Below are 82,396 nucleotides of genomic sequence, written 5' to 3' on the forward strand. Positions count from 1 at the left end.
GCAGAACTCAATGGCCCTTGACATGTCGCTCCCCCGGCGCCGCGAGCAGGGTGGTGTCCCAGGCGGTGGGGAGCATGTGGAAGCCGAGCTCATGACGCTGGTCGGCGCGCAGCGGCTCGCCCGGGTCAGCGGTAGAGGGTGTAGACGACGGGACCGGTCCCCGACTCGCCCAGGCTCCGCCGGGCCGCGGCGACGTCGAAGTCACCGCGCTCCAACTCGTCGTCGTACGTGAACGGGACCTCGGTCTCGGCGCCGCGGGCCTCCCCCTCCAGCACCGGAGCCACCGTCAGGCGGACGTCGGACTCGTCCACCTCGAACTCGGTGCCGAAGGAGGCACCGGTCTCACCCTCCGCGCTGGCCACGAGGAAGGATCCGCCGGGCAGGTCGTGCTCGGCGGTCCATCCAGCGGGGTGGGCGGGTGAGGCGAGGACGGGGGTCGCCCCCAGGCCGGTGAGAAGGACGCCGGCGCCCAGGGCGGCGGCAAGGCGGGTCGGTCGGGCGGTGCGCATCGTGCTCCTCCAGGGGTGCGGTGCTGCGACGGGCCGAAGGGTTCCCCGGCTCGGACGCCCGAGGTCGACCGGATGCCGCACTCGCCGCGTCGGCACGAATCTATGCCGCACAGACGTGAGGCGGGTCACTGACCGGTGACGAAGCGCTATCGACTCGGTCACGGCGTCGCCCGATGCGGATCGGGCCGTCCGGCCGATGCGGCGCGTCAGCGGGACGCGCTGGACGAGGGGCTTGCCCCGGAGGAGGGGCGCGGGGTGGCCTGCGCCGTGTCGGCCGGGCTGGGCGACGGGCTCGCCGATGCGGCGTCCCGCCCCCGCTGGTCCTCGGCGTCCCGGCCGGACGCGCTGGCGGGGCCCGACGCGCTGGAGGAACTGGGCGAGCTCGACGACGGCAGCACCGGTTTCTGGGTGGCGCGGAAGTTGCGCACCCGCTGCAGCGGCTCCGGGACGAAGTCCGAGGGGACGGAGCCGCCGTCGGCGCCGGTGCCCTCGATCTTGATGGGGCCGGTGAACCCGGACGGTTCCGCCGTGCGCGCCCCGCTCGACCCGATCACGCCCATCTCCCCGAGCGTCGCGGCCAAACTCTCCAGCTCCTTGCGATGGCCCTCGACCACGCTGGAGGCCAGCTCCTTCGCCGCGTCGTCCGAGCCGTCCTCCGCCTCCGTGGCGGAGATCGTCAGCGCGCCCTGATAGAGGCGGCGCATCTGGAGCAGGTAGATCCGTCCCGCCTCCTCCGGCTCGGCGGCGGCCAGCACGTTCTTCTCCCGGTCGGACAGGAGTCCGGCGCGCAGCTCGTCGCCCACGATCTGGGTCGGCTCCGCGTCCTCCGTGGACTCGGGCTGCGCAGACGGGGTCGACTCGGCACCCGCACCGCGCACGTCATCCGAGGGGACGCCCCAGCCCTCGAGCATCGACTCGAGCCGGCGCGCCCGCTCCTCGTGCTCGGACTTCATCCGTTCGGCGGTGGCCCGGATCTCCTGGTCCACGCCGTCCTTGCCCAGCACCTCATCGGACTGCTGGATCGCGTCGCGGTGGTTGCGCAGCAGCAGACCCGCGAACTGGATGTCCGCCGCGAGCGGGTCGGCGGACGTCTGGCTGGGGCTGGCCAGCACGCCCTCCAGGTAGGTGTTCCCCGCCTCCGTGCCACCGGTCTGTCCGGGCTCCTCGGCGACGCTGCAGCCGCCGGTGGCCAGGGTGATGCTCAGGAGCGCCCCTCCGACGGCCACGCTCCAGCGGCGGGGGCGCACGCGGGCGGGGGCGATGTCGGCTCGGCTCATGGGCGCAGGTCCTCTCGGCGGTCGTCACCCGGTCACGGGGTCAATGGCGGTCCGACGCGGTCGGCCGCCCCGGCCTCCCCAGGGTACCCCTCCGGCCTCCCTGCCCCGGGGTCGCCGCGGCCTCAGGCGACGCGGGTGGCCTGCACCACCCAGTTGTTGAAGGCGTTCCCGGCCATCCCGGTGCCCGGCACGAGGTCGCACGTGATCAGCGTGACCTTCGCGTCGTCGCCCCCGGGCTCCCAGGCCCAGCGGTGCGCCGGATCCTGGGTGAGCGCCTCCTTCTCCACCGAGACCGCGTCCGCGTCCGCCTCGAAGGCGGCCTGCGTGCCGTCGTCGTATGTCACCACGACGACGGCACCCGCGCGCACGTCGCCCAGGTTCCAGAACACGTCCCGCACGCCGTAGTAGACGACGTGCCCGGCCAGGACCCCCGCGTACCGGGAGCGCTCCCCCGGCGTGGTGCCCCACTGCGGCGGGCCGTACCAGCCGACCGTCTGTGGCTCCGGGTCCAGGTCGCCGCCCTCATCCAACTGCGTGAGGTCGATCCCCGCTCCGACGATCTGCTCGCCGTCCTGGTGGACGTCCACGTGCACGGGCGTCGCCGTGACCTCGTCCCACGGGGCGGCGGGGCCGGAGAGGTGGGCGGCCGCGGCGGGGGTCGGCTCCTCGGACGGTGCCGGCTCCTCGGACGGCGCCGGCTCCTCGGTGGGGGTCGGCTCCTCGGACGGCGTGGGTGTGCCGGCGAGCTCCTGGGTCTCGACGGGAACCGCCGCCTCCCGCGTGGGTGACGCCGAGGACGGGCTCGGCGTCGGGATCGGTGTGGCCGTCGGTGCGGGGCTGGGCGTGAAGCGTGCCGAGGACGGCGACGGCGACGGCGACGGGGTCGCGGACGCCGTGGCGCTGAGGGTGGGGGCGGCGCTGATCGGCACGGCGCCGACCGCCAGCACCCCGCGCAGCGCGAGGAACACGAGTCCCAGGCACAGCAGCACCAGGACCACCCACAGGGCGCGTCGGACGGTGGTGTTCATCCGGGTTCTCCCCTCGTGTGCATCGACGCGGCCCGCCCGGGGCCGCGTCCGACGACGGCATGGTCTCACGCGCTCCGGCCTCAGCGCGGCGCGTCATCCCCGGGCTCGGCATAGCGGTCCCGGACGAAGGCCTGCAGGCGACGGGCGAGCGCCTGCAGCGTCTCGGCGGCGAAGTGGTCCTCCCGCCACGCCGCGTGCAGTCGTACCGCGAGCGTCCGCCCCTGCGCGATGACCCGCACCGGCGTCAGCCCGAAGGCCGGGTCCTCGGTGACGACGGCGACGCCCGCCCCCGTCGCGACCAGGGCCTGGGCCACCCGCCCGGAGTTCGCCTCGACGAGGGCCGGCGGCGTGAGGCCCGCCACGGCCACGGCGCCGTCGAGGACGCGTCGCGCCATGAAGGTGCGGGCGGGCGCGACGACGGGTTGGGCCACGAGGTCGTCGAGGGACACCCGCGTCCGGCCCGCCCAGGGGTGGCCCGGGGCGACGTACGCCCAGACCGGCAGGTCCATCAGCGGCAGCGACGCGACGGAGGGGGGCGGCACCGTCGGCATCACCACGAGGTCGTGCCGCGCGACGGCGTCGAGCAGCGAGTCGTCCAGCTGGGTCTCCGCGACGCGCGGGCGCGGGTCCTCCTCGCCGAAGGTGGCCACGAACGGCAGCACGACATCGATGAGGGTGGTGCCCGGCGCGGCCACGGCCACGTCCGTGAGCCGACCGGAGGCGAGCGCGCGGGCCGCCTGCTCCGCCCGTCGATGGGCGACGAGGACCTCGCGCGCCACCGGGAGGAACGCCTCGCCGGCCGTCGTCAGCTCGAACCGGCCGGCGACCCGGGCGAACAGGGGCAGGCGCAGCTCACGCTGAAGCCGCTGCAGCTGCCGACTGAGCGCGGACTGCACGAGATCCAGGCGGATCGCGGCCCCCGAGACCGTGCCGACCTCGGCCACCGTGACGAAGGCCCTGAGCAGTTTCTCGTCCATGCCGGATGAGCATAGCCACCATGCCAGATCATCACTGGACGGCATGGACTCGACGCCCCACCATGGGAGGACGCGGCCCGACGCGTCGTCGTCGTGCCCGCCCGTCGTCCACGCTCCCCGTGAGCCGTCCCCAGGAGGCATCCCCATGACCGCCACCCCCGACCTCGAGCAGACCCGCCATCTGGCCACCGAGCTGCCCGGCCCTCGCTCCCGTGAGCTCGCCGAGCGCCAGAAGCGCGCCGTCCCGGCCGGCGTGGCCACCACCATGCCGGTGTACGCGGCCCGCGCCGCGGGCGGCATCCTCGAGGACGTGGACGGCAACCGCCTGATCGACCTGGCCTCCGGCATCGCCGTCACCTCCGTGGGCGCCTCCCACCCGCGCGTCGTGGCCGCCGTCCAGGAGCAGGTCGCGCAGTTCACCCACACCTCGTTCATGATCACGCCCTACGAGGGCTACGTGGCCGTGGCCGAGCAGCTGGACCGCACCAGCCCGATCCCCGGCGAGACCCGCACCGCCCTGTTCAATTCCGGCGCCGAGGCCGTGGAGAACGCCGTCAAGGTGGCCCGCGCCTACACCGGCAAGCAGGCTGTGGCCGCGTTCGACCACGCCTATCACGGCCGCACCACCCTGACGATGGCGCTGACCGCCAAGTCCATGCCCTACAAGCACAGCTTCGGACCGTTCGCCCCCGAGATCTACCGCGTGCCCGGCTCCTACCCGCTACGCGACGGCCTGTCCGGCGCCGAGGCCGCGCAGCGTGCCATCTCCGCGCTGGAGAAGCAGATCGGTGCCGACAACCTGGCCGCCGTGATCATGGAGCCGATCCAGGGCGAGGGCGGCTTCATCGTCCCGGCCGAGGGCTTCCTGCCGGCCGTGGTCGAGTGGTGCAAGGCCAACGACGTCCTGTTCATCGCGGACGAGGTCCAGTCCGGCATCGCCCGCACCGGCGCCTGGTTCGCCTCCGAGACCGAGGGCATCGAGCCGGACCTGATGGCGACCGCCAAGGGCATCGCCGGCGGCATGCCGCTCTCCGGCGTCACCGGCCGCGCCGAGGTGATGGACTCCGTGCACCCGGGCGGCCTCGGGGGCACCTACGGCGGCAACCCCGTCGCCACGGCGGCGGCGCTCGCCGTGTTCGAGGCCGTCGAGGAGGACGGTCTCCTGGAGAAGGCCCGCCGGATCGAGCAGGTCATCCGCGAGCACTTCGCGCAGAACGCCGACGACCGCATCGCCGAGGTCCGCGGCCGCGGCGCGATGATGGCGATCGAGTTCGTGGACCCCGCCACCGGCGAGCCGGACGCGACGCTGACCGCCACCGTGGCCGCGGCCGTGCGCGCCGCCGGCGTCATCCTGCTCACCTGCGGCACCTACGGCAACGTCGTACGCTTCCTGCCGCCGCTGACCATCGGTGAAGACCTCCTCAAGGAGGGCCTGAGCGAGGTCACGAACGCGCTGCAGTCCGCCTGAGCCCCCGCCACCGGCGGACCGACGACGACGGCCCCGCATCCCTGCCCGGGATGCGGGGCCGTCCGCCTGTCGGCGGAGGACTCAGATGTCGTCCTCGTACGCGGGGCCGCCTTCGTTCTCCATGGCCTCGATGCGCCGGGACTTCTCGGCGGTGAAGATCCGGCGGACCCCCGTGCCGCCGAACTCGTCCTCCGGGACCAGCCCGACGCCGTACTTCAGCAGGGCCTTCTCCAGACGCAGACGCTCGTCCACCCGCAGGTCGGCCAGCCCCTTCTCGAAGCGGCGCAGCTGCTCCTTCTCGAGACCGGCCGCGGTGGCCAGGGTGCGGACACTGACCTGGGCGAGAGCGCGGCCGGCGCGCGCCACGTCGAAGGTAATCGGGGTGGGGTACATCAGACATTCTCGATTCTGCAGTTCTCGACGGGGATCCGGTCCATGATGGCCGCGCCCCGGTTGAAGGGACAAGGGCGCGCCAGCCTAGAACCCGCTGTGCGACATGCGCGTCGCTGACCCATCGCTCCCGCCACGCCGGCGGGACGCGGACGGGCCCGCCTCCGGTCACCGGAGGCGGGCCCGTCGTCGTCGTGGGGTGTCAGTCCTGGACGAAGTACATCTGCTTGTTGACGAACTCGTCCATGCCGAGCGGGCCGAGCTCGCGGCCGAAGCCGGAGCGCTTGATGCCGCCGAACGGGATCTCCGCCCCTTCTCCCGCCGGCGTGTTGACGTTGGCCATGCCGACCTCGAGCTGCCGGGCGATCCGCTCGGCCTGAGCCTCGTCCTGGGAGAACACGGCGCCGCCCAGGCCGTACTGGGAGTCGTTGGCGAGAGCGAGCGCCTCGTCCGCGGACTCCACCTTGTAGACGACGGCGACGGGGCCGAAGAGCTCCTCGCGGTAGGCGTCCATCTCGGAGGTGACGCCCGTGATCACGGCCGGGGCGAAGCGGGCGCCCGCCTCGTCCGTGACGGTCCCGCCGACGTGGACGGTCGCGCCCTGCTGACGGGCCCGCTCCACCTGCTCGGCCAGGCCCTCGGCGGCACCGCGCGAGGACAGCGGGGTGAACACCGTCGGGTCCTCGTCGGCGGCCTCCCCGGGCTTCATGGCCTCGGCCAGGGACACCAGCTCGGCCACGAAGGCGTCATGGATGTCCGCCGTGACGATCATGCGCTTGTTGGAGTTGCAGGCCTGGCCCATGTTGTACATGCGGGTCGCCCACGCGGTGCGGGCGGCCTCGGCCGGGTCCTCGGCGTCGAGCACGATGTACGGGTCCGACCCGCCGAGCTCGAGGACGGCCTTCTTGAGGTGCTGGCCCGCGAGCGCGCCGATCACGGAGCCGGCCCGCTCGGAGCCGGTCAGGGACACGCCGGCCACGCGCGGGTCGGCGATGAACTCGGCGATCTGGTCGTGCGTGGCGAAGACGTTGGTGTACACGCCGGCCGGCACGCCGGCGTCGTCCATGATCTGCTGCACGGCCAGGGCCGAGCGGGGGCAGATCTCGGCGTGCTTGAGCACGATCGCGTTGCCGAGCATGAGGTTCGGCGCGGCGAAACGGGCGATCTGGTAGTACGGGAAGTTCCAGGGCATGACCCCCAGCAGCACGCCCAGGGGCAGGTGGCGGATCATGGCGCGGCCGCCCCCGTAGGTCTCGATGGGGCGGTCCGCGGCGAGGGTGGGGCCCTTGTCCGCGAAGTAGCCGAAGATGGCCGAGCTGAACTCCGCCTCCTCGACGCCCTCGGTCACGCGCTTGCCCATCTCGGTGGCGATGATCTGCGCGAGCTCGTCTTTGCGCTCCTCGAAGAGGTCCGCGACCTTCTGCACGATGGTGGCGCGTTCCTCGATGGGGCGGGCGGCCCATGCGCGCTGGGCGGTCTCGGCGGCGGCCAGCACCTGGTCGACCTCACCGTCGGCGAGGGCGGGGAAGGTCTCCACGACCTGGTCGGTGCTGGGGTCCTGCACGCGATAGCCGGTGGGGGTGCTCATGAGTGGGTCCTCTCGTTGGGGTCCCGGACCACGGCAGTGCCGTCGTCGTCCGGACGGATGATCGGGATGGGTCGGGTCGAGTCCGTCTGCGGCAGGGTCTCGCCACGGAAGTAGGCCGGGTGGCGCAGCCGCGTCCACATCATCAGTACCACGCCGATGGCCAGCACGCCCATGCCCAGGATGAACACGGTGCCGACACCGAACACGGAGGAGCCGGAGCCGTAGTCGGGGTCGGTGGAGTCCATCGCGGTCACGCAGAACATCACCAGCAGCACGAGGCCGCCGATCAGCGGGAACAGGAAGGTGGTGAGGGCGTTGCCCACCGAGGTGAACCACTCGCGGCGGAAGTACCAGACGCAGGCCAGGGCGGTGATGCCGTAGTAGAAGCAGATCATCAGGCCCAGAGCGGTGATGGTGTCCCACAGGGCGTTCTCGGAGAGCAGCCGCGTGACGACGTAGAAGAGGCCGGCGAAGCCCGCGCACACCCAGGTCGCGAAGGCCGGGCTGTTGAACCGGGGGCTCAGCTCGGCGAAGCGCGCGGGCACAGCCCGGTAGAAGCCCATCGCCAGCAGGGTGCGGGCCGGGGAGACCATGGTGGACTGCAGGGAGGCCAGGGAGCTGACGAGGATCGCGCTGGACATGATCACGGCAAAGGGGCCCAGGATCGGGCCGGCGAGGACCGCGAAGATCGACTCCTGGTTGTCCGGGTTGCCCGCGCCCAGGCCCTCGGAGCCGATGCCCGCCCAGGAGATCACGGCCAGGGCGGACAGGATGTAGACGGCGATGATGACGAACACGGTGACGGCGGCGGCCCGGCCGGGGGTGCGCTCGGGGTCCTTGGTCTCCTCGTTCATCGTGAGGGTCACGTCCCAGCCCCAGAACAGGAAGATGGACAGGGAGACGCCGGCCGCGACCACACTGAAGTCGCCCGCGGTGAACGGGTTGAACCAGTCCAGCTGCACCGGGGTGGGGTCGAAGCCCGCGCCACGGGAGGACTGCGTCAGGGCGGCGACCGCGAACGCACCGAGGGCCAGGATCTGGAAGGCCACCAGGATGTACTGCAGGTGCTTGGTGGTCTCCATGCCGCGGTGCGAGATCCATCCGGCCAGGGCCAGGTACACCAGGGTCAGGGGGATGTTGACCCACAGGTTGCCGGCCAGGTCCGCGATGGCCTGGCTCCCGGTGATCTGGGCGAGCAGCAGGAACGTGAAGTCGACGGCGACGGCCGCCAGGTTGGACAGCACGATCACGGAGGCGGCGATGAGCCCCCAGCCGCCCATCCACCCGACATACGGCCCGAAGGCGTGCGTGGCCCAGGTGAACGACGTGCCGGAGTCCGGCACCCGCGTGTTCAGCGCCCGGTAGCCGAGGGCCACCAGGAGCATCGGGATGAAGCCGAGCAGCAGGATCGCGGGCACGTGGGTGCCGACGGTGCTGATGGTCGGCCCGAGGCCCGAGGTCAACGTGTAGGCGGGGGCGACGACGGAGACGCCGATCACCACCGCCCCGAGCAGGCCGACCTTGCCGGCCTGGAGCCCCTTGTTGCTCACCCCGCCCGGGTTGAGCAGGTTGACCTGCTCGATGGCGGAGGTGGTCGGGTACACGTGCTCGTGTCCCTCATTGTCGACGACGCGGCGTCGTGGGGTGGATGCGCTCATGAGGATGTCCTTGTCCGTCGGGCCGGTCAGCCGGTGGGCTGCCCCGCGTCAGTGGCTTCCCGCTCGGCGATGGCCAGGGCGGCGGCCTCGCCCATGCGGATCGCGCCGTCCACGTGCTGGTAGCCCTCGGCTGCGATGTCCGAGCACGCGTAGTGGATGGGACCGGTCGGGCGGTTCTGGAGGTGGCCCCAGCGGGAGAGCCCGCCGAGGTCGTAGCTGGTGGCGTAGGCGCCTCGGGTCCACTCCTCGGCGGCCATGTCCGAGAGGAAGAACGCGATCGGCTCGAGGGTCCGGGGGCCGAGGTACTCGGCCATGGCGCCGAGGATCGCGGCCTTGCGCTCCTCCTCCGGCAGGGCCCACATCTGCTCCGCGTACACGTCGGACACGAAGCCGACGAGGGTGCCGTGCGGGTCCTCCTTGCCCGGGGCGCCACCGGCCAGGTTCTCGCCGCGGTTGGTGTTGTCATAGATCTCCTGGACGAGACGGCCCCCACCGAAGCACGTGCCGGACAGGCCCTCCTCGCGCCAGAACGGGGTCTCGTACACGGCGTGCACCTTGATGACCAGGCCCATGGAGATGTGCTGGTGCGCGATCTGCTGCTCGCGCGGCATCGGCGGCTCGAAGGAGATGCGGCTGTAGAGGTTCGGCGGGACGGCCAGGACCGCGTAGCGGGCGTGCACCTCGTAGTCGTCAGTGAGCGCCACGACGTCGCCGGCGGCGCCGTCGTGCGCCACGCCGTTGCGCACGTCTGCGGCCACACCGTTCTTCTCGTCCGCGGTGGACGGGTCCGGCTCGGCCCAGCGCAGGGTGCGCACCGGCTGGCCGAGGACGACGTCGTCGCCCAGCTCGGCGGCCATGGCCAGGGACACGGACTGCATGCCGCCCTCGACGCGCTTGTCCAGGATGAAGTCCTCGTCCACCAGGTTGCGGAACGACCCCGCCGAGGCGGACATGAGCAGCGCCTGGAGCAGGGAGAAGGTGTGGGAGGGCTTGGTCAGCATGCCGGAGGCGATGTAGATGGAGACGTTGTCGATGGCCTCCGGGTCGTCGGACTGCTGCTCCAGCCAGTGCCGGAAGGAGATCTTGTCCAGCTCGGCGGCCCGCGGGTGCTCCCACGGGGCGGCGGCGTCGATCTCGGCGGTCAGTTCGTCGATCTTGGCGATCAGGCGATCCATCTCCCGGTCCGTCTTCTCGGCCACCGGGAAGTCGAGGCCGTCGTAGACGTGGCGTTCTCCGCGCGGGTCCACGTAGACGTTGCGACCGTCGCGGAAGCGGGAGAACGTCGGCAGGCCGAGCTCCTCCACCAGGGAGATGAGGCGGGTCTGGTCCGGGGAGATCCACTGGCCGCCGATCTCGATGAAGTGGTCCTTGCCGTCGGCGCCCTCGACCAGGCCGTTCCAGGTGCGGCCGCCGACGCGCCGGCGAGCCTCCAGGACGGTGACGGACAGGCCCTGGGCCTTCGCGGTGCGGGCGGCCATGAGGCCGGCCGGGCCGGCGCCGATCACGACGACGTCGCTCGTCCGGCGCTCGCGGCCGGCGGTGGCGGGGGCGGTGGTCATGGGGTGCTCCTCTGGCGGGGACGGGGCATCGGGCGGGGCCCGGGTGAATGCCGTTCATTTAGAGTGTCGGCGCTCACTGTACGGGCCGCGCGCCGGGAAGGGAAGGCTGGTCCGTAGCCGGCCTGACACCTCCTGCCCGTCCGACGGGTCAGAATGGCCGGATGGACGAGACCACTGAACCGCCCCGGGCGCGCCGCCACCGCGGACGACCTCTCTCCCCCGCTCTGAGCCGCGAAGCGATCGCGGACGCGGCGCTCGCGGTCGCCCGCACCGAGGGATACGAAGGGCTCACCATGGCGGCGGTCGGCCGTCGCCTGGGCGTGGCGCCGAGCGCGCTCTACAACCACATCAGCGGCAAGCATGAGCTGCTCGTCCTGCTGCAGGACGCCGTGATGGGCGAGGTCTCGCTCGTCGAGCTGGAGGCCGCGATCCGGGGCGAGGTGCCCGTCGTCGCCGCCCTGCGGGCGTGGGCGCGCTCCTACCGCGACGTCTTCGCGGCCCATCCGCCGCTGATCCCGCTCATCGCGACCCTGCCGATCGAGGGAGCCCCGTCGACGCAGCGGGTCTACGAGACGGTGTGCGCGGTGCTGGCCCGGACCGGTCTGGCGCCGGAGCAGGTGCTGGCCCGGGTGATCGCGCTCGAGTCGTTCATCTACGGGTCTGCGTACGACGTCGACGCTCCGGCCGACATCTTCGAGGTGGCGGGGGCGCAGGAGCGCCTGCCCGCGCTTGGCGCGGCCGCCGAGGCCTTCCGGGCGGGCGGGGGCACGCGCGCGACGGGGGCGCGGAACCCCTATGCGGACGCACCCTTCGAGGAGGGACTGGACCTGCTGCTGGCGGGCCTCGGCGACTGACGCGCGGGCTGCCGGCCGCGTGTCATGCCGGCACGGACGCGCCGCCCCTGAGCGTAAGAGGGGCGGCGCGTCGAAGGATCTGTGCGCGGCGGGCTGTCAGTCGGTCAGGCCCAGACGACGGCGGGCCGCGACCTGCACTCCCGCGGCGGCGGCGCCGAGGCCGGCCAGCCACCAGCCGGTGGACTGCCCCGTCTCGACGGTGTCCGGGGTCGTGTGCTGCTCGTCGGCGTCGTCCTCGACCGGAGCGGGCTGTTCCTCCTCGTCCCCCGGAGCCGGGGCGGCCTCGTCGCCCCGGAACGCGGCGAGCGCCGCGGCGGTGTCCGGGTCGGTCAGGTCGAGCGGCTTCCCGTTGAGGACGCCGTCCTCGGCTTCGACGAAGCCGTCGTACGCGGCGGGGATCTCCTCGCCGACATGCACCGTGACGGTCTGGACGTGGGCGACGTGCTCGCTGTAGAAGTCGACGGTGAAGGTGTCCGTGCCGACGAAGCCCTCCTCGGGGATGTACCAGGCACGGAGCTCGGAGTGCTCCGAGTCACGGAACGCGAAGACCTCACCGTGGGCCGGCTCGGTCACCACCTCCGCGTAGGTGTTCTCCATCGTCGGCGCGGCGACCATGTGGAGGATCTCGGCGCCCTCCACCCCGGGTGCCAGCTGCATGGCCGAGTCCCAGACCAGGGGCCGGTCCCCGAGGTGGCCCGTCTGCGGGCCGTCGACGGAGTGCACGGCCGCCCCCTGATCGTCGGCGAGGTCGGCGTCCGCCTGGAGCGTGATGCCCATGTTCAACATCTGCCCGTCGGCCACGACGTCGTACCGCACGAGGCCTTCACCGGCCGCGCCGAGCGCGCGGCGGGTCTCCAGGACGTCCACCGCACCGCCGTCGATGACGTCCAGGGCGGTGAACTCGACCTCCTGGCCGCCCTCCAGGCGGGTGCCGTCCTCGGCCACCGGGGTGAGCGTGAGCGTGAGGTCCTCCGGGTCGTAGCCGTCGTAGGTCTGGAAGAGGGCGGTGGTGACGTTCTCGTGGTCGACGGCCTGGAAGTAGCCGGCCTGGGGGCCGTGGGCGTCGTCCCAGGCGGCGGCGGGGCCGGCGAGGGCGACGGTGGTGACGAGGCCGGCGGCGGCGACGGCGACGGGCAGGTGACGGAGGGAGGGACGACGGGTACGGATGACGGACATGGCAGCTCCTCACTGAGTCGGCCGGACAGGGCCGGCGGCCCCCGCCTCTGCAGCACCGGTGTTCCGGGCTCCACGGGTGGGGACGCCTCGAGTCTGTCCGCCGAGAGCCTGCCATGAAAGAGCTATGCGACGTCGATGCGTGATCGACACTGGACCGCAACCCGGCCGTGACCGGTGGTTCTCGACGGCGAGCTGGCCGTCACGACGACGAAGGCCCGGTCCGCACGGACCGGGCCTTCTGACTGGTGGAGGTAAGGGGATTCGAACCCCTGACCTTCTGCATGCCATGCAGACGCGCTACCAACTGCGCCATACCCCCAGGTGGGTGGTGACTCCGTTCCCGGCGGGCCGGCCGGAGCACCTGGATAGGATACCCAGCCTGCGGCGGCCGTGCAAACCGGCCCGGCGGCGTCGATGGACCGCCGCGGCCCCACGGCCTAGCGTGCAGGGGACGCCCCCATGCCCGCCGCCAGACCAGGAGGTCCTGCATGTCCCGCACTGACGCACCGATCCGCACCGCCCTGATCGGCTATGGGTTCGCCGGGAAGACGTTCCACGTCCCCCTGCTCCACGCCACGGAGGGACTCGCTCTCACCCATGTCGTCTCGAGCCGCCCGGACGCGGTGCACGCGGATCTGCCGGACGTCGTCGTGGTGCCCGACGTGGACGCGCTCCTGGCGTGGCACGACGTGGACCTCGTGGTGATCGCCGCCCCGAACGACCAGCACACGCCGCTCGCGCGCGCCGCCCTCAGGGCGGGCAGGCACGTGGTGGTGGACAAGCCGTTCACGCTGAGTCTCGCCGAGGCGCGGGAGCTGCGCGACCTCGCGGCCGAGACGGGGCGGGTGCTGCGGGTGTTCCAGAACCGCCGCTTCGACAGCGACTTCCTGGGCATCGCCGAGCTCGTCCGCTCCGGCCGGCTCGGAGACGTCGTCCACCTCGAGTCCCGGATCGACCGCTTCCGCCCGACCGTCCGGAGCCGCTGGCGGGAAGCCTCGGTGCCCGGGGGCGGCATCTGGTTCGACCTCGGACCGCACCTGGTCGACCAGGCGCTCCTGCTCTTCGGCGTCCCCGAACGCGTGGACGCCGACCTCGCGGCCCTGCGTCCGGGTGCCCCGGTCGAGGACTGGGCGCACTGCGTGCTGCAGTATCCGGGCCGGCGCGTGGTCCTGCAGGCGTCGATGCTCGTGGCCGGCGGCAGCCCGCGCTTCGCGGTCCACGGCACGCGTGGCACCGCGGTGAAGGAACTGCCGGATCAGCAGGAGGCGCAGCTGCGCGCGGGTCTGCTCCCCGGCGCCGAGGGCTGGGGCGTCGACCCGGACCCGATCCTCCTGCACGACGGGGAGGGGAACACCGAGCGCGTCCCCGCGCCCACCGGAGCCCAGCAGCGGTCCTACACGGGTGTGCGCGACGCGATCCTGGGCCGCCCGAACGGTGACGCCGCCACCCCCGACCAGGCCGTCGCCGTGATGGCGGTGCTCGAGGCCGCCGTCGCCTCGGCGCGGGAGGGCCGTGCGGTGGAACCCGCACTCACGGCGGTCGAGCGCGCCGCGTACCCCGGCGTGTCCCCCGCACCGACCGCGGCGGAGCGACATCACCGCAGTGCCGCAGCGCGGTGATGTCGCAGGGCGGCGGTCGCCGCCCGGGCCCGCACGGGAGCCCGACGACGACGAAGGCCCGGTCCGTACGGACCGGGCCTCCTGACTGGTGGAGGTAAGGGGATTCGAACCCCTGACCTTCTGCATGCCATGCAGACGCGCTACCAACTGCGCCATACCCCCAGATGTGTGCGTCACCCGCGATGTTCACGCTCCGTTTCCGGGCCGTTCGCCTCGCTGGCAACTCGACCAGCGTACACGGTCCCCGCGCGGGCGCCAAATCGGCGTCCGGGCCGAGGCGCGCTCAGATGCCGTAGCCCTCGAGGGTCCAGTCGCCCCAGCCCTCGGCCCCGGTGTCGGCAGTGAACGCGCCCTGCAACACGGCGGCGCGGGCGTTGCCGATCCGCGCCATCGCCGCGAAGGCCTCGCCCTCGTGACGCAGGAGCAACCCCGTGGCCGCGCGGATCAGCGCACCGTGGGCCACGGCGAGCAGGGTGTGGGCGCCACCGTCGCGGGGGGTGTCCGCCCAGTGCGGGGGCACGTGTCCGCGCAGCGCACGCAGGGCCCGCTCGCCGCCCCCGCGCAGGGTCTCCCCGCCGACGGGACCGGCGTCGAGCGCCGGCTCGGCCCGCCAAAGGCGGTGCTCGTCCGGCCAGCGTTCCGCGATGGCACTGAGCTCCAGGCCCTCCCACTCTCCCCCGGCCAGCTCCATCAGCTCCGGGTCGACGGCCACGGACGCCGCGCCCACCCGGGCCTCGAGGACGATCTCGGCCGTGCGGCGCGCCCGGGCCAGCGGGGAGCACACGGCCACGAGCTCCTCCGCGTCCTCGACCAGGTCACCCACGGGCCCGCCGGCGGCGCGGCGGGCCTGGCGCTCCCCCTCGGCGTTCAGCTCGATGTCCGTGTGCCCCTGGTAGCGGTCCAGGACGTTCCAGTCGGTCTCGCCGTGACGCAGCAGGATCAGGCGCATCTCCCGGCCCGCTCAGGAGGCGTGCGAGGCGGAGGCGCCGTCGTCCTGGGTGGCCGCGTCCGGTCGGGTGCTCTCCTCCGGCAGGCCGAGGTCGATCGCCGGGGTGTCCTTCCACAGGCGGTCCAGCGCGTAGAACTCGCGGTCCTCGCGATGCTGGACGTGCACCACGAAGTGTCCGTAGTCGAGCAGCACCCAGTGGCCGTCGGACCGGCCCTCGCGACGCAACGGCTTGAGCTGCTCGTCCTTCAACAGCGCCTCCTCGACGCCGTCGACGATCGCGTTGACCTGACGCTCCGAGGCGCCGGAGGCGATCAGGAAGGCGTCGGTCAGGCCGAGCCGCTCGGCGACGTCGAACGCGACGATGTGCGTGCCGAGCTTGTCCGCGGCGGCGGCCGCGGCGGTGGTGAGGGCGTCCAGGGTGGTCTGGGGAACGGTCACGAGGTCTCCTCTTCCGAGACGTAGAGGTGGTGCTTGGCGATGTATTGGACGACGCCGTCCGGGACGAGATACCAGACGGGCCGGCCCCGGCGGACGCGCTCCCGGCAGTCCGTGGAGGAGATCGCCATGGCGGGGATCTCCATCAGGGAGACGTCGGCGCCCAGGCCCATGTCCGAGAGGTCGTGGCCGGGACGGGTGACACCGACGAAGTGCGCCAGGTCCCAGAGTTCGTCCACGTCCTTCCACGTGAGGATCTGGCCCATGGCGTCCGCGCCGGTGATGAAGAACAGCTCGGCGTCCGGGTGCAGGCGGCGCAAGTCCCGCAGCGTGTCCACGGTGTAGGTCACGCCGGGGCGGTCGATGTCCACGCGGGAGACGGTGAACCGGGGGTTGGAGGCGGTGGCCACCACGGTCATGAGGTAGCGGTCCTCGGCCGGGGAGACCTGCCGGTCCGACTTCTGCCACGGCTGGCCCGTGGGGACGAAGACGACCTCGTCCAGCTCGAACTCGGCGGCCACCTCGGAGGCGGCCACGAGGTGCCCGTGGTGGATCGGGTCGAAGGTGCCGCCCATGATGCCGAGGCGACGACGGTGCGCGCCCCCGGCGGTGGGCGCGGGGACGGGGGTGCGGGAGGCGACGGTCATGCGCTCAGGAGACGAACGGACGGCCCGCCGCGTCGCCCCCGGCGGAGGCGGCGACGCGACGGGCCGGTGAGACGTCAGTGACCGGAGGTGTGCGAGCCGCGGCCGGTGCCGTGGTGCTGGACCGCGGTGGTGGGCTCGGGCAGGCGCAGCGCGCGGGAGCGCATGGACATGGTGGCGGCCAGGGCGGCCATCAGCAGCGCGAAGACGAGCAGGCCGTACCAGATGGGGTCCATCGGCAGCTCGTTGACGACGTGGTGGCCCTCCTCGGCGGCGGCCAGGATCAGGGAGGTGTTCAGCATGGATGCTCCTCGGTGCAGCGGGTCAGACGGCCGGGCCGGGGCCGGGCCGAAGGGGTCCTGGTGTCCATCGTAGCCCGGCTCAGCGGCGGATCTGCCCGTCGCCGCGCAGGATCCACTTGGTGGTCGTGAGCTCCTCCAGGCCCATGGGCCCGCGGGCGTGCATCTTCTGGGTGGAGATGCCCACTTCGGCGCCGAGGCCGAGCTCGCCGCCGTCGGTGAAGCGCGTGGACGCGTTCACGATGACGGCCGCGGCGTCCACCTCGGTGATGAACCGCTCGGCCGCGGCCAGGTCGTTCGTGACGATGGCCTCGGTGTGGCCCGTGGACCACCGGCCGATGTGCTCGATCGCCTGGTCGAGGGAGTCCACGACGCGCACGGCCATCTCCATGTCCAGGTACTCGGTGCCCCAGTCCTCCTCGGTGGCGTCCACGGCGTCCCGGGCGTGGTCGCCGCGGTCGGCGAGCGTGGGCAGCCAGGCCCGCGCGGCCTCGTCCACGTGCAGCAGCACGCCGGCACGGGTGAGGGCGCGCAGCACTTCTCGGCCCACCTCCTCCGCGTCCCGGTGGAGCAGCAGGGTCTCGGCCGCATTGCACACGGAGGTGCGGTGGGTCTTCGAGTTGAGCACGATGTCCACCGCCATCTGCTTGGGTGCGGAGGCGTCCACGTACAGATGCACGTTGCCCTCACCCGTCTCGATCACGGGCACCCGGGCCTCGCGGACCACGCGCTGGATCAGCTCACGGCCGCCGCGCGGGACGAGGACGTCCACCGCGCCACGGGCGGCCATCAGGGCGGCGACGCCGGGACGTCCGAGATCGTCGATGCCCTGGATGATGTTGGCGTCGAAGCCCTGGTCCACGAGCGCCTCGCGCAGCACCTGGATCAGGACCGCGTTGGTGGACTCCGCGGCCGAGCCGCCGCGCAGGATCACGCCGTTGCCCGACTTCAGGGCGATGCCGGCGATGTCCACCGTGACGTTCGGACGGGCCTCGTACACGGCGCCCACGACGCCCAGGGGCACCCGCACCTGGCTCATCCGCACGCCGTTGGGCAGCGGGCCGCCGCGGACCACGGTGCCCACGGGGTCCGGCAGGCCGGCCAGGGTCTCCAGGGCGAGGGCCAGCGCCTCGACGCGCGCCTCGTCCAGCTTGAGGCGGTCCAGCAGGGCCGCCGAGGTGCCGGTCTCGCGGCCGCGGCTGCGGTCCTCGCGGTTGGCCGTGATGATCGCGGCCGTGTTGGCGCGCAGCGCCTCGGCCATGTGGCGCAGGACGGCGTCCTTGCGGGCGCGGCCGGCGACGGCCAGCTCGGGCACGGCCTGACGCGCCCACTCGGCCCGCTGGCGGACGGCCTCCTCGACCTCGGGCGTCGGCGCCTCGGCGTCCTGGCGGCCGGACTGATCCTGGGGTGCGGTGCTCTCGGTGGTCTGCATGCCGCCAGCCTATCGAGCGCCCCGGACGAGGCACGAGGCCCGGTCCGTCGACTCGGCCGGAGCCCGTGCCGGTCAGCGCTGCGGCGGAGCCAGGCGCACCCAGTCGTCGGCGTGCACGACGACGCCGTCGTAGCCCGCGCCGAGGTCCTCGCGGAGGTCGGCGGTCGTCCGCCCGAGCATGGCGGGCAGCTGCGACGAGGAGTACTGCACGAGGCCGCGCGCCCGCACCCGGCCATGCGCATCCACGATCTCGACGACGTCGCCCGGCGTGAAGGCGCCCGTGCAGCCGGTGATGCCCGCGGCCAGCAGGGAGCGGCCGCGGTCGATCGCCCCGGCCACCGCGCCGTCGTCGATGATGAGCCGACCCCGGACCTCCGCCGTGAGGCCGAGCCACGCCGCGCGGGCGGACCGGCGGCGGCCGGTGGCGGAGAACCACGTGCCCACGTCCTCCCCCGCGAAGGCGGCGCCCGCATTGGCGGCCGAGGTCAGCAGGGTCGGGATGCCGGTGGTGGCCGCGATGCCGGCCGCGTCCACCTTGGTCACCATGCCACCCGTGCCCACACCCGCGGAACCGGGCACACGCACGTCGACGCCGGCCAGATCGTCGTCCGAGGTGACCTCCGGGATGCGCCGCGCGTCCGGGTGGGAGGGGTGGCCCGTGTAGAGGGCGTCCACGTCCGAGAGCAGGACCAGCAGGTCCGCCTTGCAGAGGTTGGCGGTGAGGGCCGCGAGGCGGTCGTTGTCGCCGAAGCGGATCTCGCGCGTGGCCACGGCGTCGTTCTCATTCACGATCGGCATCACGTCGAGCGTGAGCAGCCGCGACAGGGCGCGGTGCGCGTTCGTGTACTGGGTGCGCCGCATGAGCTCCTCGGCGGTCAGGAGCACCTGGGCCACCTCGGTGTCGTGCCGGCCGAAGCTCGTGGTGTAGTGCGCCATGAGCTTGCTCTGGCCGACCGCCGCCGAGGCCTGCTGGGTGGCGGTGTCCTTGGGGCGTCGGCCCAGCCCGAGGTGGGGGAAGCCGGCCGCGACGGCGCCGGAGGACACGAGCACCACCTGGGTGCCCTTCTGCCGCTCGGCGGCGAGGACGTCCACGAGCCGGTCGATGGCCGCCACGTCCAGGCCGTCCGGGGTGGTCAACGAGGACGAGCCGATCTTCACGACCACTCGGCGTGCGGCCTGCATCGTCTCCCGCGAGGTCACGGGGTTGGCCTGCGGGTCCTCAGAGCCGCGCGTGGCGGGGGTCGGATAGCGGGTGACGACGGTGCGCCGCACGGACATGGATCATCCCTCTCGATCGTCGGTGTCGGTCCACAGGCCGGAGCGTCGCTCGGCCTCCATCTCGGCCCGGGTCGCCGCACGGGCGGCCCGGCGGGCATCCTGCTCGGCGCGCTTCTCCGCGCGGGTCGCGCGGGTGCGCTCGTCGAGCCGCAGGTCGGTGCCCCGGGGCCCGGCGAGCAGCTCGGCTCCCGCGGACAGCGTGGGCTCCCAGTCGAAGACGACGCCCGTGACGTCGTCGCCGATCACGACGGCGTCGCCCGGCCTCGCACCGGCCTTGAACAGGCCGTCCTCGACGCCGGCCCGCTGGAGCCGGTCCGCAAGGTAGCCGATCGCCTCGTCGTTCTGGAAGTCCGTCTGGGCGACCCACCGCTCGGGCTTCTCGCCGCGCACGCGGAACAGCGGCTCGAGGTTGCGCTCCTCGCGGCGGATCGTGAATTCGGCCCGCTCGCCACGGCGGCGATGCCGGCGCGGCACCTCGACGGGCGCGGCCGGCGCGGGCTCGACCACCCGGGAACGGGCCTCCGCCACGAGCTCGGCCATGGCGTACTTGAGGGCGTCCAGGCCCTCGCGGGCCAGCGCGGAGATGTCGAAGACCCGTAGGCCACGGCCCTCGAGCTCGTCGCGGACCATGTCCGCCATCGCGGCGCCGTCGGGCAGGTCGGTCTTGTTCAGGGCGATGAGGCGGGGCCGCTCGTTCAGCGGTACGACGCCCTCCCCGCCCTGGGAGAAGACGGGCTCCACCGCGTAGGCCTCGAGCTCGGCCTCGATGGCCTCGAAGTCGGCGATCGGGTCGCGGTCGGACTCGAGGCTGCCGCAGTCGAGGACGTGCACGAGCGCGGCGCAGCGCTCGACGTGGCGCAGGAACTCCAGGCCGAGGCCGCGGCCCTCCGAGGCACCGGGGATCAGGCCCGGGACGTCGGCCACGGTGAAGCGCACGTCGCCGGCCTGCACGACCCCGAGGTTGGGCACGAGCGTGGTGAACGGGTAGTCCGCGATCTTGGGACGGGCCGCAGACAGGGCAGCGATGAGGGAGGACTTGCCGGCCGAGGGGAAGCCCACGAGCGCGACGTCCGCCACGGTCTTGATCTCGAGCGTCAGGTCCCGGCTCTCCCCCGGCAGGCCGAGCAGCGCGAAGCCGGGCGCCTTGCGCTTCACGGAGGCCAGAGCCGCGTTGCCGAGGCCGCCCTGACCGCCGGCGGCGGCGACGTAGGTCGCGCCCTCCCCCACGAGATCGGCCACGATGTTGCCCTGCTCATCCTTGACCACCGTGCCGTCCGGCACGGGCAGCACGAGCGACTGGCCGTTCTTGCCCTCGCGGTGGTCGCCCATGCCCGGCTGGCCGTTCTCAGCGGACCGGTGCGGGGCGTGGTGGTAGTCCAGCAGCGTGGTGGTCTGCGAGTCCACCACGAGGGTGATGTCGCCGCCGTCGCCCCCGTCGCCGCCGTCGGGGCCACCCAGGGGCTTGAACTTCTCGCGATGCACGGAGACGCACCCGTGCCCGCCGTTGCCGGCGGTGAGGTGGAGGACCACGCGGTCCACGAAGGCTGCCATGGGAGTGCTCCTAGGGGCTGGAGGGATCGGACTCAGACGGCCCAGGGGCCGGAGACGCCGACGGCGGGGGCGGGTCCGGTGGATGCCGGGCCCGCCCCCGCCGGGGCGTCAGGGGGTGCGGGTGTCCTCGCCGGGCGAGGGTCCGCACGCAGACCGCACGAGTGTCAGATCACTCCGCGGCGGGGACGATGTCCACGACCTTGCGGCCGCGGCGCTGGCCGAAGGCCACGGAGCCCGCGGACAGCGCGAAGAGGGTGTCGTCCTTGCCGCGGCCGACGTTGCGGCCCGGGTGGAACTTGGTGCCACGCTGGCGGACGATGATCTCGCCGGCGTTGACGTCCTCGCCGCCGTAGCGCTTGACGCCGAGGTACTGCGGGTTCGAATCGCGGCCGTTCTTCGAGGAACTGCCGGCCTTCTTATGTGCCATTGCTGTTGCCTAACCTCTCGGATGCTCGGTTTCGCCGGTGCCGGTGACGGCTCAGGCGATCCCGGTGATCTTGACCGTGGACAGCTCAGAGCGGTGGCCCTGGCGCTTCTTGTAGCCGGTCTTGTTCTTGTACTTCATGATGACGACCTTCTTGCCACGGGAGTGGGAGACGACCTCGGCGGTCACCTTCACACCGGCGGCATCGGCGCCAGCCTTGACCTCGTCCCCGTCCACCAGCATCAGAGCGGGCAGCTCGACGGAGCCACCGGTCTCAGCGGGAACGCGGTCAAGGGTAACGAGGTCTCCGACGGAAACCTTCTCCTGGCGGCCGCCAGCGCGGACAATCGCGTACACCACTTGGGACTCACTTCTCTCGACGTTTCAACGGATCAGATCGGGTTCTGCTCGCCCGCACCTCGACCGCGGCTGCGTCCGGGTCCGGCGGTCCCTCACCGGGACATGCGGGAGCGTGCGGGCGGTGAACACCGATGGTCCAGCATACTCGCTGCCGGGCATCCGGACCAAACAGAGGCGTGTCGGCGCGTCGCCGCCGCCCGGGGCAGGCCCGGGGCGGCGGCACCGACGACGGTCAGCGGCCGCGACGGGCCAGGTCGGCGGCCTTCACTCCGACGCCGAGCATCACCGGGGCGGCACCCTGCGGCTCGGCGGGGGTGGACGCCTCGGCCACGGCCGCGGTGAAGCGGCCGCCCTGGGCGCCGCCGGGCGCGGCCTGGACCTGGACGTGGACGCCGTCGGACGACACGGCGCGACGCGAGCGCCGGCGCGGCGATCCAGGCACCGGGGCGGTCGGAGCCGCCTGGGCCTCGGTCGGGGCGTCCGCGGCGGACGCCTGGTCCGCGTCCGCCGTGGGCTCCGCCGTCGGCTCGGTCGCCGCAGGCTCCACCATCACGGCCTCCTCGACGGCGGCCGGGGCGGCGGGCTGCTCGTGGACCTCGGTGGCGTCCGTGGACTCCTCGGGCGAGGGCTCGGTGGCCTCCACCGGAGCCGCGTCCGTGCGGTCGGCCGTCCGCTCGGCGGACGCGTCCGCACCGGCGGCCGGACGGACGACGCCGTCGCTCGAGGCCCGGCGGGACCGGCGGCGCCGGGGCGCCGGGGCATCCTCGGCGGGCACGGGCGCCGGGGCATCCTCGGCAGGCACAGGCTCCGATGCGACCTCGGAGGACACGGCCACCGAGGAGTCGGCGTCCGCGGCCTCGTGCCGCGACGGCGTCGCGCGCTCCGCACCGTGGTCCTCGGCGTCGGCGTCGGCCTCGGTCGAGGCCGCCTCGCCGCCTCGGCGAGACCGCCCGCGGCCACCCCGGCGACGCCGGGACCGGCGGGGACGGTCGTCCTGCTCAGCCGCGTCTTCCGGGGACTCGGCCTCGGCGTCGGCCTCCGCCTCCGCGACGGCGGCCACGGCCTCCTCGGCCTGCACGACCGGGTCCTGGTGCTCGGGGGCCGCGGCGGCGGCCGGCTCGGCCGCCTCCTCCTCGGTCTGACGGGTCTGACCGGCGGACTCGGCGGGGCCGTCGTCGTGCGACCGCGCGGCATCCTCGGAGCCGGCATCCTCGGCGCCGGTGTCCCCCGACTCCTCAGCGCGGCCCCGGCTGCGGCGGCGGCCCCGACGACGCCGGCGACGCGGCGTCTCCTCCTCGTCCGTCCCGGCCGGCTGCCCGGCCTCCGCGGGCCCGGCCGACGCGGCCTCGACGGCCTCGGCCGCGGAGTCCTCGGCGGCGTCCGCCGCCTGCTCGGCGGGGGCGGACTCCTGGGCGGGGGCCTCGTCCTCGGCCACCTTGCCGGAGGCCTTCGCGATCGAGTGCAGGGCGACCCGGGCGGCCTCGGCCCGCTCACGGCGCTGCCGCTCGTCCTCCGAGTCGGCGTGCTCGGCGCCCGTCGTCGTGGCCGCGGCGGCGTGGGCGTGCTCGCCCTCGCCGTCGCCCCGACGCCGGCGACGACGGCGGCCCTCCGCCTCGCCGCGCTGCTCACCGCCGGAGCGGCCCCGCTCGACCGGCGTGTCCTGGATGAGGATGCCGCGGCCGGCGCAGTGCTCGCAGGTCTCCGAGAACACCTCCACGAGCCCGGTGCCCATGCGCTTGCGCGTCATCTGGACCAGGCCGAGCGAGGTCACCTCGGCGACCTGGTGCTTCGTGCGGTCCCGGCCCAGGCACTCCACGAGACGGCGCAGCACGAGGTCGCGGTTGGCCTCGAGCACCATGTCGATGAAGTCGATGACGATGATGCCGCCGATGTCCCGCAGGCGCAGCTGCCGGACGATCTCCTCGGCGGCCTCGAGGTTGTTCTTGGTGACGGTCTCCTCGAGGTTGCCGCCGGAGCCCGTGAACTTGCCGGTGTTCACGTCCACCACGGTCATGGCCTCGGTGCGGTCGATCACGAGCGAGCCGCCGGAGGGCAGGTACACCTTGCGCTCGAGCGCCTTGTGGAGCTGCTCGTCCACGCGGTGGGTGGCGTACAGGTCCTCGCCGTCGTGGTCCTCCGGCACCCAGTGGTGCAACCGGTCCAGCAGGTGCGGGGCCACGTAGGTCACGTAGGCCTCGATGTTGTCCCACGTGGCCTCGCCCTGCACGAGCATGGCGGAGAAGTCCTCGTTGAAGACGTCGCGGACCGTCTTGATGGTCAGGTCCGGCTCGGCGTAGAGCAGCTCGGGGGCGAGCACCTTGGTGCCGGACGCCTTCTCCTGGATGCCCTCCCACTGGGCGCGCAGACGGTTGATGTCGTTCTGCAGCTCCTGCTCGGAGGTGCCCTCGGCCGCGGTGCGCACGATCACGCCGGCGTCCTGCGGCAGGTGGTCCTTGAGGATCTTCTTCAGACGCGAGCGCTCCACGTCCGGCAGCTTGCGGGAGATGCCGGTCATCGAGCCTCCCGGCACGTACACGAGGTAGCGGCCGGGCAGGGAGACCTGGCTGGTCAGACGGGCGCCCTTGTGGCCCACCGGGTCCTTGGTGACCTGGACGAGCACGGTGTCGCCGGACTTGAGCGCGTTCTCGATCTTCCTCGGCTTGCCGTCCAGCTGGGCGGCGTCCCAGTTGACCTCGCCCGCGTAGAGCACGGCGTTGCGTCCGCGGCCGATGTCCACGAACGCGGCCTCCATGGACGGCAGCACGTTCTGGACCTTGCCCAGGTACACGTTGCCGATCATCGAGTCCTGCGTGGTGTGCGAGACGAAGTGCTCGGCCAGCACGCCGTCCTCGAGCACGGCGATCTGGATGCGCTGGTCGCGCTGGCGCACCAGCATCTTGCGGTCCACGGCCTCGCGGCGGGCCAGGAACTCGGCCTCGGTGATCACGGTGCGGCGACGCCCGCCCGAGCGGGAGTCGCGGCGGCGCTGGCGCTTCGCCTCGAGCCGGGTGGAGCCCTTGACGCTCTGGACGGTGTCCGGGGCGGTGCCGACGGCCTGGCGCGGCGCGCGCACGCGGGTGACGGTGTGCTCGGGATCGCCGGCCTCGCCGCCGTCGAGCTCCATGTCCACCTCGCCGCGGCGGCGTCGGCGGCGCCGGCGGGAGACCACGGCGCCCTCGGCCCGGTCCTCGGACTCTCCGGCGTCCTCGTCCTCGGAGCGCTGCCGGGACGTGGTCTCGGTGCGCAGGACCTCGATCAGGTTCGCCGGCACGGCGAACGGGTCGGTCGGGTCGACCTGCAGCGTCGGCGCGCTCGGCTCCTCGGGCGCGTCCGCGGCGTCGTCGGACGCGGGGGTCCGCTCCGGCTGAACCGCCCCGGCGGCGGTGTCCGCCGCGGTCTGCGTCACGGCCTGCTCGGCCGTCTCCTCCACGCGTTCGTCTGCGCGGGTCGTGTCCTCGTTGTTGGCCGCCATGGCAGCACCTCCCGCCGACCGACGACGCCACACTCGCCGCCGCCCGGCGTGTCCGCGTCCGCCGCCGGCCGCGTTGCCCCGGGCGCCGTGCGCCACGGGTGCGCCGGGAGGCGGACTCCGAGAAGTCATCGGGTGGACCGCGTCGACCGTCAGGGCCCGGCGCGGAACCGCTGCGCCCTCGAGATCGGGGCCTGGGCGTCACGTGCCGTCCGCCGGCCGGCGCACGGACGCGCACGGGCGAAGCCCGGCGTCCACCTCCCGCACGATGCTCGACGCGGGGGCGCCTCGGCGGCGGCCCGACGTCGGGCGCGCAGCGGGCTGCCCCGCGGTGTGGCCACGGGACGGCCAGGGCCGATTCTCTCACATCCGCCCCGGGCACGCGCCTAGAATCGTGTCCATGCCTGCGACCCCGCTGACGGACGACATCCGCCTCTCCCCCGCCGACGACATCCCCGCCGAGGAGGCCCGGCTCACCTGGTACGCCCGGCCCGCGGGCACGGCGGCGCTGCTCCTGATCACCTCGCTCGTGGCGCTGACGGCCACCATCATCATCATCGTCGAGCGCGCCCTCCTCACCGCGGACCCGACGCACCGCACGTCCTGCGACCTCAACCCGTGGGTGTCCTGCGGCCAGGTGATGCAGTCGTGGCAGGCCCACACCTTCGGCTTCCCGAACACGTACATCGGCGTGGTCGCGTTCTCCGTGCTCATCACCGTGGGGATGTCCCTGCTCGCCGGCGCCCGCTTCGCCCGCTGGTACTGGCTGCTGATGAACGCGGGGATCCTGGCGGGCTTCGCGTTCTGCGTGTGGCTCTGGTACTCGGCCGTCTACAGCATCGGCACGCTCTGCCTCTACTGCATGATCGTGTGGGCCATGGTCATCGCCCAGCTCGTGCTCGTGACGTCCCGGAACCTGCAGACCGGCACGCTGCCGGCCCCGGCCGGTCTCGTCCGCCTCGCCCGGGAGCTGGCCTGGCCCGTGATCGTGCTCCTCTACGTCCTGGTGTTCGCCTCGATCCTGCTGGAACTGGGCCTCGGGGTCATCGGGATCGACTGAGCCCGCGCTCCCCCACCGGGCACGACGACGGCGGCCGGTCACCCCACCAGGGTGACCGGCCGCCGTCGTGCGGGCCCGGAACGGGCTCAGCCGAACCAGATCGCGAGCTCGCGCTCGGCCGAAAGGGTCGAGTCCGAACCGTGGACGAGGTTCTTCTGGACGGCCTCGCCCCAGTCCCGGCCCAGGTCGCCGCGGATGGTGCCCGGGGCGGCCACGGTGGGGTCGGTCTTGCCGGCCAGCGAGCGGAACCCCTCGATCACCGAATCGCCCGTGACGCGCGCGGCCACCACGGGGCCGGAGGCCATGAACGCGACCAGCGGCTCGAAGAACGGCTTGCCCTGGTGCTCCTCGTAGTGGCGCTCCAGCATGGCACGGGTGGGCGTGAGCATCTTCAGATCGGCGATCACGTAGCCCTTGCGCTCGATGCGCGCGAGGATCTCGCCGACCAGGTTGCGGGCCACCCCGTCCGGCTTGATGAGGACGAGGGTCTCTTCGGTCTGGTGCGTCATGGGGTGTGCTCCTAGCGTCGTCGGACGGCCGCGAGCGCGGTCCGGTTCCCGCCCCACCCTAGTGGGGCCCGGGTCTCAGCGTCCGTGCTCGGCCTCCCAGGCGGCCTCGAGGCGGTCGCGCTGGGCGTTCTCGACGTCCATGGCCCCGCCCTTGATCACGGCGTACGCCCACGTCAGCGCGAAGAGGGCCCCCACCACGAACATCGAGTACTCCCAGAAGCCGGAGGCCAGCAGGACGGCCTGGATCGCCCAGCCGATCGCGATGCCGACGGGCCTGCGCACCAGGGCGCAGGTCAACACCGCGACGACGGCCAGCGCGGAGTAGCCCGCCACGAACCACCAGGCGCCCGGCTCGTCCCGGTGCATGCCGAACAGCATGAGCCCGAGGAAGAAGATGAGCACCGCCTCGAGCATGAGGATCGTGGAGGTGAACAGGGCGCGCACGGAGCGGCGGCGCCGACGAGTGCCGGGGCGCCACTGCCGCTGGGCTCGCGTCTCACGCGCGGGGCGCCAGGACTCGTCGCCGAAGCGCCCCTGCTCCGTGGCGCCTCCGGTCTCCGGCTGGTCGGGGGTCATCGGTCCTCCTCCGGCCGGCGGCGGGCGCCGGCGTCGTCGCGGTCCTCGAGCAGCTCGAGGATCTCCGGATCCAGATCGTCCTCGTCGGCGTCCGCCAGCCCGACGGCGTCGAGCAGGTCGGCGGGGTCGAGGCCGCGGGCGGCCACGGTGACGGGGCCGGCGTGGCGGGGCTCGCCCACGAGGGTGCGGACCTCCGCGGCCAGGGTGATCGAGCCGAGCACGAGCACGCCGCCGCCGGTGCCAGAGGCCAGTTCATCCGCACTCGTCTCCAGGGCCTCCGCGCGGCCGACCGCCCACTCCAGGGCGTCCGGCACGGACTCGGTGGCGTACACGTCATCCTCGGGCCAGCCGGCGTCGACGGCCATGCGGGCCAGCTCCCCGGCCGGGATGGCGCGGGCCGAGGAGGACTGCGTCACCGCGAGGTCCTCCACGTCGTCGCCGAACGCCCGGTAGAGCGCCGCGAGCATGCCCGGCGCGTCCTTCTCCTGGAGGATCCCGACGACCAGCGAGAGGCGGGTGAAGCCGAACGCCTCCTGCACCGCGCGGGCCGTGGCCCGCACGCCGTCCGGGTTGTGGGCGGCGTCCACGATGAGCGTGGGGGCGGTGCGCAGCACCTCGAGCCGGCCGGGCGAGGTGACCTGGGACAGCCCCTCGCGCAGCAGCTCCTCGTCCAGCGGTCGCTCGCCGCCGCCCAGGAACATCTCCAGGGCCGCCACGGCCACCGCGAGGTTCTGCGCCTGGTGCTCCCCGAGCAGCGGCAGGAACAGGTCCCGGTACTCGGCCGCGAGGCCACGCACGGACACCTGCTGGCCGCCCACGGCCAGGGAGCGCTCGAGCACGCCGAACTCGACGCCCTCGAAGCGGAACGGCACGTCGGCCGCTCGGGCCGCCTCGAGCAGCACCTGGGCGGCGTCGCGCTCCTGGGCGGCGGAGACGAGGGCGCCGCCGGGCTTGATGATGCCGGCCTTCTCCTCGGCGATCTCGGCCTCGGTCTCCCCCAGCAGGTCCGTGTGGTCCAGGGAGATGGGGGTGACCACGGAGACGACGGCGTCCGCGACGTTGGTCGCGTCCGTCACGCCCCCGAGGCCCACCTCGAGGACGACGACCTCGACGGGTTCGTCCGCGAACACCGCGAAGCCCAGCGTGGTGACCGCCTCGAAGTACGTCAGCGGGACCTCGCCCGCGGCTTCGAGCTCCGCGTCCACGGTCTGCACGATCGGGAGGATCTCCCCCCACACGCGCACGAAGGTCTCGTCGGCCACCGGGGCGCCGTCGATGCTGATCCGCTCCGTGACGCGCTGCAGGTGCGGCGAGGTGTAGCGCCCGGTGCGCAGCCCGTACGCGCGCAGGACGGCCTCGACCATCCGCGCCGTGGACGTCTTGCCGTTGGTGCCGGTCAGGTGGATCACCGGGGCCGCGTGCTGCGGGTCGCCGAGCAGCGCGAGCACGCGCCGCATCGGCTCGAGCCGCGGCTGCATCTTGTTCTCCGGGGCGCGGGCGAGCAGGTCCCGGTAGACCTCCTCGACCGTGCCCGGGACGTCCCCGCGCATCACGCGTCTGCCTTCGCGACGGAGACGGCCACGGTCTTCATGGCGTCGTCGGCCGGGTCCTTGCGCGGGTCGGCCGCGCCGGAGTCCACGAGCTCCAGGTCCACCGTGAGGGTCTCCTCCGCGACGAGACCGCGGTGGGCCTCGAGCGCCGCCACGACGGCGGTGGGGCCTTCGATCCGCGTGCGCACGCGGTCGGAGACGTCCAGGCCGGCGTCCTTGCGGGCCGCCTGCACGGCGCGGACCACGTCCCGGGCGGTGCCCTCGGCGGCCAGCTCCGCGGAGACCTCGGTGTCCAGCACGAGGAAGCCGGCGGTGCCGGGCAGCACGCCCACCGCGGTCCCCTCGGGGGCACCGGTGGAGACGGTGCGCAGCTCGTAGAGCGCGGGGGCCAGGGTCACGGTCTCGCCGTCGGCGAGCGTGACCGCCAGGCCCTCGGCCGTCTCCTCGTACGCGCCGGCGTCGACCGCCTGCTTCACGAGCGGCACCTGCCTGCCGAACGCCTTGCCGAGCTCGCGGAAGTTCAGCTTCAGCTCCGTGCCGATGCCGTAGCGGGCGATCGCCTCCTCCGAGAGCTCGGTGAGCTCGACGTCCTTGAGGTTCAGCTCGTCCGCCACGATGCGGGCGTAGGTGCCCTCGAGGCCCGCCGCGTCCGGGACGACGACGGACAGGCGGGGCAGCGGCAGGCGCACCCGGCGCCCGGCCCCCTTGCGCAGGGCCGAGCCGGCCGAGCTGATGCGGCGCACCGCGTCCATCCGGGCCACGAGGGAGTCCGCCTCGGGCCCGTGCGGGAACAGGTCGGCGTCCGGGTAGTCGGTCAGGTGGACCGAGCGGCCGCCCGTGAGACCGCGCCAGATCTCCTCGGCGATCAGCGGCATCAGCGGTGCGGCGGCCCGGGCGAAGGCCTCCAGGACGGTGTAGAGGACGTCGAAGGCGACGGTGTCCTCGTCGAAGAACCGCTCACGGGACCGGCGGATGTACCAGTTGGTCAGGGTGTCCATGAAGCCGCGCAGCGCGTCCGTGGCGTCCGAGACCTCGTAGGCGTCCAGGCTGGTCTTGACCTCCCGCAGCATGCGGCCCGTGGCGGCCAGGATGTACTGGTCCAGGGGGTCCTCGGCGGTGTGCCGCTCCTGCGCGCGGTACCCGTCGGGGCGGGCGCCGCCGTCGTGCGCGGTGTTCGCGTACAGGGTGAAGAAGTGGTAGGCGTTCCACGCCGGCAGCAGCACCTGGCGGACGCCCTCGCGGATGCCCTCCTCCGTGACGATCAGGTTGCCGCCGCGCAGGATGGGGCTGGCCATGAGGAACCAGCGCATGGCGTCCGCGCCGTCGCGGTCCAGGACCTCCGTGACGTCTGGGTAGTTGCGCAGCGACTTGGACATCTTCTGTCCGTCCGAGCCGAGCACGATGCCGTGCGAGATCACGTGGGAGAAGGCCGGCCGGTCGAACAGGGCGGTCGCCAGGATGTGCATGGTGTAGAACCAGCCGCGCGTCTGGCCGATGTACTCCACGATGAAGTCCGCCGGGTTGTGCGTGGGGAACCAGTCCGCGCGCTCGAACGGGTAGTGCACCTGGGCGTACGGCATGGAGCCGGAGTCGAACCAGACGTCCAGCACGTCCTCGACCCGGCGCATGACCGCACCGGCCGCGGCGGCCTCGGGGTCCGGGTGGGGGCGGGTGAGGTCGTCCACCCACGGGCGGTGCAGGTCCACCTCGCCCTGGGCGTTGCGCGGCAGGCGGCCGAAGGCCTCCTCGATCTCCGCGAGCGAGCCGTAGACCTCCTGGCGGGGGAAGTCGGGGTGGTCGGACTCCCACACCGGGATGGGCGAGCCCCAGTACCGGTTGCGGGAGATGGACCAGTCGCGCGCGTTGGCGACCCACGTGCCGAACTGCCCGTGCTTCACGTTGCCGGGGATCCAGGTGATCTCCTCGTTCAGCTCGAGCATGCGCTCCTTGATCTGGGTGACCTTGACGTACCAGGACGTCACCGCGCGGTAGATCAGGGGCGTGCGGCACCGCCAGCAGTGCGGGTAGGAGTGCTCGTAGGAGGCTTCGCGGGCCACGCGGCCCAGGGCGCGCAGGGCGCGGATGATCGTGCGGTTGGCCTCGAAGACCTGCACGCCGGCGATCTCGCGCAGGTCGCCGCGCCCGACGTCCTCGCGGGCGAACAGCGGCAGGAACCGGGCACCGGAGTCCACGGAGAGCAGCACGGGGATGCCGTTGGCCTCGCACACGCGCTGATCGTCCTCACCGTAGGCCGGCGCCTGGTGGACCACGCCGGTGCCGTCCTCGGTGGAGACGTAGTCGTCCACGAGGATGCGGTGGGCGCCCTCGACGCCGAGGTCACGGCCGTTGACGGTGAAGGTCTCCCCGCGGTGGGCGTCGAACACGTCCGTGAACAGCGGCGCGTAGGCCAGGCCGCCGAGGCGGGCGCCGGGGATCGTCTCGGTGACCGCGGCGCGGGCGGCGTCGGCATCGGCGTAGCCGAGCTCCCTGGCGTGGGCGCCCACCAGGTCCACGGCCAGGAGGAAGCGGTCCCCGTCCGCGGTCGCGCCCTCGGGGCCGGCCGGCACCACGGCGTACTGGATCTGGGGGCCGACGGCGAGGGCCGCGTTGGTCGGCAGCGTCCAGGGCGTGGTGGTCCAGGCCAGGACGTGGACGCCGGCCAGGTGCGCGGCGAGCGCCGCGTCGGCGCCGCCGTCGGGCACGAGGGCGGGGTCCGCCGGGAGGCCGGTGATCGGGAACGTGACGGTGACCGAGGGGTCCTGGCGCATCTTGTAGACGTCGTCGTCCATGCGCAGCTCGTGGTTGGACAGCGGGGTCTCGTCGTTCCAGCAGTAGGGCAGGACGCGGAAGCCGCGGTAGGTCAGGCCCTTGCGGTGCAGCTCGGAGAAGGCCCAGATCACGGACTCCATGAAGTCCGGGGTGAGGGTCTTGTAGTCGTTCTCGAAGTCGACCCAGCGGGCCTGGCGGGTCACGTAGTCCTGCCACTGGTCCGTGTACTTCAGGACCGAGGAGCGGCAGGCGTCGTTGAACGTGTCGATGCCCATGGCCTCGATCTCGGACTTGTCCGTCATGCCCAGCTGCTTCATCGCCTCGAGCTCGGCGGGCAGGCCGTGGGTGTCCCAGCCGAAGCGGCGCTCCACGCGGCGGCCCTGCTGCGTCTGGTAGCGGGCCACGAGGTCCTTGACGTACCCGGTGAGCAGGTGGCCGTAGTGCGGCAGGCCGTTGGCGAAGGGCGGGCCGTCGTAGAAGACGAACTCGTTCTGCGAGCCGTCCTCGTTCCGGGTGGGACGCTGGTCGATCGAGGCCTGGAAGGTGCCGTCCTCGTCCCAGTACGCCAGGATGCGGCGCTCGATCTCCGGGAAGCGCGGGGAGGCGGGGGTGCGGCCGTCAGGGGCGGAGGAGGCGAGGGGGTACACGGGGGTCCTTTGCGTCCGGGGCGTCGGTTCCGTGCAAGGACGCCCGAGGGCCCGACCCTCCGGCCGGCCGCGGACGCGGTACCACCTTGCTTGCCGGCGTCGGGAGGTCCCCGGGGTGCCGGCCGCTTGATGACTGCTGTGACGGGCTTACCCGTCCGGTTCTACTGGGGCCGTGCGGCCCGTTCTTCCGGAGGCTCGCCGGTGATGGCCGGGTCGACGCCTATGCCCGCCAGTGTAGTGGACGCTGCGCCGGCCCGTGGCCGCGGGGCCGGAGCGCGTCAGAGGGCGGTGCGCACGGCCGCCGACGCGTCGCCGTCGATCTCCACGTGCACGGCGTCCCGGCCCGAGGCCCAGAGGAGGAGCTCCCCGACCTCGCCGGTCACCGTGACGGGCGCCCGCAGCGCCACGGCCCCACGGGTGACGGTGACCGGGGCGCGACCCGGGCCCTGGAGGACCACCGGCGCCGCGGACTTACGCAGGAACAGCGGGGCCATGCGGCGCAGCGAGCGGTAGAGGGCGTCCTCCTCGTCCGGGGAGAACGAGCGCGGGGCGGGCAGCGAGCCGCTGGCCGCGGACTCGCCGCGCCGGACGTCCTCGAGGTGGATGAAGTGCTCGGCCGCGTTCACGTGCCTATCCGCCGCCCGCATGGGGTTCAGCGCCGACGGGCCCGCGGCCCACTCCCGCACGACCTCGGCGTAGTCGCGGCGCTTGGTGTCCGCGGTCAGGCGGTCGAGGTGGCGGGACAGCGGCGGGATGAACAGGGCGGCGAAGGCGTCGGGCCGGCTCTCCCGCAGCCAGAGGTGGGCGGCGAGGTCGCGGGTGCTCCAGCCGCCGCACAGGGTGGGCGCGTCGGGGCCCTTCTCGAGCAGGAGGTCAGCGAGGCGGGCACGTTCGGCTGCGGCGAAGGTGGTCATGGGCACCACGGTAGGGAGCGGGCCGCGGCGCGGGCGAGGGGTGGCCCGCGCCCCGCCGCGGGTCCACCCGACGGGAGGACTCAGCCTTCGGCGCCGAGGAGGACACCCTCCCGGGAGATGCGGGTCATCTCCTCCCGGTCCACGACCTTCACCCGCTCCCGCGCCACCGGACCGGCCTCCGTCGCCTGCGCACCCAAGGACTTCTCGTGGTCATCCAGAGCATGCCAGCCGGCCCACGTGGTGTACGGCACCTCACGGGACTCGAGCAGCTCGATCACCGACTCCTCGGAGGGCTCCTGGGCCGTCCACAGCCCCGGCTCGTCCTCGATCAGATGCTTGATCGTCTCCAGGGAGTCACCCTTGGTGTGCCCGATCAGGCCCACCGGGCCCCGCTTGATCCACCCCGAGGCGTACAGGCCCGGCACGGGGGCACCGTCCGCGTCGAGCACCCGGCCCTGCGCGTTCGGGATCACCCCGCGCACCTCATCGAACTCCACCCCCTCCACGGGCGAACCGAAGTAGCCCACCGCCCGGTAGATCGCCTGCACCGGGTAGTCCACGGTCTCGTCCGTCGGGCGGACCCCACCGGAACCGTCCAGCTCCATTCGGCGCATCCGCAGGCCGTCCACCCGGCCGTCGCCGTCCTCGTCCAGGAACTCCTCGGGGGCCTGGAGGAAATGCAGGTGCAGCCGACGCGAGGCGCTCTGCTGACGGTCCTCCTGCTCCATGAGCCAGTTCGTCAGCGTGCCCACCATGGTGCGGACCTGGTTGTTCTCCTCGATCGCCTTCTCCGAGGCCTCATCGAAGTCGAAGTCCTCCTCGTACAACACGATGTCCACATCCCGGGAGTGCGCCAGCTCCCGCAGCTCCAGCGGGGTGAACTTCACCTGCGCCGGCCCGCGCCGACCGAACACGTGCACGTCCGTGACCGGGGAGGCGGCCAGGTCCCGGTACACGTTGTCCGGGATCTCGGTGGGCAGCAGGTCCTCGGCATGCTTGGACAGGATCCGGGCCACATCCAGGGCCACGTTCCCGTTGCCGATCACCGCCACCTGCGTGGCCTCCAACGGCCAGTGCCGCGGCACATCCGGGTGCCCGTCATACCAGGACGCGAAGTCGGCGCCACCGAACGAGCCGGCCAACTCCACCCCGGGAACGTCCAGGGCCGCGTCCCGCACGGCCCCGGTGGAGAACACGATCGCGTCGTAATGCCGACGCAGATCCGCCAGGCTCAGGTCCGTGCCGTAGTCCACGTTCCCGAGGAAACGGATGTCCCCGCGGTCCATGACCTTGTGCAGGGCGGTGACGATGCCCTTGATGCGCGGGTGGTCCGGGGCCACCCCGTAGCGGATGAGGCCGAACGGGGCCGGGTACCGGTCGAACAGGTCGATGCTGACCCGGAAGTCCCGTTCCTCCTTGGTCAGGATGTCCGCCGTGTACACCCCGGCGGGTCCGGCACCGATGATGGCGATGCGCAACGGGCGATCGGGCCTCGAGGACGAGGGGGTCGGGGTCATGCTCGTGCTCCTTCGGAGGTCGGGTTCAGGGTCAAGATCGGGGCAGGGATGCCGGCCGCAGGCGCGCCGGTGGCGTAGGGGCTCAGGCGCACGACGTCGCCCACGACGATCACGGCGGGGTTCTCCACACCGACGGCGGCCGCCTGCGCGGCGATGGTCTCCACCGTGCCCACGGTGACCCGCTGGTCCGGCATCCAGCCGCGCTCGATGATCGCCACGGGCGTCGCACCGTCGAGGCCGCGCTCCGTCAGTCGGCGCGCGGTGTCCGCGAGCCGACGCACGCCCATCAGCAGGACGAGCGTGTGGTCGGCCCGGGTGGGCACTTCGGACAGCTCTTCGTGGCCGGTCACCAGCGTGAAGCCGGTGGCGACGCCGCGATGGGTGACCGGGATCCCCGCGGCGGCGGGCACCGAGACGGCGCTCGTGACACCGGGGACCACCTCGACGTCGACGCCGTGGGCGCGGCAGTGCGCTGCCTCCTCGCCGCCGCGGCCGAGCACGTACGGGTCGCCGCCCTTGAGCCGGACGACGAGGCGGCCGGCCCGGGCCTCCCGGACCAGGACGGCGTTGATCTCGTCCTGCGTGGCCAGGTGGTTCCCGGGGGCCTTGCCGACCTCGATCACGGGCACCGCCGGGTCCAGCTCGGCCAGGAGGGCGCGCGGGCCCAGCCGGTCGGCGACCACCACGTCGGCCTCCGCGAGCAGCTGCCGGCCGCGCACGGTGATGAGCCCGGAGTCGCCGGGGCCGCCGCCGACGAGGGCCACGCGACCGGGCTCGGCGGACGCGCGCCGCCGCCGCAGCGGCAGCCGCCCCGTGGACAGGGCGAGGGTGATCGCGTCCTTCAGGGCGCGGGCACGGCGAGGGTCTCCCCCGGCGTTGACGGCCACGGTCACGTCCCCGGCCCGGACGACGGCGGGCGTCCAGGCGGCGGAGGACTCGGCGTCGGAGGCGTCGACACACCAGACGCGGCGGGCCTCGGCGTCGGAGGCCACGGCCCCGTCCACGGCCCGGTCACCGGTGGCGGTCTGGGCGAACCAGACCCCGTCGAGGTCGGACGGGCGGTAGGGGCGGCGATGCAGGGTGAGCAGACCGGCCGCCGCGAGCCGCTCCACCTCCTCCCCCGGCTTCGGGGCCACCACGGTGACGAGCGCGCCGGCGTCGAGGAGGGCACCCACGCGGCGGCCGGCCACGCGCCCGCCGCCCACGATCAGGACGGGCCGGCCGAGCAGACGCAGGGAGGTGGGGTACAGATCGGACGCGGTCATCGCGTGCTCCCTTCCAGCAGCCCGCGGCGGCGCAGCATGCGCCGCTCGACGGGGCCGAATGCGGCCAGTTCGACGAGGACGCCGACGGCCAGGATGGTCAGGACGGCGCAGAGGACGACGGCGAGGTCGGACGCGGCACGTCCCTCGTGGAGCAGGGTCCCGAGTCCCACGCCCATGGGCCCGCCGACGGCGATGATCTCGGCGGCCATGAGGCCTCGCCACGCGAAGGCCCAGCCCTGGCGCAGGCCGGAGACGAAGGCGGGCAGGGCGGCCGGGAGGACCACCAGCAGGGCGGTCTCGAGACGCGAGGCGCCCAGCACCCGGGCCGCGCGACGCAGCTGCGGCGGCACCTGGTCCGTGCCGGTGGTGAGGCCGGCGACCACGGCGGGGACGGCGCCGGTGAGCATCACGAAGTACGCGGTGGCGTCGCTGAGGCCGAACCACAGCACCGCGAGCGGCACCCAGGCCACGTTGGGCAGCACCATCAGGGCCGTGAGCAGCGGGCCGAACGCCCGCCGCAGGACGCCGACCTGTCCGAGCACGAGGCCCAGCCCGACGCCGACGACCACGGCGAGTGCGAAGCCCACGACGGCGCGGCCCACCGACGTCGCCACTGCCTGCTGGACGAGGCCCTGCGCCCACAGCGTCCCGAAGGCCCCGACGACGTCACCGGGACCGGTGATCGGCTCACCGCGCGCACCGGCCAGCCACGCGAAGGCCTGCCAGATCGCCACGAGCAGGACGACGGCGGCCACCGGGAGCAGGACCCGGCTCCAGTCCCACCCGGCCAGACCCGTCCGACGGGTCGAGTCGACGGCCTGGAGCGCGTCGAGGCCGCTGTCGAGCTCGCGCAGCTCGTCGTCGGTGGCGGCCCCCGGCGCGCGGCCGGGGGCGTCGAGGGTGGGGGTGTCAGTGCGCATGGCGACGGATCTCCTGACCGAGTCGGGCGGTGATGGCGGCCGTGAGGGCGGCCGCGGCGGGCGCGTCGTGGCGGGCGGCCGCGGGCACGTCCCATTCGGCGACGACGCGACCCGGACGTGAGGACAGCAGCAGCACCCGCTGGCCGAGGCGGACGGCCTCGGCCACGTTGTGGGTGACGAACACGACCGTCCGACCGGTCTGCCGCCACACGCGCTCGAGCTCCCCATGCAGCAGGTCGCGGGTGATCGCGTCCAAGGCCGCGAACGGCTCGTCCATGAGCAGCAGGGGGCGGTCCTGGGCGAGGGCCCGGGCCAGGGCGACGCGCTGGCGCATGCCGCCGGAGAGCTGGTGGGGTCGCAGGTCGGCGGCGTCGTCCAGGTGGACGAGGCGCAGCAGCTCCCCGGCACGCTCCCGACGCTCCCCCGCGGCCACACCGGCGAAGCGGAGGGCGAGCTCGATGTTGCCGCGGGCGGTGAGCCACGGGAAGAGGGCGGCGTCCTGGAACATGAACGCGGCCCCCTCCCGGGGGGTCTTGACGACGCCCGCGGTGGGCGCCTCTAGCCGGGCGATGATGTTCAGCAGGGTGGACTTGCCGCATCCGGACGCGCCGAGCAGGCAGACGAACTCGCCCGGCTCGATCCGCACGGAGACGTCCTCCAGCACGGGCGTGGGCCCGCCGAAGCTCTTGCCCACGTCCTCCATCACCACCGTCATGACCGCTCCCGTCGCGCCGTCGTCATCCGGATCAGGCCTCGTCGCCGCCGCGCACCATGCCGGCGGCGAGCGTGGCCCCGTCGTGGGGGTCGATCACGAGAAACGCCCCGGTGCGCCGATGCACGGCGTAGGGCTCCACGGGCAGCGGCGCGGCCAGGTGCAGGCGCACCTGTCCGATGTCGTTGAGCCCGAGGGTCTCGGCCGGGTCGAGCCGCAGGGTGTCGAGGTCGAGCCGGCCGGCCACCTCCTGGACGAGCGCCCGGACGACGGCGGTGCCGTGCTTGACGAGGACCTGCTGCCCGACGCGCAGCGGTGCGGCGGAGAGCCAGCACAGCGCGGCGGCCACCTCCGCGGTGGGGCGCGGGGCGGTGTCCGCGGCGGCGATCGTGTCCCCGCGGGCCACGTCCACCTCGTCGGCCAGGCGCAGGACCACCGACTGCGGGGAGGAGGCCTCCTCGAGGGATTCCCCGGCGGCGTCCACGCCCACCACGGTGGTGGTGCGCGCCGGCTGCCCCGGGGTGAGGACGGCGACGGCGTCCCCGGGCCGGACGGTGCCCGCCACCACCTGCCCGGCGTAGCCGCGGTAGTCGCGGAAGACCTCGGGGTCGAGGCCGGGGGCCAGGGCGCCCTGGGGGCGCACCACGAGCTGCACCGGGAAGCGGAAGGAGGCCGCGGCGTCGTCCTCGGCGTCCGCCCCGGGCAGGGACTCGAGCAGCTCCATGAGCGTGGGGCCGGTGTACCAGTCCGTCCGCTCGGAGCGGGTGACCACGTTGTCGCCCTGCAGGGCGGACACCGGGACGCTCACCGCGTCGGAGAGGCCGAGCTCCCGGGCCACGCGCCGGACGTCCTCGGCGATCGCGGTGAAGACCTCCTCGGCGTAGTCCACGAGATCGATCTTGTTGACGGCGACGATCACGTGCGGCACCCGCAGCAGGGCCACCACGCTGAGGTGGCGCCGGGTCTGCTCCACCACGCCCTTGCGGGCGTCCACGAGCAGCACGACGGCGTCGGCCGTCGAGGCGCCCGTGACGGTGTTGCGGGTGTACTGCACGTGCCCGGGGCAGTCGGCCAGCACGAAGGTGCGCCGGTCCGTGGCGAAGTACCGGTACGCGACGTCGATCGTGATCCCCTGCTCCCGCTCGGCGCGCAGGCCGTCGGTCAGCAGCGCCAGGTCCAGCCCGCCCTCGGCGCCGCCGAAGCCGCGCTCGGCGGAGGTGCGGGCCACGGCCTCGAGCTGGTCGGCCAGGACGGCCTTGGAGTCGTGCAGGAGGCGGCCCACGAGGGTGGACTTGCCGTCGTCGACCGAGCCGGCCGTGGCCAGGCGGAACAGGGTCCCGGCGGGGGCGTGCCGGTCCAGCAGTGCGGTGCTCATCAGAAGTACCCGTCCTTCTTGCGATCTTCCATGGCCGCCTCGGAGATGCGGTCGTCGGCGCGGGTGGCCCCGCGTTCGGTCAGGGTGGAGGCGGCGACCTCGAGCACGACGTCCTCGACGGTGGCGGCCTCCGAGAGGACGGCGCCGGTGCAGGACATGTCGCCCACCGTGCGGTAGCGCACCGTCCGCGTGGTGACCTCCTCGCCCTCGGCCGGGCGGGAGTGCTCCCCCACGACGCGCCACATGCCGTCGCGGCGGAAGACCTCCCGCTCGTGCGCGTAGTAGATGGAGGGCAGCTCGATGCCCTCGCGGGCGATGTACCGCCACACGTCCAGCTCGGTCCAGTTGCTGATGGGGAACGCGCGGACGTGCTGGCCGGGGGTGTGACGGCCGTTGTAGAGGTTCCACAGCTCGGGGCGCTGGTTGCGCGGGTCCCACTGGCCGAACGCGTCCCGCAGGCTGATGATCCGCTCCTTGGCCCGCGCCTTGTCCTCGTCCCGGCGGCCTCCCCCGAAGACGGCGTCGAACCGGTTGGTCCGGATCGTGTCCAGCAGGGGGGTGGTCTGCAGGGTGTTGCGGGTGCCGTCGGCGCGCTCACGCAGCTCGCCGCGGTCGATGTACTCCTGCACGGAGCCCACCACGAGCCGCAGGCCGAGCCGCTCCACCGTGCGGTCGCGGAACTCGAGGACCTCGGGGAAGTTGTGGCCGGTGTCCACGTGGACCACCGGGAAGGGGATCCTGCCCGGCCAGAAGGCCTTCGCGGCCAGGTGGAGCATCACCACCGAGTCCTTGCCGCCCGAGAAGAGCATGGCGGGGCGCTCGAACTCGGCCACCACCTCGCGGATGATGTGGATCGCCTCGGCCTCCAGGGCGTCCTGGACGTCGGGCCCGGCGGGGCTCACGGTCCCCGGGTCGGGGGCATGGGTGAGGGTCATCGTGTCTCCTTGGTCTGTCTCGGGTGCGGCGCTCAGACGTGGATGCCGCACTCGGTCTTCGCGGTCCCGGCCCACCGCCCGGCTCGGGGGTCCTCCCCGGGGGCGACGGGGCGGGTGCAGGGACGGCAGCCGATCGACGGGTAGCCGTTCTGCAGGAGCAGGTTCACGGGCACGTCGTGGTCCGTGGCGTAGCCGACCAGGTCGTCGAAGCTCCACGGGGCGACGGGGTTGACCTTGACCATGCCGTGGGCCTCGTCCCAGCCCACCAGCGGGGTGTTCGTGCGCGTCGGCGCCTCGTCCCGGCGGACTCCGGTGAACCACAGGTCGTATCCGGCCAGCGCCCGGTTGAGGGGCTCGACCTTGCGCATCGCGCAGCACAGCCCCGGGTCACGGGCGAACAGGTCCTTGCCGTGGCGCTCGTCCTGCTCGGCCACGGTCAGCTCCGGCAGCACGTCCACCACGGTGACGTCGAGGCGGCGGGCCACCTCGTCGCGCGTCGCGAGGGTCTCGGTGAAGTGATAGCCGGTCTCCAGGAAGAGGACGTCCACGCCGGGCATCCGCTGCGCCACCAGGTGCGGCAGGACGGCGTCGGCCATGGAGCAGGCGACGGCGGCCCGGCGGAGGTCCACATGGCGGGCGGCCCAGTCGACCACCGCCTCGGCGGGGGCGTCCCAGCCGAGCTCGGCGGCGCCGGACTCCGCGAGCGCCTGCAGGCGCTCGAGGTCCTCGGTCGGACGGGTGGGGGGAATGGTGCTCATCGGAGGGCCTCCTCGTCGACTCGGTGCGCCCACCGGGCGAAGGTCTCGCCCGGCTCGCGCTGCTCGTCGTACCGGCGGACGAGGCGCTCGACGTAGTCGACCAGCCCGTCCGCGCGGACCTTCAGGCCGCGGACGCTGCGTCCGAGGCCGGCCTCGGCGCGGTCCACGGAGGCCAGGCCGCCGCCCAGGTGGACCTGGAAGCCGGGCGTCTGGCCGCCGTCGTCGTCCGGGAGCAGCTGGCCCTTCAGGCCGATGTCCGCGGTCTGGATGCGGGCGCAGGAGTTGGGGCAGCCGTTCACATGCAGGCTCAGCCGCTCGGGGAGGCGGTCGGCGAGGTCGGCCAGGCGCTCCTCGAGCTGGGCGATCGCGGCGGTGGCGGTGTCCTTCGTGTCCACGATGGCGAGCTTGCAGAACTCCAGGCCCGTGCAGGCGATGGTGGAGCGGCGGAACACGGACGGCTCCGGGTCCAGTCCCAGCTCCTTCAAGCCGGCCACGACGGCGTCCACCCGGTCCCGCTCCACGTCCAGCACCACGATCTTCTGGTGCGGGGTGGTCCGCAGCCGGGTGGAACCGTGGGCCTCGAGCAGGTCCGCGAGGGCGGTGAGGGTGGTGCCGCTGGAGCGGCCGACGACGGGGGCGGCACCGATGTAGAAGCGGCCGTCCTTCTGCTCGTGGACCCCCACGTGGTCGCCGGGGCGGGTGGGCGGGGCCGGGGCGGGTCCGTCGGGCAGGGCGTAGCCGAGGTACTCCTCCTCCAGCACGGTGCGGAACCTCTCCGGCCCCCAGTCCTCGAGCAGGTACTTCATGCGGGCCTTGTTGCGCAGGCGCCGGTAGCCGTAGTCACGGAAGATGCTCACGACGGCGTGCCACACCTCGGGGGCGCGCTCGGCCGAGACGAAGGCGCCGATCCGGTCGGCCAGGCGCGCCTTCGTGGACAGGCCGCCGCCGACCCACAGGTCGTAGCCGGGGCCCAGCTCGGGGTGCACGACACCGATCAGGGAGACGTCGTTGATCTCGTGGACCACGTCCTGGGAGGGGTGCCCGGTGATGGCGGTCTTGAACTTGCGGGGCAGGTTGGAGACCTCGAGGTCGCCGATCCAGCGGTCCGCGATCTCCCGGATCACGGGCGTGGGGTCGATGATCTCGTCCGCGGCGATCCCGGCCACCGGTGAGCCGAGGATCACGCGCGGCACGTCGCCGCAGGCCTCGGTGGTGGACAGGCCCACGGACTCCAGGCGCCGCCAGATCTCGGGGACGTCCTCGACGCGGATCCAGTGCAGCTGGACGTTCTGCCGGTCCGTGATGTCCGCGGTGTCACGGCCGAAGTCGGTGGAGATCCCGCCGATCACGCGCAGCTGCTCGGTGGTGAGGTCGCCGCCGTCGATGCGCACGCGCAGCATGAAGTAGCGGTCCTCGAGTTCGTGGGGCTCCAGGGTGGCGGTCTTGCCGCCGTCGATCCCCTGCCGGCGCTGGGTGTACAGGCCCCACCAGCGGAAGCGGCCGTGCAGGTCGTCCGAGGGGATCGAGTCGAAGCCCTCCCGGGCGTAGACCTGCTCGATGCGCTCGCGGACGTTCAGGCCGTCGTCCTGCTGCTTGAACTCCTCGTTGTGGTTCAGGGGGGCGGTCCCGTCCACCTTCCACTGGCCGTGCGGCTTGGCGGAGGGACGGCGCGGAGTGCGCGCCGGCCTCGACGTCTCGTTCACCTGGGTCATGGCCGCCACGCTAGGAACCCGGCATGCCGCCCCCAAGATCGTCGACGCGGTTCGTCACGTTCCCGGGGCCGGGCCGCGGTCGGTGCCCGGCCCGGCCCCGGTCGTGTGACGAACGGCTCAGCGGCCTCCGGCGGCTCCCCTCGGGGCCTCGGCGAGGGCGGACCGCAGCCGGTCCAGGGCGATCCGCGCCACCAGCGGATGCGGCAGCAGGGGGTCGGTGACCGCGTCCGCGCCGGCCTCGCCGAGTCGGTCGTGGAAGTACCCGGGGGCCAGCAGGTGGGCGGCCACCACGGCGCGACGGCCGGCGGCGCGCACCCGGGAGACGGCGTCGGGCACACGGGGGGTGGCCGCCGCCCCGAACGCAGCGGTCACGGGCAGTCCCGTGGCCCGGGCCAGGGCCCCGGCCAGGGCGTGCACCTGGGCCTGGCCGTCCGCGGCGCGGGTGCCGGCCGCCGCCAGGATGACGTCCGATGTCGCGGCCTCACCGGCCGGCACCGCCCGGGCCACCCGCTCGGCCAGAACGGTCACCAGGCGCGGCTCGACGTCGTCCCCGGCCCCGGCCAGCGGTGCGGCGGCGATCGTGCCGGGTCGGGCGGCTGCGGCGTGGTGGATGTCGTGGTGGACGTGATGGCCCAGGGACAGCAGCAGCGGCACGATCACGGCCGGCTCCCCCGGGGGCAGGGCCGCCACGACCTCGTCGAGGGAGGGGCTCTGCACGTCCACGTAGGCCTCGTGGACCTGGGCACCCGGCCCCTCGGCGGCCAGGAGGGCCGCCAGGTCGGCACGGAGGCCGTCGATCACGTCGCGGCCGGCCGCGTCGTGCGTGCCGTGGGCGCAGGCGATCACGTGCAGCACGGGCGCGCTCATGCCGAGCCCACCGCGTCGGCCCACACGTTCTGCGGCCCGCCGCTCACCGGCGGATCACCTTGTGCTGGGCGGCCTGGGCGACCGGCCGCATCACGATCTGATCCAGGTTCACGTGGTGGGGCAGCTCGACGGCGTGGACGCACACCTCGGCGACGTCCTCGGCGGTGAGCGGCTTCTCCACGCCCGCATACACGGCGTCCGCGGCGGACTGGTCGCCGCCCAGGCGGTTGCGGGAGAACTCCTCGGTGTGGACCATGCCCGGGAGCACCTCGATCACCCGCACGTTGTGCTCGGCCTCCTCCAGGCGCAGCGCGCCGGTGAGCCCGTGCTGGCCCATCTTCGCGGCGTTGTAGCCGGCGCCGCCCTCGTAGGCGGTGACGGCGGCGGTCGAGGTCAGGTTGAGCACGGTGCCCTCGCCGTGGGCGCGGAGCATGGGCAGGAACGCCTGGCACATCGTCAGGGTGCCGAGCACGTTGACGCGGTACATCCACTCCCAGTCGGCGCGGTCGCCCACGCCCACCGCGTCCGTGCCGAGCGCTCCGCCGGCGATGTTGACGAGGGTGTCGGCGCCGCCGTCGGCCTCGACGCGCGAGGCCAGCGCGGCGACGGCGGCCTCGTCCGTGACGTCCAGGGCGGCGGGGACGACGTCGCCGCTCACGCCCTCGGCCCGGGCGTCGGCAGCGAGGGTCTCGAGGCGCTCGGCCCGGCGGCCGACGGCGTACACGCGCCAGCCGCGGCGGGCGAGCTCGAGGGCCGTGGCGCGGCCGATGCCGCTCGTGGCCCCCGTCACGACGGCGGCGCGGGCGGGGTTCTTCGCAGGTTCATGGGTGTGGCTCACGCCTCCGACCGTAGCCGAGCCGTGCCGTTCGGAGCACCGCCCCGTTCACCTCCGCCAGGTCGACCGACTGGAAGGGCGGGACGTCCCGGGCATCGTCGCAGGCCCGGCCCGCCGCCCCGGTCATGGGAGGATGGCAGGCATGGCTGAGAACACGCAGGGCACAGACACGCCCATCGACGCATCGACCCCGTCCACCCCCGCCGCCGGCGCCGTGGCCGTGCCGGACAAGCCGGCCCTCGAAGGCCTCGAGGAGAAGCTGACCGCCCGCTGGGCCGACGAGCGCACCTACGCGTTCGACACGCAGACCACCCGCGAACAGGTCTACTCGATCGACACTCCCCCGCCGACCGCCTCCGGCTCGCTGCACGTGGGCCACGTCTTCTCCTACACGCAGACCGACGTGCTCGCCCGCTACCAGCGCATGAACGGCAAGAACGTGTTCTACCCGATGGGCTGGGACGACAACGGCCTGCCCACCGAGCGCCGTGTGCAGAACTACTACGGCGTCCGCTGCGACCCCGCCAAGCCGTACGTGGAGGGCTACCGCCCGCCGGAGAAGCCGGCGAAGAACCAGCGCGACTGGGACGTGATCTCCCGCAGGAACTTCATCGAGCTCTGCGAGGAGCTCGCCGTCGAGGACGAGAAGGTCTTCGAGGACCTCTTCACCCGTCTCGGCCTGTCCGTCGACTGGGACATGACCTACCGGACCATCGACGACGTCTCCCGCGCCGTCTCCCAGCGCGCCTTCCTGGCCGGCATCGCCTCGGGCGACGCCTATCTGGCCGAGGCCCCCACCATGTGGGACGTGACCTTCCGCACCGCCGTGGCCCAGGCCGAGCTCGAGGACCGCGAGGTCCCCGGCGCCTACCACCGCTACGCCTTCACCGCTGCGGACGGCGAGCAGGTCTTCATCGAGACCACCCGCCCCGAGCTGCTGGCCTCCTGCTCCGGCCTGGTCGCCCACCCGGACGACGAGCGCTACCAGCACCTGTTCGGCACGACCGTCACCTCCCCGCTGTACGGCGTGGAGGTGGAGGTCTTCCCGCACCCGCTGGCCAAGCCGGACAAGGGCTCCGGCATCGCCATGGTCTGCACCTTCGGCGATCTCAACGACGTCACCTGGTGGCGCGAGCTGCAGCTGCCCACCCGCACCCTGATCGGCCGTGACGGCCGGTTCGCCGCCGACGCCCCCGAGTGGATCACCACGGACGCCGGCCGACAGGCCTATGCGGACACCGTGGCCGGCAAGACCGTGTTCTCCGCCAAGCAGGGTGTGGTGGACGCCCTCACCGCGGCCGGCCTGCTGGACGGAGAGCCGAAGAAGATCATGCACGCCGTGAACTTCTACGAGAAGGGCGACAAGCCGCTCGAGGTCGTCACCTCCCGCCAGTGGTACATCCGCAACGGCGGCCGCGACGCCGACCGCCGCGCGGAGCTGATCGAGCGCGGCCGCGAGCTCTCCTGGCACCCGGAGCACATGCGCCACCGCTACGAGAACTGGGTCGAGGGCCTCAACGGTGACTGGCTCGTCTCCCGCCAGCGCTTCTTCGGGGTGCCGATCCCGGTCTGGTACCCGCTGGACGCGGAGGGTGAGCCCGACTATGAGAACCCGATCCTCCCGGCCGACGAGCAGCTCCCCGTGGACCCGGCCGCCGAGGCCGCCCCGGGCTACTCCGAGGACCAGCGCGACGTCCCCGGCGGCTTCACCGGCGACCCGGACGTCCTGGACACCTGGGCCACCTCCTCGCTGACCCCGCAGATCGTGGGCCGCTGGTCCCGTGACGAGGCGTTCTTCAACAACGTCTTCCCGTTCGATCTGCGCCCGCAGGGCCACGACATCATCCGCACCTGGCTGTTCTCCACCGTGGTGCGCGCCCACGCCCTCAACGGCTCCGTGCCGTGGACGGACACCGCGCTCTCCGGCTGGATCCTCGACCCGGACCGCAAGAAGATGTCCAAGTCCAAGGGCAACGTGGTGGTCCCGACCGACATCCTGGACCAGTTCGGCTCGGACGCCGTCCGCTACTGGGCCGCCTCGGCCCGCCTCGGCGCGGACACCGCCTACGAGGTGGCGCAGATGAAGATCGGCCGCCGCCTGGCCATCAAGCTGCTCAACGCCGCCAAGTTCGTGCTGAACCTGGGCGCCACGCAGGACGCCGTCATCCGTACGGCCGACGACGCCGCGGCCGTCACCAACCCGCTGGACGCCTCCCTGCTGACGCGCCTCGCGGCCACCGTGGAGCAGGCGACCCGCGCGTTCGAGGCCTACGACTACGCGCGTGCCCTCAACGTGACCGAGCAGTTCTTCTGGGCCTTCACGGACGACTACGTGGAGCTCGTGAAGGACCGTGCCTACGGTGGCCACGGCGAGGCCGAGCAGGCCTCGGTGGTGACCACGCTGGCCACCACCCTGGACGCCCTGCTGCGTCTGCTGGCCCCGTTCCAGCCGTTCGCCACCGAGGAGGTGTGGAGCTGGTGGCGCGCCGGCTCCGTGCACACCGCCGCGTGGCCGGGCGCCGCGGACGAGGTGGCGGCCCTGTCCTTCGCCGCCTCCGCCGGCGACGCCGAGGTCCTGCCCACCGTGGCGCAGGTCCTGGGTGGCATCCGCAAGGCGAAGTCCGAGGCCAAGGTGAAGCAGCGGACCGAGGTGCGCTCCGCCGTGGTGACCGGACCGGCCGACTGGCTCGAGAAGCTGCGCGGCGGCCTGGCGGACCTCAAGGCGGCCGGCAACATCGCGGACCTGTCCCTCACGCAGGGCGAGGCCGGCGAGTCCGCGCCCCTGACCGTCTCCGACGTGCAGCTCGCACCGGTCGACGACGACTGACCCGCGCCGCGCGTTCCCGGACGGTGTCTCGGGAGCGCACGCGGCACGACGACGGCCCCGTCGCCCATCACGGGCGGCGGGGCCGTCGTCGCGCCCGTGCTGCAAACCCGAGTCTGCCGTCAGCGTGGGATGTTCGTGGCCCGGATCCGGTAGGGCACAGCACGCGTCGGACAGTCCGCCGCCGGATCGGAGTTCGTCGGGAGGCGGCCCTCCCGGGGGTGTCGTGGTGCACCTCCCGGTCGTGCTCCTGCCGCATGTCGCAGTGCGGTCACCGCGGCAGGGGTGGACACTGAGAGGATGAGACCGACACCCGATCCCGCCCCGGCCGGCCGCCGCGCCTGCGACTCCTCCGCCCGGCGGATGTCCGCCGCCCTCGCCGCCATGGGCGTGCTCCACTTCGTCCGACCCGAGCCCTTCGACGGGCTGATCCCGCCGTTCCTGCCCGGCTCGGCCCGCGCGTGGACCCACGGCTCCGGCGTGGCCGAGCTGGCCGTGGCGGGTCTGCTGGCCGTCCCGCGCACCCGGCGCGCGGGCGGACGCGCCGCGCAGGCGCTCTTCCTCGGCGTGTGGCCCGGCAATGCGTGGATGGCCTGGCAGTGGCGACGCCGGCCCTGGCCGGCGCAACTGGCCTCCCTCGGGCGGCTGCCCCTGCAGGTCCCCCTGATCCGCGCGGCCGGCCGGGTGGCGCGCAGCTGACCCCCGCCGCCCCGCGCCCCCGACGACGCCGGCCCCACACCTTCGCGCTGAAGGTGTGGGGCCGGTCTCGTGCGAGCCGGGGGCTCAGTCGAACTGCGGATCCGTGGTGCGGGCCCGCTTGATCTCGTAGAAGTACGGGAAGTCGGCCAGGGCGACGGCGCCGTCGAAGATGCGGCCCGCCTCCTCGCCGCGCGGGATGCGGGTCATCACGGGACCGAAGAAGGCCGTGCCGTTGAACGCCACGACGGGCGTGCCGACGTCGTTGCCCACGAGGTCCTCCGCCTCCTTCTGGCTGGCGCGCAGCTGCTCGTCGGCCACGTCGGTGCGGGCGGCGTCCAGGATGTCCGCGTCGTGGCCGAGCTCCTCGAGGGCCTCGGCCACCACGGCCTCGTAGTCCGTGCGGCCCTGCTCATGGATGCGGGTGCCGACCGCGGTGTACCACGGGCCGAGCGCCTCGGCACCGTGCCGCTCGCGCACCTGCACGGCGGCGCGGGCCGGCAGCCAGGCCTTCTCGAGGCGGGCCAGGTAGCCGGGGTCCAGGTCGCGGCCCTCGTTCAGGACGGCGAGCGACATGATCTTGAAGACCACCCGCACGTCGCGCACCTTCTGGACCTCCAGGATCCACCGGGAGGTGATCCAGGCGAACGGGCACGTGGCGTCGAAGTAGAAGTCGACGGTGGGCTGCTGCGTGGTGTCGGTCATGCTGTGCTCCTTGCGGTCAGGGAGCCGTCTCGGCTCCGGTCGGTCCTGCTGGGCGACGGCGGTCAGGCGCTCCGGCCGCGTCGACGTCGTTCCACCTCGGCCGGGATGAGCGTGGGCTCGGCCTCGCCGCGCACCACGTCCCCGGAGATGACGACCGTGCCCACATCCGAACGGGAGGGCAGCTCGAACATCACGGGCTTGAGGACGTTCTCCATGATGGAGCGCAGGCCGCGGGCGCCGGTGCCGCGGGCCTCGGCCTGGGCGACGACGGCGTCCAGGGCGTCCTGCTCGAACTCGAGCTCCACGCCGTCCATGAGGAACATCTTCTGGTACTGCTTGAGCAGGGCGTTCCTCGGTTCGGTCAGCACCCGCACGAGCTGTTCGTGCGTGAGGTCCTCGACAGTGGTGATCACGGGCAGGCGGCCGATGAACTCGGGGATGAGGCCGAACTTCAGCAGGTCCTCCGGCCGCACGTCCGCGTAGGTGACGTCCCCCGCGCCCAGGTGGTTCAGGGGCGCGCCGAACCCGATGCCCTTGCGTCCGGCACGGGAACCGATGATCTCGTCCAGGCCCGCGAACGCGCCCGCCACGATGAACAGCACGTTGGACGTGTCGATCTGCAGGAACTCCTGGTGGGGGTGCTTGCGCCCGCCCTGCGGCGGCACCGACGCCACCGTGCCCTCGAGGATCTTCAGCAGGGCCTGCTGCACCCCCTCGCCGGAGACGTCCCGGGTGATGGAGGGGTTCTCGGACTTCCGCGAGATCTTGTCGATCTCGTCGATGTAGATGATGCCCTGCTCGGCCTTCTTCACGTCGTAGTCCGCGGCCTGGATGAGCTTGAGGAGGATGTTCTCCACGTCCTCGCCCACATAGCCGGCCTCGGTGAGGCTGGTGGCGTCCGCGACCGCGAACGGGACGTTGAGCCGCCGGGCGAGGGTCTGCGCGAGATACGTCTTGCCGGAGCCGGTGGGGCCGACCATGAGGATGTTCGACTTGCCGACCTCGACGTCCGCGAGGTCGTCCCGCTCGGTGAGGCGGTCGGCCAGGTCACCGCCCCGCGCCTGCGGCCCACGCACGCGCTTGTAGTGGTTGTACACGGCGACGGCGAGGGAACGCTTGGCCGCCTCCTGACCGATCACGAAGCTCTCGAGGTGGTCGAAGATCTCCTGCGGGGTGGGCAGGACGGTCTCGTCCGCCTCCGCCGCCTCGCCGAGCTCCTCCTCGATGATCTCGTTGCACAGCTCGATGCACTCGTCGCAGATGTAGACACCCGGGCCGGCGATGAGCTTGCGCACCTGCTTCTGGCTCTTCCCGCAGAACGAGCATTTCAGCAGGTCAGCGCTCTCTCCGATACGCGCCATGGTGGTACTCCTCGAAGGCCGGGCGGAGACGTCCGCCCCGCGCGGGCGGCGTCGCTGTCAGATTCCGTCCAGCATACGGCCGTGGACGGACACGTTAAGGGACCGGGTCCCCGGTCGGCGCCGAGGGGCCCGGCCGCGCGGCCGGACCCCTCGGCGGGCGTCGTCGGTCAGGCGGACGGGCGGGTGATCTTGCGGGAGGCGAGGACCTCGTCCACAAGGCCGTACTCGAGGGCCTGCTCGGCCGAGAGGAACTTGTCCCGGTCGATGTCCTGCGAGACCTCCTCGGGCGTGCGGTTGGTGAGGGAGGCCAGCGTCTCCTCCATCCACACGCGCATCCGGTTGATCTCCTGGGCGTGGATCTCCAGGTCCGTGGCGGTGCCGCGGTCGCCCTGCATCGCCGGCTGGTGGATCAGCACGCGCGCGTTGGGCAGCGCCAGACGCTTGCCGGGGGCGCCCGCGGCCAGCAGCACGGCCGCGGCGGAGGCGGCCTGGCCCAGGCACACGGTCTGCACCTCGGGCCGGATGAACTGCATGGTGTCGTAGATCGCCGTCATGGCCGTGAACGAGCCGCCCGGCGAGTTGATGTACAGGGTGATGTCACGCTCGGAGTCCATCGCCTCGAGCACGAGCAGCTGGGCCATCACGTCGTCGGCCGACGCGTCGTCCACCTGCGCGCCGAGGAAGACGATGCGGTCCTCGAAGAGCTTGGCGTAGGGGTCCTGACGCTTGAAACCGTAGGGGGTGCGCTCCTCGAACTGCGGGAGGATGTAGCGCGCGTCCGGCGTGGGCAGGGAGGGCATCCCGGTGGGGAGCCCGGCGGGGAACTGGGTCATTCTTGGTCTCCTGGAGAGGGTCGGGACGGTCCGGGCCGGGCTCAGCCCCGGACGCCGCCGCCGCCGGTCACGGACGCGGCACGGTCGGCGATGTGGTCGATGAAGCCGTACTCGAGGGCCTCCTGCGCGGTGAACCACTTGTCACGCGCGTTGTCCTCGAGGATGGTCTCCACGGACTGGCCGGTCTGCTCGGCGGTCAGCTCCGCCATCACCTGCTTCATGTGCAGGATCAGCTGGGCCTGGATGCGGATGTCCGACTCGGTGCCGCCGATGCCGCCGGAGGGCTGGTGCATCAGCACGCGGGCGTGGGGGGTGGCGTAGCGCTTGCCCTTGGTGCCGGAGGCGAGCAGGAACTGGCCCATGGACGCGGCGAGGCCGGTGGCCACCGTCACGACGTCGTTGGGGATGTACTGCATCGTGTCGTAGATCGCCATGCCCGCGGTGACGGAGCCGCCCGGGGAGTTGATGTACAGGTAGATGTCCTTCTCCGTGTCCTCGGCCGAGAGCAGGAGCAGCTGGGAGCAGATCGCGTTGGCGTTGTCGTCACGGACGTCCTCGCCCAGCCAGACGATGCGCGACTTCAGCAGCTGGGTGTAGAGGAAATCCTCGCGCTGCGCCGGGTCCACCGAACGCATGCTGGGGGTGATGTCGGTCATCACTTCCGCCTTCCTGTCGAGATGTCCACGGGCCTCCCGAACGGCGGCCGCTCGCGCGGACGGACGGGTCCCTGATCGAGTCCGACACTAGCCGGGCGTCCGGGCCAGCGCGCGGGACGCCGTCGGCGTTTCGCTGTTGGCGCAGGTTGTCGCGGACCCCGCCCGGGGCCGCCCACCGGGGCCCCGGGACGACGACGGCGCCCCCACCGGCGTGGGCGGGGGCGCCGTCGTCGTGGCTCGGCGGGGGGGCGTCCCCACCGGCCGGGATCAGGCCTGCTCGGCCGCCTCGGCGTCGTCGGCCTCGGCCTCAGCGTCGAGGGCCTCCTGGCCGCCCGGGGTCACGAACGCCGTCAGGTCCACGGCCTTGCCGTCGGTGTCGGTGACCTCGGCGTACTCGAGGACCTTGGCCAGGGCCTTGCGGCGGCGGACCTCGCCCATGATCATCGGGATCTGCCCGCCCTGGTCGAGCATCATGGCGAACTGGTTCGGGTCCATGCCGTACTCGGAGGAGGTGGCGATGATGTACTCGATCAGCTCGCCCTGGTCGACCGTGACCTCCTCGGCCTCGGCGACCTCGTCCAGGATGACCTCGTTGGCGAACGCCTCGCGGGTGTTCTGCTCGAGCTCGGCACGGTGCTCGGCGGTGTCGTGGTCGTCGCCCGCGGTGTGGCCGCCGGCGGAGAAGTGCTGCTCGACCTGCTCGGCGATGACGCCGTCCGGCACCGGGACCTCGACGAGCTTGGCCAGCTCCTCGAGGACCTTGTCGCGGGCCTCGACGCCCTGGCGGTTCACGGCCTCCTCGGCGGCCTGCTTCTTCAGGTCCTCCTTGAGCTCGGCGATGGTGTCGAACTCGGAGGCCAGCTGGGCGAACTCGTCGTCGGCCTCGGGCAGCTCGCGCTCCTTGACGGCCGTCAGCTCCAGCTTGACCACGGCGGTCTCGCCGTCGTGCTCGCCGCCGTTGAGCGTGGTCTCGAAGGTGGCGTCCTCGCCGGCGGACAGGCCGTCGAGGGCCTCGTCGATGCCCTCGAGCATGGTGCCGGCGCCCACCTGGTAGGACAGGCCCTCGGCCTGGTCGACCTGCTCGCCGTCGACCGTGGCGGTCAGGTTCATCGTGACGAAGTCGTCCTGGGCGGCCGGGCGGTCCACATCCTTGAGGGAGCCGAAGCGCGAGCGCAGGGCGTCGAGGGCCTTCTGCTCGTCCTCCTCGGTGGCCTGGGCGGGCTCCACCGTCACCTTGAGGCCCTTGTAGTCGGGCAGCTCGATGGTCGGGCGCACGTCGAACTCGGCGGTGAAGGCCACCGGGCCCTCGGCGTTCTCCGCGTCCGGGGTGGCGGTCACGTCGACCTCGGGGCGGGAGATCGGCGTGACCTCGGCCTCGGCGATGGCGGCGGAGAACCAGGTGTTCAGGCCCTCGTTGACGGCCTGGTCCACGACGATCTCGCGGCCGAAGCGCTGCTCGATCAGGCGCGCCGGGATCTTGCCCTTGCGGAAGCCCGGGATCTGGACCTGGTTGGCGATGTCCTTGAACGCCTTGTCCAGGGCGGGCTTCACCTCCTCGAACGGCACCTCGACGGTCAGCTTGACGCGGGTCGGGCTGAGGTTCTCTGCGGTGGACTTGACCACGGATGACTCCTGTTGGTGGTGGTGGATGGTCTTGACGTCGAGTCGGGGTGACAGGATTTGAACCTGCGGCCTCACGCTCCCAAAGCGCGCGCTCTACCAAGCTGAGCTACACCCCGCCGTCGTCCCCGACGCCGGCGGGCTCACGCGGTGGAGGCTCGCCGGACACCCGAGGGACTGCCCGAGGGCAGACTGTGGAATCCTAGCGCGCCGTCTCGCGCCCCGCGAAAAGCCGCGACCGCCGGCCCGTGAAGCCGTCCATCGTGGCGTTGACCCCGAGGACGTCCATCGCGCGGTCGAAGACGGGCGCCGGCAGGGCGCGCAGGGGCGCGATCAGACCGACGGCGCGCGGCAGCAGCAGGCGGGTGCGGCCGGCCTCGACGGCGTCCAGCACCTCCTGCGCCACGTGGCGCGGATCCAGCACGGGCAGCAGCCAGGGCACCCGGCTGCGCACGCCCGCGAACATCCCGGTGTCGATGTAGAAGGGGCAGACGGCGAGGGAGGTGACGCGGCTGCCGTCCTTGCGCAGCTCCGCGGCGAGGGACTCGGCGAAGCCGACCGCGGCGTGCTTGGTGGCGGAATAGTCCGTCTGGCGCGCGACGCCGACCAACCCCGCGGCCGAGGCCACCGTGACCACGGCCCCGCGGTCCCGGGCCCGCATTCCGGGCAGGACCGCCCGGGTCAGCCAGTACGGCGCGAGTGCGTTCACCTCGAAGGTGCGGCGGATGCCCTCCTCCGTGGCGTCCTCGAGGCGCACGCCCGTCACGACGCCCGCGTTGTTCACGGCGACGTCCACCTCTCCGGCGCGGGCGGCGGCGGCCTCGACGGCGGCCGCGTCCGTCACGTCCACGCGCTCGGCCTGGGCGTCCGCGCCCTGAGACCGGATCTCGGCGGCGACGGCCTCAGCCCCCTGCAGGTCGAGGTCCCAGACGACGACGCGGCCCGCGCCGCGGCGGGCGGCCCCCAGGGCGATCAGTCGACCGATGCCGGACGCGCCGCCCGTCACGAGGACGGTGGCGCCGCGCAGGGACAGGGGACGACGGCCGGCGAGGGCGGACGCGGCCCTGCGGAGGGCGGGACGGGAGCCGTGCATCATGCCTCTTCCCCCACGGCCGACGCGGGCCCGCCGTGATACGGTGTCAGCCGCTGGTCCGCGCCGAGCGCGGCCCCGCGGGGATGTAGCTCAATGGTAGAGCCCCAGTCTTCCAAACTGGCTACGCGGGTTCGATTCCCGTCATCCCCTCCGGACCTCATGAGCCGGGTCATCGTGTGCACACGATGGCCCGGCTCATGGCTTTCTCGGGTGCGTCGTCGTCCGCGCCGGTGCCTTGACCGCTGTGCCCGGTCGGGCCTGCTACAGGCCCCTCAGCTCTGACAGGTGAGGCACCGGTAGAGCTTCCGGGCCGCCATCTCCTCCACCACGATCGTCTCGCGCCCGCACACGAGGCAGGCCAGGCCCTGCCGCTGGTACACGTAGTTCGCGTGCTCGGGCCAGGCCGATTCGGCAGGGATCCCCGGCCGGTGCTCGGGCCGCGTGGTGACGATCCGCCCGAGCCGCACGCCCTCCCGCATGAGCGCGGCGTTGTCCGCCCAGAGGAATGCCAGGTCCGACGCGGAGACCTCCCGGGCCGGCCGCCACGGGTCGATGCCGGCGCGGAACAGCGCCTCGGCCCGGAAGATGTTGCCGATCCCGCTGACGGCCGCCTGGTCCATCAGCACGACGCCGATCGGCCGCCGTGTCCGCCGGGCGAGGTCGTAGAACGGCGCGGGATCGTCGTCGCTCAGCGGATCCGGGCCCAGGCCGGCGACGACGTCGGCAGCCTCGGCCGGAGTGAGCGCGCGGCACCGGCTCGCGCCGATCAGGTCGGCCCAGCCGTGCTCGGCGCGCAGTCGCAGCCGGACCGTGGCGGCCGGCGGCGGGGGCTGGACCCAGCCGTCGGCGTCGCGAGCGGGCTCGGCGGCCGGGGCGCCGTCGTCGTGGACCTCCCGCTCGCCGATCCGGCGGGGTGCGCCGATCGAGGACGCGGCCGCGAAGTCCTGATCCCCGCCGAAGGTCCACGCCCCGTACATGCCCAGGTGGACGTGGAGCACGTGGCCGCCGGAGACGTCGGCGAAGAAGTGCTTGCCGTGGGCCCGGGCGCGCTTCAGGACCTGGCCGTCGAGCAGGGCGGCCCCCTCGGCGAAGCGGCCCTGCGGACTCGTGGCGCGGATCCGGCGGCCGCCGAAGACGTCGGTGAACTGGCGCGCGAGACGGTGGACGGAGTGGCCCTCAGGCACTCACATCAGCACCTCTCCGGTGGTCTCGTAGTGCGCGATCTTCCCGATGCGGCGCACGTGGCGCTCGTCCTGGGAGAACGGTTCGGCCAGGAACGCCTCGATGAGCTCGGTGGCCTCCTCGAGCGAGTGCTGTCGACCGCCGACGGCCACGACGTTCGCGTCGTTGTGCGCGCGGGCCAGCCGCGCCGTGTCCAGGTTCCAGGCCAGGGCGGCTCGGACGCCGGCCACCTTGTTGGCGGCGATCTGCTCGCCGTTGCCGGAGCCGCCCAGCACGATGCCGAGCGAGTCCAGTCCCTGCTCGCGGTCGGCGACGACGGCGCGGGCGGCGTTGATGCAGAAGCCCGGGTAGTCGTCCTGCGCGTCGTACTCGGTGGGTCCGTGGTCCACCATCTCGTAGCCAGCGGCGGTGAGGTGCTCCACCAGGTGGGCGGACAGCTCCATGCCGGCGTGGTCGGTGGCGATGTGGACGCGCATGCGCAGACTCCTTAGGGGCGGTGGCTCGGGGTCCCCGCCAGTCTAGTGAGGGGCGGGGCATCCAGAGGCCGACGACGACGTCCGGGCCAGGTGGCACACTGGGGAGCACCGTGCCGTGGCCCCCATCACAGGTCCCGGCCGTGCCGCATCCGCCCGACCCCAGGAGGAGTCCGACCGTGACCACCGCCGCCGCCATGAACATCACCCGCGAAGAGGCCGCCGCGCGCGCGGCCGCCCTCACCGTGGACGCGTACGAGGTGAGCCTGGACCTCACCCGCGGAGCGGAGCACTTCCGCACGGCCACCACCGTGACGTTCGCGGCCACGCAGGACGCGGTGGGCACCCACACGTGGATCGACTTCGTGGCGGAGCAGGCTCCCACGGTGACCCTCAACGGCGAGGCGCTGGACGTGGCGGACTTCGACGGCGCCCGACTGCGGATCGGCCCGCTGGCGGCGCAGAACACCCTCGTGGTCGACGGGCTCGGGGACTACAGCAACACCGGCGAGGGCCTGCACCGGTTCGTGGACCCCGTGGACCAGGAGGTCTACCTCTACACCCAGTTCGAGGTGCCCGATTCCCGCCGCATGTTCGCGGTGTTCGAGCAGCCCGACCTCAAGGCCGCGTTCCGCTTCACCGTGACCGCGCCGGCACACTGGGCTGTGGTGTCCAACCAGCCGGAGGACTCCCGCCGCACCCTCGGCGTCGTGGCGAACGAGGAGAACCTGCAGGGCGTGGACGCCGCGGTCTGGGAGTTCACCCCCACCCCGCGCATCTCCTCCTACATCACCGCGCTCGTCGCCGGCCCGTACGCCTCCGTGCATTCGGAGCTGACCAGCGCCGACGGCCGCACGATCCCCCTCGGCGTCTACTGCCGCGCGTCACTGGTGGAGCACCTGGACGCGGAGAACGTCTTCGAGCTCACCCGCCAGGGCTTCGAGTTCTTCGAGGCCCAGTACGGCCACGCCTACCCGTTCGAGAAGTACGACCAGCTGTTCGTGCCCGAGTTCAACGCCGGCGCCATGGAGAACGCCGGCTGTGTGACCTTCCTCGAGTCGTACGTCTTCCGCGGGACCGTGCCGGAGGCGCTGATCGAGCGCCGCGCCATCACCATCCTCCACGAGCTGGCCCACATGTGGTTCGGCGATCTCGTGACCATGCGCTGGTGGAACGACCTGTGGCTCAACGAGTCCTTCGCCGAGTTCATGTCCACGCTCGCCGCCGCCGAGAACACGCAGTACACCAGCGCCTGGACCACCTTCTCTTCCATGGAGAAGAACTGGGCCTACCGCCAGGATCAGCTCTCGTCCACGCACCCCATCAAGGCCCGGATCCGCGACCTCGACGATGTGCTCGTCAACTTCGACGGCATCACCTACGCCAAGGGCGCCTCCGTGCTGCGCCAGCTCGTGGCCTGGGTGGGCCAGGAGAACTTCATGGCCGGCGTCCGCGCGTACATCGCCCAGCACGCGTGGGGCAACACCGAGCTGCCGGACCTCATGTCCGAGCTCGAGGCGGCTTCCGGCCGCGACCTGTCCGAGTGGACCCGCGTGTGGCTCGAGACCTCGGGCGTGAACACGCTGCGCACGGAGGTGGAGACGGATGAGGCCGGCACCATCACCGCGCTGCGCCTGCGCCAGAGCGCCCCGGACGGCTCACCGTCGGCGCCTGGCGACGACGTGCTCCGCCCCCACCGCCTGGCTGTGGGCTTCTACGACGTGGACGAGGCCACCGGCCGCCTGACCCGCACCGAGCGCTTCGAACTCGACGTGGCCGGGGAGGTGACCGAGGTCGCTGAGGCCGCCGGTCGCCGTCGTCCCGCCGTGATCCTGCCCAACGACGACGACCTGGCCTACGCCAAGCTGCGCCTCGACGACGCCTCGTGGGAGGCCGCGTCCACCCGTCTGAAGGATGTGGACGGCTCGCTGGCGCGCACGCTGCTGTGGGGGGCGGCCTGGGACACCGTGCGCGACGGCGAGGCCTCCGCCGCCTGGTTCGTCGACCTCGTCCTCGCCAACGTCGGCCACGAGCGGGACTCGTCCGTGGTGCAGACGCTGCTGCGCCAGCTCGCGACGGCGATCGGCCTGTACCTGCCCGAGGACCAGGCCGAGGCCGTGCGGGTCGCGGCGGCCGACCGTCTGTGGGGCCTCGTCGCGGAGGCCGAGGACGGCTCGGACAACCAGCTGCAGTTCGTCAAGGCGTTCGCCCTGCACGCGCGCACCACGGCGCAGCTGGACCGCCTGGCGGCCCTCGTGGACGGCACCCGCACCGTGCCCGGGCTGGACCTCACCACGGACCTGCGCTGGGAGCTGCTCACTGCGCTGGTGGCGGCCGGCCGTGCCGGGGAGGCCGAGATCGCCGAGGCCGAGCGCGCCGACGCGACCGCCACGGGCGCGCTCGCCGCGATCCAGGCCCGGGCCGCCGTGCCGACGGCCGAGGCCAAGCGCGCGGCCTGGGACCGAGTGATGGCCGGCGAGCTGTCCAACACGGAGCAGCGCCAGGCCCTGATCGGGTTCGCGCGGGTCCACGACGCCGCGCTGATCGCGCCCTTCGCGGACTCCTATTTCGAAGGCGTCGAGGCGATGTGGGACTCCCGTTCTCACGAGATGGCCGAGACCGCCGCGACGCTGGGCTACCCGACCGCCCAGGTCACCCGGGAGATCGCCGACCGCGCCACCGCCCTGTCCGAGCGGCTGGCCGGCACCCGCGCGGGGCTGTCCCGCGTCCTCGCCGAGGGCCGGGACGAGACCGTCCGCGCCCTGGCCGCGCGCGAGCACGCGACGGCGCACGTGCATCAGGTCCACGCCGGGGCCTGAGCCGGACGGCGGCGGCAGCCGCGGCTGACGCCTCTGCTGGCGCCTGCGGGGCGGTGCTGGTGGGCATTCCACGGAAGATGCCCTCCAGCACCGCCCCGGCCGCCGTCGAGGCGCGGGCTGGCTAGGCTGGAACCCATGAAGCACACCTTCTCCCTGCGCACCGAGTGGACGGGCGACCGCGGCTCGGGCACCTCCGGCGTCCGCGACTACGACCGCTCCGTGGTGATCCAGGACGCCGCCGTCGGCGAGATCCAGGCCTCGGCCGCCCGCCCCTTCCGCGGCGACGACTCGAAGTGGAACCCGGAGACCCTCCTGCTCGGCGCGCTCGCCGAGTGCCACGTGCTCTCGTACCTCCATGTCGCGGCGACCTCCGGGGTCGTGGTCACGGGGATGACGTGCGGGGTCGAGGGCGAGCTCGAGGTGGACGGCGACGGCGCCGGGCGGTTCATCGCGATCACGCTGCGGCCCGAGGTCACGCTGCAGGACGAGGCCGACCGGGAGCGGGCCGAGGCCCTCCACGCCGAGGCGCACCGGCTGTGCTTCATCGCGAACTCGCTCTCGGCCCCGGTCACCGTCGAGCCGGTCCGCCCCGAGGCCCTGCCCACCGGCACGCCGACGCTGCCGGACCACTCCGCGCGCCTGGGCGCCCCCCTGGCGGTGCTGCGGCCGCGCGTCGCCAAGGGCCCGTCCCGTGTGACGGGCCTGGCGGAGCGGCCCACCGAGGTCGAGCCGGTGATGCAGGAGGGCACGCCCGCCCCGGTGGAGCAGGTGCGCGCCCGCGACGCCGCGGCGGGCCCCGCCGGTGCGACCCCGGGGACCCCGGCCGCGCCCGGTCAGGCCACCAGCTTCTACGACGCCGTCGGCGGCCGCCCGACCTTCGACCGGCTGACCGCCGAGTTCTACGCCCGCGTGCGCGAAGACGAGATCCTCGCCCCGATGTATCCGCAGGACGACTTCGAGGGCGCCCAGCGCCGGCTGCTGATGTTCCTGGAGCAGTACTGGGGCGGACCGCGGACGTACTCCGAGGAGCGCGGCCACCCCCGCCTGCGCATGCGCCACGCCTCGTATCGGATCGACCCGGCCGCGCGCGACGCGTGGCTGCGGCACATGCGCGCCGCCGTGGACACGCTGGAGCTGTCACCGCTGCACGAGGCCGAACTCTGGGACTACCTGGAGCGGGCCGCCCACTCCCTGCAGAACTCGGCCTGACCGGCCCGCGGTCCGCGCCCCGACATGGGGCGCGGGCTCACACCGCCATGGCGGGGCGGCCCAGTACGAAGCCGCCGGGGGCGTCCAGGCGCGTCCATGGCCCCGCCGTGCTGAGCCGGGCGCGGCCGCCGGGCCGCAGGAAGCCCAGCGCGTGCGCGCCGAAGGCCATGCCGGCCGGGAACTGCAGAGCGTCGCCCCCGAGCAGGGGTCCCCACATCTGCGCCCGGATCTTGCGGACCAGCGCCTCCCCCGGGTTCTCGGGCAGGGCGTCCCGCACGGCGTCGGCGCCGCGCGTGGCCACTTCGGCCAGCTCCTCGTCGGCGACCTCGGCCACGGGCGTCCAGCCGCCGCGGGGCGGGGTCAGCGCGGTCCAGGTGACGTGCTCGCGGCCCGGCGGCACGGCGAACGCCAGGTCGACGGGGTCCTGGCCGCGCATCCGGGCGGTGCGCTCGGTGACGGAGCCCAGGGCGACGACGGCGTCCAGGTCCGCCACGCCGTCGGCGGTCGCCAGGGGCACGGTGCGCAGCCCCAGGACGACGGGCACCCCGTCTCCGAGCCCGGCCGGCTGCAGCACGGAGACCCACTGGGCGAGCATCGGGGTGCGGGAGCGCCCTGCCTCAGGCACGACGTGCAGGCGCATCCCCGTGTCGGCGACGCGACGGGCGCGGGTGGCCAGCTGCTCGAGGTCCCGCACAGCGCGGTCGTCGACGAAGCGGAGGACTGGTGCGGCGGCGGAGTGCTCGGTCATGCAAGCATTGTCCCAGGTCCGTCGCGTCCCGGGCCGCCCCGCCGTCGCGGGGTCCATCCACGTCGAAGGAGCCGTTCGTGCCGCAGCGCCATCCCCGTCCCCGCCCCAGTCGCGCACCGGGCCGTCCGGCCTCGGCCCCGAAGGACCCCACCGACGTGCTGCGCGGGATCCTGGAGCTGACGCCGGCCGCGCCGGACCCGGTGACGGGTCAGGTCCGCTTCACGGGCACGACCCCCCGCCAGACGCACGGCCGGGTGTTCGGCGGCCAGGTGCTCGCCCAGGCTCTGGCGGCCGCCTCCCGCACGGTGCCGGCCGCCCGCCCCGCCCACTCGCTCCACGGCTACTTCATCCGCCCCGGGGACGCGCTGCAGCCCATCACGTTCACCGTCGAGACGCTGCGGGACGGCCGCTCCTTCTCCGTCCGCCGGGTGCTGGCCTCCCAGAACGAGAAGGCCATCCTCGCCCTGACCTGCTCCTTCCAGGAGCCCGCCGGCAGCGCGCTGGACCACCAGGTGGCCATGCCGGAGGGAGTGCCCCGGCCCGAGGACCTGCCCACGACGGCGGACGTGCTGGGCGGCATCAACCACCCCGTGGCCCAGGAGTGGGCCTGGTCCCGACCGTTCGACATCCGCCACGTCACCCCGGCCATCTATGTGGACCCGGCCGCGGAGACCGAGAACCGCAACATGGTGTGGATGAAGACCTTCACGCCCCTGGCGGACGACCCCGCGCTGCACCTGGCGGCGCTCACCTACGCCTCGGACTACACGCTCCTCGAGCCGATCCTGCGGCAGCACGGCGTGGCCTGGATCCAGCCCGGCATGTCCGCGGCCTCCCTCGACCACGCGATGTGGTTCCACCGGCCCGCCCGCGTCGACCAGTGGCTGCTCTACGTCCAAGACTCCCCCAGCGCCCAGGGCGCGCGCGGCCTCGGCACGGGCGCCGTGTTCACCGAGGACGGGACGCTCGTGGCCACGGTCGCCCAGGAGGGCATGGTCCGCCTGCCCGAGGGGGCCGCCGCCCGGCGGGCGCGGGTTCGTGGCGCGGCCCAGCGCATGGCCATGCGGACGGTGCTGCGCCGCAGCTGGCGGCGCTGACCCGGCGGTTCCACGGGGGGTGAGGCTGCCGATCGGGCCCTGCCACGGGTGAGGCGGCTCGACGTCCGCGCCGCGCTCGGACCGTTCATCGTGGTCGACGTGGACCCCGCCCCGGCACGACGACGGCCCGTCGCGATCGCGTGATCGCGGCGGGCCGTCGTCGGCGCGGCGCCCGGGGGCGCGTCGGTTCAGTCGCGCGTGAGCTTGCGATGCGTCACGCGGTGCGGGCGGGCGGCCTCGGGGCCGAGCCGATCGACCTTGTTGGCCTCGTAGGACTCGAAGTTGCCCTCGTACCAGTACCAGTTGGCCGGGTCCTCCGCGGTGCCCTCGTAGGCCAGCATGTGGGTGGCCACGCGGTCCAGGAACCAGCGGTCGTGGGAGACGACCACCGCGCAGCCCGGGAACTCGAGCAGCGCGTTCTCGAGGGAGGTCAGGGTCTCCACGTCGAGGTCGTTGGTGGGCTCGTCGAGGAGCAGCAGGTTGCCGCCCTCCTTGAGGGTCAGGGCCAGGTTCAGGCGGTTGCGCTCACCGCCGGAGAGCACGCCGGCCTTCTTCTGCTGGTCCGGGCCCTTGAATCCGAACGCGGACACGTAGGCGCGCGAGGGCATCTCGACGTTGCCGACCTTGATGTAGTCCAGGCCGTCCGAGACGACCTCCCACAGCGACTTCTCGGGGTCGATGTTGGAGCGGGACTGATCCACGTACGAGATCTTCACGGTCTCGCCGATCTTCAGCTCGCCGCCGTCCAGGGGCTCGAGGCCGACGATGGTCTTGAACAGGGTGGTCTTGCCGACGCCGTTCGGGCCGATCACGCCGACGATGCCGTTGCGGGGCAGGGAGAAGGACAGGCCGTCGATGAGGACGCGGTCCCCGAAGCCCTTCTTCAGATCCTTGGCCTCGATCACGACGGTGCCCAGGCGCGGGCCCGGCGGGATCTGGATCTCCTCGAAGTCCAGCTTGCGGGTTTTCTCGGCCTCGGCCGCCATCTCCTCGTAGCGGGCCAGGCGGGCCTTGGACTTCGCCTGACGGCCCTTCGTGTTGGAGCGGACCCAGTCGAGCTCCTCGGCCAGGCGCTTGGCGAGCTTGGCGTCCTTCTTGCCCTGCACCTCGAGGCGGGCACGCTTGGTCTCCAGGTAGGTGGAGTAGTTGCCCTCGTACGGGTAGAGGCGGCCGCGGTCGACCTCCGCGATCCACTCCGCGACGTGGTCGAGGAAGTACCGGTCGTGGGTGACGGCGATGACGGCGCCCGGGTAGGAGGCCAGGTGCTGCTCGAGCCACAGCACGGACTCGGCGTCCAGGTGGTTGGTGGGCTCGTCGAGCAGGAGCAGGTCGGGCTTCTCCAGCAGCAGCTTGCACAGTGCGACGCGCCGCTTCTCGCCGCCGGAGAGGTTCGTGACCGGCTCGTCCCCCGGGGGCGTGCGCAGGGCGTCCATCGCCTGCTCGAGCTGGGAGTCGATGTCCCACGCGTCCGCGGCGTCGATGGCGGACTGCAGCTCGCCCATCTCCTCCATGAGGGCGTCGAAGTCCGCGTCCGGGTTCGCCATCTCCTCGGAGATCTGGTTGTAGCGCTGGATCTTGCCGTAGATCTCGCCGACGCCCTCCTGGACGTTCTCGAGCACCGTCTTGGACTCGTCCAGCTTGGGCTCCTGCATCAGGATGCCCACCGAGTAGCCGGGAGAGAGCCGCGCCTCGCCGTTCGAGGGCTCGTCCAGCCCGGCCATGATCTTCAGGATCGTCGACTTGCCGGCGCCGTTGGGGCCGACCATGCCGATCTTCGCCCCGGGGTAGAACGACATGGTGACGTCGTCCAGGATCAGTTTGTCGCCCACCTTCTTGCGGGCCTTGACCATCGTGTAGATGAATTCCGCCATGCGGCCCAGGCTAGTCGGTGGCCGCGGGATTCCACTCATCGTGCCGATCCCGCGACCACCGAGCCCGCTCCCCCTCCGTGCTCCGTGCCGCCCCGTGGTCAGGCGACGCCGGCCGCCGCCGGCTCGCGCCCGGGGGCGCCCGCGTCCGACTCGTCCGGGCCGGGCGAGGCCGGGGCGTCGCCACCCTGGAACCCGTCCGGCAGGCCCGCGCTGAACCCGTCGCCGACCGCGCCGGCCCGCCCGCCCGACGCGTCGTCGTCGCGCGGGGCCGACTCGGGGCGCGGCACGGCCGCGCGCTGGCTGCGCTGGAACGCCGCCGAGCCGAAGCCCAGGTCCAGCCCGACGGCGTCCGCCACCACGTCCACGGACGTGCCGGAGCGCTCGCCCGAGGACCAGTCGCGGACCCGGAGTCGACCGGTGACGATCACGGGGTTGCCCTTCTTCACGGACTGGGCGGTGTTCGAGCCGAGCTGGCCGAACGCCGAGATGCTGTACCAGTTGGTGTGGGCGTCCACCCACTCGGCGGTCTCGCGGTCGAAGCGCCGCTCGGTGGTGGCCAGGCGGAAGCCGGTCACGGCGGCCCCCGATGCGGTGTGGCGGGTGGCGGGGTCCGTGGCCACGAAGCCGCGCACGGTGATGAGGTCCTGCATGGTGTGCCTCCTGGGCTGGGCCCCGGTGGGCGCCGGGGCGGGTCGTCGGCGCATCGGCTGATCCGCCATGGCCAGACAACCCCACCGCGGGGCACCCCGGCAGGATCGGGGCCGGTCTGGGGACGCGCGGAGGTCCCCGGGCGACTGTGCAGGAGCCGACGGCGCCGCGGCCGGCGGCCGTTAGACTGACACGGCCCAGCCCCAGTAGCTCAGCTGGACAGAGCAGCGGCCTTCTAATCCGCCGGTCGGGGGTTCGAATCCCTCCTGGGGCACCCAGACCAGGGGCGGAGCCGTCCGAGCACGCCCGACGACCGCCCGAAGGAGACCGTCCTGGACCGTCTGCGCTCCTGGCTCCGCGCCCCGCGACCCGCCGTCCCCGAGGTCCGTGTGACCCGTCGCGAGGGCGTCCAGCTGGCCGCCCTGCTCGTCGCGGCCGCGGCCCTGTACGTGACGCACTCCTTCCTGCGGTACGCCACCTACGAGGCCAAGGGCTACGACCTGGGCATCTTCGACCAGGTGGTGCGGCAGTACGCGCTGTTCAACGCCCCCCTCAGCTCCGTCAAGGGCGTGGACTTCCACATCCTCGGCGATCACTTCCACCCGATCCTCGCGCTGCTGGCCCCCTTCTACTGGGTGTGGCCGGACCCCCGCATGCTCGGCGTGGTCATGGCGCTGGCCCTCGCCGCGTCCGCCGTGCCGGTGTACCTGTTCGCCCGTCGTCGCACGGGACACGGGGTGGCCCTGGCCGCCGTCGCCGCCCTGCTGCTCTCCTGGCCCTTCCAGGCGATGGTGAACTGGGACTTCCACGAGGTCACCCTCGGCGTGCCGATCCTCGCCTGGCTCGTGTGGGCCCTGGACGGGCAGCGGGCGTGGCTCGCCACCGGCCTGGCGGCGCTGCTGCTCACGGTCCGAGAGGACATGGGCGTGACCCTGCTGGCCGTGGCCCTGGTGATGGCGATCCGGCGCTTCTGGCCGCAGGCCGCGGTCACCGCCGTGCTGGGTGTGCTCGGCTACTGGTTCGCCACGTCCGTGGTGATCCCCCACTACTCCCCCACCGGGGCGTTCGGCTACTGGCAGTTCACCGCCCTGGGCCCGGACATGCGCAGTTCGGTCCTGTTCCTGCTGACCCAACCGTGGAACGCCGTCGCGGTGCTGTTCGACCACCCGCTGAAGGTGGCCCTCTGGCTCCTGCACTTCGTCCCGCTGCTGTTCCTGCCGGTCCTGAGCCCGCTGACGCTGATGGCCCTGCCGATCCTGCTCTCGCGGCTGTTCAACGACCGGCTCAACGTGTGGGCCCCCGTCTACCAGTATGACGCGATCCTCGCCCCGCTGCTGCTCATGGCCGCGCTCGAGGCGGCCCACCGGCTGGCCGGACGCCGGGACGCGCTGCGCCGGCTGCCCGCCGTCCTCGTCTCCACGGCGCTGGCCGCCGGTCTGATCGGCACCGCGTTCTTCCCGCAGGTGTACCCGCTGCACCGCACGATCGTCGGCGACATGACGACGACGCAGCACGCCCGCGACCTCGACCACGCGGTCGCGCTGATCCCGGACGGGGTGTGCGTCGAGGCCGCCGACAACGCCGTGCCGCACCTGACGGCCCGCACCTACGTCGGGCTGCACGGGGACATCGGAGACGAACTGGCCACGTGGATGATCGTGGACACCTCGGTGCCCGAGCTCGGCGGCTGGGACCCCCTCACCCCGGAGCAGGCACTGGCCCGCGCCGAGCGGCTCGGCTTCGAGCGGGTCTGGTCCGCGGGCGACGTCGTCGTCCTGCACCACCCGGACCGCGCGGTCTCGCCCACCTGCACGACGTACCTCGAACACCGCTGAGCCGCGCCCCACGGCGTCGGCGGACCCGCCCCGCCGTCAGCGGTCCGCGGACCCGCCGAGCGGCTGCAGGCCGCGTCCGGCCGGGGGCAGGAGCAGTCGGTCAGGTGCACCGGTGAAGACGCCGGCGTGTGGGTCCTCCGCCACCCCCGGGGCGATCTCGGGGGCGCCCTGGTCGAGGGCGGTGCGGCGCACCGGGTCACGGGCGGGGTCCAGGACGTCCTTGACCACCGTGGTCATGAGCCACACGAGGGCGACGATGTGCGCCACGATCCCCGAGGCGTACCAGGCGGTGATCCACCAGGCGCCGCCGGCGAACGCCCCGTCCGAGGTGATGCGGGCCGACTCCATCCACACCCCGCCCCAGTGGTAGACCTCCACGGCCTGCCAGATCCAGAACGCGCGCCACCGCGGCGTCGCGAGGACCACGAGCGGGATCAGCCACATCACGAACTGCGGCGAGTACACCTTCCCCCACAGGATGAAGGACGCCACGATCAGGAAGCACAGCTGGGCCATGCGCGGACGGTGCCGCGCCGCGAGGGCGAGGTAGGCGATCCCCACGCAGCACACCAGGAACAGGCCGTTCTGGAGCGTCGTGAACGTCTCCCCGGACCATCCCGTCCAGGCCAGCGCCAGCCAGGTCGAGGAGAAGGAGACCGCGCGGTCCCCCGAGAACGTGTAGAAGCGGGACCACTGGTCGAACGCCGTCAGCATGAACGGGAGGTTCACGGCGAGCCAGGCCGCCGCCCCGGCCACGGCCGCCTTCACGAACCCGGCCCAGCGGCCCGTGCGCAGCGCCAGCACGAAGATCGCGCCGAAGAAGAACAGCGGGTACAGCTTCGTGGCGGTGCCGAGTCCGATGAGCATGCCGGCGAGGGTCGGACGGCCCGCCGTCCACGCCCACAGGGCCAGGGCGGCCAGCATCACGGCCCACAGGTCCCAGTTGAGCATCGAGGTGAGGATGATCCCCGGGGCCAGGGCCACGAGGAGGGCGTCCCGGGAGCGACCGCGGGCGGTGTACGCGGTCGCGACGACCAGCACGATCCAGCAGAGCACCACGCCGATCGCGTTGACGTCGAAGTAGGTCACGGTGCGCTCGTGCAGGTCGCCGGAGGCGGGCACGAACCACATGGTCACGCCCGCGACCACGGCCAGCAACGCCGGGTACTCCATCCACTGCTCGGGTGGCAGCGGCGTGTAGAAGGGGAAGTGGCCGTCGGAGAGGCCACGCGTGGGGAACAGCTGGGCGAAGTCCGAATAGCACATGTGCGCGTGCACGCCGGGGGCCGCCCAGCCGTTCACGCGGCACCACTGCTTGGTCAGCACGCCGACGGCGGCGGCCACCACGGTCAGGCCGACGAGCAGGCCGACCCAGCGGGCGCTCGGGCGGGTCGGGGCGGGACTGCGGGGGTGGGAGGTCACGGTCTCTCCTGGGGGATGCGGGTGGACGAGGAGGCGGGGTGCGCGGCGGTCGACGGCGGCCCGTCAGGCGGTGCGTCCGGCGGCACGCCCGCCTCCGGAGGCGTCGGCGACGCCGCCGTGGCCCGCGGCTCGACCACCTCCAGGGGAGGACGCCGCCGCCCGGGGAACAGGGGCGCGGTGACGGGATCGCGGTGGATGATCCATCCGATCCCCGCGAGCATCAGGACGAGGGTGAACACGCGGACGGCCAGGACGGGCAGCCACTGCGCCACGGAGAGCTGGTCCACCACGCCGACGCCGGTGAGCAGCAGCACCGCGAGCGCGGTGACCCACCCGAGCCAGCGGGGATGGTCGGCGCCCCACGGCAGCGGGCGGAGGGCGCACGCCAGCAGCGGCAGGACCCAGAGCAGGTACCACGGCTGGATGATCGGGGCGGTGGCGACGGCCACCACGAGCACGGCCGCCGCGCTGAACACCGGGTCCAGGGGCCGGCGGCGCAGGGCCAGCCACGCCGTGAAGCCGAGGGCCGCCACCGTCATCACGGTGTAGAAGGCCGCGGCCACGTCGCGCGCCCCCAGGGGCGTCACGGCTTCGACGACCGCGCCGAGCAGCAGGCCGAGCAGGCCCACGGGAGCGTACGGGAACGCCGCGTCCCCGCTCGTGAGCATGGCCGGCACCCAGCCGAACCAGAGGCCGGAGCCGGCGCCGAGGATCGTGAGGACGGCCAGGGAGATCACCGCCGTCGTGAACCACGGGCCGAGCCGGTCCCGCCGGCGCAGGCGCGGATCGGCCGCGCGGAACCGGGCCCAGCCGGTGGGCAGGAGCAGGGCCACGAAGGGCAGCACCAAAGCTGTCAGGGGCTTGATCGCGACGGACAGGGCGATCAGCACGATCCCCCACAGCGCATGCACGCGGCGGCGGGGCGGGCGGACCATGAGCAGGATGCCCGCGAGCATCAGCCCCGACATCAGCGCGTCATTGTGCGCGCCGGCGATCATGTAGAGCAGGAACAACGGGTTCGCCACGGCCACCCACGTGGCCCACGGCCCGCACCGGCCCGCGACGGCGGCCAGCCGCGGCACCGCCCACAGGCACAGTGCCAGGCCCGCCAGGGCGAGGAGGCGGAACGCCGTGACGGACAGTTCGATGCTGCCGCCCGTGGCCCGCCACGTCGTCTCGGCGAACAGCAGGAACAGCGGCCCGTAGGGGGACGGGGACTCGGCCCAGATGGAGTCCGCCCCCTGCATGAACCAGCCGGGCAGGGCGGACACGCCCTGGGAGTACGGGTCGAGACCCGACGCGAGGAGCCGGCCCTGCTGGAGGTAGGAGAACACATCGCGGGAGAAGATCGGCAGCGCGAGCATCAGCGGGGCGGACCACCACCAGGCGGCGTGGGCCACCAGCCGGCCGTGCTCCTCCCAGCGGCCCCGCAGCGCGCGGCCCAGCTCGAGCCAGGATCGGACGAGGAGCAGCGAGCCGGCGGCCAGCAGCACGGTGCTGAGCAGCACGCCGGGAAGGTAGACCCGCAGCGGGTTGAGCAGGGTGGTGCCGGAGAACACCGAGTCGGGCGTCATCGGCAGCCACCCCACGCCCCAGGAGCCCACCGTGATGAGCACGGACGCCCACGTGCCCCGGCGGACGGCCGCCTCCGGCTCGGGCTGCGCCGCCACGCGGCTCGGACGGGGCCCTCGGGCGCCGGTCGTCGCGGGGGCGGCGGGCCTCACTCCCCCGGCTCCACGGGTCGAGGGGCGCCACGGAGCCGGGCCAGGCCGGCGCGCACGGCGGGGCGCACGTGCCAGTGGTCCTTCACGAACCGGCTGGTGCGGCGGTCCACGACGAGGATCCACAGCAGACACACGGCGGAGACGATCAGGGACACGGCCTTGACCTGGTCCGCGATGTCCAGGAACTGCCAGGTGAAGAGCTGGTCCGACGCGCCGAACGCCAGGAAGTAGCCGACCGTGAACACGACCCACTTGATCTGCCAGTTGTCCCGGATGCCGATCACGGCGAAGAACGGGAGCAGCCACAACAGGTACCAGGGCTGGATGATGGGCGAGAGGATCACCAGCGCGGTGAACGCCCAGGTCATGCGCGTCATCACGCGGTCCTGGCGGCCGAGGAACATCAGGGCCAGCACGATGAGCACCGAGAGCACGCGTCCGGCGGTCTTGTACACCCCCTCGACGGCCTGCACGTCCGCCCCCTGCCCGAGGAGCTCGCTCGCCCCCACCGTGATGAGGGACAGCATGCCGATCGGCCCCCACGGCACGGTGCCCGTGCCCGTGCCGACCATCACGGCCACCCAGCCGAAGCCGAAGCCGTTGAGCACGCCCACCAGGGCCATGAGGCCGAAGGAGATCCCGGCGGTGAGGGCCCAGAAGGCGAACCGGCGCGGCCATCGGGCCGTCGGGCCGGCCCACAGCAGGCCGATGAACGGGAGCAGCACGAGGGTGATGGGCTTGATGCCCAGGGACAGGGTGACCAGCACGACGCCGGCCACCCCCCACGCGACGGACTGCCCGGGTCGCTGGGGTCGGAGCGGATGTCCGGCGCGCAGCGCGCACCACGTGCCGGCCAGGGCGAGGCCGACCATGAGGGCGTCGTTGTGCCCGGACGCGACGAAGCTGATGGTGAAGAGCGGGTTGGCGGCGCTGATCCACTGCGCCCACGCACCGTTGACGCCCAGCCGGCGGGCGAGCAGCGGCACGAAGACCATGATCAGCGCGACGCCGGCCACCGCCACCAGGCGGAACAGGAAGATCGCCAGGTCCGGGTTCATGTCCCCCGAGATCGCGACGACGGCCTGCTCGATCCACAGGAAGATCGGACCGTACGGGGTCTCGGAGTCCGCCCAGGTCGCGTCCGCTCCGAGCTGGAACCAGTTGGACAGCGAGGAGATCGTGTCCACGTAGGGGTCCTGCCCCGCCACCATGAGACGGCCCTGCCCCACGTAGGCGAAGATGTCCCGGCTGAAGATCGGCAGTGCCACGACCTGGGGCAGGCACCACAGGACGGTGGCGAGGTTGACCGTGCGCAAAGCGCCGCGGCCGAAGGGGCGGATCGTCTGGCCCAGCCGCAGCCAGGCCCAGAACATCACCCAGCAGCCGAGGGTGAGGAGCACCGTGCCGGCCAGCACGCCGGTCTCCTGGGTGCGCCACGGGATCAGCCACTGCCAGCGGTTGATCGGGGAGGCCGAGGCCAGCCAGCCGACGGAGTACGAGCCCACCACCAGGAGGAGGGAGCCGAGGGTCCCCACCAGGATGGGCCACCAGTCCGCGCCGGCGACCTGGGGGTCCGCGCGGAGGCCGCCGACGCCGACGTACTCCGGCCGGTGGGCCGTGGACCCGGACGGACGCGGGGTCGACACGCTCATGCGACGGGTCCTTCCGTGCGGTCCTGCGTGGGCGCGCGAGGGCGCGGCTCGCTCGAATCTACCATCGTGACACGCGAGTAGCCTGGGGGCATGAGCGAGACGAGCACCCCCGCGCCGGAGAGCGCCCCCCTGGTCTGGATCGACTGCGAGATGACCGGCCTGCACCCCCAGGTCGACGAGCTCGTCGAGGTGGCGGTGCTCATCACGGACGCCGAGCTGAACATCCTGGACGAGGGCATCGACCTGGTGATCCGTCCCTCCGCGGCCGCCCTCGAGCAGATGGACCCGTTCGTCCGGGACATGCACACCACCTCGGGCCTCCTGCCGGAGCTCGCGGAGGGCCTCGAGCTCGACGACGCCGCCGCGCGCGTCCTCGAGTACATCGCCGCCCGCGTGCCCGCCGGCAAGGGCCTGCTGGCCGGCAACACGGTGGGCCAGGACAAGCTGTTCCTCGCCCGCTACATGCCCGCCGTCGTCGACCACCTGCACTACCGGATCGTGGACGTGTCCACCGTGAAGGAGCTGGCCCGGCGCTGGTACCCGCGCGCCTACTACCAGGCCCCCGCCAAGACCGGCGGCCACCGCGCCCTCGGGGACATCAAGGACTCCATCACCGAGCTGCGCTACTACCGGGCCGCCGTCATGGCCCCCGCCCCCGGCCCCACCACGGAGGAGGCCCGCGCCATCGCGGAGGTGGTGTCCGGGGCGCAGGCCTGAGCAGGCACTCCCGGCCCCGCCGCCCCGATTCGGCGCTGCGCGGGATCTCGTGTACTGTGGACCCCGCTGCGCCGCGCGGATCCGTCCGTGTGAAGCAGGCATGGTGGGCGTAGCTCAGTCGGCAGAGCGTCTGGTTGTGGTCCAGAAGGTCGCGGGTTCAATCCCCGTCGCTCACCCTACTCGAAGCCCCCGGAATCATGCAGATTCCGGGGGCTTTCTCGTTCCCTAAGCGTGTCCGTGGTTGCGTCCATGGTTGTGTTCGGCACCCCGCGGGGCCGGATCGGCCTCCGCGTGAGCGACGGGATCGAGGAGAGCGAGTCATGGCAACCATCAGCACGCGCACGTCGAAGAAGGGCGTGACCACCTTCCGGGTGGGTTACTACGAGGGCGGACGCTTCCGGCAGATGCCTGCCATGCTCTCCGAGACGGGGGCGCGCCGCATCAAGGCGATCATCGAGGACCCCGCCCAGGGCCCGGACGTCGCCCGCCGCCTGCTCGAGGCCCACGCCGACGGCGCCGAGGACGTGCCCACGCTCGCGCAATGCCTGGACCGCTACGTCGAGGCCCGCGCCGTGCGCTGCAGCGAGGGCACCCTGGCCGGCTACCGCCGCGAGGCCGCCCGCACCTTCCTCCCCCGCCTCGGGCAGCTGCCCGTCACCGCGATCGACCGGCCCGCCGTCCAGGACTGGATCCGCTGGCAGATGACCCAGCCCACCGCGCGCTCGCGGGCCGCGGCCGAGCGCGCCGCGGTGGACGCGATCGGCTGGCGGCCCGCCCCCGGCGCCTCACCCCCTAGCACAGCGAGAGGCCCCGTCCAGCTGACTACTGGCCGGGGCCTCTCTTGCGCTTCCCTTCGCGAGGTCCACGCTCCCCGAGGGGGGCGGTCACGTTAAGCGGCCGTCGCGGTCACGGTCCCGTGACGACGGCGTCGCACTCCACCGAGGGCAGGTCGCCGGCCTCGCTGGTCTCTCGGTCCAGGGGTGTGCGCGCGTTCAGCACGGTCAGGCTGCAGGCCACCCGGCCCTCGCCTAGAGCATCGTCGGCATACGCCGCCACCTGCACCCGGTCTCCCAGCTTTACCTGCGGCACGTCCAGGATCAGCCACTGGCCAGGCCCGGCATGGTTGGACGGGATCCGATCATTCGGCGGCGTGGTCATGGTGGCGAGCTCGCCGTTGACTGCAATGCTCGCGCGGACCCTGATCGACCGCGTCACGCTCGGGTCGTCGGGCACCCACTGCAGGAGTGCAGAGACTGACACGGGGCCCAGCGAACGCGTGGGCTCAGCGGCTTCCGCGGCGCGCGAGGTGGATGGGGCAGGGCTGGCCGAGGTGGCCGCTGCACTGGTCGTGGGGCCGGGGGTGGTGGGAACATCAGCTCCGCATCCCGTGAGCGCGAGGCCGAGTGCGACGCACAGGGCGGCCGCGCGGCTGCGGATGGAGGACATGGACGGCCCCTTCGTTAGGTGAGAGTGCTCACAGCGTAGATCAACCTTCGGAGGCCACCGGCGCCCGCATCGCGCGCTCGCGGGTCTGCCGAGCCTCCCGGGCTCGCCGCGTGATCACCGGGTAGGTGGCGATGGCCACCGGGTCCTCGGCCAGCACCGCCACGCGCATCGTCAGCGCCGTTCCCCGCAGCCCGAGCAGATGCTCAGCTGCCCGGTCACACGCGGCCTCGTGCCGCCACCGCGGCCCCCACAGCTGCAGCACCATGTGGTCACGCACGGACAGGTGGCCCGCGCTCGCGGGCGCCTGGGTGGTGGTGGTCATGTCGGGACGGTACGTCCGGGGACGGGCAGGCTAGACGGTCTCGCGGTGCTCGGGGATCTGGGCGGCGAGGTGCTCGCGCTCGGTCCGGGTGAGTCCGGCGAGTTGGTCGGTGAGCACGAGCAGGGTCCCCCACAGTTCGTCGGCGAGCTCGTCCAGGCTCATGGACCAGGGCAGGGCGTCGGCGAGCTGCTCGAGCGTGATGAGCTGCCGGGCCGCGGCTGCGCGCACCGCTTACTCGATGGTCGGAGGCTGGCAAGCGCGGTGGCCGTGCTCGAGGCGCACGAGCGCGTGGGTGAGCGCGCACCGCCGCTCGGCCTGCCTCATGCGTGGGTCGAGCCAGATTATCGTCGCACCATCGGTCGCGGCCGGCGCCGTCGGGTGCGGGCAGGCCCAGACCATGACGACGTGCGTCAGCGCGCAGCGCCCTCCAGGGGTGGAACATGCCGACATGGTCAACGTGGCGGCGGGCACGTTAGGTCACCGCCCGACAAAGCACCCGCCTGCCGTGTGCGACTATGGCAAGCATGCGTGAACAGGTGTGGATCATGGGCCATGGCTACGAGGGGCGCACGATCGACGAGTACATCGGCGACCTGTACGCCTGGCACGCCGACGTGGTCGTTGACGTCCGCCTCAACGCCATATCCCGCAAGAAGGGCTTCTCCAAGACCGCTCTGCGCGCCGCGCTCGCGGACGCTGGGATCCGCTACGAGCACCGCCCGGAGCTCGGAAATCCCAAGGACAACCGAGGCGGCTTCTGGGAGCCAGGGACTCCCGCCCACGGCGACGCACTGGTTCGATTCGAGGAGATGTTGCACGGAGCCGCTGCTGCAGAGGCGGTGCGCGACGTAGCGGAGATGGCACGTACGGAACGCGTCGTCCTGCTGTGCTTCGAGGCGTCCGAGCGGTGCTGCCACCGTCAGGTAGTCCTAGAGCGTGTGCGAAAGCTCACAGCGCGCCAACTGGTGACGTCCGTCTAACCGAGGGACCGATAGACGCCCAGAACGGTGAATCCGCGCGGCGCCTGGTGCTGATTGCCTACGAAAAAGAGCGGCCCGCGCGCCGAGTCCGCCATCTCGTCGAAGAATCGGGTCCTCAACGCCGCGGCGGCGACCGCATCTGAGTCGTTCGCGTGCCAGCGTCGCACCAGCTCCGCGGCCTCCCAGTCGATGAGGCTCTGCTTGTGCCCGGCGCAACCCGGCTCGTCACACACGTAGTGATAGTGGGCGGTGAAGCGCGGGGCTTGGAGGGGGGTTGGCTGCCCCGCCCTATCGTCGAAAAGATCGAGTTGGTTCGCGGCTCGGTCGATCTTCCGCTGCTGGTCCGCTGTCCATCCCGGGTGGGGCGTGACAACGAGATCATCTACGCGCCGGGGACGCACCACCGCGAGACTGGGGTAAGCCTGCTTGGCGCGAGCCGTGGCGAGGATCCGGCACATGGTCCACTGGTCGGTAAGGGGGCGCACGTACTCGTGCCGCGGCTTCCACGGGGGAAGATGGTCGACGACAACCAGAGACCCACGGTCGGGCCGATAGCTCTCGGAGCGGTAATCATCCGCCGCAGGGGTAACCCGGACGTCCACGACGTCGTACTTCTTGAAGCGTTCGAGCTCTGCCATCGACCGGAAGGGGATGGGGTAGAGCCGGATCCACTCCGGTCCTGAGCCCTCGCGCATGCGGATGCCAGCGACGCAAACCGTGTCCCCGTACTTCTCGGACGGCTGCGGCGCCGCCTTTACCGTGATGAGCACACGCGCAACCTCGGGCCGATGGCCGCGTTCCTTCTCATACAGAGCCCGCCCCTCCCCGGTAAGCGGGAGCACGTCGAATCCACTCACGCGCCCTCCCCGCCCATGTCCAGGTTCTCTTCCCCGACGTCGCCCCACTCCCGGGCCTGCCGGTCGCGGGCCGGCTCGAGGTCGGCGTGTGCTGCCAGATCGAAGTCGGCCGGCGCGCCGGCCGCGGCGGTCTTCTGTTCAGCGCCAGCGTCACCGCAGCGCGCTGCCCCGCGCTCGGCCGTGCCGCGCTCGCGGTCCTGGTGCTGGTCTGCGTGGACATGCTCATCATGGTGGTACGTCCTACGTCGGTCGAGCATGACCTGGAGGACTGCGGTGAGCAGCTCCTGGTCATACGTCGATAGGTCAGGGGATTCCTGAACGTCGTCGAGGACCGACGGGTGAAGAGCCGAGTCGAGCTCCACCCCCATGGACTCCAGCGCTGCGGTGGCCACGTGGGCCACGGGAACCTTCAGCACGAGCGCGAGCATCGTGATGTTCTCGCCCTTGATCGAGGTGACCGGGGTGGACTTGAGCCGCGCGAAGCTGGTGTGGCTCATGTCGTACCCTGCGCGGTCGGCGCGGGCGGCGAGGTCGCGGAGGGACCAGCCGTTCCGCTCCTGGGCTGAGGCGATCAGTCGGCCCAGCGAGTGCATGTCGTTCATGGCGACCAATCTGCGGTGCGATGCCAAAGGGAGCAACCGACCTCGGACACCCGCTGTTGCGTGGAAGTGGACACCGAAACGGTAGCAACAAAGGGGGTGTTGTGCCGCAGGGCGGCGCGGATACGGGGCGATCAGCGCGGACCCGGTGAGGAAGAGCCGCTTGCGACCCCATCGGTCCGCGAGGTTGCCGGTGGAGAGCAACAGGGCGGCCAGCAGCACGGCATAGAGGCTGTTCACCCACTGCGCGTCAGTGAGGTCCAAGTGCAGGTCGCCGATGATGGCGAGCGGGACCGCCCGAGGTCCCACGGCGGCCGGTCCCACGGCTCCAACTTCGCAGGGACGACGCCGCCGGGCCTCAACCGATCGACGGACTCCCGGTCCGCAGCCGGGCGTAGAGTCGGCCGGTGAGGGCGTCGACCCGACGCCGCACCCCCGCCGACGAGGAGGCCTCCCCGTGTCCGTCGTGAAGATCAACGCCATCAGCGTCCCCGAGGGCGCCGGCCCGGAGCTCGAGAAGCGGTTCGCCGCCCGCAAGCACGCGGTGGACCAGGAGCCGGGATTCGAGGGCTTCCAGCTGCTCCGGCCCACCGCGGGCGAGGACCGCTACTTCGTGGTCACGACGTGGGCGTCGGAGGAGGACTTCCGGCGCTGGCGGGACGGGCGCATGCCCGCCGCTCACGCCGCCGAGCAGGGCGGCCGCCCGGCGCCGGTCGCCACGGGCGCCGACCTGCTCGAATTCGAGGTCGTGGACCTGGGCTAATCGCGGCGCCGCAGCAGGCGCATCGCGTTCACGATGACCAGCAGCACGGACGCCTCGTGCACGAGCATGCCGACGGCCATCGTGACGCCGCCGGTGAAGACGCCGGCCAGCAGGGCCGCGACGGTGACGAGGGAGATCGCGATGTTCTGCCGCATCACCCGCACCGTGCGCCGGGCCAGATCGAGCGCCTGCGGCAGCCGCTCGAGCCGGTCGCCCATCAGGGCGATGTCCGCGGTCTCGATGGCCACGCCGGAGCCGGCCGCGCCCATGGCCACGCCGATGTCCGCCGTCGCCAAGGCCGGGGCGTCGTTGACACCGTCACCGACCATCGCGACGACGCGGCCCTCGGCCTGCAGGGCCTCGATCGCCTCGAGCTTGTCCTGGGGCAGCAGGCCCGCCCGCACGTGGTCGACGCCCACCTGCCGGGCCACGGCCTGCGCGACGCCGGGCTGGTCGCCGGTCAGCATCACGACCTCGCGGACGCCGATCCCGTGCAGCGCCCGGATCATGCCCGCGGCCTCGGGCCGGAGGGTGTCTGCGATGGCGAGGACGCCGAGCGGGATGCCGTCGACGACGACCGCCGCCGGGGTCCGGCCCGCCTCCGCGAGCTCGGCCGCGACGGTCTCGACCCGGTCGGTCGCGGCCGGATCCACGCCGCGCTCGCGCAGCATCGCCACGTTGCCCACGGCGACGACGCGGCCGTCCACCTCTCCGGTGAGCCCGCGGCCGAGGACGACGTCCACATCCGTGGCCAGCGGGCCGTCCAGCAGGCCGCGGTCCCGGCCCGCCGCGACGACCGGCGCGGCCAGCGGGTGGTCCGAGGCCGCCTCGAGCCGTGCGGCCCAGCGCAGCACCTCGTCCTCGGCCCCGGGCTCGAACGCGACGACGTCTGTCAGCTCGGGGGTGCCCGACGTGAGGGTGCCGGTCTTGTCGACGGCGACGGCGTCGACCTTCGCGGAGCGCTCAAGGAACTCCCCTCCCTTGATGAGCACGCCGTCCTTGGCGCCGCGGCCGATCCCTGCCACGATCGCGACCGGGATGGAGATCACGAGGGCGCCCGGGCAGCCGATGACCAGCAGGGTCAGGGCCAGGGGGACGTCCCGCGTGATCAGGCCTGTCGCGAAGGCCAGCACCATGATCGCCGGGGTGTACCAGCGGGAGAAGCGGTCCATGAACTGCTGGGTCCGCGCACGGGCCTCCTGCGCCGCCTCGACGCGGTGGATGATGCGCGCCAGCGTGGTGTCGGCGCCGACGCCCCGGGCCTGCACCTGCAGCAGGCCGGCCGTGGCGACGGTGCCCGCGTACATGGCGTCACCGTCGGTCTTCTCCGCCGGGATGGACTCGCCCGTGATGGATGCCTCGTCCACGGCGCCGACCCCGGTGAGCACCACGCCGTCCACCGGCACCCGAGCGCCGGCCTTGACGAGGACGGTCGCGCCGGGGGCCACCTCGTGGGCAGGCACGGTGCGCTGGGTCCCGTCTGCGTCCACGACGACGGCGGTCTCGGGCGCCGTGGAGACGAGGTCCGCGAGCGCCGAGCGAGTCTGAGACAGGGTCGCGTCCTCGAGGGCGTGGCCGAGGGCGAAGAGGAAGGTCACGGCGGCGGCCTCCCAGAAATTGCCGAGCAGTGACGCGCCGATCGCGGCGGTGGCGACGAGCAGGTCGATGCCGACGGTCTTCACCCGCAGGGCGGCGATCGCGTCGCGCGCGATCGGCAGGCCGGCCACGACGGCGGCGGCGAGCATCAGGCCCGCCGCCACGAGGTGTCCGGTCCCGTGGGCCAGCTGCTCGGGCGCCAGCACGAGCGAGACGGCGATCAGCAGGCCGGCCACCACGGGGCGCCGCCAGCGGCGGGACAACGTGAACCGGGCACGAGGGCGGCCCGGACGTGTGACGGCGGGGGTGGACATGGCGGACTCCGTTCGTCGGGGGAGGGCGGGGTCAGAAGGCCGACGGCCGGGCGGTGTAGCCGACCTTGGCGACGGCCTCGACGAGGTCCTGGGCAGTGGTGGTCTGCGGGTCGTGGTCGACCTCGATGCGCTGGGTCTCGAAGTGGACCTGCGCGCCGGTCACGCCGGGCAGGGCGTCGAGGGCCTTCTCGATCTTCCGGACGCACGAGGGGCAGCTGAAGCCCTCGGCGCGGAGCAGGGTGTGCGTGGTGGGGGTCATGGTCACTCCAGTCGGTCGTCACCGGCGCGGCCGCCGGTGAGGCTGAGCAGACGGGGCGGGCGCCCGGTCCGATCCCCGTCCTCCGGGGATGTCACTGACGCTACGAAGGGGACGGCGGGTACGCCTTGACCGCGGTCAAGCCGCCGTGTGGGAGGCTGATGGCGTGCGTATCGACCTGCCCCTCATCCCCGTGGATGAACCAGAGCCGTGCGCGGCCCGGGTCCCGCTGTTCACCGGGCTGGATCTGGAGCAGCTGCGCCGGGTCTCCGCCCTGGCGCGGCCGCTCGTGCTCGAGGCCGGCGATGCCCTGCACCTGGCCGGTGACCGCACGGACCGCCTGTGCGTCGTGCACAGCGGCCGCCTGGCGCTGACGCTCGGCTCAGCGACCGGCCGGGAACGCGTGGTGCGGATGGTCGAGCCGGGGGACTCCGTGGGCGAGCACGAGTTCCTCACGGGCGAGCCGGCCCGGCATGGGGGGCGCGCCGTGGCCGCGACCCGCCTGTGCACCTTCTCCCACGCCGAGGTCGCCCGACTCCTGGCCGAGCATCCGGGCATCGGGGGACGCGTGATGCGGACGCTGGCCGTCCGCCTGGCCGAGGCGGAACAACGGCTGGCCCGGGAGCATCAGCCTGTCACCGCACGGATCGCCGGACATCTGCTCGGCCTGCCGGCCCTCCGGGACGAGGCCGACCTCGTCGTGGTGCTGGCCGCGCCGAAGAAGGACGTCGCCTCGCTGCTGGGCACCACCCCCGAGGCGTTCAGCCGCGGGCTGCGCCGCCTCGCCGACGACGGGCTGATCGCCATGGCGGGCCCGCGGGTGGCGCTGCTGGACCCGGATGCGCTGGAGGCCCTCGCCGCGGAATGACGGCCGTCGTCGTGGTGTCCCCGGCGGTAGGCTGGGGACTCCCCCGTCCCCCCACCCACGCAGGCCCGCAGCCCGGGCCGGGAAGCGCAGTGCCATGGCCTCCATCCGTCCCATCACCGTCTACGGCGAGCCCGTGCTGCACCGGCGCGCGGCCGAGGTGGAGGTGATCGACGACGAGATCCGCGAGCTGATCGAGGACATGTACGTCACGCAGGACGCCGCGCACGGCGTGGGCCTGGCCGCCCCGCAGGTCGGGGTCGGGCTGCGGATCTTCACGTGGACGTTCCCGGACTCCGGCGACGCGCCGAACGTGGGCCACGTGATCAACCCGGTGCTGACGCACCTGGACAAGGCGCCGCGGGAGGAGCCTCACCCGGACGAGCACACCGAGGGCTGCCTCTCGGTGCCCGGGCTCGGCTTCCCCCTGCAGCGCCCGACCCGCGTGCGCCTGTCCGGCCAGCGCGTGGACGGCGAGATGTTCGAGTTCGAGGCCGAGGGCTGGTTCGCGCGCATCATGCAGCACGAGTACGACCACCTCAACGGCACCCTCTACGTGAACCGGCTCGAGGGCAAATGGCAGCGGCGCTGGAAGCGCGCGCAGCGGGCCGAGCGTCTGAACGTGCCCGGTGTGACGTGGCTGCCCGGCACGGACGAGGACCCCTTCGGCCACGACGCCGACGACCACGAAGACCACGAGCACGGCCCCGACGGCGACCACGGGGACGACGAGGCCTGAGCCTCGGCTCCACGTCCGACCCGGTCGGCACACGACGACGGCCCGTCCCCTCCGCGGGGACGGGCCATCGGTCATCGGCGGGTCAGGCCTGCGGGAAGGCGGGGACCTGCTGGCCCGCCATCTTCTCCACCACGCGGATCACCTGGTGCGAGTAGCCGTACTCGTTGTCGTACCAGACGTAGAGGATCGCGTTCTTGCCGTCGTTGTTCACGAGGGTCGCCAGGCCGTCCACGACGCCGGCGCGGTCCGAGCCGACGAAGTCGGTGGACACGACCTCCGGGGAGTCCACGTAGCCGACCTGGCCGCGCAGGGGGCCGGTGAGGGACTCCTGCTTCAGGCGGGCGTTCAGCTCCTCCACCGAGGTGGGCTTGGTCAGCTCGAGATTCAGGATGGCCATGGACACGTCCGGGGTGGGGACGCGGATGGCGTTGCCGGAGAGCTTGCCCTTGAGCTCGGGCAGGGCCTTGGCCACGGCCTTGGCGGCACCGGTCTCGGTGAGCACCATGTTCATGCCGGCGGCACGGCCACGACGGGCGCCCTTGTGGAAGTTGTCCACGAGGTTCTGGTCATTGGTGTAGGCGTGCACGGTCTCCACGTGGCCGTGGTCGATGCCGTAGTCGTCCTGGATGACCTTGAGCACCGGGGTGATGCCGTTGGTGGTGCAGGAGGCCGCCGAGACGATCGTGTCCTGGGGCGTGATGTCGTCCGAGTTCACGCCGAACACGATGTTCTTCATCTCGCCCTTGCCCGGGGCGGTCAGCAGGACCTTCGCGGCGCCCTTGGCCTGCAGGTGCTGGGACAGGCCCTCGTCGTCGCGCCAGCGACCGGTGTTGTCGACGACCAGCGCGTCCTTGATGCCGTAGGAGGTGTAGTCCACCGTGGTCGGATCGTTTGAGTAGATGACCTGGATCTCGGTGCCGTTGGCGGTGATCACGTCGCGGTCCTCGTCCACCACGATCGTCCCGTCGAACGGGCCGTGGATCGAGTCGCGGCGCAGCAGGGAGGCGCGCTTGATCAGGTCGTCCTCCGAGTTCTTGCGCACGACGACGGCACGCAGGCGCAGCTTGGAGCCACCGCCGGCGTGGTCGAGGAGGATGCGGGCCAGCAGGCGGCCGATGCGACCGAAGCCGTAGAGCACGACGTCCTGGGTCTCGCCCAGGCCCTCACCGGCCTTGCCCTTGACCTCGGCGAGCTCGGCGTCCAGGAAGGCCTGGACGTCCTGCCCCGAGGCCTTCTGCTTGGCGGCCAGCTCGGCCAGGTCGATGGTGGCGGCGCCCAGGTCCATCGCAGCCATGGCCTCGACCAGGGGGTAGGTGGACTCGACGCTCAGCGGGGCCTCCTGCACGCGGCGGGCGTAGCGGTGGGCCTTGATGATGTCGATCACGCCGCGGTTCACGAGGGAGCGCCCGTAGATCGAGGTGACCACGTTGTGCTCGCGGTACAGGGTGCCCAGCAGGGGGACCATCTTCTCCGCGAGCTTCTGCTGCGTGTTCCACTCAGGGGTCTGGGTCGAGGCGGTGTCTGCCACGGGAGTCCTTCCTTGAAACCTGGCGGGGCCGTCCTGGGCAGGCCCCATCCCCCGACCTCGTTGTCGGCGGGCGCCTCCATTCTAGGTGAGGACACGTCCGGAGCGGCCCCGCGGTCTCGGCGGGGCGTAGACTGGTGGGTCGGGACGGATCGGCGGACGGCCGCGTGCCCCTGCGGGGGTGCGAGGAAAGTCCGGGCACCGCAGAGCAGGATGGTGGACAACATCCACCCGGGGCGACCCGCGGGCCAGTGCCACAGAGAGAAGACCGCCTCCGCGCCGTGTGCGCGGCGGTAAGGGTGAAAGGGTGGTGTAAGAGACCACCAGCGGCCCCGGTGACGGGGCCGGCTCGGTAAACCCCATCCGGTGCAAGGCCGAACAGGACGCGTCACGAGGGCTGCTCGCCCCAGCGTCCGGGTTGGCCGCTCGAGCCCGTCAGCGATGGCGGGCCCAGATGGATGGCCGTCACCTCGCGCGGGGCAACGCGCGCGAGGCACAGAACCCGGCTTACAGCCGGTCCGTCCCACCTCACGGCCCCCGGCTGGGGTCAGAACCCCTCGTCGTCGAGGATCCGTTCGAACTCGAGCTCCACCACGTGCTCGCGCTCCCGCTTGTCCAGCAGGCGGTACCCGTACGACTCGCCGATCGAGACGACCTTCGCCAGGCTCGGGCGTCGCCGGTCCCGCGGCCATTCCAGCGTCACGCGGTCCTGCCCCGTGAAGGTGTGCTCCCGCAGGCGCTGCTCCAGAGCGGAGGCGTGCGTGCGCTCCCGCCCGCTGGAGCGGATCCCGAGCCACACGGCGGCCGCGATCACGAGCAGGACGAACGGGTACACCACACCGAACACGTTCATGGCGGTCATCGGGCGACTCCTGGGATGCGGGGCGGCTGTGCGGACCCCACCACTGTGCCAGGTCCGGACGACGACGTCGGCCCGGCCCGTCCGCGCGTCGGTCCGGGGGCGCCTGGCTAGGTGTTGTGGGTCATGAGGTTCTTGACATGGGTACCGGGCTGAGATGAGACGAGTGGGCCCCGCCCCGCAGGATGGAAGTTCCTACACCACCCACCTGCCCGAAAAGACCCA

Annotated in this window: 73 protein-coding genes, 6 tRNA genes, 1 other RNA gene and 2 pseudogenes; 22 read left to right on the forward strand and 60 right to left on the reverse strand. The window is 72.8% G+C overall.

Annotated elements, in window-relative coordinates:
* Nucleotides 1-125: 125 nt before the first annotated feature.
* From SJ20_RS04390 to SJ20_RS04405, 4 genes are all read right to left on the reverse strand, one after another.
* Entirely contained in the window at nucleotides 126-509 is a 384-nt protein-coding gene (locus tag SJ20_RS04390; RefSeq protein WP_223247534.1) for a hypothetical protein, read from the reverse strand.
* 206 nt (nucleotides 510-715) lie between these two features.
* Nucleotides 716-1,786: a DUF305 domain-containing protein gene (locus SJ20_RS04395; RefSeq protein WP_044659072.1), complete on the reverse strand. Its 1,071-nt coding sequence runs from the start codon at nucleotides 1,784-1,786 to the stop codon at nucleotides 716-718.
* 122 nt (nucleotides 1,787-1,908) lie between these two features.
* The gene (locus tag SJ20_RS04400) at nucleotides 1,909-2,814 is read right to left on the reverse strand and encodes a class F sortase (RefSeq protein ID WP_044659073.1); all 906 of its coding nucleotides are present in this window, start codon (nucleotides 2,812-2,814) and stop codon (nucleotides 1,909-1,911) included.
* Between the two features lie 80 nt (nucleotides 2,815-2,894).
* Nucleotides 2,895-3,791, reverse strand: a complete 897-nt coding sequence (locus tag SJ20_RS04405; RefSeq protein WP_044659074.1) for a LysR family transcriptional regulator — start codon at nucleotides 3,789-3,791, stop codon at nucleotides 2,895-2,897.
* 145 nt (nucleotides 3,792-3,936) lie between these two features.
* Here SJ20_RS04405 and gabT point away from each other — a divergent pair, with 145 nt between their 5' ends.
* The gene (gene gabT / locus SJ20_RS04410) at nucleotides 3,937-5,259 is read left to right on the forward strand and encodes a 4-aminobutyrate--2-oxoglutarate transaminase (protein ID WP_041103009.1); all 1,323 of its coding nucleotides are present in this window, start codon (nucleotides 3,937-3,939) and stop codon (nucleotides 5,257-5,259) included.
* Between the two features lie 81 nt (nucleotides 5,260-5,340).
* Here the strand turns inward: gabT and SJ20_RS04415 are convergent, their stop codons facing one another.
* From SJ20_RS04415 to SJ20_RS04430, 4 genes are all read right to left on the reverse strand, one after another.
* Nucleotides 5,341-5,652 (reverse strand): hypothetical protein, encoded by a 312-nt coding sequence (locus tag SJ20_RS04415; RefSeq protein WP_036340936.1) that lies wholly within the window; start codon nucleotides 5,650-5,652, stop codon nucleotides 5,341-5,343.
* A gap of 199 nt (nucleotides 5,653-5,851) precedes the next feature.
* On the reverse strand, nucleotides 5,852-7,237 hold the full coding sequence (locus tag SJ20_RS04420; RefSeq protein WP_044659075.1) for an NAD-dependent succinate-semialdehyde dehydrogenase: 1,386 nt from the start codon (nucleotides 7,235-7,237) through the stop codon (nucleotides 5,852-5,854).
* Nucleotides 7,234-8,895, reverse strand: a complete 1,662-nt coding sequence (locus tag SJ20_RS04425) for an APC family permease (RefSeq protein WP_036316957.1) — start codon at nucleotides 8,893-8,895, stop codon at nucleotides 7,234-7,236. Before SJ20_RS04425 ends, SJ20_RS04420 begins: the two co-directional genes overlap by 4 nt.
* Before the next feature lie 26 nt (nucleotides 8,896-8,921).
* Nucleotides 8,922-10,454 (reverse strand): NAD(P)/FAD-dependent oxidoreductase, encoded by a 1,533-nt coding sequence (locus SJ20_RS04430; RefSeq protein ID WP_041103003.1) that lies wholly within the window; start codon nucleotides 10,452-10,454, stop codon nucleotides 8,922-8,924.
* A 161-nt stretch (nucleotides 10,455-10,615) separates the two neighbouring features.
* Between SJ20_RS04430 and SJ20_RS04435 the strand changes: the two genes are divergently transcribed.
* A complete protein-coding gene (locus SJ20_RS04435) occupies nucleotides 10,616-11,308 on the forward strand; it encodes a TetR/AcrR family transcriptional regulator (RefSeq protein ID WP_036316951.1) in 693 nt (230 codons plus the stop codon).
* A gap of 96 nt (nucleotides 11,309-11,404) precedes the next feature.
* Here SJ20_RS04435 and SJ20_RS04440 read toward each other — a convergent pair whose 3' ends face one another.
* Together SJ20_RS04440 and SJ20_RS04445 are read right to left on the reverse strand one after the other, a co-directional pair.
* Nucleotides 11,405-12,484, reverse strand: a complete 1,080-nt coding sequence (locus SJ20_RS04440; RefSeq protein ID WP_044659076.1) for a hypothetical protein — start codon at nucleotides 12,482-12,484, stop codon at nucleotides 11,405-11,407.
* 243 nt (nucleotides 12,485-12,727) lie between these two features.
* Nucleotides 12,728-12,803 (reverse strand) — tRNA-Ala (locus tag SJ20_RS04445).
* A gap of 169 nt (nucleotides 12,804-12,972) precedes the next feature.
* On the opposite strand from SJ20_RS04445, the gene SJ20_RS04450 reads away from it, so the two are divergent.
* Nucleotides 12,973-14,103 (forward strand): oxidoreductase, encoded by a 1,131-nt coding sequence (locus tag SJ20_RS04450; RefSeq protein ID WP_044659077.1) that lies wholly within the window; start codon nucleotides 12,973-12,975, stop codon nucleotides 14,101-14,103.
* An 86-nt stretch (nucleotides 14,104-14,189) separates the two neighbouring features.
* Here SJ20_RS04450 and SJ20_RS04455 read toward each other — a convergent pair.
* The 11 genes from SJ20_RS04455 to SJ20_RS04505 form a co-directional block, all read right to left on the reverse strand.
* Nucleotides 14,190-14,265: transfer RNA gene (locus SJ20_RS04455), tRNA-Ala, on the reverse strand.
* A 121-nt stretch (nucleotides 14,266-14,386) separates the two neighbouring features.
* Nucleotides 14,387-15,052, reverse strand: coding sequence for a histidine phosphatase family protein (locus tag SJ20_RS04460; RefSeq protein ID WP_044659078.1), 666 nt, complete (start codon nucleotides 15,050-15,052; stop codon nucleotides 14,387-14,389).
* Between the two features lie 12 nt (nucleotides 15,053-15,064).
* On the reverse strand, nucleotides 15,065-15,490 hold the full coding sequence (gene rsfS, locus SJ20_RS04465; protein ID WP_036316941.1) for a ribosome silencing factor: 426 nt from the start codon (nucleotides 15,488-15,490) through the stop codon (nucleotides 15,065-15,067).
* Entirely contained in the window at nucleotides 15,487-16,134 is a 648-nt protein-coding gene (gene nadD, locus SJ20_RS04470; RefSeq protein WP_036316939.1) for a nicotinate-nucleotide adenylyltransferase, read from the reverse strand. Before nadD ends, rsfS begins: the two co-directional genes overlap by 4 nt.
* 74 nt (nucleotides 16,135-16,208) lie before the next feature.
* Nucleotides 16,209-16,433, reverse strand: a complete 225-nt coding sequence (locus SJ20_RS04475) for a hypothetical protein (RefSeq protein ID WP_036316935.1) — start codon at nucleotides 16,431-16,433, stop codon at nucleotides 16,209-16,211.
* Between the two features lie 79 nt (nucleotides 16,434-16,512).
* Complete coding sequence (locus tag SJ20_RS04480) at nucleotides 16,513-17,862, reverse strand: glutamate-5-semialdehyde dehydrogenase (RefSeq protein WP_044659079.1); 1,350 nt, start codon at nucleotides 17,860-17,862, stop codon at nucleotides 16,513-16,515.
* Nucleotides 17,863-17,934: 72 nt separating this feature from the next.
* A complete protein-coding gene (proB, locus tag SJ20_RS04485) occupies nucleotides 17,935-19,140 on the reverse strand; it encodes a glutamate 5-kinase (RefSeq protein WP_044659080.1) in 1,206 nt (401 codons plus the stop codon).
* Between the two features lie 3 nt (nucleotides 19,141-19,143).
* Nucleotides 19,144-20,691 carry a GTPase ObgE gene (gene obgE / locus SJ20_RS04490; RefSeq protein WP_020622077.1) on the reverse strand — a complete coding sequence of 516 codons (1,548 nt, stop codon included), beginning with the start codon at nucleotides 20,689-20,691 and terminating at the stop codon, nucleotides 19,144-19,146.
* A gap of 169 nt (nucleotides 20,692-20,860) precedes the next feature.
* Nucleotides 20,861-21,118 (reverse strand): 50S ribosomal protein L27, encoded by a 258-nt coding sequence (gene rpmA / locus SJ20_RS04495; protein ID WP_002853915.1) that lies wholly within the window; start codon nucleotides 21,116-21,118, stop codon nucleotides 20,861-20,863.
* A 51-nt stretch (nucleotides 21,119-21,169) separates the two neighbouring features.
* Nucleotides 21,170-21,475 (reverse strand): 50S ribosomal protein L21, encoded by a 306-nt coding sequence (gene rplU / locus SJ20_RS04500; RefSeq protein ID WP_002853919.1) that lies wholly within the window; start codon nucleotides 21,473-21,475, stop codon nucleotides 21,170-21,172.
* 232 nt (nucleotides 21,476-21,707) lie between these two features.
* A complete protein-coding gene (locus SJ20_RS04505; protein ID WP_235281255.1) occupies nucleotides 21,708-24,947 on the reverse strand; it encodes an Rne/Rng family ribonuclease in 3,240 nt (1,079 codons plus the stop codon).
* Between the two features lie 397 nt (nucleotides 24,948-25,344).
* Here SJ20_RS04505 and SJ20_RS04510 point away from each other — a divergent pair, with 397 nt between their 5' ends.
* On the forward strand, nucleotides 25,345-26,004 hold the full coding sequence (locus SJ20_RS04510; protein WP_044659082.1) for a vitamin K epoxide reductase family protein: 660 nt from the start codon (nucleotides 25,345-25,347) through the stop codon (nucleotides 26,002-26,004).
* Nucleotides 26,005-26,090: 86 nt separating this feature from the next.
* Here the strand turns inward: SJ20_RS04510 and ndk are convergent, their stop codons facing one another.
* Nucleotides 26,091-26,513 (reverse strand): nucleoside-diphosphate kinase, encoded by a 423-nt coding sequence (ndk, locus tag SJ20_RS04515; protein ID WP_044659083.1) that lies wholly within the window; start codon nucleotides 26,511-26,513, stop codon nucleotides 26,091-26,093.
* A 75-nt stretch (nucleotides 26,514-26,588) separates the two neighbouring features.
* Nucleotides 26,589-26,933 carry a DUF4233 domain-containing protein gene (locus SJ20_RS04520; protein ID WP_354403124.1) on the reverse strand — a complete coding sequence of 115 codons (345 nt, stop codon included), beginning with the start codon at nucleotides 26,931-26,933 and terminating at the stop codon, nucleotides 26,589-26,591.
* On the opposite strand from SJ20_RS04520, the pseudogene SJ20_RS12335 reads away from it, so the two are divergent.
* Nucleotides 26,926-26,970 (forward strand): annotated as a pseudogene (locus SJ20_RS12335) (hypothetical protein); the annotation flags it as partial. The gene SJ20_RS04520 and the pseudogene SJ20_RS12335 overlap by 8 nt on opposite strands.
* Before the next feature lie 115 nt (nucleotides 26,971-27,085).
* Here SJ20_RS12335 and SJ20_RS04525 read toward each other — a convergent pair.
* The 13 genes from SJ20_RS04525 to SJ20_RS04585 form a co-directional block, all read right to left on the reverse strand.
* On the reverse strand, nucleotides 27,086-28,639 hold the full coding sequence (locus SJ20_RS04525) for a folylpolyglutamate synthase/dihydrofolate synthase family protein (protein ID WP_044659085.1): 1,554 nt from the start codon (nucleotides 28,637-28,639) through the stop codon (nucleotides 27,086-27,088).
* A complete protein-coding gene (gene ileS / locus SJ20_RS04530; protein WP_044659086.1) occupies nucleotides 28,639-32,055 on the reverse strand; it encodes an isoleucine--tRNA ligase in 3,417 nt (1,138 codons plus the stop codon). The genes SJ20_RS04525 and ileS overlap by 1 nt, the downstream gene beginning before the upstream one ends.
* A 278-nt stretch (nucleotides 32,056-32,333) precedes the next feature.
* Nucleotides 32,334-32,969, reverse strand: coding sequence for a TIGR03085 family metal-binding protein (locus SJ20_RS04535; RefSeq protein ID WP_044659087.1), 636 nt, complete (start codon nucleotides 32,967-32,969; stop codon nucleotides 32,334-32,336).
* An 80-nt stretch (nucleotides 32,970-33,049) separates the two neighbouring features.
* A complete protein-coding gene (locus tag SJ20_RS04540; RefSeq protein WP_044659088.1) occupies nucleotides 33,050-34,486 on the reverse strand; it encodes an FAD-dependent oxidoreductase in 1,437 nt (478 codons plus the stop codon).
* Nucleotides 34,483-35,751, reverse strand: a complete 1,269-nt coding sequence (gene cobA / locus SJ20_RS04545) for a uroporphyrinogen-III C-methyltransferase (RefSeq protein WP_044659089.1) — start codon at nucleotides 35,749-35,751, stop codon at nucleotides 34,483-34,485. The genes SJ20_RS04540 and cobA overlap by 4 nt, the downstream gene beginning before the upstream one ends.
* Complete coding sequence (locus SJ20_RS04550; RefSeq protein WP_044659090.1) at nucleotides 35,748-36,671, reverse strand: ABC transporter permease; 924 nt, start codon at nucleotides 36,669-36,671, stop codon at nucleotides 35,748-35,750. The genes cobA and SJ20_RS04550 overlap by 4 nt, the downstream gene beginning before the upstream one ends.
* Complete coding sequence (locus SJ20_RS04555) at nucleotides 36,661-37,386, reverse strand: ABC transporter ATP-binding protein (protein WP_010078844.1); 726 nt, start codon at nucleotides 37,384-37,386, stop codon at nucleotides 36,661-36,663. Before SJ20_RS04555 ends, SJ20_RS04550 begins: the two co-directional genes overlap by 11 nt.
* Before the next feature lie 31 nt (nucleotides 37,387-37,417).
* Nucleotides 37,418-38,758, reverse strand: coding sequence for a sulfate adenylyltransferase subunit 1 (locus SJ20_RS04560; RefSeq protein ID WP_036316896.1), 1,341 nt, complete (start codon nucleotides 38,756-38,758; stop codon nucleotides 37,418-37,420).
* Nucleotides 38,758-39,693 (reverse strand): sulfate adenylyltransferase subunit CysD, encoded by a 936-nt coding sequence (gene cysD, locus SJ20_RS04565; protein WP_044659091.1) that lies wholly within the window; start codon nucleotides 39,691-39,693, stop codon nucleotides 38,758-38,760. Before cysD ends, SJ20_RS04560 begins: the two co-directional genes overlap by 1 nt.
* A gap of 32 nt (nucleotides 39,694-39,725) precedes the next feature.
* On the reverse strand, nucleotides 39,726-40,451 hold the full coding sequence (locus SJ20_RS04570) for a phosphoadenylyl-sulfate reductase (protein ID WP_044659092.1): 726 nt from the start codon (nucleotides 40,449-40,451) through the stop codon (nucleotides 39,726-39,728).
* Nucleotides 40,448-42,163, reverse strand: coding sequence for a nitrite/sulfite reductase (locus SJ20_RS04575; protein WP_044659109.1), 1,716 nt, complete (start codon nucleotides 42,161-42,163; stop codon nucleotides 40,448-40,450). Before SJ20_RS04575 ends, SJ20_RS04570 begins: the two co-directional genes overlap by 4 nt.
* Nucleotides 42,164-42,280: 117 nt before the next feature.
* Nucleotides 42,281-43,030, reverse strand: a complete 750-nt coding sequence (locus tag SJ20_RS04580; protein WP_044659093.1) for a sirohydrochlorin chelatase — start codon at nucleotides 43,028-43,030, stop codon at nucleotides 42,281-42,283.
* A 43-nt stretch (nucleotides 43,031-43,073) separates the two neighbouring features.
* Nucleotides 43,074-43,868 (reverse strand): SDR family oxidoreductase, encoded by a 795-nt coding sequence (locus SJ20_RS04585; protein ID WP_044659094.1) that lies wholly within the window; start codon nucleotides 43,866-43,868, stop codon nucleotides 43,074-43,076.
* 139 nt (nucleotides 43,869-44,007) lie between these two features.
* Here SJ20_RS04585 and valS point away from each other — a divergent pair, with 139 nt between their 5' ends.
* Nucleotides 44,008-46,692: a valine--tRNA ligase gene (gene valS, locus SJ20_RS04590; RefSeq protein WP_044659095.1), complete on the forward strand. Its 2,685-nt coding sequence runs from the start codon at nucleotides 44,008-44,010 to the stop codon at nucleotides 46,690-46,692.
* 360 nt (nucleotides 46,693-47,052) lie between these two features.
* The gene (locus SJ20_RS04595) at nucleotides 47,053-47,388 is read left to right on the forward strand and encodes a membrane protein (protein ID WP_044659110.1); all 336 of its coding nucleotides are present in this window, start codon (nucleotides 47,053-47,055) and stop codon (nucleotides 47,386-47,388) included.
* 84 nt (nucleotides 47,389-47,472) lie between these two features.
* Here SJ20_RS04595 and SJ20_RS04600 read toward each other — a convergent pair whose 3' ends face one another.
* The 7 genes from SJ20_RS04600 to SJ20_RS04630 all read right to left on the reverse strand — a co-directional run bounded on the left by SJ20_RS04600 (nucleotide 47,473) and on the right by SJ20_RS04630 (nucleotide 53,656).
* The gene (locus SJ20_RS04600; protein WP_044659096.1) at nucleotides 47,473-48,090 is read right to left on the reverse strand and encodes a DsbA family protein; all 618 of its coding nucleotides are present in this window, start codon (nucleotides 48,088-48,090) and stop codon (nucleotides 47,473-47,475) included.
* 62 nt (nucleotides 48,091-48,152) lie between these two features.
* On the reverse strand, nucleotides 48,153-49,451 hold the full coding sequence (gene clpX, locus SJ20_RS04605; RefSeq protein ID WP_036316877.1) for an ATP-dependent Clp protease ATP-binding subunit ClpX: 1,299 nt from the start codon (nucleotides 49,449-49,451) through the stop codon (nucleotides 48,153-48,155).
* Between the two features lie 167 nt (nucleotides 49,452-49,618).
* Nucleotides 49,619-50,284: an ATP-dependent Clp protease proteolytic subunit gene (locus SJ20_RS04610; RefSeq protein WP_002855988.1), complete on the reverse strand. Its 666-nt coding sequence runs from the start codon at nucleotides 50,282-50,284 to the stop codon at nucleotides 49,619-49,621.
* A 41-nt stretch (nucleotides 50,285-50,325) separates the two neighbouring features.
* A complete protein-coding gene (locus tag SJ20_RS04615; RefSeq protein ID WP_152743804.1) occupies nucleotides 50,326-50,940 on the reverse strand; it encodes a ClpP family protease in 615 nt (204 codons plus the stop codon).
* Nucleotides 50,941-51,207: 267 nt separating this feature from the next.
* The gene (gene tig / locus SJ20_RS04620; RefSeq protein ID WP_044659111.1) at nucleotides 51,208-52,563 is read right to left on the reverse strand and encodes a trigger factor; all 1,356 of its coding nucleotides are present in this window, start codon (nucleotides 52,561-52,563) and stop codon (nucleotides 51,208-51,210) included.
* Between the two features lie 42 nt (nucleotides 52,564-52,605).
* A tRNA-Pro gene (locus SJ20_RS04625) sits at nucleotides 52,606-52,679 on the reverse strand.
* A gap of 83 nt (nucleotides 52,680-52,762) precedes the next feature.
* Nucleotides 52,763-53,656: an SDR family oxidoreductase gene (locus tag SJ20_RS04630; protein ID WP_036316872.1), complete on the reverse strand. Its 894-nt coding sequence runs from the start codon at nucleotides 53,654-53,656 to the stop codon at nucleotides 52,763-52,765.
* A gap of 76 nt (nucleotides 53,657-53,732) precedes the next feature.
* Here SJ20_RS04630 and SJ20_RS04635 point away from each other — a divergent pair.
* A tRNA-Gly gene (locus tag SJ20_RS04635) sits at nucleotides 53,733-53,803 on the forward strand.
* Nucleotides 53,804-53,925: 122 nt separating this feature from the next.
* Here SJ20_RS04635 and SJ20_RS04640 read toward each other — a convergent pair.
* Entirely contained in the window at nucleotides 53,926-54,837 is a 912-nt protein-coding gene (locus SJ20_RS04640) for an Fpg/Nei family DNA glycosylase (protein ID WP_041104798.1), read from the reverse strand.
* Nucleotides 54,838-55,311: a ribose-5-phosphate isomerase gene (locus SJ20_RS04645; protein ID WP_044659097.1), complete on the reverse strand. Its 474-nt coding sequence runs from the start codon at nucleotides 55,309-55,311 to the stop codon at nucleotides 54,838-54,840.
* A 194-nt stretch (nucleotides 55,312-55,505) separates the two neighbouring features.
* Here SJ20_RS04645 and pepN point away from each other — a divergent pair, with 194 nt between their 5' ends.
* The 3 genes and pseudogenes from pepN to SJ20_RS12075 all read left to right on the forward strand — a co-directional run bounded on the left by pepN (nucleotide 55,506) and on the right by SJ20_RS12075 (nucleotide 59,336).
* Nucleotides 55,506-58,127: an aminopeptidase N gene (pepN, locus tag SJ20_RS04650; RefSeq protein WP_044659112.1), complete on the forward strand. Its 2,622-nt coding sequence runs from the start codon at nucleotides 55,506-55,508 to the stop codon at nucleotides 58,125-58,127.
* A 135-nt stretch (nucleotides 58,128-58,262) separates the two neighbouring features.
* Nucleotides 58,263-58,694, forward strand: a pseudogene (locus SJ20_RS12070) (OsmC family protein); the annotation flags it as partial.
* A gap of 168 nt (nucleotides 58,695-58,862) precedes the next feature.
* Nucleotides 58,863-59,336 carry a globin gene (locus tag SJ20_RS12075; RefSeq protein WP_158184944.1) on the forward strand — a complete coding sequence of 158 codons (474 nt, stop codon included), beginning with the start codon at nucleotides 58,863-58,865 and terminating at the stop codon, nucleotides 59,334-59,336.
* 37 nt (nucleotides 59,337-59,373) lie between these two features.
* Here SJ20_RS12075 and SJ20_RS04660 read toward each other — a convergent pair whose 3' ends face one another.
* Nucleotides 59,374-60,084 carry a hypothetical protein gene (locus SJ20_RS04660; RefSeq protein WP_044659098.1) on the reverse strand — a complete coding sequence of 237 codons (711 nt, stop codon included), beginning with the start codon at nucleotides 60,082-60,084 and terminating at the stop codon, nucleotides 59,374-59,376.
* Nucleotides 60,085-60,161: 77 nt separating this feature from the next.
* Here SJ20_RS04660 and SJ20_RS04665 point away from each other — a divergent pair, with 77 nt between their 5' ends.
* Nucleotides 60,162-61,181 (forward strand): acyl-CoA thioesterase II, encoded by a 1,020-nt coding sequence (locus SJ20_RS04665; protein ID WP_044659099.1) that lies wholly within the window; start codon nucleotides 60,162-60,164, stop codon nucleotides 61,179-61,181.
* Nucleotides 61,182-61,369: 188 nt separating this feature from the next.
* Here SJ20_RS04665 and ettA read toward each other — a convergent pair whose 3' ends face one another.
* A complete protein-coding gene (ettA, locus tag SJ20_RS04670; RefSeq protein ID WP_036316848.1) occupies nucleotides 61,370-63,052 on the reverse strand; it encodes an energy-dependent translational throttle protein EttA in 1,683 nt (560 codons plus the stop codon).
* Nucleotides 63,053-63,150: 98 nt separating this feature from the next.
* Nucleotides 63,151-63,702 (reverse strand): single-stranded DNA-binding protein, encoded by a 552-nt coding sequence (locus SJ20_RS04675; RefSeq protein WP_036381125.1) that lies wholly within the window; start codon nucleotides 63,700-63,702, stop codon nucleotides 63,151-63,153.
* Between the two features lie 198 nt (nucleotides 63,703-63,900).
* Here SJ20_RS04675 and SJ20_RS04680 point away from each other — a divergent pair.
* Together SJ20_RS04680 and SJ20_RS04685 are read left to right on the forward strand one after the other, a co-directional pair.
* Nucleotides 63,901-63,974 (forward strand) — tRNA-Arg (locus tag SJ20_RS04680).
* 115 nt (nucleotides 63,975-64,089) lie between these two features.
* Entirely contained in the window at nucleotides 64,090-65,535 is a 1,446-nt protein-coding gene (locus SJ20_RS04685) for a DUF2079 domain-containing protein (RefSeq protein ID WP_044659114.1), read from the forward strand.
* Nucleotides 65,536-65,571: 36 nt separating this feature from the next.
* Here the strand turns inward: SJ20_RS04685 and SJ20_RS04690 are convergent, their stop codons facing one another.
* From SJ20_RS04690 to mptB (SJ20_RS04700), 3 genes are read right to left on the reverse strand one after another with little or no spacing between them, the layout of a single operon-like run.
* Nucleotides 65,572-66,957: a glycosyltransferase family 87 protein gene (locus tag SJ20_RS04690; protein WP_044659100.1), complete on the reverse strand. Its 1,386-nt coding sequence runs from the start codon at nucleotides 66,955-66,957 to the stop codon at nucleotides 65,572-65,574.
* Complete coding sequence (gene mptB / locus SJ20_RS04695; protein WP_235281256.1) at nucleotides 66,954-68,627, reverse strand: polyprenol phosphomannose-dependent alpha 1,6 mannosyltransferase MptB; 1,674 nt, start codon at nucleotides 68,625-68,627, stop codon at nucleotides 66,954-66,956. Before mptB (SJ20_RS04695) ends, SJ20_RS04690 begins: the two co-directional genes overlap by 4 nt.
* Before the next feature lie 50 nt (nucleotides 68,628-68,677).
* The gene (gene mptB, locus SJ20_RS04700; RefSeq protein ID WP_036316838.1) at nucleotides 68,678-70,333 is read right to left on the reverse strand and encodes a polyprenol phosphomannose-dependent alpha 1,6 mannosyltransferase MptB; all 1,656 of its coding nucleotides are present in this window, start codon (nucleotides 70,331-70,333) and stop codon (nucleotides 68,678-68,680) included.
* Between the two features lie 90 nt (nucleotides 70,334-70,423).
* On the opposite strand from mptB (SJ20_RS04700), the gene orn reads away from it, so the two are divergent.
* From orn to SJ20_RS04715, 3 genes are all read left to right on the forward strand, one after another.
* A complete protein-coding gene (gene orn / locus SJ20_RS04705; protein ID WP_002857127.1) occupies nucleotides 70,424-71,050 on the forward strand; it encodes an oligoribonuclease in 627 nt (208 codons plus the stop codon).
* A gap of 103 nt (nucleotides 71,051-71,153) precedes the next feature.
* Nucleotides 71,154-71,226, forward strand: a tRNA-His gene (locus SJ20_RS04710).
* A gap of 144 nt (nucleotides 71,227-71,370) precedes the next feature.
* On the forward strand, nucleotides 71,371-71,943 hold the full coding sequence (locus tag SJ20_RS04715) for a hypothetical protein (RefSeq protein WP_052833431.1): 573 nt from the start codon (nucleotides 71,371-71,373) through the stop codon (nucleotides 71,941-71,943).
* 13 nt (nucleotides 71,944-71,956) lie between these two features.
* Here SJ20_RS04715 and SJ20_RS04720 read toward each other — a convergent pair whose 3' ends face one another.
* From SJ20_RS04720 to SJ20_RS12145, 3 genes are read right to left on the reverse strand one after another with little or no spacing between them, the layout of a single operon-like run.
* On the reverse strand, nucleotides 71,957-72,496 hold the full coding sequence (locus SJ20_RS04720) for a hypothetical protein (protein ID WP_044659102.1): 540 nt from the start codon (nucleotides 72,494-72,496) through the stop codon (nucleotides 71,957-71,959).
* A 40-nt stretch (nucleotides 72,497-72,536) separates the two neighbouring features.
* Complete coding sequence (locus SJ20_RS04725) at nucleotides 72,537-72,818, reverse strand: DUF3263 domain-containing protein (RefSeq protein ID WP_044659103.1); 282 nt, start codon at nucleotides 72,816-72,818, stop codon at nucleotides 72,537-72,539.
* A 30-nt stretch (nucleotides 72,819-72,848) separates the two neighbouring features.
* Nucleotides 72,849-73,046 (reverse strand): hypothetical protein, encoded by a 198-nt coding sequence (locus tag SJ20_RS12145; protein WP_235281257.1) that lies wholly within the window; start codon nucleotides 73,044-73,046, stop codon nucleotides 72,849-72,851.
* A gap of 296 nt (nucleotides 73,047-73,342) precedes the next feature.
* Between SJ20_RS12145 and SJ20_RS04735 the strand changes: the two genes are divergently transcribed.
* Nucleotides 73,343-73,798, forward strand: a complete 456-nt coding sequence (locus tag SJ20_RS04735; protein WP_044659104.1) for a DUF488 family protein — start codon at nucleotides 73,343-73,345, stop codon at nucleotides 73,796-73,798.
* Here the strand turns inward: SJ20_RS04735 and SJ20_RS04740 are convergent.
* Together SJ20_RS04740 and SJ20_RS12340 are read right to left on the reverse strand one after the other, a co-directional pair.
* Nucleotides 73,795-74,655, reverse strand: a complete 861-nt coding sequence (locus tag SJ20_RS04740; RefSeq protein WP_082067583.1) for a hypothetical protein — start codon at nucleotides 74,653-74,655, stop codon at nucleotides 73,795-73,797. The genes SJ20_RS04735 and SJ20_RS04740 overlap by 4 nt on opposite strands.
* Nucleotides 74,652-75,563 (reverse strand): hypothetical protein, encoded by a 912-nt coding sequence (locus SJ20_RS12340; RefSeq protein WP_260490898.1) that lies wholly within the window; start codon nucleotides 75,561-75,563, stop codon nucleotides 74,652-74,654. Before SJ20_RS12340 ends, SJ20_RS04740 begins: the two co-directional genes overlap by 4 nt.
* A gap of 148 nt (nucleotides 75,564-75,711) precedes the next feature.
* Here SJ20_RS12340 and SJ20_RS04750 point away from each other — a divergent pair, with 148 nt between their 5' ends.
* A complete protein-coding gene (locus SJ20_RS04750; RefSeq protein ID WP_044659105.1) occupies nucleotides 75,712-76,017 on the forward strand; it encodes an antibiotic biosynthesis monooxygenase in 306 nt (101 codons plus the stop codon).
* On the opposite strand, the gene SJ20_RS04755 is transcribed toward SJ20_RS04750, so the two are convergent.
* Both SJ20_RS04755 and SJ20_RS04760 read right to left on the reverse strand, forming a co-directional pair.
* On the reverse strand, nucleotides 76,014-77,927 hold the full coding sequence (locus SJ20_RS04755) for a cation-translocating P-type ATPase (RefSeq protein ID WP_044659106.1): 1,914 nt from the start codon (nucleotides 77,925-77,927) through the stop codon (nucleotides 76,014-76,016). The two genes, SJ20_RS04750 and SJ20_RS04755, sit on opposite strands and share 4 nt — an antisense overlap.
* A 31-nt stretch (nucleotides 77,928-77,958) precedes the next feature.
* The gene (locus SJ20_RS04760) at nucleotides 77,959-78,186 is read right to left on the reverse strand and encodes a heavy-metal-associated domain-containing protein (RefSeq protein ID WP_036381311.1); all 228 of its coding nucleotides are present in this window, start codon (nucleotides 78,184-78,186) and stop codon (nucleotides 77,959-77,961) included.
* Between the two features lie 163 nt (nucleotides 78,187-78,349).
* On the opposite strand from SJ20_RS04760, the gene SJ20_RS04765 reads away from it, so the two are divergent.
* On the forward strand, nucleotides 78,350-79,051 hold the full coding sequence (locus SJ20_RS04765; RefSeq protein ID WP_235281258.1) for a Crp/Fnr family transcriptional regulator: 702 nt from the start codon (nucleotides 78,350-78,352) through the stop codon (nucleotides 79,049-79,051).
* Between the two features lie 94 nt (nucleotides 79,052-79,145).
* Complete coding sequence (def, locus tag SJ20_RS04770) at nucleotides 79,146-79,787, forward strand: peptide deformylase (RefSeq protein WP_044659107.1); 642 nt, start codon at nucleotides 79,146-79,148, stop codon at nucleotides 79,785-79,787.
* Nucleotides 79,788-79,869: 82 nt separating this feature from the next.
* Here def and SJ20_RS04775 read toward each other — a convergent pair whose 3' ends face one another.
* A complete protein-coding gene (locus SJ20_RS04775; protein WP_044659108.1) occupies nucleotides 79,870-81,315 on the reverse strand; it encodes a glyceraldehyde-3-phosphate dehydrogenase in 1,446 nt (481 codons plus the stop codon).
* A gap of 144 nt (nucleotides 81,316-81,459) precedes the next feature.
* Between SJ20_RS04775 and rnpB the strand changes: the two genes are divergently transcribed.
* Nucleotides 81,460-81,838: RNase P RNA component class A (gene rnpB / locus SJ20_RS11575), an RNA gene on the forward strand.
* A 21-nt stretch (nucleotides 81,839-81,859) separates the two neighbouring features.
* Here rnpB and SJ20_RS04780 read toward each other — a convergent pair.
* Nucleotides 81,860-82,174, reverse strand: coding sequence for a hypothetical protein (locus tag SJ20_RS04780; protein ID WP_012750836.1), 315 nt, complete (start codon nucleotides 82,172-82,174; stop codon nucleotides 81,860-81,862).
* Nucleotides 82,175-82,396: the final 222 nt, after the last annotated feature.

This window comes from Micrococcus sp. MS-ASIII-49 (assembly GCF_000946635.1).
Lineage (GTDB): Bacteria > Actinomycetota > Actinomycetes > Actinomycetales > Micrococcaceae > Micrococcus > Micrococcus luteus.

Bases quoted from the DNA above. Each gene is read 5' to 3' on its own strand.
- SJ20_RS04540 (WP_044659088.1), bottom strand. From the start codon at position 34,486: ATGACCCCGACCCCCTCGTCCTCGAGGCCCGATCGCCCGTTGCGCATC.
- cysD (WP_044659091.1), bottom strand. From the start codon at position 39,693: ATGACCCTCACCCATGCCCCCGACCCGGGGACCGTGAGCCCCGCCGGG.
- rpmA (WP_002853915.1), bottom strand. From the start codon at position 21,118: ATGGCACATAAGAAGGCCGGCAGTTCCTCGAAGAACGGCCGCGATTCG.
- SJ20_RS04480 (WP_044659079.1), bottom strand. From the start codon at position 17,862: ATGCAGACCACCGAGAGCACCGCACCCCAGGATCAGTCCGGCCGCCAG.
- SJ20_RS04660 (WP_044659098.1), bottom strand. From the start codon at position 60,084: ATGACCGAGCACTCCGCCGCCGCACCAGTCCTCCGCTTCGTCGACGAC.
- SJ20_RS04645 (WP_044659097.1), bottom strand. From the start codon at position 55,311: ATGCGCGTCCACATCGCCACCGACCACGCCGGCATGGAGCTGTCCGCC.
- SJ20_RS04760 (WP_036381311.1), bottom strand. From the start codon at position 78,186: ATGACCCCCACCACGCACACCCTGCTCCGCGCCGAGGGCTTCAGCTGC.
- SJ20_RS04420 (WP_044659075.1), bottom strand. From the start codon at position 7,237: ATGAGCACCCCCACCGGCTATCGCGTGCAGGACCCCAGCACCGACCAG.
- SJ20_RS12075 (WP_158184944.1), top strand. From the start codon at position 58,863: ATGCAGGAGGGCACGCCCGCCCCGGTGGAGCAGGTGCGCGCCCGCGAC.
- SJ20_RS04400 (WP_044659073.1), bottom strand. From the start codon at position 2,814: ATGAACACCACCGTCCGACGCGCCCTGTGGGTGGTCCTGGTGCTGCTG.
- SJ20_RS04725 (WP_044659103.1), bottom strand. From the start codon at position 72,818: ATGACCACCACCACCCAGGCGCCCGCGAGCGCGGGCCACCTGTCCGTG.
- cobA (WP_044659089.1), bottom strand. From the start codon at position 35,751: ATGACCGCGTCCGATCTGTACCCCACCTCCCTGCGTCTGCTCGGCCGG.
- SJ20_RS04525 (WP_044659085.1), bottom strand. From the start codon at position 28,639: ATGCGCGGGGACGTCCCGGGCACGGTCGAGGAGGTCTACCGGGACCTG.
- SJ20_RS04405 (WP_044659074.1), bottom strand. From the start codon at position 3,791: ATGGACGAGAAACTGCTCAGGGCCTTCGTCACGGTGGCCGAGGTCGGC.
- SJ20_RS04425 (WP_036316957.1), bottom strand. From the start codon at position 8,895: ATGAGCGCATCCACCCCACGACGCCGCGTCGTCGACAATGAGGGACAC.
- nadD (WP_036316939.1), bottom strand. From the start codon at position 16,134: ATGACCGTCGCCTCCCGCACCCCCGTCCCCGCGCCCACCGCCGGGGGC.
- SJ20_RS04580 (WP_044659093.1), bottom strand. From the start codon at position 43,030: ATGAGCGCGCCCGTGCTGCACGTGATCGCCTGCGCCCACGGCACGCAC.
- SJ20_RS04550 (WP_044659090.1), bottom strand. From the start codon at position 36,671: ATGCGCACTGACACCCCCACCCTCGACGCCCCCGGCCGCGCGCCGGGG.
- SJ20_RS04390 (WP_223247534.1), bottom strand. From the start codon at position 509: ATGCGCACCGCCCGACCGACCCGCCTTGCCGCCGCCCTGGGCGCCGGC.
- SJ20_RS04460 (WP_044659078.1), bottom strand. From the start codon at position 15,052: ATGCGCCTGATCCTGCTGCGTCACGGCGAGACCGACTGGAACGTCCTG.
- ettA (WP_036316848.1), bottom strand. From the start codon at position 63,052: ATGGCGGAATTCATCTACACGATGGTCAAGGCCCGCAAGAAGGTGGGC.
- SJ20_RS04435 (WP_036316951.1), top strand. From the start codon at position 10,616: ATGGACGAGACCACTGAACCGCCCCGGGCGCGCCGCCACCGCGGACGA.
- SJ20_RS04450 (WP_044659077.1), top strand. From the start codon at position 12,973: ATGTCCCGCACTGACGCACCGATCCGCACCGCCCTGATCGGCTATGGG.
- proB (WP_044659080.1), bottom strand. From the start codon at position 19,140: ATGTCCGTGCGGCGCACCGTCGTCACCCGCTATCCGACCCCCGCCACG.
- SJ20_RS04570 (WP_044659092.1), bottom strand. From the start codon at position 40,451: ATGAGCACCATTCCCCCCACCCGTCCGACCGAGGACCTCGAGCGCCTG.
- mptB (WP_036316838.1), bottom strand. From the start codon at position 70,333: ATGAGCGTGTCGACCCCGCGTCCGTCCGGGTCCACGGCCCACCGGCCG.
- SJ20_RS04560 (WP_036316896.1), bottom strand. From the start codon at position 38,758: ATGAGCACCGCACTGCTGGACCGGCACGCCCCCGCCGGGACCCTGTTC.
- gabT (WP_041103009.1), top strand. From the start codon at position 3,937: ATGACCGCCACCCCCGACCTCGAGCAGACCCGCCATCTGGCCACCGAG.
- ndk (WP_044659083.1), bottom strand. From the start codon at position 26,513: ATGACGCACCAGACCGAAGAGACCCTCGTCCTCATCAAGCCGGACGGG.
- SJ20_RS04415 (WP_036340936.1), bottom strand. From the start codon at position 5,652: ATGTACCCCACCCCGATTACCTTCGACGTGGCGCGCGCCGGCCGCGCT.
- SJ20_RS04780 (WP_012750836.1), bottom strand. From the start codon at position 82,174: ATGACCGCCATGAACGTGTTCGGTGTGGTGTACCCGTTCGTCCTGCTC.
- SJ20_RS04735 (WP_044659104.1), top strand. From the start codon at position 73,343: ATGCGTGAACAGGTGTGGATCATGGGCCATGGCTACGAGGGGCGCACG.
- SJ20_RS04535 (WP_044659087.1), bottom strand. From the start codon at position 32,969: ATGACCACCTTCGCCGCAGCCGAACGTGCCCGCCTCGCTGACCTCCTG.
- clpX (WP_036316877.1), bottom strand. From the start codon at position 49,451: ATGGCGCGTATCGGAGAGAGCGCTGACCTGCTGAAATGCTCGTTCTGC.
- SJ20_RS04440 (WP_044659076.1), bottom strand. From the start codon at position 12,484: ATGTCCGTCATCCGTACCCGTCGTCCCTCCCTCCGTCACCTGCCCGTC.
- SJ20_RS04395 (WP_044659072.1), bottom strand. From the start codon at position 1,786: ATGAGCCGAGCCGACATCGCCCCCGCCCGCGTGCGCCCCCGCCGCTGG.
- SJ20_RS04600 (WP_044659096.1), bottom strand. From the start codon at position 48,090: ATGACCGACACCACGCAGCAGCCCACCGTCGACTTCTACTTCGACGCC.
- SJ20_RS04510 (WP_044659082.1), top strand. From the start codon at position 25,345: ATGCCTGCGACCCCGCTGACGGACGACATCCGCCTCTCCCCCGCCGAC.
- SJ20_RS04615 (WP_152743804.1), bottom strand. From the start codon at position 50,940: ATGACCGACATCACCCCCAGCATGCGTTCGGTGGACCCGGCGCAGCGC.
- SJ20_RS04630 (WP_036316872.1), bottom strand. From the start codon at position 53,656: ATGATGCACGGCTCCCGTCCCGCCCTCCGCAGGGCCGCGTCCGCCCTC.
- SJ20_RS04575 (WP_044659109.1), bottom strand. From the start codon at position 42,163: ATGACCCAGGTGAACGAGACGTCGAGGCCGGCGCGCACTCCGCGCCGT.
- SJ20_RS04505 (WP_235281255.1), bottom strand. From the start codon at position 24,947: ATGGCGGCCAACAACGAGGACACGACCCGCGCAGACGAACGCGTGGAG.
- SJ20_RS04610 (WP_002855988.1), bottom strand. From the start codon at position 50,284: ATGACCCAGTTCCCCGCCGGGCTCCCCACCGGGATGCCCTCCCTGCCC.
- SJ20_RS04715 (WP_052833431.1), top strand. From the start codon at position 71,371: ATGGCAACCATCAGCACGCGCACGTCGAAGAAGGGCGTGACCACCTTC.
- orn (WP_002857127.1), top strand. From the start codon at position 70,424: ATGAGCGAGACGAGCACCCCCGCGCCGGAGAGCGCCCCCCTGGTCTGG.
- pepN (WP_044659112.1), top strand. From the start codon at position 55,506: ATGAACATCACCCGCGAAGAGGCCGCCGCGCGCGCGGCCGCCCTCACC.
- SJ20_RS04755 (WP_044659106.1), bottom strand. From the start codon at position 77,927: ATGTCCACCCCCGCCGTCACACGTCCGGGCCGCCCTCGTGCCCGGTTC.
- def (WP_044659107.1), top strand. From the start codon at position 79,146: ATGGCCTCCATCCGTCCCATCACCGTCTACGGCGAGCCCGTGCTGCAC.
- obgE (WP_020622077.1), bottom strand. From the start codon at position 20,691: ATGGCAGCCTTCGTGGACCGCGTGGTCCTCCACCTCACCGCCGGCAAC.
- SJ20_RS04555 (WP_010078844.1), bottom strand. From the start codon at position 37,386: ATGACGGTGGTGATGGAGGACGTGGGCAAGAGCTTCGGCGGGCCCACG.
- valS (WP_044659095.1), top strand. From the start codon at position 44,008: ATGGCTGAGAACACGCAGGGCACAGACACGCCCATCGACGCATCGACC.
- SJ20_RS04675 (WP_036381125.1), bottom strand. From the start codon at position 63,702: ATGCAGGACCTCATCACCGTGCGCGGCTTCGTGGCCACGGACCCCGCC.
- SJ20_RS04720 (WP_044659102.1), bottom strand. From the start codon at position 72,496: ATGTCCTCCATCCGCAGCCGCGCGGCCGCCCTGTGCGTCGCACTCGGC.
- SJ20_RS04595 (WP_044659110.1), top strand. From the start codon at position 47,053: ATGTCCGCCGCCCTCGCCGCCATGGGCGTGCTCCACTTCGTCCGACCC.
- SJ20_RS04430 (WP_041103003.1), bottom strand. From the start codon at position 10,454: ATGACCACCGCCCCCGCCACCGCCGGCCGCGAGCGCCGGACGAGCGAC.
- SJ20_RS04475 (WP_036316935.1), bottom strand. From the start codon at position 16,433: ATGCTGAACACCTCCCTGATCCTGGCCGCCGCCGAGGAGGGCCACCAC.